Origin of the sequence: Candidatus Chryseopegocella kryptomonas, assembly GCF_001536065.1 — a bacterium.
GTDB classification, from domain to species: domain Bacteria; phylum Bacteroidota; class Ignavibacteria; order Kryptoniales; family Kryptoniaceae; genus Kryptonium; species Kryptonium kryptomonas.
In genome coordinates, this window is sequence record NZ_CZVW01000007.1 from 1 (window position 1) to 114,092 (window position 114,092).

A 114,092-nucleotide genomic window follows, 5' to 3' on the forward strand; every position below is an offset into this window, starting at 1 on the left:
GGGCTTAAAACGAGAAAGTTCCAAACAATTGCAAAAAGCAAGACAAAAAGATAAACGACTTTTTCTCTCCTGTTAAATCTCATCAAGAAATTCAATCGCTTTTTCAATTTCGTCTCTTTTCCCGAGCATCACGATCATATCGCCTTCATTTAAAACAAAATCAGAAGATGGGTTAGCGAAAATTTCTTCACCACGCTGAACCGCAACGATCCATGCTCCTGTTTGACTTTTAAGATTTAATTCAGCATTTAAACCGATCTGTCATCAGATTGATTCAAGAAGTTTTTACATTTACGGCGTAAAACTTGCAGTTTGTTCAAGATGCAGTTTGATATATCTTGGTGCTCTACTTGGTTCGGTGATTTCGTGGTTTGTTTATGAGGAAAATCTTTTGAAAAAGAGCAATTTCTTTCTCGTTCTCGCTTTGATTCCATCGCTTGTTGAATTTTTGCTTGAAAAATTTTTAAATGTTGAAATTTTAACTTTTAAACTTTTTGCTTCGCTCTGGCTTGGTGGAATTGCTGGTTTTGTTTTATCTTCGCAGATTGTGAATATGTTTGGGAGGAAATAAAACTTCTTGTTAAAGTTTTGGATTTATTTTATATTGATAGTTGAAGACGCTTTTTGAGCGTTTGACATTTGGGTTTAAGTTTTTTATCTTTAAATTGAGAAAAAATTTGGTTGCTTATGGATGCAAGGGTAATTAAACGGCTTGAAGAGATCGTCGGGCGAGAAAATGTTTTAACTTCAATAGAGAATAAAATTACCTATTCTTACGATGCCACGCCAAGTTTGGCAAGCTTACCTGAGGCGATTGTAATTCCACGAACAACGGAGGATATTTCGCAGATTTTGAAACTTGCCAATGAGGAAAATTTTGGTGTTGTTCCCCGTGGTTCGGGGACAGGTTTAAGCGGTGGCGCAGTCCCACTACCTAATACGATAATTCTTTTGATGAACAGATGGAGAAAAATTATTGAGATAGACACAGAGAATTTAACAGCGCTTGTTGAGCCAGGGGTTATTACAGCGCAACTTCATCAAGAAGTTGAAAGGAAAGGTTTATTTTATCCGCCTGATCCTGGAAGTATGACAATTTCAACAATAGGTGGGAATGTGGCTGAAAATGCAGGCGGTTTAAGGGGTTTGAAATATGGAGTTACAAAAAACTATGTTCTCGGTCTTGAAGTCGTCCTCCCAACAGGTGAAATACTTAACATCGGAGGGAAGAATGTCAAAGATGTAGCTGGATATAACCTCAAAGATGTTTTGATAGGTTCGGAAGGAACACTTGCGGTGTTTACGAAAATTTTGCTCAAACTTATCCCGAAGCCACAATCTTCAAGAACTATGCTTGCTTTCTTTGATTCAATCAAAACTGCGGGCAAAACTGTTTCAGACATAATTGCAAATCATATCACGCCGGCGACGCTTGAATTTCTTGACAATGTGACTATAAAATGCGTTGAAGATTATGCACATCTTGGATTGCCGACAAATGTAGGAGCTTTGCTGTTGATTGAGGTTGATGGACATCCGGCGCAGGTTGATGAAGAAGCCCGAAAGATAGAAGAGATTTGCAGAAAAAATAACGCAACGGATTTAAAAGTTGCAAATTCAGAAACTGAAGCAATGAATTTAAAAACAGCAAGACGCTCTGCGTTTGCGGCGCTTGCTCGTGTTAAGCCGACAACTATACTTGAAGATGCAACCGTCCCAAGAAGCTTTGTCCCAGAGATGGTTGAAAAAATTCAAGAGATTGCAAATAAATATCAAATCATAATCGGAAATTTCGGTCACGCTGGAGATGGAAATCTACATCCGACCGCTTTGACGGATGAAAGAGACAAAGAGGAAATGAAAAGAGTTGAACAAGCGTTTGAGGAAATTTTTGATTTCGCTTTGAAACTTGGCGGGACGATAACAGGTGAGCACGGGGTTGGACTTGCGAAAAGAAGATTTCTTGAAAAGCAATATAACGAAGCTGGAATTGAATTTATGAGAAAGATAAAAAGAGCACTTGATCCAAATGGAGTTTTAAATCCTGGAAAAATTTTTGACCTAATAAATCCACGCTGTGAAGGTCGTCTTCCTCTTTCAAGGGAGGAAATTGAAAAATACAAAGATTTATGGGTTTGAAATAAAAAGAAGCGGGCTATGTTTGACTTGAAAATTCCACCAGAACTTATAATCCAATGTATGCATTGTGGTATGTGTCTTCCCGTTTGTCCAACTTATAATTTAACATTTCTTGAAAAGTCATCCCCAAGAGGAAGGATACGGCTTGTGAAGGAAGTTGAAGATGGAAATTTGCCACTCACCGAAGATTTTATAAACGAGATGTATTTTTGTCTTGACTGTCAAGCATGTCAAACGGTTTGCCCTGCTGGCGTGAAATATGGAAAGATTGTTGAATCCGCACGAATTAAAATTTTTAAGCTCGGTAAAGATAAGCAGGCGTTTATGAAGAAGTTAATTTTTAAATTTGTTTTCGCATCAAATTCTCTGTTTAAATTTTTCGCACGAATTGTGAGATTTTATCAGAAAAAATTGAAACCACTTGCGTTTAATTTTGGGCTTTACGAAATCATTCCGAAAAAATTGCTCCAAATTGAAGAACTTGCCCCTGAAATTTCGGATAAGTTTTCAGATGAGATTCTTCCAGAGGTTTTGAAGCCAAATGGAGAAGCGAAGTATAAAGTCGGCTTTCTTACAGGTTGTTTTATGAATGTGATGTATTCAAAAATTAACATTGACACGGTTGAAGTTTTGCTTGAAAATAATTGTGAAGTTTATATCCCCAAAGAGCAGGTCTGCTGTGGTTCGGTTATGGCTCATTACGGAGATATTGAAACTGCAAAAAAACTTGCAAAGAAAAATATAGTTGCCTTCTCAAAGTATAAACTTGATGCTATCGTTGTTAATTCCGCTGGATGTGGCGCATTTATGAAAGAGTATGGTGAATTGTTTGAAGATGATAAAGAATTTCGTGAAAAAGCCGAAAATATAAGTAGATTGACAAAAGATGTTAATGAGTTCTTGTGCGAAATTGATTTCAAAAGGCCAGATGTTGAATTAAATTTAAAAGTCACATATCACGATGCCTGTCATCTTGCGCACACGCAGAGAATAACGGCGCAACCGAGAAAAATTATCAAATCTTTGAATGGAATTGATTTTGTTGAGCTTAATGAATCAACCTGGTGCTGTGGAAGTGCGGGGATTTACAACATTTTAAGGTATGAGGACTCAATGAAAATACTTGAGCGAAAGATAAAAAATATACTTGAAACGAATGCTGAAATTGTTTTGACCGCAAATCCTGGATGTCACGCACAAATTGAATACGGACTTAAAAAAGCAAACGCAAATATCAAAGTAATGCATCCCGTCACAATTTTAAATCTTGCATATAAATTGTCAAAAAAATCTATGGAGGAGAAAGTTGATACCGCTTAAAGATACAATTCCATCAAGAACTTATCCTATTGTGACGGTTACTTTGATTGTTTTAAATGTTTTGATTTTCCTTTTTGAGCTTTCGCTTGGTGAAAGTTTATCGGAGTTTTTTGATGTGTTTGGAGTTGTCCCGGCGACATATTTTGAGTTAAAGGAATCCGTCGCTCCATTTTTGTTAATTTATTATCCATTTCTGACATCAATGTTTTTACACGGTGGGTGGATGCATTTAATTGGAAATATGCTTTATCTGTGGGTTTTCGGGGATAATGTTGAAGATAGATTAGGGCATTTCAAATTTTTACTTTTCTATCTCGTTTGTGGCTTTGCAGCAGCTTATGCCCATGTTTATACAAATCCGCATTCTGAAATTCCAACGGTTGGTGCAAGCGGTGCGATCTCGGGTGTTCTCGGCGCTTATTTTATTCTCTTCCCTCATTCAAGAGTTATAACCCTTATTCCGATTTTCTTTTTCTTTGATTTGATTGAGGTTTCTGCGTTTTTCTTTCTCGCTTTCTGGTTCATTCTTCAATTTTTCAACGGCATTGCTTCGCTTGGAGCAGCAAGTTATGCGACAACTGGCGGAGTTGCTTGGTGGGCTCACATCGGAGGATTTATAACAGGCGCTTTGATTGCGTTTTTCCTCGTCAGGCGAAGGCGTTTTTAGAAACAAAAACTCAAAAGGGAGGTTTCTATGCTGATCAATTCTGAAAAACAGTTAAAAGAATTGAAAAACTTCCAACCAAAATCTTGTCTCGTTTCCTCGCTCTATCTTAACACAGATGGAAGCAAATTTTCAAAAAAGGAAATTGAAGTCATCTTTAAAGACCTCATTAAAGAGAAAAAATCAGAGTTTGAAGGGAAAAGGGAGTTTAACGATGTGCTTGAAGATATAAAAAAGATGGAACTTTACATTTCTCAAAATCTTGACATAACCAAAAACAAGGGAATAGTGATTTTCTCCTGTTCAAAGGAAAACTTTTGGCAGGTCTATGAGTTAAATGTTTCGCCCTCAAATTTGTTCGTCGTTGATAAAAACCCATATATTCGCCCGCTTCTTATAATAATGTCAAAACTTCACAAAATCTGCACCGTCATTTTTGATCATCGCAAAGCAAAAATTTTTCAAATTTTCGGAAATGAGATAGTTTTGAAGGAAGAAATTTACGACGAAACGCCAAAGCGAATTAAAATCGCTGGTTATCGTGGATTTGATGAGTCAAGAGTGACAGAGTATCAAGAGAACAAAATCATTGAACATTACAAAAAAATTTCAGATAAACTTCTGGAAATTTATCAGGGCGAAAAATTTGATCTTCTTTTCGTTGGAGCAAAGCAAGAAGATATAAACCAATTTGTTGAGCAACTTCATCCTTACCTTAAAAAAGTTTATTCTGGCTCGTTTCATCTTCCAATTGATGCGAAAGAAAGCGATGTTTTGAGAAAGTCGCTTGAACTTGAAAAAAAGATTGAAATGGAAAACGAGAAAAAATTGATTGAGCAAATAAGAACGCATGCAAGTTCAAAAACATCTGAAATGGCAGTTATCGGAATTAAAGACACGATAAGAGCGTTGAACGAAGCAAATGTTAGCAAACTTGTTTTCAATCTTGATTTCTCATATTCAGGTAAGTATTGCCCGTCTTGTAATTTCCTTGCTTTGAAAGAAGATAAATGTCCAAATTGTGGAACTAACCTTATCCGTGTGCCGAACATAGTTTTTAAAGTTATTGATGTCGCAACTGAAAAAAATGCCGAAATTTATCCCGTGTTTTATTCAGGTGAATTAAATCAGGAAGGCATCGGTGCTTTGTTAAGGCATCGTGGTGTAATGAAGATGACAGTTTGAAAAATAAATTTTTGATGGGAATTGAAAATAAAATGCGTAATTTTTGATCTTGACGGAACAATTGCACAGACGAACGAACTAATTTTTGAAACATTCAACTACATTGCGAAAAAATACACTGGCAAGATATTCACACCAGAAGAGATCACAACTCAATTTTTCGGACCGCCTGAAGAAGGTGGGATAAGAAAACTTCTTGAACTTTCGGAAGATGAAAATGTTAAGAAAAATTTTGATGAGTTTGTAAAAGTTGCGGTTGAGGAATTTTACGAATATTACAGAAGCAATCACCATAAAGCACGGGTTTATGAAGGCATAAAAGATTTGCTTTCGTTTTTGAAATCAAAAGGTTTAAAACTTGCAATTTTCACTGGAAAAGGAAAGATCACGACTTCTATAACGCTTGAAAAACTTGGTCTTACGGATTTTTTTGACATTATCATAACTGGTGATGATGTGAAATTTCACAAACCATCTGGCGAAGGGATTAAGAAAATACTTGATGAACTTGCTCTAACTCCCGATGAAGCAATTCTTGTCGGAGATGCAGTAAGCGATGTGAAAGCGGGAAAAGAAGCAGGTGTTAAAGTCATCTCTGCACTTTGGGATTCATACGGAAAGGAAAAAGTTATAAGTTTAAAACCTGATTTTGTTGTTTATTCTGTAAGCGAGTTGAGGAAACTTCTTGAAAAATTTATTTCTGGTGTTGAAAAATCTGGCGTAATCTTGAAAATTTTGGTTTTGTTTTTTGCATTTGTTAATTTTTTATCCGCACAAGATAAGGTTGAAATTAAAGGTTTGAGAGTTTATAGTTACGAGGATGAGATTTATCCGCCGATAATTGTAAGATTTGACACTCTCTGGAATGGTGAGCCAAATACTGCAAATGATTACATTGTGATAGAATTTGATGTCAAATATAAAACTGTTCCCGATCTTGGGATTCGTTTTTACCATTGTGATAGAAATTGGCGAAGGACGGAAAACATCTTCGTTCAAAGTTTTTTCCATAGCAAAACGCTTTATCTAAATTATACCGTCGCTGAAAAAGGAATCAAAGGTTATAACTTCCACTTTAAAAACATTTTCCCCGATCCCGACGGAATAGTTCAATTCCCGTATTCGGGAAATTATATTTTTGAGATTTATGACAGAAACGCAGATACCATCGTTTATGCGAGCGGAAGATTTATTGTAGTTGATAAATTAACAGATGTAAATGCGAGATTAAGTAAGGTGTTGCTCGGAGAAAAAGCAGATTTTAAAAATTATGTCAATCAAATTGATATTGAGGTCTCAATTCCCGATTCCCTAAATTGGTATTACATAACAACGGTTGATATTTACGAAAACTGGAAAATTTATTATCCGTATCGTGTTGATTTTAATGAGCGAAAGAAATTCACATATGTCAGCGGTTTCCCATCTGAAACAAGAATTTTCAAAATCTGGAACATTTATCCATTGAATGAATACAGACAAATTGATATTAGAAGCGAAAAAATTTATCCAAATGGTTATCCAGTCATCCCCGTTGGCGGAGTTGATAAAGTCAGAAAATTTTGGCAAGGCGAACAAGATATGAACGGCGGATGTAAAATTGTTGATGAAGGTATGTATTCAGATTATCTTGAAGTAAATTTCCGTCTTGAAGTTGATAAAGAAACAGAGCAAAAAATTAAAGGAGATATCTTCATCGTTGGTTGTTTCAACAATTGGAAACCAAGCGTTGAAGATGTTTTGAAATATGACCCTTTGAGAAATTATTACTTCGTGAAAAAATGGTTAAAGCGTGGAATTTATGATTATCAATATGTTGTTGGCTATTATGACGCAAGCAAGGATGATGTTATTGTGATTGATTGGTTTGAACTTGAAGGGAACGACTGGCAAACGAAAAATGCTTATTACATCGTTGTTTATTATAGAGATGTTCAATTTGGTGGATTTGATAGAATTGTTGGATTTGCAAAAATAGAAGGTTAGGTCTATGGAAAAAATTGATATAGGGATTATTGGCGTTGGTTATCTTGGAAGTATTCACGCAAGAATTTTATCTGGAATTCAAAGTGCTAATTTCGTCGGTGTTTATGATATAAACGAGGAAAGGGCAAAGAAAATTGCTGGTGAAATTGGTGTTAAAAGTTTTCAAACGCTTGATCAACTTCTTGACAATGTCAAAGCGGTTGTAATAGCAACGCCAACAACAACGCACAGGGATATCGCTCTTTATTGTCTTAACAGAGGAATTCACACTTTCATTGAAAAGCCGATAACCGACACAATTGAAGGAGCGGATGAAATAATTAAACTTTCTCGTGAAAAAAATTTGAAAGTTCAAGTCGGACATGTTGAAAGATTTAACCCTGCTTTGCTTTCTCTTTCTGGCTATAATATAAATCCTGTTTTTATAGAAACGCATCGTCTCGCACAGTTTAAACCCCGTGGAACGGATGTTGCAGTTATTCTTGATTTGATGATTCACGATATTGACATAATTTTAAATCTTGTGAAAAGCCAAATTTATGAAATAAGAGCAAGCGGTGTTGCGGTTATCTCTGATTCAATAGATATTGCGAATGCGAGAATTCAATTTGAAAATGGATGCATTGCAAATGTCACTGCAAGTAGAATTTCAAGAAAGAATGAAAGAAAAATGCGAATTTTCCAAAAGAATGCGTATATATCAATTGATTTTCTTCAAGGAATTGCGGAGATATTTCGGCTTGTTGATGAAGATGATGAAAGCGTTGAGCCAACCTATCTTCTCGGTTCTATAAATGAAGGAGCAAAGCGAAAGAAAATTGTTTATGAACAACCAGAGGTCAAAAATGTTAATCCAATTGAAATGGAACTTACATCATTCATTGACTCAATTTTACACGATAAACCAGTGATTGTGGATGCGGAAGATGGCAAACGCTCGCTTGAAGTTGCATTTAAAATTATCTCTGAAATTGAAAAACAGCAGAAAATCGTCAGAGAAAAAATGTCTTTTGATGTTTGAGCGAAATTGAAAACAAATTTAATTTTAAGTTATGACATTTCCTGTTGCGAAAAACTTTACAGAAGATAGAATTGAGATAAAAGATGAACTTGTTAAAACCGTTGGGAAAATTGCGGATGAAAATAAATTTGAAGCGTATGTCGTCGGTGGATATGTGAGAGACCTTTTGCTTGGGAAAGAAGTTAAAGATGTTGATTTTCTCGTCATAGGTGAGGGATTAAAATTTGCGAAGATAGTTGCGAAATACTTCGGTAAAAAAGTCACGGTTTATGCACAGTTTAGAACTGCAATGATAATGCTTGATGATAGAAAAATTGAATTTGTCGGAGCAAGAAAAGAAAGTTATCGCAAGGATTCACGAAAACCAATAGTTGAAGATGGAACTCTTGACGATGACCTTGCACGAAGGGATTTTACGATAAATGCGATTGCCGTTTCAATAAATGAAGAAACATTCGGAAAGATAATTGACCCATTTAACGGTAGAGAAGATTTAAAAAATAAAATAATCAGAACCCCGCTTGACCCAGAGCGAACATTTGACGATGACCCATTGCGAATGATGAGAGCGATAAGATTTGCATCTCAACTTGAATTTCAAATTGAGGAAAGGACATTTGAAGCGATAAAAAAGATGAAAGACAGAATAAGCATTGTTTCACAAGAAAGGATAACGGATGAATTTTTGAAAATAATGATGTCAGATAAGCCATCAATTGGTTTAAAATTGATGCAGGAGACAAGTTTGATGCGAATTATTCTTCCAGAAGTTGCGGAACTTGAAGGGACGGAGCAAAGGACGAGTTCCGAAGATGAAAACACCGCACGGTATCATCATAAAGATGTATTTCAGCATACTTGTCAGGTTGTTGACAATCTCGCACGAGTCACGGATAATGTATGGCTTCGTCTTGCAGGTTTATTTCACGATATAGCAAAGCCGAGGACGAAAGCATTTAAAGAAGGCGTCGGTTGGACTTTTTACGGTCACGATATTCTTGGCGCAAAAATGGTTCGCTCAATTTTCAGAAGGATGAAACTTCCACTTGACAAATCAAAATATGTTGAAAAACTTGTTCGCTTGCACCTCAGACCAATGGCTTTGGTTGATGAAAGCGTCACAGATTCAGCGATAAGAAGATTGATAGTTCAAGCTGGCGAAGACCTTGATGATCTGATAAAACTTTGCAGAGCAGATATAACCACACGAAACCCGAAACTTGTTCAAGAATACTCAAGAAATTATGATATCGTCGTTCAAAGAATTAAGGAAGTGGAAGAAAAGGATAGATTAAGAGCTTTTAAATCGCCTGTTAATGGGAATGAGATAATGCAGGCGCTTGGCTTGAACCCTGGACCTCTTGTTGGTCGTCTAAAAAAAGCGATAGAAGAAGCAATTCTTGAAGGAATAATTCCAAATGACCACGACAAAGCATTTGAATATCTTATGAAAATAAAGGACAAAATAATTGCTGAATATGAACAGGGAAAGAAAGAAGAAAAGCACATCGGTTAGAGCAAAATTTCTTTTATTTATTTCGTTGTTAATTCTTTATGCGAAACTTTTTTCGCACAATTTTCAGAACAAAGTCGCAACCGCATTTAAAACAGATGAAAGCATAAAAGTTGACGGTATCTTATCTGAAAAAGCATGGGAGAATGCAATTTCAATAACTGATTTCGTTCAACTTGAACCTTACGAGGGACAAAATCCAAGCGAAAGAACAGAAGTTAAAATTTTATATGACGATAACGCTATTTATTTTGGTTTTATTCTTTACGATTCTGAGCCGGATAAAATTGTCTCACGATTGACAAGGAGAGACAGAGATATTGAAAGTGATAAAATTAACATCATTCTTGATACATTTCACGACCATAAAAATGCTTATTTTTTCTCCGTAAATTCCGCAGGCGTTAAAGTTGATGGAATTATCACAGGTGATGGTTCAAGATTTGATAATGAATGGGATGGGATTTGGGACTCTGCTGTTAAGATCACGGAAATTGGCTGGATTTGTGAAGTTAAAATTCCATTTGCGATTTTGAGATTTTCAACCGATAAGGAATGGGGAATTAACTTTGAAAGATATATAAGCAGGAAAAAAGAATTAATTCAGTGGGCATTTATCTCAAAAAAGGAAACGGGGCGTGTTTCAAAAATTGGACACTTGATCGGGATCAAAACGATTAATTCGGCGAAGGGACTTGAGATTTACCCTTACACTGCGCCAAAGGTTATATTCCGACCTGAATCAGAACTTAATTCAAGAACAAGGGATATAAAGTTTGATATCGGAGTTGATTTCAGATATAAAATCAGCAATGATTTTGTTTTAAATGCAACCGTGAATCCAGATTTCAGTCAAGTTGAAGCAGACCAGGTTGTTCTTAACTTAACAACTTATGAAACATTTTATCCAGAGAAAAGGCAATTTTTCACTGATGGTTCTCAATTTTTCACATTTGGTGCCCCGGGTGGAAGGGGTGGGGGCAGAAGATTTCAAGGTATGCAAATTTTCTACTCACGAAGGATAGGAAAAAAACCGTCTGGGTTTCCAGATATCCCGGAAGGTGGGAAAATTGTCTATTTCCCAGAGCGAACAAAAATTCTTAATGCCATTAAATTAACAGGTAAAACTCAAAATGGGCTTGCACTTGGCTTCATAAATGCTTTGACAAGCCCTGAAAAAGCAATTGTATCGGATTCACTTGGAAACGAATTTAGTTCAGTTGTTGAGCCACTTGCAAATTATTCTGTTTTAAGATTGCAAAAAGATGTTATGAATAACTCGGCAATTGGATTGATTTTAACAAATGTCGCAAAAGATGGGAGATTGCCAGCAACGACGGGTGGCGTTGACTGGGGATTGAGATTTTTGAATAATACTTATAGTTTTGATGGATTTTTTGTCTTCTCAAAAACATCTCATAACGACGGGAAACCTGCAACTGCGGGAAGAATTTCAATAGCAAAAATAGCGGGTGAAAATTTTCTCTATTCAACAAATTATGATTACACCGCAAAAGGTTTTTATATAAACGATGTTGGCTATTTCTCAAGGGACAACGATCACGGCGGATCAACAGAGTTCAGATTTAAACAGGATGTAAGACCATTCTGGATAATAAGAAGATTTTACGCTGGCGTAAGATATAATTACAGATGGAACTTTGATAGGGCAACAATTATGCGTGGAATCGGCTTTGATCAGATGACTGAATTTTTAAATTATTGGAGTTTTTCAATTTTCGGATTTTACAGCCCTTGGCGTGTTTATGATGATAGAGAAACAAGGGGAAATGGATTGTATCTTGGAAAAAGTAGATATAATGTCAATTTTAGTTTGAGGACAGATTCAAGGAAAAATGTTATCTTTGACTTTGAATATGGATTTGGGGAATGGGGGTTTATTGAAAAAGATGATGTTAGAAGATGGCAAAATAGGTTTGAGTTTGGAATAACTTTTAGACCTGCGGATTGGGTTGAATTTGAAATAAACAATCAATTTAGATTTGTCCGAAATGAAGAGGCATGGGTTGATAATTTAACAGTTGGAGATAGTTTATATAGCATTTTCGCTGATAGAACAACAGATGAATTTGATTTGACATTGCGTGGCACGATAACATTTACACGTGATTTAACTTTGCAAATTTACGCTCAAACTTTCATAGCGAAGGGACATTATCAAAATTTCAAACTTTTAAAGACACCGGAAATTTTAACACCTTACGATTACGCTGGAAATCCAGATTTTAATTTGCAATCTTTTAATTTGAATTTTATCTTGAGATGGGAGTATAAAACTGGAAGTGTTTTGTATTTCGTTATAACTCAATCAAGAAATGGAAGAGAAGGAAATTACTTTACAAGTTTGCGAAGGGATATTGCACAGACATTTAAAGTCCCGGCTGTAAATGGAATTTATCTCAAATTAACACACGGAATAATAATCTAAAAAAGGAGGCATTGTTATGAGAAAAAAAATCATTCTGTTTTTATTAATACTTTTCACATCTTTCGGGGTCTCTGTTTGGTCTCAAGTTCAAAAGATGAAATTCACAATTAAAGACATGCTTTCAATTAATGTCCCATCTCAAATTGACATCTCTCCAGATGGGAAATTTGTCGTTTTTGTTTTATCAAAAGCTGATTTTGAAGAAAGCAAATACAGGACTGATCTTTACATTGTTTCAACCGAAACAGGGGAAGTCAAGCAGTTAACATTTTCAAAAGAGGACGAACGAATGCCTAAATTTTCACCTGATGGGAAAATTATTGCTTTTTTATCCGATAGAAAAGCCGCCGGAGATGAAAAGGAAGTAAAAACTCAAATATGGCTATTACCCATTGACGGTGGAGAAGCTTATAAATTAACAAATGCTCCGGAGGGAGTAATTTCATTTAACTGGATGCCCGATGGCAAAAGCATACTTTATCTTACACAGGAGACATTGCCAAAGCCAGAAAAAGAGAAAAAAGAGCGAGATAAAAAGTTAAAATTTGATCCGACAGTTGTAGATAAAGAAAAGTATCGCAAAGAGTTTTATCTTGTTGATGTTAAATCAAAGAAAGAGAGAAAAGTTTTTGTTGGGGATTACGGGGTTAGTGAATTTGATATCTCGCTAGATGGAAAATTCGTTGTTTATAACACAAATTATACAGGTGATATTGACGATGGGAAAAAGTTTGATTTGTGGATTTTTGAAGTTGAGTCGGGTAAGGCAAGGCAACTTACAACAAGACCGGGGGGTGAAAGACAGCCGAAATGGTCTCCCGACGGAAGATTTATCGCCTGCGTTGCGGATCTTGATCCGAAATTTACATATTCTCAAGAAGAACTTTTCATCGTGAATCCTCAAACAGGTGAGATGAAAAATTTAACTGAAAAATTTGACCTTGGAATTGTTGGATATGAATTTTCAAAATCGCAACCTGAAAAAATTTACGCAAGAACTGCAAGCGGTGTTTATACGCATGTTTATTTGATTTCTGCTGTAAATGGCGAGGTAAAAGAGTTTCTCGGCGGTGAAAAAGTTTATGGGGACATGGCAATTTCAAATAACGATGGTGCGATTGCTCTACTTTTGGAAGATAAAGCGAGCGCGCCAGATGTGTTTATATTCAAAAACGGAGAATTAAAAAAATTAACAAACCTGAATCCTCAACTTGAAAACTTCACATTTGGAGAACAAACTGTTATAAAATGGAAAAGTTTTGATGGATGGGTGATTGAGGGAATTCTTGTCAAGCCGGTTAATTTTGAACCAGGCAAAAAATATCCAATGCTTGTTGCTGTTCACGGTGGACCTTATGGAAGGATTCAAAATATACTTCGCCAGTATTACAATTTACAGGTTTGGGCTAACGAAGGTTATCTTGTTTTTGCGCCAAATTTCCGCGGGAGCTCCGGTTATTCAAATAAATTTGGAATTTCTAATTTTAAAGATCTCGGCGGTGGCGATTTCAAAGATATAATGGCTGGAATTGATTACATCATCAAAGAGCTTAAAATTGCAGATGAAAACAAAATTGGGATATTTGGTGGAAGTTACGGTGGATATATGACGAATTGGGCTATAACTCAAACCGATAGATTCAAAGCAGCGGTTTCAATGTTTGGTATATTTAATTTGATAACTGATTACAGCAATTCCTATCTTCCAAGCTGGGAACCAGATTATCTTGGCGATTACTATTGGAACAATCTCAAAATTTATCTTGAACGTTCACCATTTTACTATGTTAAGAACATAAAAACTCCTGTTTTGATAATGCACGGGGATGAAGATCCGAATACATTTATAAGCAATTCAAAAGAGATGTATCAAGCGTTGAAACATCTTGGTAAGACAGTTGAATTTGTTCGTTATCCTCGCGAAGGTCACGGCTTTAGAGAACCAAATCATAGAATTGATGAATTTTATCGCTGTCTTGATTGGTTTAACAAATATCTTCTTGGAATTGAACCTGAGAAAAAAGCAATTGTTCGCATTGATGAATGGGTTAATTCTGATGGTTGGAGTGTTAAGGTTGTCAGGGCAAATAAAAATGTTAATTACGCTGGATTTGACACATCAGAAAAATTTATTGAAGTTGAAATTTTATTCAAGGCAAATGAAGAAGCAAAACCTTTTGATATTTCAGTGAATGACTTTACCGTATTTGACCCCGAAGGTAATAAAATTTATCCGTCTGGTTTTCCCGTTGAGGTAAGCGGTGTTAAGGCGATTTTGAGCGGAGATTTTAAGATAAATGTCAGCACAAAAGGCGAGAACAAATACTATCCATTGAAACTTTCTTTCAAGGTTTCAAATCTCAAAGATAAACTAAAACTTAAAATTGCGAAGTTTCCACAGTTTGATTTCTTTCTTGATTAATTCTTAAAAGGGGAGGGTTTTTCAAGCCCTTCCCTTTTTTATTTTTAACCTGCCCTTTTATTCTCCCAAGATCACTTTAGAGAATCGGGCTGTAAACTTGACTTTTTAAATTTTCATTTTTATATTTTCGACCGAAAAAACAAACTGGTCAAAAATTCAAATGATCGATGTTGAGAAAACAAAGAGTGAAATAGTTGAGATAGCGAGAGAAATTTTTGCAAAATTCGGGTTCAAAAAAACAACTATGGATGAAATAGCAAAAGCGATAAAAAAAGCGAAAAGCTCGCTTTATTATTACTTCCAGAGCAAAGAGGAAGTTTTTCAAGCGGTAATTGAGCAGGAGGCAGACCTTCTGCGTGAAAAAATTGAAAAAGCAATGTCCCAAGAAGATACTCCACAAGGTAAACTTCGGGCTTATGTGATAACCAGAATGAAAGCTTTGAGACAGCTTGCAAACTTTTACAGCGCACTCAAAGATGAATACCTTGAAAATTTTAAATTCATTGAAAAGTTCAGAAGGAAATACGATGAGGAGGAAATACAAACTATAAGCAAAATTTTGTCCGATGGAGTTAAAAGAGGTGTCTTTAATGTGAAAGATGTTGAGATGACTGCACTTGCGATTTTGATAGCATTGAAAGGATTTGAGTCGTGGATTTTTCAGGGAAACATAAGATGGAGCGAGAAAGACATTGATAATTTGCTTGATGTCTTGTTTTATGGCATAGTTAAAAAATAAACTCTGGAGTCAAAATGGGAAAATTTGCAAATTTTGTCATAAAATACAGATGGATGTTAATTTCACTAATCCTAATTTTGACTCTCCTCTTTGCCTATTCAATCAAAAATTTAAAAATAAATTCCGATTTTGTTTCCTATCTTCCTGAATCAGATGAAGCGGTAAAACTCTCAAAATACATCGGAAATAAATACGGTGGGAATTTAACGGCGATTGTCGCAATTGAATCCGATGATGTTTTCAAATATGAAACATTGAAAGCGATTTATAATTTAACCGAAAAATTGAGATATGTTGATGGGGTTTCATATGTTATGAGTTTAACAAATGCAATTGATATAAAGGGAACTGATGAAGGCATTGAAATTGGAAAGTTAATTTCGGAAGTCCCGACGGACAAGCAAAGTTTAAGAGAACTCAAAAAATATGTTCTTTCAAAAGATTTGTATAAAAATCTTGTCTCAAAGGATGGAAAAGTTACCTTGATTATGTGTAGATTAAGCGATGGCGTTGATAAGGTAAAAGTTGCTCGTGAGATTAAAAAAGTGGTTGATGCGGAAAATTTGAAGGAAAAAGTTTATTTTGGGGGTTTGCCTTTTCAGATGATTGATATGAATGAAATGATAATTGATGATTTGAAGATTTTAACTCCACTTGTTGGACTTGTTATCGTGATTATTTTGTTTTTGAGTTTTAAAAATATAAGAGGCGTTGTAATTCCTTTTCTTGCGGTTGCGTTAAGCGTTGTGTGGACTTTTGGGACGATGGCGATTTTGAAAATACCTTTGACGATAATTTCAAATACTATCCCAGTAATTTTGACTGCGATCGGAAGTGCATATGGAATCCACATTGTGAACAAATTTAGAGAAGACATTGGCATTCTTGATGTTAAAGAGCGTTCAAAAGTTGCTCTATCCGAAGTTGGATTGGCTGTGTTTCTGGCTGGAATTACAACGATGGCTGGATTTATGTCGTTTGTATTTGGCTCGTATTTGATAATGATAAAGGAGTTTGGGATTTTTACAAGTGTTGGAGTTTTATATGCTCTTGTAATTTCGTTAACACTTCTCCCTTCTATTCTTTCTTTTTTGAAATGGGAGGGGAAGACGGATAGAGTTTCAAAGAAGAAAACTAATAACGAGTTTCAATTTAAAATTGTCAAAGCAGTTTCAAAAGCAAGATATGTGATTTTGATTTTAACTTTCGTATTCGTGCTTGCAAGTGTAATTGGGATTTTCAAAATAAATAGAGAGGTAAGCATACTTGAGTATTTCAAACCGCAGACGAATGTGAGAGCCACTGAAGAAATGTTGAAGAAAAATTTCGGTGGTTCGTTGCCTCTTTATATACTTGTTAAAGGTGATATTCAGAGTCCAGAGGTTCTGAAAGAGATGAAAAAGGTTGAAGAATTTTTAAAGGCAATGCCAAATGTTCATAATCCACAATCAATAGTGGATATAATTGAAGAGATGAACTATGTAATGGGCGAGGGCAAAAAGATTCCCGATACAAGGGAAAAAGTTTCTAATTTAATGTTTCTGGTTGAAGGCGAAGAAATTTTTTCGCAACTTGTTTCACCAGATAAAGATGAAGCGTTGATTCAGGCGATGGTGACTTATGAGAGTTCCACAAAAATTTCAAAAATCGTTGAGCAAATTGAGAAGTATTTTAACAGTGCAAACAATAAAGGTTTTGTTGAGTTTAAGCAAACAGGTATGCCGTTAATTTATAAGCATCTTGATGATGCGATAATAAGAAGCCAAATTCAAAGTTTGATTTTCTCTCTGATTTTTGTCTTTGCTATAATGGTTGTTTTATTGAAGTCATTTTGGGGTGGGTTGATCGGGATTGTTCCAGTTTCTTTGACGATTGTGGTCATCTATGGATTTATGGGATATTACGGGATTCCGCTTGATATAGCGACTGTTTTAATTGCTGGTGTTTCGCTTGGGATGGGGATTGATTATTCAATTCACTTTATGAACAGGTTGAAAGTTGAACTTAAAGAAAGTGATTCGTTTGAAATGGCGATAAGCAAAGTTCTTGGCACAACGGGAATTGCTATTTTGATAAATGTTCTATCTGTTGCACTTGGATTTTTTGTGCTTGTTTTCGCAAGCGTGATTCCACTTCAAAGGTTCGGGATTATGATTTTGCTAACGATGTTTCTTTCAGGCGGTGCGACATTGATTTTAATGCCAACGATAATTTTGATTTTTAAGCCAAAGTTTCTTGAAAAATTAAAGGCGGAAAAAATAGAAAGAGAAGTTTTTGCTGAAATAAATCAAAAATAAAATCTGCGGTGGAAAAATGTGGCTTATTGTTCTGTTAATTTTTTCACTTTTGTGGAATACTTCATTTGCTCAACTTACTGCGGATGAAATTTTGAAAAAGGTTGACGAGGTAACCTACGCCCCGAAAGATCAGTTTTATAAAGCAAAAGTCATTTTGATTGATAAAAACGGCAGAGAAAGTTATCGTGAAGCGTTGATGTATCAAAAGGGCACGCATAAGAGATTGGTAAAATTCACAGAGCCAGCAGATATTCGTGGCATCGGATTTTTATCTCTTCCAGATGATGTGAACTATGTTTATCTGCCAGCATTTAAAAAGAGCAGACGCATTGCTTCACACATCAAAAATCAAAATTTCGCTGGCACTGATTTTACTTATGAAGATATGGAAGCATTGACATATTCTGAAAAATGGAAGCCAGAATTTTTGAGGAAAGATGAGTCGCATTATGTTTTAAACCTTACTCCAAGAGAAGGAAGGACAAGCGATTATTCAAAACTTGTGATGTATGTTAGAACCGACAATTTCTATCCAGAGAAAATTGAGTATTATGATAAGGCAGGAAATTTGTATAAAATTTTGACGAGGAGAAAAATCCAGAAAGTTGGGAATTACTGGGTTGCATTTGAGACAGAAATGAAAGATGTTAAGAAAAATCACACAACGAGAATGGTTCTTGACGATATTAAATTTGACACAAATTTGAGCGATGATATTTTCACAGTAAGAAATCTGGAAAGGTGAATGAAGAAAATTTTAATTCTGACATTTCTTCTTTGTGGTTTTGCTTTTGCTGACGATTTCAAATTTAGTTCGGAATATCTTGAATATGATGTTTATTGGAAATTTTTGAATCTTGGCAAGATAAGGGTTATTACAAAGGTTGAGGGCGATAGCATTTATTCGTGGATTCAGGTTAAGTCAAATCCATACATCTTTTTTGTAAATGTTGATTATGCTTTTGAAAGCAAATTTCATAAAGATTCTTTGTATGATGCAATTCTTTTTGTGTATGAGATGAAAGATGGAATTCCTTTGAAGACGGCTTTTGAAAGAAACAGGGAATATCTGGTTGCACGACAGGTTGATGTAAGAAATGGGAATCTCAAGGGCGAAAGGTCAATAATTTATCCTGACAGATATTATCAGGGAATAACTGCTTTCTTCGTTGCGAGGAAGTTGTGCGGGACAGGTGTTGTGGTTTATCTTCCACTTTTATTTGCGACGGAGGAAAAAGTTGAATTTCCGCCTTTCGTTGTAAGGGTTGAAAAAGTTAAATTTGACTTTTCGGAAAGAAGAGAAGATGTCAAGGTTAATTCGTTTGATTCGGAGATTAGGACAATTAAATTCAGCGGTTATGCTCCATTTGTGAGCAAAGAACTTGCGGGAATAACGGGAGAGTTCAGCGGTTGGCTTTCGGACGATTGGGCAAGAGTTCCGATCAAAGCAACTTTTAACACATTTCTTGGGGTTGTTCGGCTTGAACTTTCAAAATGGGAAAAGTCAGGATGGAATCCGCCATTTAAAACAAAGTAGCAAATTTAAAAATGAGGTTGAAAAAGTTCATAATTTTAGTTTTAATTTTTTTCAACATCACAAATTCACAGAACCTAAAAATTGGTGGCTATATTCAGGCGGATGACAGATTAAGATGGAAGGATAAGAAAATTTCGTGGGAGGAATATCGGCTTGATTTAACAGGGGAAGTTGTGCTTGATAATGTTAAGTTCTATTCAGAGTTATGGTTTAGAAATTTTGGCTCAAGTGATGCAAATAAATTATTTGATTTAATTGACAAGGATAAAGTTGAACCTTTGAACATTGACCTTCGTGAGGCGTATGTTGATGTTAAGGGATTTATCTTTGAAAATGTTGATCTAAAGATTGGAAGACAAAGAATAGCGTGGGGAACTGCTGATAAACTCAATCCAACTGATAATTTGAATCCAGACGATCTTGAAGATATATGGGACTACGGAAGACATCTTGGCTCAAATTCGGTGAAACTTTCCGTATATGCTGGTAATTTTACCTTTACAGGTGTTTTTATCCCGACATTTACTCCAGCAGTTTTGCCAAGAGGTGATTGGCTTGATATATTTGCTGATGAATTTTCCTTCGGGACAGATGAAAAACAATTAAATTTGATAAGAGAAAAAATTTTTATAAAAAATCCAGAACCGACTCTAAAAGACGCTTCAAAATTTGGATTGAAAATTTCAACCAATATCTCTGGTTTTGATTTTTCGTTAAGTTATGTGCAAGGTAGAGATGATATTCCGATATTGAAAAAGGTTTTCGTAAGTGATTTAACTTTGAGTTCGTTGGATTCAGTTATTTTGATATTTCCGAAGATGAAAATAGTTGGTTTTGATTTTGCTGGTGATCTTGGTGGAGTTGGTGTGTGGGGTGAAGCAGGTGTCTTTTTCCCAGAGAAAGTTGTTTTTGAATATGTTTTGTATCGCTTGGGAAGTGAAAGCATAATTTATTCAAGCGACATTCTTGAAGAAAAAAATTACACTCGTTTTGTTTTGGGGATGGATTATAGTTTTAAAAATGGCGTTTATTTGAACATGCAATATCTTCACGGATTTTTGCACGAGCGTGGGCGTGGGAATTTGAGAAACTATTTAGTTTTCAATGTTGAGAAAAAATTTTTTGACGACAAACTTAAATTTAACTTTTTAAGCGGTGGGATTGAGTTCAAGCGTTTGAGCGATGTTAGAAACAATTATGCTTTCATTTACAATCCGCAGATAAGTTATAGTCCGATTGATAATTTTGAGTTTTCTTTGGGTGGAAGATTGATTGATGGTAAAGGCAGAACGATGTTTGGGAGGATCAAGGATAGAGACGAGGTATATTTGAGGGTGAAATATAGTTTTTGAAATAAAAAAGGCGGTCGTAAAGACCGCCTTTGTTTTTAGAGCGTTACCTTTGGTGCGTTGTTAAATCTGTTAACAACTACGCTCCAGTCAATCGCCTTGAAAAATGCTTCAATATAATCTGCTTTCTTCAAACCGTAGTCAATCATATAAGCGTGTTCAAAGACATCCATAATTAAAAGCGGGATTGAACCAGCAAGATGCCCAAGGTCGTGTTCATTTATCCAAGTGTTAAACAATCTGTTTGCAACTGGATCAAGGTAAAGGACAACCCAGCCAATACCTCTCATTCCTCCAGTTGATTTAAAATCTTTTTCCCAGTTTTCATACGAACCGAAATCTTCGGTTAATTTTTTGTAAAATGCCGAACCTTTGTCAAGTTCTTTGCCACCTTTGATCATGTTTCCAAAGTAATACTCGTGAAGTCGCATTCCGTTGAATTCCCATCCAAATCTTCTCTTCAATTCAGCATATTCTGGTGTTCCAACTTTTCCTTCTTTAATCATCTGTGCAAGTATATCTGCAAGTTTGTTCGTATTTGTCACATAACCTTGATAAAGTGTAAAGTGATTTTTCAAAAGTTGATCGCTGAAACCAGGCGTTCCGAGGAGATGATCAAAGTTTTTGGCTTCGTAAGGCATTTTTACCTCCTTTTTTTGTTTTGTTTGTGAAAAAAGATTTGAAAATTTCAAAAATGGCAAAGTCAAAACTGTCAAACCAACTTTTTTCAAAAATGTTCGCCTTGAGATCATAGCTTCACCATTCTTAATTTTAAACGGAGAATGAATGACCGCAACCGCAACTTCTTGTTGAATTTGGATTATGAAACACAAAGCCACGACCCATTAAACTATCCACAAAATCAAGCTCCGTCCCTTCAAGATAAAATAAACTTTTCGGGTCAACTGTAACTTTAATTCCGTTTGAAAAGAAGACGATGTCATTTTCTTTTACTTCATCAAAAATCAAAACATAAGTGAAACCAGAGCAACCACCAGCTTTTACTCCAACTCTCAAAGCATAATCGCTGGGTATTTCGTTTTCCTGAATTATCTGTTTGATCTCTTTAGCTGCTCTATCTGTGATTTTTATTTTTTCAATTTGCTCCTGATTTATCTGACTCATTTTAATCCTCCGATGTTAAGTTTTTGTTTCTCCTTCTTTTTGAACGCTTTGTTTCTTAAACGCAGGGTAATTTAATGTCCATACCCTGTTATACTCATTTTTCACGGTTTTAAAAATTCCTTTTTCAACCATGAATTCTGAAAACTTTTGCGCCAGATATTCCGCCTCTGAAAAACTTATTTTTCTTCCTTTGTTAAGAAAATAATCAATTATCGCATATTCAATGTCACGGACGAAAACATTTGACAAGTGATAAAGTGGATAACGCTGCTTCATAAAGTTTAAAAATTCTTCCCAATTATCCTGAAGGATTTTCACTTCCTTCATCTCTTTCATCGGTTCAATTTCAGGTTTTGTTTTAGAGTTTTGTTATCTCTTTTTTCAATTTATACTTCGGCGAAATACTTCGCAAATGATTTACAACTTCAACGATGCGATTTATGACATAATCAATTTCTTCTTCCGTGTTAAACCTTCCGATGCCAAATCTTATTGCGCTTGAGATAAGGTCATCGTTTAATCCGATTGCTTTTAAAACATGTGATTTTTCAACGCTTGCGGAAGAGCAAGCCGAGCCAGTTGATAGTGCAACCTCTTTCATTCCCATAAGAATTGCTTCGCTTTCAACTCCGTAAAAACTTAAATTTAAATTATTTGGCAATCTTTGTGTTGGGTGACCGTTTAGATAGACATCTTCAAGTTTATTCATTATTCCATTTTGAAGTTTATCACGCAGATATTTTGTTCTTTCTGCTTCATTTTTCATTTCAAGTTTTGCTATTTCACAAGCTTTCCCAAAGCCAACTATCCCAGGGACATTTAACGTTCCTGATCTTAATCCATTTTCATGTCCACCGCCATCAATGATTGGGACAATTTTTATTTTTGGTGTTTTCCTTTTTATGAAAAGTGCCCCGATTCCTTTTGGACCATAAAGTTTATGGGCGGAGACAGACATAAGGTCAATGTTAAGTTTTTGAACATCAATCGGGACTTTGCCCAGCGCCTGTGCTGCGTCGGTGTGGAATAAAACATTCATTTCAGAACAAATTTTCCCAATCTCTTCAATTGGTTCAATCGTTCCAATTTCATTGTTCGCAAACATCACACTTACAAGTATTGTCTCGGAAGTAATTCGCTTTTTTATCTCGTCTGGATCAACCACGCCGTATTTGTCAACGGGGAGGTAATCAATTTTGAATCCAATTTTTTCAAGTCGCTTGCATGTGTCAAGCGTTGCTTTGTGCTCAATTTGAGTTGTGATTATATGCTTTCCTTTTTCAGCGTAAGCAAGCGCAATACCTTTGAGAGCAAGATTTATTGATTCGGTTGCCCCGCTTGTGAAAATTATTTCCCTTGGATTTGCGTTGATGAGCTCTGCGATTTGTTTTCTTGCAAGTTCAACAGCGGATTCAGCTTCCCATCCGAATTGATGCTGACGGCTTGCGGGATTGCCAAATTTTTCAGTAAAATACGGAAGCATTGCTTCAAGAACGCGCGGGTCAACGGGCGTAGTTGCATGATTGTCAAGATAAATTGGAAAGCGCAGAGCCATTTTTGGAATTTTATTTTTTGAAAATTTTTACCGCTTTTTTCAATGCCTCAATAAATCTGTCAATTTCTTCAAAAGTGTTGTAAATATAAAAACTTGCTCTCACAGTGTTATCAACCCCAAGTCGCGCCAGAAGTGGCTGTGTGCAATGATTTCCAGAACGAACCGCTATTCCGTGTTGATCAAGAACCCCGGCGACATCGTGAGGATGAATGCCACGGATGTTAAATGAAATCACGCCAAGGCGATTTTCCCTTGGTCCGTAAATTTCAATATCAGGAATTTCGCACATCTTTTCAAACGCATAATTCAAAAGTTCTTTCTCGTGTTCAAAAACTTTATCCATCCCTATGTTTTGAAGATAATCAACCGCTGCACCAAGTCCAATTCCACCAGCCACATTTGGCGTTCCAGCTTCAAATTTCCACGGAAGTTCGTTCCATGTTGCACCTTCTGTTGTAACAGTGCTTATCATATCCCCACCGTAGAGAAATGGATTCATTTCTTCTAGAATTTCACGGCGTGCATATAGAAATCCAATTCCAGTTGGACCAAGCATCTTGTGTCCAGAGGCGACGAAAAAGTCGCATCCGATATCCTGAACATCAATTTTAATATGCGGGGTTGATTGAGCACCGTCAATTAAAACATAGCAACCTTTTGATTTTGCGATTTGAGTTATTTCCTTAACAGGATTTATCGTTCCGAGGACATTTGAAGCATGGACAACACCAACAAGTTTTGTCTTTGAAGTTATCAATTTTTCAAATTCTTCAATCTTCAAATTTCCATCATCAGTTATATCAACAAATTTTAAAACGATGCCTTTAAACTTCTTTAACCATTGCCACGGAACGATGTTTGAATGATGTTCCATAATTGTGACGAGTACCTCATCTCCCTCTTTCAAATTTGAAAGTCCCCAAGCATAAGCAACTAAATTTACCGCCTCAGTTGCATTTCTTGTGAAAACTATCTCTCTCCACGATTTTGCGTTGATAAACTTTGCAACTTTTTTATGTGCTTCTTCATAAGCAACCGTTGCCTCATAACTTAAAGCATGAACGGCGCGGCGAATGTTTGCATTCATTTTCTCATAGAAATTTTTAACTGTGTCAATAACTTGTTTCGGTCTTTGGGTTGTAGCTGCATTGTCAAAATAGATGATGGGATAACCGTTTACAATTCGGTTTAAAATTGGAAAATCATTTCTTATTTTTTCAATGTCAATTTTTGCTGTGATTGTTTCGTTTTGCTCTCTCATTGTGGTTTCACTTTTAAATTTTTATGTAGATTTTATCACCATCAACTTTAACATCGTATTTTTCAAGTGGCTCTGATGCGGGAAGTCTCACAACATCACCTGTTCTTATGTTAAATTGAGCGCCATGCCACGGGCATGTTAAAATCTCTCCATCAATTTCCGCATCATTTAATTCAAGTTCCATATGAGAGCATTGATTTTTAAAAGCAAAAAATTCACCGTTTAAATTTATCAAAATTATTGATTCACCATTAACCTCAAAAACCTTCAACTCGCCATTTTTAACATCACTTGTCTTGGCAATTTCAATATATTCACTCGTGAGCGTCATAGGTTAAAAAATTTTGTTTTTAGTCCTCTTCGCCAGGCCATGTGTTAATTCCATAAATTCCCGCTTTTAAAACTTTTAAAGCAAGGAGAGCACACTTTAATCTTATCGGGCTTATCGGAATTCCAAGTGCGTTTAGCATATCATCTTTGCTGAAATTTTTCACCTCTTCAAGCGTCTTTCCCTTTACTATCTCTGTCAAAATAGATGCAGATGCTTGACTTATTGTGCAACCTTTTCCCGTAAATTTGATGTCAGATATTTTGTTGTCTTCAAGTTTAATTTCAATTCTAATTTGATCGCCACAGGATGGATTTCCTTCTTCGTGGACTATGTCAGGGTTTTCAAGATGTCCGAAGTTTCTTGGATTCTGATAATGGTCAAGCAAAATTTCCATTTGAAGTTCGTCCATTGACATCTCAAAAATTTATTTGTAAAGTGTTTTTCATGTGTTCCATTTTTGATGTATCATTTCCTGAATCCTTTCACGCACAAAATCAATTCTAATCTCGTCAAATGCTGGCAAAAGAAAACCTTCAACGATTGTTTTTCTCGCTTCGCTTTCGGTCAAACCACGTGACACAAGGTAAAAAATTTGTTCTTCATCAATTTGCCCGACTGTTGCGCCGTGTCCAGCTCTGACATTGGCATTTTTAATCTGAAGTGATGGAATGGCGTTTGCCCGTGCGCCCGGATTTAAAAGCATAGCGTGTTCACTCAAAAACGAATCTGAATCGTGAGCGTCTTTCTCAATGTCAACAAGTCCATAGAAAACCGCTCGTGCTTTATCTTTGAGAACACCTCGCATTACGACATCACTTTTCGTATATGGACTTATGTGCTGAGTGTGACTTGTTAAATCAAAATGTTGGTTATCGTTGCCGAAAGTAATTTGAACATCCCTTAATTCAGCTCCGGGTTTTTCAAGGAATGCCTCGTGTCTTGAAATTGTTAATTTTCCACCAAGCCAATTTCCGATGAAATTTATCTTCGCATCTTTTTCAGGGACGAAAATTCTTTCAACATAATTATAAATTCCACTTGCTAAATTATTTATGTGAATAAAATTAACATTGCTCCCTTCTCCACCAAAGATCTCGCTTATATTTGTTACAACCGCATATTCATTGCCGAGACAACAGTGATTTTCTTCAACTATCGTTGCATGCGAATTACGACCAACCAGTATCAAATTATGCGAGAAAATCCCAGCGTTTTCAGCTTGAACTTCGTTTACAATATAAATTGGTCTGTCAAGTTCAACATTGTCGGGAATGTAAATGAAGACGCCAGCGTTTAAAAGCGCAAGATGAAGTGCAGAAAATTTATTTCGGTCGTATTTAAATTTTGTAAAGATTTTTTCTCTTATTAATTCTTCATACCTTCTCAATGCGTCGGAAAGCGGTAAGACAATAACTTTGTCCGCATACTTTGGAGAAATGTGATATTTTGTAGATAAATTTGCTTGAACTATGAAAATGTCAAGTTTATTTATATCAAAAAGAACCTTGTTCGGGTTTCCAGAGACATGCGGGTTTAAAATCTCGGGGTTAAATCCTTTTATCTTTGTATACTTTGATTCAGGAAGGGGTAAAGGATCAAAAATTTCAAGCGCTTGAATTCGTTTTTCGGTAAGCCATGAAGGTTCATTTCTCTGTGTTGAAATTTTATTTATCGTTTCTATTGACAAACAATTCGGCAATGTTATTTCAGACATAATCTATGCTCCACCGTATTAGTTTTCGTGATAAAATTAAGAAAAATTGACAAAATTAGCAACCGCCTCTTTCAACGACGGATTCACATAAAGAAGCGGTAAAAATCTCTACTTCTCCAAATTGATAAAACGGTTTCATAAAGTTTTCAACATTTTCGCGACTTTCTGATTCAATAAACAAAAACAATCTATGTGAACCGTTCGCGACACCTTCGGATTTAATGTTAACTTTGTAATCGTTTGCGGAAGCGAGATGTTTTAAAAGCATTTGCCCAAGTTCTGGATTTTTCGCTGGGCAGTTATTTGCATCGTGTCTATGCTGAACGATGAAAAGTGGCATCTTTCTCACCTTTTTAAATTTTATTTTTAACTTTTGAACTCTTAAACCCTTGAAGCACTAAACTTATCCTATCGCTCCTTCCATTTCAAGTTTAATAAGCTTGTTAAGTTCAATTGCATAATCAAGAGGGAGCTCTTTTGCGAATGGCTCAATGAATCCAAGAACAACAAGTGTAAGAGCTTCACTTTCCGTCAAACCACGGCTCATAAGATAGAAAAGTTGATCCTCACTTATTTTTCCAACTGTTGCCTCATGACCGATGCTGACGAGCTCTTCTTCAATTTCCATATATGGATATGTGTCAGACCTTGAAAATTCATCAAGCATCAAAGCATCGCATCTTACAGTTGATTTAACACCAATTGCGCCTTTTTGAACTTTTACAAGCCCTCTATAACTTGTTCTTCCACCATCTTTGCTTATTGATTTAGATACAATGTTGCTTGTTGTATAAGGTGCAGCGTGGATTATCTTCGCTCCTGTATCTTGATGTTGACCTGCTCCCGCGTATGCTATTGAGAGAATTTCTGCCTTTGCACCCTTGCCCATAAGATAAACCGCAGGATATTTCATCGTTACTTTGCTACCAAGATTTCCATCAACCCATTCAACAAATGCACCTTCATAAGCGACAGCTCTTTTTGTTACAAGATTATAAACATTTTTTGACCAGTTTTGAACAGTTGTATATCTAACATGAGAACCTGGCATTGCTATTATCTCCACGACTGCGCTGTGTAAAGAATCTTCACTATAAACAGGAGCAGTGCAACCCTCAATATAATGAACCTCAGCACCTTCTTCTGCTATTATGAGCGTTCTCTCAAATTGCCCGACGCTTTCAGCATTTATTCTGAAATATGCTTGAAGCGGAAAATCAACCTTTACACCCTTCGGAACATAAACAAAACTTCCACCACTCCACACAGCACTGTTTAACGCTGCAAATTTATTATCTTCGGGCGGGACAACGGTTCCAAAATATCTCTTTACAATATCTGGGTACTCTCTTACTGCCGTATCCATATCCGTAAATATAACTCCCTTCTTCATAAGGTCCTCTCTTAAACTGTGATAAACGACTTCAGATTCATATTGAGCTCCAACGCCGGCAAGAAATTTACGCTCAGCTTCTGGAATTCCAAGTCGTTCAAATGTTTTTCTTATTTTCTCCGGGACCTCATCCCACGAACGACCCTTTCTATCCGTTGGTTTGATGTAATAAATATATTCGTCAAAATTTATCTCTGATAAATCAGCGCCCCATGTTGGCATTGGTTTCTTCAGGAAAATTTCAAGTGAGCGTAATCTAAACTGACGCATCCATTCTGGCTCATTTTTCCAATAAGAAATTTCCTCAACAATTTCTCTACTTAACCCGCGCTTTGCTTGATAAACATATTTCACCTCATCTTTAAAGTCGTACTTTGAATAATCAAGATCTATTCTATTTTTGATTGCCTCTGCCATGGCTAAATCTCCTGAATTTAATTTTTAAAATTAATCTGCTGCTTCAGCTGTTGTTTCCCTTATCCAAGCATAACCTTCTTGCTCAAGTTTCTCAACTATCTCTGGACCACCAGACTTAACTATTTTTCCATCAAGCATAATGTGGACAAAATCTGGCTTAATGTAGTTTAAAATCCTTTGATAGTGTGTTATCATAACTATTCCAAGTTCCGGGTTGCGAACAGAGTTAACAACATCGGCAACGATTTTAAGCGAATCAATGTCAAGTCCCGAATCCGGTTCATCAAGAAAAGCTATTGTTGGCTTTAACATAGCCATTTGCAAAATTTCCATTCGTTTCTTCTCTCCACCTGAAAAACCAACTCCTATTGGTCTATATACAAAAATTTCGCTCATGTTAAGTTTTTTTATCTTCTCAAGCAATTCTTTTTTATAATCAACTACGGATTTAGGAAGTTGCTTTATCCTTGGGGATGTTGAATCAAGATTATTTGCCTGGATCGCTTTCCAGAGAAAGTTGAACAATGTCACGCCTGGGACCTCAACCGGATACTGGAATGCGAGAAAAAGTCCAAGTTTTGCTCTCTCATCAGGTTTTAAATCAAGAATGCTTTTCCCTTCAAAAAGTATATCTCCTTTTTCAACTTTATATTTTGGGTGCCCCATGATTGTATAAGCAAGTGTGCTTTTACCTGAACCATTGGGTCCCATCAACGCATGGATTTCTCCTTTATTGACTGTAAAGTCAAGTCCTTTTAAAATTTCCTTACCGTCAACGCTAACATAAAGGTCTTTGACTTCAAGTGTTGGCATTTTTTCTCTCCTGTTTGTTAATTAACGTGTTTTGTTTGTTTATTGTTAAAACTTTTTCGGGATAGATGCAATCTCGTTCAATTACATCTTGAAGTGTTATATTTTCAAGAATTTTTATCAACTTTGCCTCAACTTCATGCCAGATATCTGCTTGTCCACAGCAGGAGGTGAAAACGCACGAAGATCCCGGCGTATCAAAACATTCAATCATTTTCAATTCACCTTCAACCGCTTCATAAACTTGTTTTAAGGTTATTTCAGATGGCATTTTTTTCAATGAATAGCCACCATTTGGTCCAAATTCTGAAAATATAATACCTGCTTTAACGAGTTGCCTCATCACCTTGGCAAGATAACTAAGCGGTATCTTTTGATTTTCTGCAATTTCTTTCATTAAAATTGATCTTCTGCTGGGTTGTTTCCCAAGGTAAATCAGCGTTCTCACTGCGTAATCAAGTGTTTTTGAAATTATCATTTTAGGTTAAAATTTAATTTTGGACTTTATATATCCACGATGTAAATATAATAAATTTAAAATCAAAAGTCAAATTTTGGCTGTTGATTTTGAGTGTGGTTAAATTTTTGCAAATCTTGACTTTTTGGGTTTTTGATATTATATTTATAATGCCTTCCGCGGTAGCTCAATTGGCAGAGCAGCTGGCTGTTAACCAGCGGGTTGCAGGTTCGAGTCCTGCCCGCGGAGCTTTTTTATTTTTGACCTTCTGAATTTTGTGAGCGTGATTGTTTTTAAGGGGAGGGAGTTTTTAGGTGTTAAGTTTTTGACCGCAAAATTTCAAGAAGTTTTTTCATATCATCGGGAAGTTCTGAATCAAATTTCATAAATTCATTTCTTGCTGGATGTATAAAACCAAGCGTCTTTGCGTGGAGTGCTTGTCTGGGCATTATCTTTAAGAGTTCATCAACGAATAATTTCTTCTTTCTATCAATTCCACCCCATGCAATTCTTCTTCCACCATAAGTTGGGTCTCCGAAGACGGGATGCCCTATGTGCGAAAGATGAACTCTTATCTGGTGGGTTCGTCCTGTTTTCAATTTCAATTTAACAAGCGAAAGGAAATCAAATTTTTCAAGCACTTCATATTCGGTTATCGCTGGTTTACCACCTTTGACGACGGTGAATTTTGTTCTATCACTTTTGCTTCTTCCAAGTTCTGCCTCAATTACACCACGATTTGAATTAAAATGTCCCCATACAATTGCCCAGTATTCACGCTCAACAGTTTTGTGGAAAAATTGTTTAGCAAGATGACGGTGTGTTTCATCATCTTTTGCAACAACGAGAAGACCACTTGTATCTTTGTCAAGGCGATGAACTATGCCCGGACGAACTTCATCTCCAGAAATGTTGACTTTTGAAAGTTTTGAACAATGATATAAAAGAGCATTCACAAGCGTTCCTGTATAATTTCCATGTCCTGGGTGCGTTACCATACCTGCGGGTTTATTTACAACGAGAAGATATTCATCTTCATAAACTATGTCAAGTGGAATTGGTTCAGGTGTGAGTTCAGGTCTTGGCTCTTTGGGGATTTTTACAATTATTTTTTCTCCGGGTGAAATTTTATGGCTTGGTTTTACGGTGTGACCATTTACAAGGACAAGCCCAGATTCAATGAGTTTTTCTATTTTGCTTCTGCTTGCGTTTTCAATTTGATTGGTGAGAAATTTGTCAATTCTTTCTCTTTTTTCAACATTTGGAACGATAATTTCAATCTCTTTCAAAATTTTTATTTTCCCCGATATTTCAACAATCTCATCATTTTGTTTCCCCTTCATCGGTTCCAAGCGTTTCGGCGTTTATTTCTTCAATCTGAATTTGTTGCGGTTCTTTATGGTGAGCGAAAAGCAAAATTAAAACTCCAATCGTCACGGAAGCATCGGCTATGTTAAAAATTGGCCAGCGATCAATGTGATATCCGAAAATTTTTATATCAAAAAAGTCAATATCAATGAAATCAACAACCCTACCGTGGAAAATTTTGCCATAATTGAAAATAACTCCGTAGAAAATTCTGTCAATCAAGTTTCCAATTGCTCCGCCAAGTATCATCCCAAGTGAAAGTCGCGTTGCAAAGTTTCCATTTCTAACTTTGTAAAGGTAAGCGAAGACAATTATAACTGCAATGAGAGCAAGGAGCGTAAGATAAAATTTATTCCCCAAATTTATACCGAATGCGATCCCGGGATTTTCAGTGTATGTTATCCTTACAAGGTCTCCGATGACTTGCTTTGTTTCACCGATTCTCATCCCTTCAACTTTTATCCCGAGCGAAGGGATTTCAAAACCTCGGACGAGAAGTTTTGTTGTCTGATCCAGCAAAATTATAAGCAGTGAGACATAGAGTATTTTCACGGAGTTTTAGAATTTTTTCTTTTGAGCAAGTTTGCATTCAATACAAAGTTGCGTGTGCGGAACGGCTTCAAGGCGACGTTTATCAATTAACTTTCCACAGCTTATACAAACTCCATAAGTTCCTCGTTCAATTCGCATAAGTGCAGCATCAATGTAGTTTAACATCTTTTCTTCGCGTGCGATAAAGAACATGGTTTTTTCTCTTTCTTCTGTTTCAGTCCCGTATTCCATATGGATTGAATACGGAGTTCCAACCGGCTTATCGTTTTGCGTTGTTGATTCAATGAGAGATTGTCTATGGGCTTCAAGCATCTCAAGTATCTCTTGCCGTTTCTTCAAGAGGATTTCCTTGAAATGTTGAAGTTCTTCTTTTGTATACGAGGTCTTTTGCGTTTGTTCTCCGGTGCTTGGTGTATTTTGTTTGAGCTGTTCTGTTTGAGATTCAGTCGGGGTTGTGGCTGTTTGAATTGTTTCTGCTTTCTTTTGAACCTTCTTTCTTTGCTTCTTTACTTCTTTTTTTCTCGTTTTCTTTCCCGTGGAGCGTTTACGGGATTGGGTTTTTTTGCTCTTTGCTTTCTTCTTTTTTGCTGGCATATCTTACCTCATAAAATTTTTTTAATTCAATTTGACTCTTTCAATGGAAATTTCACATGGCTCGTCATTTACATCCCAAGATTTAACATATTCAGCAGGTTTAAAGTCGTCGCTTAATTCAACCGCAAGCGTTTCGTTTTTAATGTAATCGCTTAATGCAAACACTGCCTTTTTCAACCTTTCTGATTCAGTTTTGAAGAAGATACGAATTCTATCTGTCACTTCAAAGTTTGCCTCCTTTCTCATGTTTTGAACTCTATTCACAAATTCACGGGCGAATCCTTCATTTATCAATTCTTCTGTCAATTCCGTATCAAGTGCGACTGTTATAACTCCATCTGATTCAACAACCCAACCTTTGATGTTTTCGCTATAAATATCAACATCATCTTTTAGAATTTCAACTTTTTCTCCATCAATGTTAAGTTCAATCCTTCCGTTGTTTTCAAGTTCTTTTATCTGTGATTTGTTAAGTTCTTTAATCGCTTGTGCAATTTTTTGGGCTTTTTTGCCGAATTTAGGTCCTATTGATTTGAAATTTGGTTTCGCTTTTTTCTCAACTATTTCTGAATCGTCATCAACATATTCAATCGCTTTGACATTTATCTCATCAAGAATTACATCTTTCATCGTTTCAATTTGTGATTTTTCAAATTCATCTGAGACGGGGATTATAATTTTTTTCAGTGGTTGTCGGACTTTAAGATTAGTTTTCGCTCTCAATGATCTTACGATGTAGACAATTCTTTGTGCAAGTTCCATTCGTTTTTCAAGTTCAATGTCAATTTCTTCTTCATTTGGTTCGGGTATATAAGCAAGATGGACGGATTCATAAGGTTCTTTTTTGGTTACCGAATTGAGATTGCGATATATTTCATCGGCGAGAAATGGTGCAAATGGAGCCATAAGTTTTGCGATTGTTATCAAGCACTCGTAGAGAGTTTGAAATGCGGATATTTTATCTTTTTCAACGCCACTTTTCCAAAATCTTCTTCTGCTTCTTCGGACATACCAGTTTGAAAGTTGATCAATTGTGAAATCGGAAATTAAACGTGCTGCTTTTGTAAGGTCATATTCATCCATTGCTTCAATGTAATTTTTGACAAGTGAATTAAGCATTGAGATTATCCATCTGTCAATTTCGGGTCTTTCTTTTACAGGTATTCTTTCCTCTGAATAGGTGAAATTGTCAATGTTTGCGTAAAGTGTGAAGAAAGAATAGGTGTTAAGAAGTGTGCTGAAGAACTTTCTTTGAATTTCAACAATATCTTCTTCGTTGAAAAGTTTTGGTTTCCATGGCGGGCTCACGGACATAAGATACCATCTTACGGAATCAGCTCCGTATTTCTCAACGACTTCAAATGGATCAACGACATTTCCTCTTGATTTTGACATCTTTTGACCTTCTTTATCAAGTATGAGTTCATTCACGACAACGTGTTTATAAGCGGGTGAATCAAAAAGAAAACTTGAAATTGCATGCAGAGAATAAAACCATCCTCGTGTTTGGTCAATTCCCTCAGCTATGAAATCGGCGGGGGAATTCTCCTTGAAGAGTTCAACATTTTCAAATGGATAATGGAATTGAGCAAAAGGCATAGCCCCCGAATCAAACCACACATCTATAACTTCTGGGGTTCTTCTCATTTCTCCACCGCACTTTTTACAATCAAATGTGATCTGATCAACGAAAGGTTTATGCAGGTCAAGCGGTTCTGGGACATTCTTTCCTTCTTTTTTCAATTCCTCAATGCTACCGATAGCTCTTGCGTCCCCGCATTTTTCGCAAATCCATATGTTAAGTGGGGTTCCCCAGAATCTATCTCTTGAAAGAGCCCAATCTTTATTTTCTTCAAGCCAGTTTCCAAATCTACCTGATCCAACCTCCGGTGGATGCCAGTTGATTTGTTTGTTAAGTTCAATCATTCTATCAACATAGCGAGTTGTGCTTATATACCAAGATTCACGGGCATAGTAAAGCAACGGAGTTTTGCATCTCCAACAATGGGGATAGCTGTGGACGATGGTTTCTTTCTTGTAAAGCAGTCCTCGTGATTTTAAATTTTGAATTATCTCAGGATCTGCATCTTTTACAAATTTTCTTTTGAAATCAACAACTTCATCTGTAAATTCACCGCTTTTATCAACAGGTTGAAGCGTGGGAAGATCATATTCTTTCCCAACCTGATAATCTTCCTCACCAAAGGCGGGCGCAATGTGAACGATTCCAGTTCCATCTTCCGTGCTGACGAAATCAGCTGTTACGACATAAAATGCTTTTTTATCAACAGGAATATAACTGAACAATCTCTCGTATTCTCTTCCTTTCAAATCTTTGCCTTTAAATTCTCCAATAATTTCATAATCTCCGTCTATTACGACCAATCTATCTTTTGCGAGGATCAGGTTTTCACCCTTATGAGAAATTTTAACATAAGTAACTTCGGGATGAACCGCTAATGCGACATTTGAGATTAAAGTCCAAGGCGTTGTCGTCCAGACGAGGAAATAAGTGTTTTCTTCATCTTTTGCCTTCATTTTGACATAAATTGATGGATCTTTCACATCTTCATAACCTTGTGCGACTTCGTGAGAAGAAAGTGGAGTTTCACATCTTGGACAATATGGCTGGATTTTATAACCTTTGTAAATGTATCCACGATCAAAAAATTGTTTCAGCGCCCACCAAATTGATTCAATGTATTCATTTGTGAAAGTTATATATGCATTCTCAAGGTCAATCCAATATCCAATTCTTTCTGTCATTTCCTCCCAATCGTCAAGATACTCAAAGACGGACTTTTTGCATTCTTGATTGAATTTTTCTATTCCGTATTCAATTATCTCGTCTTTATGTTTTATTCCAAGTTTTTTCTCAATTTCAATTTCAACGGGAAGACCGTGCGTGTCCCATCCTGCTTTGCGATAAACTTTAAACCCGCGCATTGTTTTATATCTGCAGACGAGGTCTTTTATCGTTCGGCTCATAACATGGTGAATCCCGGGGCGACCATTTGCGGTGGGTGGTCCTTCGTAAAATGTAAAGTTTGGTCTTCCTTCTCTCGTTGCAATGCTCTTTTCAAAAATTTTATTCTCCTTCCAAAATTTTAAAATCCCTCGTTCAAGTTCTGAATATCTGATCTTATCGTTAAGTTCTTTATACATTTTCCGTCGTCTTTGGATTTATTTTTAAAAACAAAGTTTTATTCAGTGGCGCCGAAATATAAAAGAAAGAATCCACAAGATCAAAGTCAAAATTATGCTAACGAGAATGCTTGTCGTGAGCGGGAAATAAAATGTAAAGTTTCGTTTTTGAATCAGTATATCACCGGGCAATCTACCGATGAATGGGACTTTGCCACCAATTTTATCTGCGATTAAAAATATAACGCCAAAGATAAAGAGCAACGCTCCAAAAAGCATCAAAATTTTTCCGACCGATTGAAACATGGCTTTTTAAACATTAATTTTTTCAACGAGCCGTTTCATTAATAAAGTTAATTTCGGTTCCGTCTCAGATGCAACTCTTATAACTTCTTCAACGCTTAAAGGTTGAAGTGCGTCCGGGAAGCATTCATCTGTGATAACGGAGATTCCAAAAACTTTCATTCCCATATGATTTGCAACGATATTTTCTGGAACTGTTGACATTCCAACTGCATCCGCACCAATAAGACGCAGGAATCTGTATTCAGCTCTTGTTTCAAGGCTTGGACCTGTCATCGCAACATAAACGCCTTTTTGAACTCTGATTCTCTCTTCAAGCGCAACTTGTTCTGCAAGTTCTATAAGTTCTTTGCTATACGGCTCGGACATATCTGGAAATCTCGGACCAAGTTCGTCATCATTTGGACCGATCAAGGGATTATCCCCGAGCAAGTTTATATGATCCGTTATTATCATAAGATCGCCTTTTCTGAAAAGCGGATTTAATCCACCAGCTGCGTTTGAAATTAAAAGATACTTAACACCTAAAAATTTCATAACACGAACTGGGAAAGTTATCTGCTTCATTGAATAACCCTCGTAATAGTGAAATCTTCCCTGCATTGCGACAACATCTTTGCCGGATAATTTGCCGAAAATTAATTTTCCATGATGTGATTCAACTGTTGAAATTGGAAAATGCGGTATTTCCGCATAATCAATGATTGTTTCAGCTTGGATTTCCTTTGCAAGTCCCCCAAGCCCTGTTCCAAGTATAATTCCAATTTTTGGTTCAAGTTTTGTCTTAGTCCTTATGAAGTTTAATGCCTCCATTATTTGCTGTTTGAGTTCGCTCATATTTTCTCTCACTTTTTTATTGGTCAAGATTTTTAATTATATCGTCAAGTTTTATCTTTTCCTCAATTTTTTCTTTTGTTTCTTGCTTTGTGGCAGGTTCAACAAGATTTAATTTTTCAAGTTCGGAGGAGAGAAAATTTTTCAATTCTTTTAAAATTCTCTCTTTTTCAAGTTTTAAAAACTGGACTTCGTTTTCAATTTTTGCAAGTTCAAGTTTTGCTCTATCAATGGTTTCCTTTGCTTTAAGTTCCGCTTCTTGAATTATAAGTTCCGCCTGCTTCTTAGCATTTTCAAGTGTTTTGGTTGCTGTCTCCTGTGCCTGTGTGACCGCAAGATGAAGGTTTCTTTCAATCTGCTTGTAAGTTGACACTTCAGTTTCAAGCATTGCGATTTTTTCTTTCAATTCTTTGTTCTCTTGCAAGAGATTTTCATATTCAGAAGCGAGCATTTCAAGATAAACTCTAACTTCCTCAACATTATAACCTCTGAAAGATTTTCTAAATTGCTGTTTTTTGATCGCAAGGGGTGTGAATTTCATTTTATCACCATTTTAATTTCTTGGTCCAAATATCGCCGTCCCAATTCTGACAAGTGTTGCTCCTTCTTCAACTGCGACTTCAAAATCGTTGCTCATTCCCATTGATAAATGTTTCATCTCAACATTTTTCAAATTAAGTTTTGCGATTTCATCTTTTAATTCACGCAATAACCTAAACATTGGGCGAACTTCTTCTGGATTCGGAAGGAATGCTGCAACCGTCATCAATCCTTTAACTCTTAAAAATTTACAATTTTCAGAAATTTGTTTGACAAGGTCAATTGTTTCCTCGGGCTTAACTCCATATTTCGTTTCTTCGCCCGATGTGTTAACTTCAATCAAGATGTCTATGACTCTATTTATTTTTTTCGCTCTTTTATCAATTTCAAGCGCAAGTTTCAAGCTATCAACCGAATGAATTAGATAGATGAAATCAACGATGTATTTAACTTTGTTTGTTTGTAGATGACCTACAAAATGCCATCTGACATTTTCTATTGAATTTTTCTTTTCAAGGAGCTCCTGAACCCTATTTTCTCCGATATCAGTTATCCCTAAGTTAATTGCTTCTTTAATTTTTTCAATTGGTACTGTTTTCGTGACCGCTACAATACTAACCTCGTCGGGATTTCGCCCGACCTTCAAGCAGGATTTTTGAATTCTCTGTTTTACTTTCAAAATGTTTTCCGCTATTGACATCAGATTAAAGAGCTGATATGCTTTTGAATTTTAAATATAAACTATAACCTGCAAAAAATCAAATTGATGTGTGAGATCAGGTTGGTGTAAGGATTAGAATTTTTTGAGCCACTTGACATTTAGGTGGAGGCTTTTTAAATTTTAAGTGCGAAATAAAAACTAAATCGGGAGAAAAACCATGGCAGGGAAGAAAATTTTGATGCTTGTTGGGGACTTCGTAGAAGATTACGAAGTCATGGTGCCTTTTCAGGCACTTCAAATGGTTGGGCATACTGTCCATGCGGTTTGCCCGGGGAAGAAAGCAGGTGAAAAGGTGAGAACTGCGGTTCACGATTTTGAGGGGGATCAAACTTACAGCGAAAAGCCCGGGCATAATTTCACACTTAATGCAACGTTTGATAATATCAAACCAGAGGAATATGATGCGCTTGTAATTCCGGGAGGTAGGGCTCCGGAATATATCAGGATGAATGAGAGAGTTCTTGAAATCGTCAGACATTTTGCGGAAAATAACAAGCCGATAGCAGCAATTTGCCATGGTGCACAGGTTTTAACAGCAGCTGGAGTTGTAAAGGGAAGGAAGATTAACGCATATCCAGCCGTAGGTCCGGAAGTTAAGGTTGCGGGTGGTGAATATGTTGAATTGCCTTGGGATAAAGCGATTGTAGATGGAAACATTGTTACTGCACCAGCTTGGCCAGCGCACCCTGAATGGCTTGCTAAGTTTCTTGAATTGCTCGGGACGAAGATAATTCACGAGGAGAAAGTCGCTGTGTAAATTTAAATTCAGGGGCGGGAGCAAAATCCCGCCCTTTTTATTTGCAACTTTTTGAGATTTTGTTTAATTTTATCCCGTGAAAACGGGGCGTAGCGCAGATGGTTAGCGCGCTTGGTTCGGGACCAAGAGGTCCCCGGTTCGAGTCCGGGCGCCCCGACTCCTTTTCTTACCCACCTGCATTTTGATTTTTAAACTTTTTTCACCAAAATTGTAAATTGAAAAATAAATTTTGCAACAAAAATGCGATTGATGGCTTTGCTTCTTTTTGCTTTTTTATTCACAAGTTGTAAAATTTTGAATTCACAAGAAGATGATTACATATACGAGCGGATTTATCTGTCAAAGATTGAATTAAAAGATACGGTAAAAGTTGGGGAGAAATTTGAAGTTAAAATTTACGGCAATTTCCCCACGCCTGGCTGGGAATTTTATAAAATTGAAGTGCAGGAATTACAAAACGAGTTTAAAATTACTCCAATTGCGAGAATAAGAAAAAATATAATTGTCCCACAAGTTCTTGTCCCATGTTCAACATCTGTTGAACTTGTATGTAAAAATTTTACGGACTTTCTCAAAATTTCTGTTATCGGTAGAGTTGACACATTGAGCAAAACAATAAAAGTTGTCTCTGAATAAATGCCAGCAGATATTGAAGTTGAGAAAAAAGATGAATTTTATCTTGCTCGTTGTCTTCAACTTGCTCTCAAAGGCAAGGGTTATGTAAGCCCGAATCCAATGGTTGGATGCGTAATTGTCAAGGACAATAAGATCATTGGTGAAGGTTACCATGCCAAATACGGGGAAGAACACGCCGAAGCAAATGCAATCAAAAACGCATCTGAAAGTGTTGAAGGTGCGACTTTATATGTGAATCTTGAGCCGTGCGTTCATTACGGGAAAACTCCGCCTTGCGTTGATTTGATAATTAAGTCAAAAATTAAAAGAGTTGTAATTGGAACGATTGATCCAAATCCACTTGTAAATGGCAAAGGAATTGAGAAACTCAAACAGGCTGGGATTGAAGTAAAAGTTGGAGTTCTTGAAAGGGAGTCAAAAAAGTTGAATGAGGCATTTTTCAAATTTATAACTCAAAAAATTCCTTTCGTTGCTTTGAAAATTGCTCAAACAATTGATGCAAAAATTGCTGATGCGGAAGGAAATTCAAAATGGATAACATCTGAACAATCACTTCATTATGTCCACCAGTTGAGAAGTGAATATGATGCAGTTTTAATCGGAAGTCGCACTGCAAAACTTGACAATCCAAACTTAACGGTTCGTCTCGTTGAAGGAAGAAATCCATTCAGAGTTATACTTGATTCAGCGTTGAGCTTGCCACTTGAATTAAATGTCTTTTCAGATAAATTTACAGATAAAACCATTGTCTTAACATCTGCGGGTTCGTTTAAGAGTAAAAAAGAAAAAGTTGAAAAGTTGAATTCGCTTGGTGTAAAGGTAATCCCAGTTAAATCAAGAAGGAGAAAACTTGATTTGAGAGAGGTTCTTGAAAAACTCGCTGAAAATGGCATAGCGTCTGTTCTTGTTGAAGGGGGTGGAAAAGTTTTCACAGAGTTTATAAAACATAAGCTTGCTGATAAAGTTTATATTTTCATTGCCCCGAAAATTCTCGGCAAAGGGATCCCGAGCATAAGCGACATAGGTATAAAATCAATTGGCGATATATTAACATTGAAAGAAATTTCAATTCAAAACTTTGGCGAAGATGTTTTGATAACTGGATATTTGTAAGCAGATTCTGTCATCGTTGAATTTTTATGATTTTGGGTTTAAATTAACTTCAAAAAATTTGATTTGCTATGACTCGTTCAAAAGTTGCAGTTTTGAAGACGAAGCCAGAGACAGTTTTGCAGGATATAGAAAAATTGATGAAGCTTGCGGATTTTGAAAGTTCGCTTGATAAAAATTCAGTTACAATTTTGAAAGATAACATTTCTTGGCATTTCCCTTATTTGAGTTCAAACACGACGCCGTGGCAACTTGAGGGTGTGATAATTGCTTTGAAAAACGCTGGTTTTGATAAACTTGTTGCAGTTCATAACAACACTGTTGTGACAAATCCTTTCAAAGGTGGAAAACTTAACAAGCTTGAGCCGATTTACAAGAAGTATGGGGTTGAAGAGAGATACAATTTTATTCCGAGTGATATAAAATGGATTCGTTATGAGCCGAAACACAGGATGCTTGCTTTAAACAAAGTTTATCCGGATGGGATTCACATTCCTGAATTTTTCATTGGTAAGAACATTGTTCATTTGCCGACAATGAAGACACATATTTACACGACCACGACGGGGGCGATGAAAAACGCATTTGGTGGGCTTTTGAACACAAGAAGACATTACACTCACACTTGGATACACGAAACACTTGTTGATTTGCTTGCCATTCAGAGGGAAATTCACACAGGGATATTTGCAGTTATGGATGGGACGATAGCAGGAAATGGACCTGGACCAAGGACAATGATTCCAGTTGAGACGGATTATATTCTTGCAAGTTCTGATCAGGTTGCGATAGATGCTGTTTCTGCAAAGATTATGGGATTTGATCCGATGAGCATAAAATACATTCGCCTTGCTCACGAGGCGGGTCTTGGGACGGGGGATCCAAGAGAGATTGAAATCGTTGGGGAGGATGTATCAAATGTAAATTTGAAATTTTTCGTTGGTGATAATGCAGCAAGTAGAGTTGGGGATATTCTTTGGTTTGGACCTTTGAAGGGGATACAGTATTTATTTTTCAGGACACCGCTTGTTTATGTTTTTGTTTTCGGTTCTTATTTTTATCACGATTTCATATGGTGGCCTTTGAAAGGGAAAAAGATCCAGGAGAAGTTAAGAAAGGAATCAAAGTGGGGGAAATTGTTTGAGAGTTATCCATTAGATTAAAACAAAAATGGGTTAAGAGATGAAAATCAAACGGAGAAAATTTTTGCAAGTGGCGGTAAGCTTACCTGCGCTGGGTTATCTGAACAATTTTAAATTCCAACAAAAAAGCGGGAAAGAAGAAGGGGAGATTGAAAAATTGATTGATCTTGTTAAGTTCAAGTATGAACGTGAATTCACGGAGGAGCAATTGAAAATGCTTCGCGAGGAAATTCAATCAAATTTAAGAAGAAGGGAAAGATTGTTAAGTTTTCAACTTTCAAATTGGGAAGAACCGGATTTCAAATTTCAAGTTTAAAAAATTAAGGGGTTGGATATGAACGAAAAAGATATTGCATTTGCTTCAATTCGCCAGCTTGCAAACTTGATAAAGCAGAAGAAAATTTCTCCTGTTGAATTGACAAAAATTTATCTTGAAAGATTGAAAAAATATGGCGAAAAACTTGGAGCTGTTGTGACGATAACGGAGGAGCTTGCATTAAAACAGGCACAGCAGGCGGAAAAGGAGATAATGTCGGGCAAATATCGCGGTTTATTGCACGGAATACCTTTCGGAGTTAAAGATTTGCTTGCAACGCGTGGGATACCGACAACCTGGGGAGCTGAACCATATCGGAATCAAGTTTTTGATTATGATGCAACTGTTGTTAAAAAACTTTATGACGCAGGCGCAATTCTCGTTGCGAAACTCGCAATGGTTGAACTTGCTGGAGGAATGGGATATGATGATGCTGATGCTTCATTTACAGGACCGGGAAGAACACCGTGGAATTTGAATTATTGGAGCGGGGGTTCATCAAGTGGTTCAGGTGCCGCTGTTTCCGCAGGACTTGTTGCATTTGCAATTGGCTCCGAAACTTCGGGCTCAATTTTAACACCAGCAGCTTTTTGCGGAATAACCGGGCTAAGACCAACTTATGGACTTGTAAGCAGGTTTGGAGCAATGGCTCTGTCCTGGACGCTTGATAAGCTCGGTCCTATGTGTAGAAGTGCTGACGATTGTGGAATTGTTTTATCTGCCATAGCTGGATACGATCCAAAAGATGAAACAACTGTGAAAAAAGATTTTAATTATGTTAAGAAATCACTCCCGCAGAGGAAACTCAAAATTGCAGTTATAAAAGGAACAACAGAAAAAGCACAGCCGGAGGTTAAGAAAAACTTTGAGGAATCTTTAAAAGTGATATCTGAATTTGCCGAACTTGAATACGATGTTGAATTTCCGGATTATCCTTGGGGTGCAGTTGTTGGGACGATTATTGATGCGGAAGGAGCAAGTGCGTTTTATGATTTGATTATCTCGGGTAGAGTTGCACAATTGCGAAATAAAAGAGATAAAATCGGTGGTTATGCTATGATACAGGTTTCGGCTGTTGAATATCTAAATGCAATGAGATTACGCAAAAAGATGAGAAAAGCTCTTGAAGAATTTTTATTAAAATATGATGCGATTGTTGCTCCAACGAGAGCAACGGTTGCTTATCCGATTGGAGTTGATTTTGACAAAGCTTATCCGGGAGTAAGTGGTGGTCCGGCGTTAATTCCAGCGGGAAATCTTGCAGGAGTCCCGGCAATATGCATGCCAAATGGATTTGGCGAAAATAATCTCCCAACATCAATTCAATTTATGGCGAAATCGTTCAGCGAAAAAGTTTTAATTCAAATAGCAAACGCTTATCAAGAAAGAACGGACTGGCATCTTAGAAGACCACCGCTTGAAGATTAATCAAGAACTTGAAAAATTCCGAATTTGAGATATTTCGTCTCTGGCATCGTTGGCAGGACTGGATGATCTGGGGAAGCACCCCGCCATTCAATGAGACGAAGTTTTTTTCTGGAAAAATTTGAACTTTCTATGATCACCTCCATAAATGTGTCATCATCAATGTGATGTGAGCAAGAAGCTGTTGCAAGGATTCCACCGGGATTTAAAATTTTCATCGCTGTTGAATTTATTTCACGATAACCAGCAAGAGCTGATTTAACTGTTCTCTTTGACTTTGTAAAAGATGGTGGATCAAGTATGACAATGTCAAATTTTTCACCATTTTTAAGATATTCACGGAGTTTATCAAAAACATCCGCAACTTCAAACTTTACATTTTCAAAGTTGTTCATCTTTGCGTTTTCCAAAGCTTTTTTAATTGCGGTTTCAGAAACATCAATTCCAATTACGCTTTCAGCACCTGCAAATGCACAATGGAGTGCAAAACCACCTTCATTTGTGAAGCAGTCAAGAATCTTTTTCCCCAAGGAAAATTTTCTTAACACTTTTCTGTTTTCTCTTTGATCCAGATAAAATCCCGTTTTCTGTCCTGAAAGAAGGTCAATTTTAAATTTTACCCCATCGTCATTAAAAATTATCTCTTTAACTTCACCACGTAGAATTCCTTTTCTGTTCTCAAGTCCTTCAAGTTCACGCAGTGGCGATTCGTTTCTTTCAACAATTCCCTTCGGCTTGAAAATATCTTCAAGGACATCGCAAATCAAATTTAATCTCAAATCCATCCCATAAGAAAAAGTTTGAACCGATAGAAACTCCTCATACTTATCAATCACAAGCCCGGGGAGGAAATCGCTTTCGCCGTGAACAAGCCGAAATGTTTCTGAATTCGGGAAAATGATTTTTCTGAAATTATACGCATTTAAAATTCTCTCTTTGAAAAAGTTAAAATCAATTTCAGTTTGCTCCCTGCTTAACAATCTAACAGATATAAGTGAGTGCGGATTAAAAAAGCCAATGCCAAGAAATTCACCGTTAAATTTATAAATCTCAACAACATCCCCAATTTTTGGATTACCTTTTATTTCTTTAATCTCGTTGCTAAAGATCCATAGATGTCCTTTTGAAACTCTCTTGTCCCCGTCCTTTTTCAGAATAACTTTTCCCATCTTTCACTTCGCAAATTGTCTTGTCCAGTATTTCCACCAAAACGGATAATCTTTTTCTTCATACTTTACTGCGACAAGTTCAACATCGTCAAACCAGACCCTGCCTTTCCCGTTTAAAACACATTTAACATTTATTTTTCCAGCATCTTTTCCTACAATTATCGCACAAGTGTAAACGAGCCAGTCATTAGTTCCAGTTAAAAGTTTCGTTGAGTTGAAAGATTTTAAATTTCCAAGCGTGTCATAAACTTCAATTCGCATAAATGCGGTGTCAGCGTTATAGGTTTTCACAGCGCCGTAAAGAATAAATTTTTTCTCCTTCGGAAAATTTGTTACCTCCTGAACAAGATAAGATTTTGAAGCAGGGTTGTCAGATGTTATATTTGCGCTAAATTTACCGTCAAACTTTTCAATGACATCTCTTTCAAAAAACGCTTCATTTCCTTCTCGTTCAAATTTCCAGCCCTTTGCTTCGTTTCCCTGCCCGATTTCAAAACTTGAATTAAAAATCAAGTTCTTAACATACTCAACCGAATAAGGTGCGTTTGCTTTTTCAATCTCAATTATCTCCTGTTTCTTCTTCGCAAGGAAAAAAAGCGATAGCCCAAGTAAAATTGGTATGGAAAATATGATTATTCTGAATTTTTTCATCGTTTATTCTTCAAGACCGAGTTGTTTTCTTCGCTCAAGTATTTCCCTTGCTTTTTCAAGCTGTTCAATTGTGTTGATGCCGTGAATTTCGTCCCAGTTTTCCGCCTTCAATGCTGAAATTTTCATATTGTGATGCGAAAAGTAGTAAAAAACATCGGTGAGATAGTATTCGCCCTGTGCGTTGTTGGGAGTTATGTGTTTAAGCGCTTCAAAAAGTGGTTCTTTTTTGAAAACATAAATTCCGGAGTTTATTTCTTTTATCTTTCGCTCTTCTTCTGTTGCATCTTTATGCTCAACAATTCTATCAACCGAACCATCTGGATTTCTGATAATTCTTCCATACCCAGTCGGATCGTCAACATCTGCGGTTAAAACGGTTGCGACGGCGTCTGTTTCATAGTGATATTTTAAAAGTTTTGTCATCGTCTTAACAGTCAAAAGCGGGACATCACCTGATAAAACGAGGACATCTCCATTGAAATTTTTTAAAAGTCCCTCTGTTTGCATAACCGCATGCCCAGTTCCAAGTTGTTCTTCTTGAATTGCAAACTCAACCAATGGAGCAATGCTTTTAACATATTCCATCACCACATCTCTATAATGTCCGACGACAACTATCACCCTATCGGAGTTAATTTTCAAAGCGAGATTTACGACATTTTTTATCATTGGTTCACCATTTAACTGAAACATAACTTTTGCGATGTCCGGTCTTTTCATCCTTGTGCCTTTCCCAGCTGCGAGTATAACTGTTGCAAGATTCCTTGGATGTCTGTAAGTGTAAAAAAATTCTCCCATACAACCTCCGTTTTAATTACGAACTTTTTCAAATTTTTCACTTAACAAATTCGGTTATGCTCCCGTATATAATTTGCTTAATTTTATTGTTTTCGTCAAGAATTATAACTTTTGGCTTGTGATTTAGAGCAATCTCTTCCGGATATTGCGCATATGAGATAATTATTATCTTATCTCCAACAGCCCCGAGCCGAGCTGCAGGTCCGTTTAGGCAAATTATTCCCGAGCCCCTTTCTCCTGGAATGGTATATGTTTCAAATCTCGCTCCGTTGTTAACATTTACAACTTGAACTTTTTCATAAGGCAGGATTTCAGCTGCTTCAAGCAATTCCTCATCAATTGTTATGCTCCCTTCGTAATAAAGTTCCGCTTGCGTTACGGTTGCGCCGTGAATTTTTGATTTACACATCTCACGAAAGATCCCCATCTTGTGTCAAATTTTGTTTTTAAATTTTTACCAGCGTGTTATCAATTAACCTTGTGCTTCCAATTCTTACAGCAAGAGCGATTAAATACTCTTTCCCCTCGCTCAAATTTTCAACTTTTTCAAGCGTATTCGGATCAACAATAGCAATGTAATCAATTTTTGCAGTTGGTTTTGATTTTATCAATTCTTCCATTTTGGAAATAATAACGCCTGAATTTCTTTCGCTTTCTTCAATTAATTTTTCGGCAAGTTTCAAACTTTGATAAAGCACCGTTGCATCTTTTCTTTCCGATTCCGAAAGATAAACATTCCTTGAACTCATCGCAAGACCGTCGGATTCACGGACGATTGGAGCAACAATTATTTCAATATCAAAATTTAAATCCCGAACCATTTGCTTTATTATCAGTGCCTGCTGTGCGTCTTTTTGACCGAAAACAGCGATGTGCGGTTTTGTTATGTTGAAAAGTTTTGCTACAACTGTTGTAACACCTCTAAAATGAGTTGGTCTGAATTCACCTTCAAGAACTTTCGTTAATTTTTCAACTTCAACATAAGTTAGGAAATTTTCTGGATACATTTCCTCAACGCTTGGATGAAAAATTATATCGCACCCAGCGGATTGAGCAAGTTTTACATCCCTTTCCAAGTCCCGTGGATATTTATCATAGTCCTCATTGGGAGCGAATTGCAACGGATTGACGAAAATTGTTGTAATTACAACATCGCTTTTTTCCTTCGCAATTCTAATTAAACTCAAATGTCCCTCGTGCAGATATCCCATCGTCGGGACAACGCCTATAATTTTCCCTTCTTTTCTCAATTCATCTGCGACCTTTTGCATTTCTTTAACTTTTGTTATTACCCTCATTTTTAAATCAATCTGTGTTTGAAAAAGCAAAAAATTCCACCGAAAATTTTTAGTGATTTCCCCAAAATTTACAAATAAAAAAGCGATAATTCAAACTTCAAAATCAATCAATCTCTTTCAATTTCCCCCGTGCGACTTTGTATCTTATAATTTTCGGAGTTGAGGGACAACACATTGGGTCATCTTCTCCGTGAACAACCATATCAATAAGTATGCTTCTATCTGACAAAATCTTGACAAAATTTACTTTGACTCTATCTCCAAGAACTTCGCCCGTTAGATATTCTGGTTTTCCATTTTGATTTAAGATGACCCCAACTTCATAAAAATATCCACTTCCTCCGCCTGTGCTTGCAAGTATGATCACAGCATCTTCATCTCCATCGCCGTCAACATCTCCAAACGCAATTTTATCCTCAACTAAACTAACTTCAAGATAATTTCTAAAACCTTCCTCCGTGGTCTCATCAAGCAAAAACTTTCCATTTTTAAGTTTTATGGTTGTGTCATAAGCGACGCAATGGACGGTTGCGTTTTTAATTTGTTGAATTTTTAATTTTCCATCTTTTTGAGCGAAAGCCCCAAGCGTAAAGAAAGCCAGCATTAAAATTGCAATTTTCATAATTCCCCCCATTTTTAATTTTAAATTTACTTTTTCAATCTGTGTGTTTTCAAAAAGTTCTGGACTTCGGAAACATTCATCGCATTTAAAACATCTTGTTTTGTGAGCATACCTTTTCTTGCAGTTCCAAGTGAAAGTATTGTGTAATAAATTTCTCCGATTGCGTGTGCATCTGGATTTATGCTTATCTTAACACCTTTGCTTCGTGCGTAATTTATGAATCTCCAATCAATGTCAAGTCGGTGCGGGTTTGCGTTAAACTCAATTGCGACGCCAAGTTTTGACGCCTCATCAATTATTTTTTTCATATCCACAGGATAACCATCTCTTCCAAGCAAAAGTCGTCCCGTCGGATGTCCGAGAATCGTCACATAAGGATTTTGCATCGCTTTTATGATTCTGTTTGTCGCCTCTTCTTCTGTCATTCTAAATTTGCTGTGAATTGACGCTATTACAAAGTCAAATTTTGAAAGAATTTCGTCTGAATAATCAAGTGAGCCGTCTGGCAAAATGTCAACTTCTGCACCCTTCAAAATTTTTATCTTGAACTTTTTCTGCAACTCATCTATTTCTTTCCATTGCTGAATTAATCTATCCTCGGTTAAACCACCTGCATAATATGCGGATTTGCTGTGGTCGGAAATTCCAACAAATTTGAAACCAAGTTTCTCACATTCTGCAATCATATCTTCAAGCGTGTCCGAGCCATCGCTGTAAGTTGAATGAATGTGAAAAACTCCGAGCAAATCTTTTTCCTGTATCAGTTCTGGAATTTCGCCATTTAACGCAAGTTCAATTTCATCAAATCCCTCCCTTATCTCTGGTGGGATGAATTTCATTTTAAACTTTTCAAAAATTTCAACTTCATTTGAAAAATCAATTTTATCTGCGTTCTTGTAAATTCCATCGTCTTTAAGTTCAAAGCCAAGTTTCCCGATGTGTTTTCCGAATTTTTCAAGAAATTCCTTACTTCCTGTAGTGTAAAAAACTTTAAACGCATAATCTTCATCAGAGAGTATAAAATCAACCGAAACGCCGAACTCGGAATGTAAACTGATGAAATTATCGTCAGATTTTAAAATTTTCGTGTGAGGGAAATTTTTTTGAATTGCTTCAATTGTCCTGTTAAAATTTTTCTGTTTAAGGTTTAAAACAACATCAATATCTCTTATTATCTCCTTTCGCCTTCGCCAGCTCCCAGTTATTGTAAAATCAATTACATCAAGATTTGAATTTACAAAATCTTCAATTGCCTTGACGATTGGGAAGATAAATGAGATGAGATGATATTCGGAACTTCGCTTCAATCTTTCAATTTCTTTTAAAACTTTATCTTGAATTGTCTTTCCAAATCCTTCAAGTTTCAAAAGGCGATTTTCTCTGCAAGCGTATTCAAGTTCAGCAAGCGTTGTGATACCAAGTTTTTCATAGATTGCTTTTATCCTCTTTGGACCAAGACCACGAATTTGAAGCAGTTCAAACAAACCCTCTGGAATTGATTTCTTCAATTCTTCATAGTATTTCAACTGCCCTGTATTGACAAGTTCTTTTATTTTTTCAAAAAGATTTGGACCTATTCCTTTTATTTTTGCAAGATCACCCGAATCAACAAGTTCTTTTAAATCGCCTTTTACATCACGGATAATCCTTGCTGCGTTTCTGTATGCTCTTACTTTAAATTCAACTTCTCCCTTCAATTCAAGTATATCTGCAATCTCTTCAAGTATTTCCGCAACTTGTTTTTTATCCATTTGACTATTGAAGTATTTTTGAGAAAAGAAAAATTTGAGATGATGTCATAAATATGCCAAGAACTGTTCCAGCGACAACTTGCCAGAATGTATGTGCTTTCAAATACAACCTTGACCATCCGACCAAAGGTATCAAAAGAAAAAGAGGCAAGGTTTTAAAGCCAAATATCCACGCAAGAACCGTAAGAGGACCGCTTAAACCAGCGGAGTGTGCGCTTATTTTCCATCTTGAATTTATCAGCATAATAAGAAATGTGTTTGAAACATAGCACCATTGCGATGCAAGTATGAGCCAATTTGCTTTGAAATAAAGTAAAATTAAAAATCCAACAAAAGAACTTAACACTGCAAAAAGATAAGGAATTGTTCTCTTTTCACGCTCGGGGATAAATGGATGCTCTATTTCGCCTTTGTGAATGAGATAATAAACGAACGCCGTTGGGAAAATTGATGTAAATGAAATTGTTGTGAAAGCAGAGATAAGTTTCATTTTTATGTTTGGTTCAAGATAAAATGAGATAATTAGAAAAGAAATTGAACTGACAAATTGAGGAGCGAAAATTGCTGAAATAAATTCTGCTGTCTTTTGTCTGTCTATGCTGTTTAAAAAATCGGAAAATCTTTCAGCGTATCTCATAAATGTGCTTTTTTACTTTTAAAAACTTACGCCAAATGTCAATGTCAGATTTATTCCGCCGAAATTTTTTATCGGTTTCCCACGCAACGATTCAATTCCCTTTGGATACGGAATGTAATAATATCTTATGCTTATTCCGCTTATTGTTCTCGGGTCAAGCCCGATGTATGCGCCAGCCCCAGCAAATAAATTTACTGTGTAATGAGACCTGCCGTATTTTAAACTGTTGAAAAATTCTTTATCATATGGAGTTGTAAAAATCAGAGTTGGACCGATGCCAGCCATCAAAAAAGGACGGAGATTGTCAGAGAGTTCATCTTTGAACAAACGATATTGAAATGAAAATGAAAGTGGCAAAACCATTATTCTGTTAACTTTATTCGGGACAAAAGTTTGCCCAGTCCACGGATCTATGTATTCAACTTCGTTTTCATCTTTTGCTGTCATAAAGTTTAAAGTTGCCTGAATAAAATAGACATCTTTGATTTTATACCTGTAAAATGTTCCAAATGCAAAGCCATTGCTTGCAACCGAAAGGTCAAGCCCCCACGATTTTTTTAATCCAAGCGTATCAATTAGTTTAAAATCAGACGGCGTTTCATAAACTATGATGCTATCTTTCATTGATGGCGGTTTTTCCGTCTTTTTATCCTGCGAGTAGGCAAGAGAATAAAAAAGCAAGACAATTAAAATTAAACGCTTCATTTTAAACACCTCGTTTTTGAGTTTTTACATTCAAAAACTTTAACTAATCCCTTTTAAGTCAAGTTCCTTTGGAAAAGAGCATTTCTCTGTTTAAAATTACAAATTCTTGTGAAAAATAAAAAAAGGCAGGGTTTATTTGTCCCTGCCCAATTTGAAGATAAAACGAGGTTTTGGTTCTTACTCAACGAGCCACTTCTTTCGTTCAATAATTTTTCTTGGCTCGCTTGTCGGTTTGGGCTCGTATTTTATCTCTTCAATTTCTTCTTCTTTCACATCTGGATACACATAAATTTCGTATCTAAAGTTTCGGAGAATGATTTCGTTTTCGTTGTGTGCAATTACATATTGAGGCAGAATTGGAATTTTTCCACCGCCACCGGGCGCATCAATCACATAATATGGAACCGCAAGACCTGATATATGCCCGCGCAATTTGTCCATTATTTCAATCCCAACTCTAAGTGGCGTTCTAAAAAGATTTGCTCAACGAGTTATATCCGCTTGATAAATGTAATACGGTCTAACTCTTATTGCCAAAAGTTTTTTCATAGTTCCTGCATAACATACGGATCGTCGTTTACGCCACGAAGAAGCACTGTTTGATTTCCAACAGGTATTCCAGCATCTGCGAGCATTTCACAAGCGCGTTTACTTTCAGGAGTTATCTCCCACGGGTGATTGAAGTGTGTGTTAACATAAATTGGATGATATTTTTTCAGCATATTGCACAGGTTTTCTGTGATTCTCTGCGGTAAAACACACGGCATCTTCGTCCCAATTCTTATTATCTCAACATGTGGGATTTCTCTCAACGCTTTTATAATTTTCTCAAGCATATAATCCGTGAGCATCAATGGATCGCCCCCGGACAAAATGACATCCCTTACCTCTGGATGATTTCTTATGTATTCAATTCCATCCTGAATAAATTTCATACTGATTTTGCTTGAATCACCAACTTTTCTCTTGCGTGTGCAAAATCTACAATACATTGAACATTGGCTCGTCACGAGGAAGAGAACTCTATCTGGATATCTATGTGTAATACTTGGCACAGGGCTCATTGCGTCTTCATCAAGCGGGTCTTCGGGCATATCTTCATCTGCAAGCTCTTCTATGTCAGGAAAACATTGAAGCCATATCGGATCGCCTTTGTATCTAATCAAGCTCAGATAATAAGGATTAATTCTCGCTGGATATCGTTCAATTATTTTTCTCATCAAATCTTTGTCCACGCCAAAAACTTCGGCGAAATCTTCTGCTGTTTCTACACTTTTTCTTAATAGTTCTTGCCAGAGCTCCATTTTTTACCTCCCTAAATATATTTTGCAAAAATTATTAAATCGTCATTTTGTTTGTAAAAATCTCTGATGCGGGCTGTTTCAATATACCCGCACGACTTGTAAAAAGCTCTCGTTTTTTGATATTTCTCCTGTGAAGATGTCTCTACAAGAATTAAGCTCCCTCCCATTTGTTTTATTTTTTCTTCAGCAAATTTCATTAAACTTTTTCCTATTCCATTTCCCTGTAAATCTGGATCAACAGCGATCCAGTAAATATCAAAAGTTGCAAGCGTTAAAGGTCTTTTGCCAAAGCATATATAACCAATCGCATTATCATAATCGTCAACTGCTGAATAAATTTCATATCCACTTTTTTCACCTTGGTTTAAAAACTCATCAATTATTTCAATCGCAACGTTTATTTCTTCTTCTGTGAACATTTCTGTTGAAATCAAAATTTTTTCAATTTTTTCTCTATCTTTACTTGTTAATTTTCTTATCAGCATAGGTTCTTTCAAGCGCTAATTCTGCAATTTTAATGATTGTTTCTGCTGGTGTTAATCCATAAACAGAAGCTGAACGCATAAACCCAGCGTTTCTTGACAGGTCAGGGTTTGGATTTACTTCAAGCACATAAGGATTTCCATCTTTATCAATTCGCATATCAACTCTTGCGTAATCTCTGCAACCCATAATTTTGTAACATGAAAGTGCGATCTCTTTCACTTTCGCTTCAAGTTCCGGTTCAAGTGGAGCTGGACACACAGGAATTGTCTTTTTGTAATACTCTGTATCTGGAATCCACTTTGCTTCATAGCTTACGATTTTTGGAAGGTTCGGTGGTAATTGCGAAAAATCTATCTCGGAAATTGGTAAAACGACAGGAGGATTGTTTCCAAGGATTGCAACATTTATTTCTCTTCCATCAATGAATTCCTCAACAAGAGCTGGCTGTTTAAATTGTTTCAGGATATGTTCAACTCGTTCGCTCAATTCTTTTATATCATAGACAACGGATTTTTCATTTATGCCTGCACTTGCATCTTCACGCACAGGTTTGACTATCAATGGAAAATTTAATTCAAGTTTTTTATAACCGTTGAAAGATTCTGTGAATAGTTCAAATTTTGCAGTTGGTATTTTATGGTGTGAGAGAATAATCTTTGTTTTTGATTTGTCAAGGCATAATCCAAGCGTCATTGGTGGTGCACCCGTGTAGGGAATTTTTAAAAGTTCATACAATCCAGCTGCAAAAACTTCTTCCTGTGAATCTAGCTCAACCATTTCGCAAAAGTTATAAATAAGGTCGGTTTTTAAATTTAGAAGGTCGTTAATAAATTTGCGTGCATTAAAAACAGGTAAAACTTTCACATTGAATCCACCGCTTTCAAGTGAGTTCACGATGAATTCAATTTCACCTTTGACTTCGGTAATTGAAGCATCGTTGATATTAATTGCAGGTTCAATCATCGTAGGGTCGTTATATATAACCGTTATTTCCAAACCTTTATACATAAAAAGCCCGTATTTTTGTTTTAACAGATTGATAATCAATCATTTTCTAAATCATGCCGTATCTTTTTAAAGCTGCATTTAAGACCTCGTTTATCATCTGATTGTAGGTTAACCCCGCTGCACGTGCTGCTTTTGGAAAGCAGGAATTATCTTCGGGATTTGGAAGGATTCCGGGCAACGGATTTACTTCAAGTATATTTGGAATTCCATTTTTATCAAGTCGCATATCAATTCTGCACCAGTCACGGCACCTAAGAACTTTAAATGTTGAAAGTGCGATTTTTTCTATCGTTTCTTTTAACTTATTATCTATTTCGGCGGGACATTGAAATATATCAAGTGGTTTTTCTCTTGTATCCCAAATCCATTTCGCTTCAAACGAGTAAATTGGTTTTGCTTCTGGTGGAAGTGAATCAAATTTAATTTCAATTATTGGTAAAACTTTTGCTGATTTTCCATTTCCGAGGATTGCAACTGTAAATTCTCTCCCGGGCAAAAATTCTTCAACAAGCGCTGGTTCATTGTAAGTTTTTATCACTCTCTCAATTTCAAGATAGAGTTCATTTTTATTTGAAACGACGGAAGAATTAAATATACCTTTGCTTGAACCTTCGTGTAGAGGTTTAACTATGAGTGGGAATTTAAGTTCAATTTCACCATCAAACTCGTCAAGGTTTTCAACTACGAAAAACTTTGCGGTTGGGATTTTGTAGTAAGATAAAATTTCTTTTGTTCTTGCTTTATCAAGGCAGATTGCAAGCGTAAGTGGGTCGCTTCCTGTGTAAGGAATGTTTAACATTTCAAGGATTGCGGGAATTTGCGCTTCTCTACTTGCCCCGTAGAAACCCTCTGCGATGTTGAAAACGATATCAGGTCTATTTTTTCTTAATTTTTCAAATGCATCTTCATTTGCTTCAATCAAGATGACATTGTGATTTTCTTCAAGCGCATTTTTTACTGCGTTTATCGTTTCCCAAGTGTCCCATTCAGCATAAGTGTCATCAACAGTTTGGAGTTTGTGTTCAGCATTTGACTTATTTAAGAACTTAACACTACTAAACGAATCATCACTGCCTGAATCATCTTGTCTTTCCTTCTTCAAATTAAACACAAGACCAACATTCATAAAGAAAGCGACTTTGTTTTAAATCCGTTTTCAACTATAAATATATAAATTTTTTTGAAAATGTCAAGAGATGTTTGAGATTTGATTGAGGACTTTAGAAATTTTAAACTGTTAAGTCGTTTAGTTTGATGATGCAATTTAACCCGACAATTTTTTGAGTGTTAAGAAAGTTTCAGGAAGGTTTAACAAAATTAAAAACCCTCTCTGCTGATGGAGAGGGTGCTGGATTAAATAAGAGTTATGATTTTGATCTTATTCTAAAATTTCCGGATCAACCTTGCGAAGCAAAAATTTGTGAATTTCTGCTTTAACTTGATAGTCCATTGACATAAGCAGGACAACTGCTTTATGACTGTTTGCTCTTTCTACTACCCCAACGAAACCTTTTAAAGGTCCATCAACCACGACGACATAATCCCCCGCACAAATTTCAAACTCATGTTCGCATTTTTCAGGCACATAAATGTGATTGTTTCCGTTAATTCGCTCTTTTATCGTTTCTATGATTGATTCTTTTATCGGTTTGGGTCTCCCATTGATGCCAAGAATTTTTCTCACCCCTCTTGTATAGATTACCATGTCAAACAGCGTTGGTTTCAACTTTGCGAAGACATAGCACGGGAAAAGCGGAACGGTAATAGCTCGTTTTTTTGCTCTTATTAATCTTATTTCTTTAATTTTTGGATTGAAAACTTCAATGTTTGCAAGTGTTAAATATGATTCAACGAGATTTTCTTGTTTTGGCTTTGTTTGAAGGACATACCAGTTTAAATCCAACTTTGATCACCTCGCTTAAATTTATTTTTGAAACAGTGAAAATACTCCACCAGAAAAAAATTTGAAATTCCTCCCGCCGTAGAGAACAATCTTAAAATTTGATTATTGCAAAAATTTTCAGCTTACCCTCTTCACTTTACCCCAAACTCTTCACTTTTTGCCCTCACCTTTATCTCTATCTGCGCCGTAATAATCGTAATACCTGTAATAGCGATAATATCTGTAATAAGTTCCATAAGTTGAGCTTGCATCAAAGTTGTTCAGAAGGACACCAATTACAGTTCCACCCACTCTTTGGATCATTTCCCTTGCTTTGTCAAGGACATCAATTTCGGTTTTTCCAGCAGATGCGACAAGTAGGACTCCATCAACTTGGCTTGCTATGATCAAAGCGTCTGTTACAGCAACAAGCGGTGGCGTATCAAATATAACCATCTCATAATTTAATTTGAGATATTCAATGAATTCTTTCATTTTTTCAGAGCCAAGCAATTCCGCTGGATTTGGTGGAACAACACCGCACGGAACAAGGTATAGATTTTCAACCTCGGTTTGCTTGAAAATTTCTTCAATTTCAGCTCTACCGAACAAATAATCTGTAAGCCCAGGTTCTCTTTTAACGCCAAAAACTCTGTGTAGGACAGGTCTTCTAAGGTCGGTATCAAGCAAAACTGTTTTTAAACCAGCACTTGCCATTGTAATTGCAAGGTTTGAAGCGGTTGTTGACTTACCTTCTTTTGGTGCACTGCTTGCGACGACGATAGATTTAATTTTTTTATCAAGTTTTGCAAATTGTATTCCGGTTCTTAAAACTCTGTATGCTTCTGCGATGTGCGATTTCGGGCTAAGGTGTGTTATTAAATGAGCTGCGATGTTTCGTCCTTCGTCCTTTTTGAGCTGTTTCCCATCAAGTTTTGTTTCAACTTCAATTATCGGAATTGCAGAAAGAACTGTAAATCCACGTTTTTCAATTTGTTCTGGCGTCTTTATCGTTCTATCAAAGTATTCCTTGACGAAAACAATCCCAACCCCAAGACCGAGCCCAACGATTATGCTGAGAATTAAATTGAGATGTATCTTTGGACTTACAGGTTTTAATCCCGGGGTTGCATAGTCAATTATTTGGACATATCCAAATTGAGATTGCTCTGCTATCATTGCTTCTTGATATTTTTCCTCAATTAAAAGGTAAAGTTTTTCACTGCTCATTCTCGCGCGTTCAAGCCGTGCGTAGTCAATTAATTTCGCCGGTATCGTTTCAAATTTTCTGTTTAATTGCTCAATTAATCTTTCAAGTTCTCTCTTTTTCGCTTCGTATGCTGTTAGTTCAATTTCGGTTAACAAAATTTTCTGTTTCAGCTCTTTTACAAATCCAGTCGGGTCATAGGTTTGAGTCCCGGGGCTTCCAGAACTGGCAAATCCAGTCTTTAAAAATTCTGCTATTTTTTCCTGTAATTTCTTTCTTAATGATGCAAGCTGCTCATCTATTTCTCTCAAGCTCTTATTCAAAACTTCTTGGCTTCCAACTTTTGGATTTTGAGCAATAATTTGATCCCTCGTGACTTCAAGTTTTGCTATCTCTTCTTGCAGATATTTTATGTATGGGTCAAGTGCCTCGGTTGCGACTTTGACAAATTCTGGTTCAATCTGTTTAATCTGTTCAAGGTATGCATTCAATTTTTTCTCCGCTGATGAAATTTCAACAATTGCTTCACCGCGTTTTGATTCAAGGTTAGCAAGTTGTTCAATAAGTTTTTTTGATTCCTCGTCAAGTGCGACGACACCAGCTGATTTCATATAACTTTCAAGCTGGTTCTCCGCCTGATCAAGCAGTTTCTTTTTATCTGCAAGCTGTTCCTCAAGAAACTTTCTTACGCTTCTTGATTCATTTCGGCTCATCATAAGGTTTCTCTCATAGTAGGCGTCTGCAAAAGTATTGGCTATTAAAGCTGCTTCTTTTGGATTTTTGCTTCGGACGGTAATTTTTATTATGTCTGCATCGCGCGGGGATTCAATTTTAACATCTTTTTCAAACCTTTCAATTATCGTCTCAATTTTTGCAAATGGCTTAATTCCCTCTTTCAGTTCTTTCCTTGATGGTTTGATTATGAGGATTGTATCTTTTTTATCGTTGAGGTCAACATAAACTCTGTCAATTAACTTCTTTGCAACTGCCTCTGCAAGGGAGCGACTTTTCAAAATTTCAATTTCATTTTTAATGTTCCTTTGCTCAGAAAGTCCAGTTATGTCAAATGCCTCTGTTAAGCCAAGCCCCTTCTTCCCCCTTTCAATCAAGACAACCGCCGTTGACTCATAAATCGGATCCTGCATAAATGTAAAGATCGCAGTTGCGAGAACTACAAGTATGAATATCAAAATTACTAACCACTTGCCCCTGTAAAGAACCTGTATAACTTCATATAAGTTGATAGTTTCTTCCTCAGTTTGAAAAAAAGGTTGCCCGTTAACATTTGTTTTTTCCATAGTTGTTAAGAACGCTCATTTTGTTTTCCCGTAAAAATTTTGTTCACTTCACAATATAAAAAGTCAAAAAATAAAAGTCAAGTATTTGCTATGTGTTTTAAATCACAATTAGGGGTCTGGATAATAGTCCACACCATTTGCTCAATATTAGCCAGGAGTTTTTTGTTTTGATGCTATGGGATTTAAGAAAGTTTAAATTTTTTGGCTTTCAAAATTATGGCACAGGCTTTGAAATATCTTTTATTTGAAAAGTTAAACAAAGTCAGGATTGAGTTTAAATGAAGGTTAAAAAATTTGTTGCACCAACTTTAAAGGAAGCAACGGAGATGATGAAGAGAGAACTTGGGGAGGACGCTATCGTCCTTGGGACAAGGAGAATTAGACAGCCGGGAATTTTCGGCTTTTTCAAGCCAGATTTGATAGAGGTCATCGGGGCAATTGAAGAAGAAAAGGTTAAGAGTAAGAATGAATCCGGGGCGGATAACGCTGTTGAACTTTTAAGGAAAATGACAAATGAGATTGAAGCAAAAAGAAAAAATTTATTCAGCGACGATGGGCAAAAGGTTGAGTTTGAAAAGTATAATTACACCGAGATAAAAAGTGAGCTTGAAGAGGTCAAGCAGGCGTTAAATGAGTTAACAGAGCATTTGAAGTATAAGGGTTCGGCACAATACCCATCTGTTTTGAAGAAAGCATTTTTGAATCTGGTTGAAAAAGAAGTTGAAGAGGAGTTGGCAAATAAGATAATTCGCACGGTTTTAATGAAATTAAGTGGGGAAGAGTTAAGAGATGAAAAGCTTGTTGAAAGCGAGGTGATAAATGTTATTTCTGAGATTTTGAGATTTTCAAAACCTGTTAAGCCAGTAAGAAGAAAAACATTTGTCCTTGCGTTTATCGGTCCAACAGGGGTTGGGAAGACGACCACTGTTGCGAAGTTAGCAGCAATTTACAAACTCTTTGAAAATGCACGCGTTGCTCTTATCTCAGCGGACACTTACAGAATTGCAGCAATTGAGCAACTTCAAACATTTGCAAATATAGCAAACATTCCAATGGATGTTGCATATACGCCCGAGGATATGAGCCGGCTTGTGAGAAAACATCAAGACAAAGATATAATTTTAATTGACACAGTCGGGAGGAATCAAAGACAATCGGAGCATATATCAGAACTTGGGAAATTTATAAAAAGTGCTGATCCAGACGAAGTTCATCTTGTTTTGAGCGCAACATCAAGTTATAAAAACATGCTTGATGTTTATAATCGTTTTAAATCGCTTCTTCCAAATAGATTGATTTTCTCAAAAGTTGATGAAGCTGTTTCGCTCGGATATATTCTCAATGTCGCTTATAAAACGAAGTTACCCCTTTCTTACATAACCACAGGTCAAAATGTCCCAGATGATATTGCGGTTGCGGAGCCCAAAGTAATTGCAAACTTAATTTATAAGGAAGTTTTGATATGATTTTTGATCAAGCGGAAAAATTACGAAATCTGGTTCGTGAAAAAATTCAAAGTGAGAATTACAACGCACATGTCATAGCAATTGGAAATGGCAAAGGCGGGTGCGGGAAAACGAACATAATTTTAAATCTCGCTTTGATTTTAAGCAAAAATGGAAAGAAAGTTTTGATTTATGATGCGGATTTAAATCTTGCAAATGTTGATATTCTACTTGGTGTATCGCCGAGGTATAGATTTCTTGATTTCATTCGTGGTGATGTCGGGCTTGATGATGTTTTAATTGATGTGAGAGAGAACTTAACACTTTTGCCTGCAAATTCGGGATCTTTGAACTTTCCCAAAATTTCGGGCGATAGATTGATACAAATCATAAAAGAGATCCTCCAGATGGAGAAAAATTTTGATTTTATTCTAATTGACACGCCAGCTGGGATTTCGGATGAAGTTATAAAGATACTTGGTTATTCTGATGATTACATTCTCGTTGCGACGCCAGAGCCAACTTCAATTATGGATGCTTATGCAGTTGTAAAACTTGTTTATTATCAAACTGGTAAATCAAATGTTAAGTTAATTGTCAACAATATCAATGGCTCTGTTGATCCTGTTGATGTCGCAAATAGATTATCTTTTGCGTGCGAAAAATTTCTCGGTGTAAAGATAAATTACATCGGCTCAATTCCTTATGACCCAGCTGTTTCAAGATCTGTTATGCTTCAAAAGCCATTTGTGGAATTGTTCCCGAGGTCAGGTGCTTCAATTGCTTTGAATAAAATTGCGTCAAATCTTCTCTCGCTTGACAGGGTTAAAAAACAAAAATCATTTTTCGGGAGGCTGGTTGAAGTATGCGGTCTATAATTTTTCAAATTGGGCTTCTTTTGTTTTTTGTCTCAATTGTAACACTTTGGTTGCAGGGGACTGATATAATCGTCGCAGTTGTCAAGTCGTTTGTTCTTTTTGTTGCATCAACAATGCTTATGTTCATTCTCGCTTATCTGTTTATCTATCTGAAACAAGGTGAGAACGGGATGAAAACGGATTTTAACGAAGCAAAGAATGGCTCATCTGAAGCCCAAGAGTTCAAAGGTTTAAATGTTCAAAGTTAAAATTTAACGGGAGGTTGAGATTATGTCGTCTGTGGGTTTAATGCATAAGGAAGGAAATGATACGCCAGAAAAACTTTTCAAACTTTACAGAAGAACTCGTGATCCAGAGATAAAAAAGAAGTTGATGATTCTTTATGCGGATTTTGTGCGAAACATTGTCAGGAAAATGAATTTGACATTTGCTGGCTCGCTTCTTGGTGAGGATGACCTCGTTGATATGGGAATGCTTGGGTTAAGCGATGCGATTGACAAGTTTGACCCCAAAGTTGGTGTTAAGTTTGAAACTTACGCCTACACAAGGATAAGGGGTAGCATAATTGACGAGATGAGAAAGCTTGATAATCTTTCAAGGTCTGTTAGAAATAAAATTGACAAAGTTGATAAAGCTCGCATCAAAGTTGAAAACGAAGTTGGAGATAGAGCAGGGCGTTATCTTATCGCAGATGAAGCCGGTTTAAGCATTGAAGAATATGACCACATTGCAACAATTGAACAAACTTCAAAAAGAGTGTCTTTCAACCTTGACATCGGAGATAACATTGAACTTGGTGATTTGATAAAAAGCGATGGCAAAAATCCAGAAGAAGATTTGCTTGAAAATGAGATAAAGCAAGCGATTGCGGATGAATTGAAAAAATTGCCGGAAAATGAGCGTCTCATCATCGTGCTTTATTACTATGAGGAGTTGACATTCAAAGATATTGCGGAGATTTTAAAGTTGAGCGAGTCAAGGGTTTCACAACTTCACGCTGGGGCTTTGAGGAAAATTCGTGAATCATTGAAAAGCAAATTTTCATTTTAAAAATGAGCGGGATAAAACAAAAAATTCAAAACATAATTCAACTTGTCCCATTTCCAGCGGTTGCGATGGAAGTTGTTCGCCTTGTTGATAATCCAAAAACAAGTGCAGCAAAACTTGGCGAAGTCATCTCACAAGATCAGGCACTTGCAGCAAAAGTTTTGAAGGTTGCAAACTCCCCATTCTACGGATTTCCAAAGCAAATTTCAACAATTAACTTCGCTATCGTTGTTTTAGGATTTGAAACGCTGAAAGAAATTGTGTTAAGTGTTTCTCTTGCGAGTTCTCTTGTTAATAAACTTGACAAAGATTTTGATCTTGAAAAATTTTGGAAGCATTCACTTCTTGTCGGGTTGATGACAAAACATCTTGCAAAGGATTTAAATTACAGGGTTTCTGGTGAGGCATTTATTGCGGGATTGTTGCACGATGTGGGGATTCTCGTCGTGGCACAGTATTTCAAAAAAGAGTTTCAGCAGATAATTCAAATCGGGAAGAGGAGAGAATTTACATTTGAGCAAATTGAGCGTCGTTTTCTTGACAATTCAACTCATTATGAAATTGGTTCATTGCTTGCTGAAAAATGGAATTTTCCAGATCAACTTGTTGAAGCGATCGCTTTTCATCATCAGCCACATTTAGCCCCGAAAAATCCGCAACTTCCTTCTCTTGTTTATCTTGCTGAATATGTATGTTTCAAACTTGGTCTTGAAAACATTGAATATGCAGATCACGACGAATCTTTTTCCGCAGATTTGCCCGCTGTTCTTGAAGTTTTAAAACTTGACGAAAGTTTTTTAAACGATGGATTCATTGAAAAATACAGAGCAAAAATTCAATCTGATGTGATGAAAAACCAAATTTTTTCGGGTGAAATGTGATGAAGAGATTAACGGGAAATAATCCAGAACTAATTGAAGAACTTTTGCCACAAATTGAAAAATTCATTGAATCACGGGAAGTTTATGTGAAAGCACTTGAAAAGACGATTGAAGTTTTAAAGCGTGAGATTGAATTTAAAACAAGAACAAATTCCGACTTCAAAGATTCAATTGACGAAATTCTTTTAATCCAGCGTCTTTCCACAAAGATAAGCACTGCTTTAAATTACGAGGACATAATAACAGAGTTAATTGAATTAACACGGCAGATAATACCAGTTATAGATTGCAATGTTTATGTATGCGATGGTGAGACGAAAAAACTTGAAAAACTTTCAAACCGAAGCGGAGAATATCTTGATAAGGTGATTGAGACATACATTGAAGATGGGATAATTGATTATGTGTTGAAGGAAAAAAGAAGCATTGTCCTTCCAGACATTAATAATTCACTTGACGAGTTCAGCGAGAAAAATTTCGTCCTTGTTCCACTTGTGTTAAGAAATGAAGGCATAGGAGTTTATCTTATACACACGGATAAAAAACAAAGGGATTTTACAAATCAAATTTTGCTTTTGCTTTCAATTCTTGCAAATCAAACCGCAGTTGCGGTTGAAAATTCAAGGAATTACAACGCTCTTTTAAAAGCAAACGAAGAGTTGAAGATAACGCAGGCACAGATGATTCAAGCAGCGAAACTTGCAGCAGTGGGAGAACTTGCTGGTGGAATTGCTCACGAGATAAACAATCCTTTGCAAATTCTTTTGGGGCATATTCAACTTATGCAACTGGGGCGTGATCTTCCGAAAAGGATTGAAATCGTAAAAGAACAAGTTGAGAAAATTGCACAGATAACAAGACGACTTTTGAATTTTTCACGAAAAGTTCCAGATGATTTCAAATTTGAGCCAGTTAATGTGAATTTCGCAATTCAGGAAATTATGACGCTTGTAAGTTATCAATTTAAATACCACGACATTGAACTCGTCTTGAAACTTGATCCAGCACTTCCGACGATTTACGGAAATAAAATTTATCTTCAGCAAGTTTTTCTGAATATGATGATAAATGCAAAAGATGCGATGCCAAATGGCGGAAAACTTGTGATTGAAACTGGCTCGGAAAATGGGAATGTAATTGTTAAGTTCATTGACACAGGCGTTGGGATTCCAGAAGATATAAAAGAGAAAATTTTTGAAGCGTTTTTCACAACGAAAGGAAACAAGGGGACAGGGCTTGGGCTTTCAATAAGCAGATGGATAGTGAGAAAACATGGCGGTGAAATTAAAGTTGAAAGCGAAGTCGGTAAGGGCTCAACTTTTATAATCATTCTTCCGATAAATCCAGAACAAAATTCAAAATAAAAACAAGGCAAAAAGATGGCTGGTTTAAGCGATGGATTTTACATTTTGATTTTTTTGACAGTTTTAATTTCCGCAATTGCTCTGCTTGGACTTTGGTTTATTTTTAAAGTCATCAAAAAAAGCGATGGAAAAAAAGAAATTAAAGAAATTGAAATTTTTGCCGATAAAAGTTTTGAAGAGTATTTGAACGAAGAGAATTTGCAGAGTCAAAAGATGGAAGAGACAAAGTTTCAAAAAGATGATGCGGGCTTTGGATTTCAGGATGAGGTGAATGATTTTAGCGAGAGCGAAATTTTGAAACTTGCTAAAAAATACAGCGTTGGTCAGGGCGAAGTTGAATTGCTTTTGAATTTGAGATCAAAGAAAACAATGAAAAACGGAGATTACGAGCGGATAATTAGCGAAATTGAGAAAGGGCTTGATATGAGAAAGGTTGCAAAAAAATACAGAGTCGGATGTGGTGAAGTTCAACTTCTTCTGAATTTGAAAAACGCAAATCAAAGCATTTTCTGGAAAAAATGGAAATAAAATCGGATGTAAAATGATAAAAGGACTTTACACATCTGCGGTTGGAATGATGCCGAACAAACTCAAAATTGATGTCATAGCAAACAATCTTGCAAACATTGACACGACAGGATTTAAAAAAGACAATATCTTCGTCAGAATTCTTAAAAATGCTGTTCTTGATTTGAATAAAAACGGTGGGAATGAGTTGAGCGGACTTTATGTAACTGAATACACAAGTTTTGAGCAGGGAAACTTAAAACAAACGGGGAATCCATTTGACATTGCGATAAATGGCGACGGATTTTTCGTTGTTCAAACTCCAAATGGTTTAAGATATACGAGAAATGGTAACTTTACACTTTCGGAAGATGGGCGACTTGTCAATTCAAATGGTTATTCTCTCGTTGGTTCGGGAGGAGAGATAAAAATTCCAGATGTGAGGAGTTTGAAAAGTGTTGATGTTAGAATTACGCAAAATGGCGAAGTTTATGTCAATGATAAATTTATTGACAGGATAAAAATTGTGTGGTTTAATGATTTGACGAAGTTGAAAAAAGACACTGCGACAAGTTTCATTGCGGATGAAGGTGCGGGGGAGATTGAGTTAACAAGTGGATATGAGATTTATCAGGGCTTTCTTGAAGATTCAAATGTGAATGCGATTGAGGAGATGGTTAGGATGATTGAGGCAAGCAGAATTTATGAGTCGGGTTATAAATCAGTTCAGAGTCAAGACGATACTTTAACGAAGGCAAATGAAATTGGGAAGTTGTGATGATTTATTTGACGAGTTATAAAGATGGAGAAAAATTTTTTTGCAGGATTGAGTTTTCTGGCGATGGTTTAAGGGTTGAAGGTTTTGGAAAAACTTTTTGGAGAACATTTATTCCGTGTTTTTTAAAGGGTTTAGTTTTTGAAGTGAAATTGAAAACAAAAAAACTTTTCAAAAAATGGAAAGGGCATTGAGAACAGCAGCAACAGGGATGTATGCACAGCAGATAAACATTGATGTGATAGCGCATAATCTTGCAAATGTTAACACAACTTCGTTTAAAAGAAGCAGAGCGGAGTTTCAGGACTTGATGTATCAAATTTTAAAATCTCCAAATTCGTCAAGTCAAAATGGAAATGTTGAAGCGAGTTCAGAAATTCAAATTGGCACAGGTGTTCAAACAGTTGCGACATTGAGAGATTTCAAGCAGGGCGATCTTCAACCGACAAATAATCCGCTTGATGTTGCGATAAATGGGGATGGCTTCTTTCAATTGCGAAAACCAGATGGAACAATTGCTTACACGAGAGATGGTTCATTTAAAATCTCAAGAGATGGACGACTTGTTAATTCTTCTGGTTATGTGCTTGAACCAGAGATTGTGATACCAGAGACGGCGATTGCAATCAGCATAAGTAAAGATGGTGTAGTTGAAGTTTTAAATTCGGGTGAAGTTGAGCCAGTTGAAATTGGAAGGATTGAACTTGTTAAGTTCGTAAATCCAGCGGGGTTGAGAAGCATAGGGAATAATCTTTATGTTGAGACGCAAGCATCGGGACAACCGATTTTTGGAACTCCAGGAAGCGAAGGGTTTGGTGAGTTGATGCAAGGTTGTCTTGAATCTTCAAATGTTGACATAGTTGAAGAAATGGTCAATATGATAGTTGCACAACGAGCATATGAGATAAACTCAAAAACGATAAAGACAGTTGAAGAAATGCTTCAAATGGCAAACAACTTAAAGAGATAAAATGAAATTGCTGGCGATGAAAATATGTGTTGCTCTAATTCTTTTTCAAATGTTGAACGCTGGCAGTGATGTTGAGGAAAGGTCTAAATCTGAAATTGTTAAGTTTTTAAGCGGGAAATTTCCAGAGCGAAAAATTGATTTTGTCATCAATTTGAAGAAGAAGTTTGATGCGAATTTATTCAACGAAAGTTGCGAGATTAAAATCGTCAAGCAGATGAGTTCTGGTTTTAAAGGTTATCAAAGTTTTGAATTTAAAGTTTGTTCGGGAGATAGTGTCAAAGAAATTATCGTTCAGGCGTTTGTGAGGGCATTTGAAAATGTTTTAATTGCAAAGAAAGATTTGAAGCGTGGCGAAGTTTTTGATAGCGAGGGGAAATTGTTTGAATTTATTGGGTTTGAAAAGATTGAAACAACATTTTTAAGAGATGATTATGCTGTTGGTGTTAATTCTGTTCTGGGGAAGAGATTGAAAATGCCAGTTAGAAAAGGAGATGTTGTTTTTATGAGTTATTTTGAAGATTTGCCAATGGTTAAAGCGGGTGAGAAAGTTAAGTTAATTGCAACTGTTGGCACTGTTAAGATTGAAACAACGGGAATTGCGAAAAAGGATGGGAAATTGAACGATGTTGTAAGGGTTTTAAATCCAGAATCAGGGAAATTGCTTTATGGAAAGGTCATCGGCAAGGGAATCGTGGCTGTTGAAATTGAAAATTAAATTATGGTGCTGGAAATGTTAAAGAAAATTTTCGTTGCATTTGTGATTTTTGGCTTTATGCGGATGTATTCGCAAGAGGTGATTCAGCGTTCGCTTTTTTCGGATCATAAAGCATTTAAGAAAGGCGATCTCATAACTATCATTGTGATTGAAGTTTCTTCTGCGGAAAGCAATTCGGAAAAGAATGCTTCAAGAAGCGGAAATATAAACGGCTCTGTATCTGGAAGCGGTGCGTTGAGTTTTATCCCTGAATCAGGATTTTCAATCGGAACTGGAAATGAATTCAAGGGACAAGGTTCAACTTCAACTCGTGGAACTGTCAAGGCAAAAATAAGTGCGAAGGTTATTGGGATTGATTCATCTGGAAATTTGATAATTGAGGGCAAAAGGAAAGTCAGCGTTAATGGTGAAGATCAAATAATAAGGATAAAAGGTCTGGTTCGTCCAAGTGATGTTAACTGGGATAACACTGTTTATTCATACAACATTGCTGATGCTGAAATTGAATTCACTGGCAAAGGTATGGTTTACAGAAGCCAAAGTCCAAGCTGGATAACGAGATTATTACACTGGCTTTTTTAAAACAAATTTTTTCGGGCAAGATGCGTAGGTTGATTTTTTTAATTTTGCTTTTTCAAAGTTTAAGCTTCGGGACGAGGATAAAAGATATTGCCTATGTCAAGGGTGTTTCGGGTTATCAAGTCATCGGTTATGGGCTTGTTGTTGGCTTGAATGGCACGGGAGATACAAGAAGAGCAAGTTTTACGGTTCAATCTGTTGTGAGCATGTTGAAAAAATTCGGCATAACGGTGACAGATGAAAATTTGAGAATGCGAAATGTTGCAGCTGTTATGGTTACTGCTTTTATTCCACCTTTTGCGAAGGAAGGAGCAAGCGTTGATGTAATTGTATCATCAATTGGAGATGCGACGAGTTTACACGGTGGAAATTTGCTTATGACCCCGCTTGTTGGCTCTGATGGTGTTGTTTATGCGGTTGCACAAGGTCCAATTTCAGTCGGTGGATTTGATGTGAGAACTGCGTTTGGAACGGAGTACAGGCGAAATGTCACAACGACGGGAAGAGTCCCAAATGGAGCGATAATTGAAAAATCAATCCCGGTTAACATTGCTTCAAATTCAAATGAGAAAATTGAACTCGTCCTTCGTCAGCCGGATTTTACAACTGCAAAAAGAATTGCAGATGCTGTTAATTTGAAATTTAATTCAAAAATTGCTTTTGCAATTGATGCGTCTTCAATATTTGTGAAAGTTCCGGAAGAGTTTAGAAGCGATGAAAAAATCGTTGATTTTATCTCACAGATTGAGTTAATTGATGTTCAGCCGGATGCGATTGCAAAAGTTGTAATAAATGAGAGAACGGGAACAATTGTAGTTGGAGAGAATGTGACAATTTCACCCGTTGCGATCTCCCACGGTGCTATACACATAGAAATTCAATCAGTTCCTGTCATCTCACAGCCAGCCCCATTTTCAAGAGGTCAAACAGTTGTGACTCAACTTACGACGATAAATGTTTATCAAGATACTACTGTTGTCACTGCGATTGAAGGTGCTGCGACTGTTCAAGATATTGCAAAAGCGTTGAATGCTTTAAAAGTTCTACCAAGAGATATAATTGCCATATTTCAGGCGTTGAAAGAATCAGGAGCATTGAAAGCGGAATTGATAATAATGTGATGATTTGCTATGAAGGTTGAGAATAAAACAACACAGCAAGTTTCAAAAGTTAACACAAATCAAAGTGAAGCGAGAAAAGTTCGTCTTAAAGAAGCATCTGAAAATTTTGAGGCGATATTTTTGAATTTTATGTTGAAGTCAATGATGAAAATTTCGGACGATAAAAATTCAATTTTTGGTGGTGATAATTTCGGAGGCGATGTTCTTGACGGGATTTTCTTCCTTGAAATTTCAAAACATCTTGCTAAAAACGGCAAGTTTGGGATTGCAGAGATGATTTACAAGGAACTTGAAGCAAGGGATTCAAAAGTTGAAAACCTAAATAAACAGAGCGAAGGTGTGAAGAAAGATTTCAAAACTTTACAGAAAAATGAAGCGAACGCAAGGAAAGAGAACATAAAAAAATTTTTAATCCAGAGATACGGCGTGTCGCTTGTTGATAGAATTAAAAAGTTTGATGAGATAATTAAAAAAGCATCGGCAGAGTTTAATGTTCCAGAGGAGTTGATAAAAGCGGTAATTGCTGTTGAATCATCGGGAAATGTTTTCGCTGTATCGCCAAAAGGAGCAAAGGGATTGATGCAACTTGTTGATTCAACCGCTGAATTTGTTGGAGTGAAGAATGTTTGGCATCCTGCCGAAAATATATATGGCGGAGTTAAATATCTGCGATATCTTCTTGACAGATTTAATGGCGATTTGAAACTTGCTCTCGCTGGTTATAACGCAGGACCTGAAAATGTTGAAAAATTCGGTGGAATTCCGCCATTTCCTGAAACAATTGAATATGTTGGGAAAGTGATGCGTTATCTTAAACTTTTTGAAGAAAACAAAACCGTGTTTGAAGATGGTAAATGAGACCGTGAAAAATACGCTTATTGAGTTCAAAAACAAGTTGAAAACTTTGAAAAAGATCGCAGAGGAAAAGCAAAAGGCAATTGTTGAATTTGATTACGATAGGATTGAAGATGCTGTGAAGCAAGAGGAAGGGATTGTCGCAGAAATTGAAAAATTTTTTGGAGCAGATTTTGAGAAGAAAAAACTTTTTGACTTGCTTAAAAATGAGCCAGAATTATGCAGATTGAGGGATGAGATTGAAAGCGAGGCGAGTGAAGTTAAGAAGTTAAATTCGGAAAACAGATATTTGCTTTCACATTCAATTTCATTTGTAAAAGGATTGATTGAGGTTTTTCAGGAAGCGGGAAAAATAAACAAAAGAGTTTGAAATATGTCAGGATTGTTCGGGATAATAGAAAGCGCTAAAAAAGCGATTCATTCTTCAAGGGTTGGTATGGAAGTAACAAGCCACAATGTTTCAAATGTTAACACTCCTGGATATACGAGGCAAAGGGTTGAATTAAGTAGCACAGATGTTTTGACATCAAAGCGTGGGATGGCAAACGCAGGCGTGAAAGTTATCGGCATTAAGCAAATTCGTGATGAATTTGTTGAAAGCGAAATAAGGCGTGTTTCAAATTTGATGGGAACATATTCGGTTGAGAGAGAAATTCTCGGACGAATTGAATCTTTGATTAACGAGCCAAGCGATGTTGGATTGGGTCAATTGATCCAAAACTTTTTTAATGCTTTTGATGACCTTGCGAAAAATCCAGAAGATAGAGCATTAAGAGTTACGGTTGTTCAAACAGGCAAGGCGCTTTCACAGAGATTTAACGATATTTTCCAAAGTTTGCTCGGAATTAAAAAAGATGTTCTCTCTGAACTTGAAGCAAAGATAAAGAGTGTGAATGAAATCGTAAGCGAAATTGCAAAGTTAAATGTAAGTGAGATAAGACTTCTTTACGCTGGTGCAGAAACAAATCCGTGTTTGAAGATGGTAAATGAGACCGTTAAAAATACGCTTATTGAGTTCAAAAACAATTTGAAAACTTTGAAAAAGATCGCAGAGGAAAAGCAAAAGGCAATTGTTGAATTTGATTACGATAGGATTGAAGATGCTGTGAAGCAAGAGGAAGGGATTGTCGCAGAAATTGAAAAATTTTTTGGAGCAGATTTTGAGAAGAAAAAACTTTTTGACTTGCTTAAAAATGAGCCAGAATTATGCAGATTGAGGGATGAGATTGAAAGCGAGGCGAGTGAAGTTAAGAAGTTAAATTCGGAAAACAGATATTTGCTTTCACATTCAATTTCATTTGTAAAAGGATTGATTGAGGTTTTTCAGGAAGCGGGAAAAATAAACAAAAGAGTTTGAAATATGTCAGGATTGTTCGGGATAATAGAAAGCGCTAAAAAAGCGATTCATTCTTCAAGGGTTGGTATGGAAGTAACAAGCCACAATGTTTCAAATGTTAACACTCCTGGATATACGAGGCAAAGGGTTGAATTAAGTAGCACAGATGTTTTGACATCAAAGCGTGGGATGGCAAACGCAGGCGTGAAAGTTATCGGCATTAAGCAAATTCGTGATGAATTTGTTGAAAGCGAAATAAGGCGTGTTTCAAATTTGATGGGAACATATTCGGTTGAGAGAGAAATTCTCGGACGAATTGAATCTTTGATTAACGAGCCAAGCGATGTTGGATTGGGTCAATTGATCCAAAACTTTTTTAATGCTTTTGATGACCTTGCGAAAAATCCAGAAGATAGAGCATTAAGAGTTACGGTTGTTCAAACCGGCAAGGCGCTTACACAGAGATATAAAGAAATTTTCCAAAGGTTGCTCGGAATTAAAAAAGATGTTCTATCTGAACTTGAAGCAAAGATAAAGAGTGTGAATGAAAGCGTAAGCGAAATTGCAAAGTTAAATCAAAGTGCGATAAATCATCATAACACTGGTGCAGAAACAAATGATGTCAGGGACAAGATAAATCAAAAGTTGAAAGAACTTTCAAAACTTGTTGATGTCGTTGTTAAGTTTGACGAAAGCGGTGCGGTGAAGATAAGTGCTGGTGGTGTGACGCTTGTTGATAAAAATTTTGCGACGAATCTTGAATTGAAATTTTCAGATGGACAGGTGAAAATTTTATCAAATACCGAAAATCTTGAATTGAAGTTAAACTCTGGCGAAATTTTTTCGCTTCAAAATTCCTTCAATGGTTTAATTCCGCAAATGATTCAAAAATTTGACCAACTCGCTTCAAACCTTATAAGCAGAGTGAATGAGTTTCATCGCAATGGCTATGGACTTGATGGATCAATTGGAAACGATTTCTTCGCTGGGACAGGCGCTGGAAGTATTCAAGTAAGCAAAGCGATAATTAATGACTTGAACAAAATTTCTGCTTCAATGAACGGAAATGCTGGCGATAATAAAATTGCTCTTGCGATCGCATCTTTGAAAAATGATGAAAAAATTTCAGGATTTTATAATTCGGTTGTGAGCGATATTGGTTTGAGGTCAAGGATAAGTTCGGACAATGAAAATTTACAGCAGATGATTTTAAATCAACTTGAATCACAAAGAGATGCTATTTCTGGCGTTTCAATTGATGAAGAAATGCTGAACATGATAAAGTTTCAAAAAATGTTTGAAGCATCTGCACGGGTGATTCAAAGCGTGAATGAGATGATAGATGCGGTTCTTTCAATGGTGAGATAAAAATAAATTTCTTAAAAGTTATGCGGATAACCGAGTTAACAGTCATAAAAAACTTGATTGCGAACATAAATGGCGCAAGGGAACGAGTTAATCAAACGCAGTTGAAAATCGCAAGTGGAAAAGAAATAAACACGGTTTCAGACAATCCGTATATCGCAAACTCAATAATCAATCTTAAAAATTTGATCTCAAAAAATGAGCAATTTCAGAAAAACATTGACGATGCGATTGATATTTTGAGCGCAACTTCCGAGGCGGTTGATAATTTTGTCAACACGCTTGTTGATATAAAATCACTTCTTGTTGAAGTTTCAAATCCAGCAAGACAGCCAGATTACGAAACATATGCAAACAGATTGAATGAACTTTTCAAGCAAATGCTTGATGCGGTTAACACAAAATTTAAAGGCAAATACATTTTTAACGGGACGAAGACAAATGTAAAGCCATTTGAATACAATGAGAGAACGGGGACATTGCTTGTTGACTTATCAAACGATGCGATAAATTTTGAGGTAAATGATGGGGTTTATGAAAAAGTAAATTTCACGGTTGATGAATTGTTCGGCGGAAGAGAAATTTTTGATGTTGTTCTCGGGATAAAAAATTCGCTTAAATCTGGTGTTAAGCCAGATGGTTCTTTAATTCAAAGATTTAATGAACTTTTTGACTTCATCACAAGTCAAGCATCTGATGTTGGCGCTTTGATGAACAGGTTTTCGCTTTTGCAGAAGCAAATTGAGAAGCAAAATGTCATCTTGAAAGAACTTCTTTCCATAAGACAGGACACAGATATGGCACAGCAGGCAATAAACTTGCAAAGAGATCAACTAATTCTTGAATCCGCATATACAATTGCTGGAAAAATCATTCAAAAGTCAATAATTGAGTATCTGCGATGAAAAATAATTCAACATTTGAATTTGGAACGATTGCTGGACTTATACTTGGTGTGCTTTCAATTTTTGGCTCATTTTTGCTTGAAGGTGGAACTATCGGTGCTTTGATTTTAATTCCAGCGATGTTAATTGTTTTTGGTGGGACTATTGCGACAGCAATGATAGGTTCGCCTGCGAAGGTATTTTTTAAAATTCCAAGTTTCATAAAACTTGCTCTTATCCCGCCGAAATTTAATGTTGTTGAAACAATTGAGACGCTTGTAAATTATGCGATAATTGCGAGAAAAGACGGAATCCTTGCGCTTGAGAAAGAAGTTAACAATGTTTCACATCCATTTTTGAAAAAGATGTTGCGACTTGCAATTGATGGCACAGATCCAGAGACAATTCGTGAGATAGCGGAGATTGAAATTAATTACATAACTGAAAGACATATGGCAAATGCGACGGTTTTTCAGAAAATGGGTGGATATGCGCCGACGATGGGAATAATTGGAACGGTTATGGGTTTGATTTCAACACTTGCAAATGCTGGTGGCGATCCAAATGAACTTATACATCATATAGCAAGTGCTTTTATAGCAACATTATGGGGTGTTTTCACAGCAAATATAATTTGGCTTCCGATAGCAGATAGATTGAAATCAATTCACGCAGAAGAGAAAATTTTACTTGAAATAATCGTTGAAGGTGTCCTTGCAATTCAAGCAGGTGAAGTCCCAACGATAATAAAGACAAAACTTTACTCAATGTTCCCAATAAGTGAACAAGCGATAGAGAGTTAGAAAATGTCAAGAAAGAAAAAAGGACATCACGAAGAACACGAAAATCTTGAAAGATGGCTTATAACTTACGCTGACCTTATCACGCTTTTGCTTGGTCTTTTCGTTGTTCTTTATTCAATGTCTCAAATTGATTTGAACAAATATCAGCAATGGATTTCTGCGTTCAGCCAACTTTTCGGTGGAGGTGGAGTTCTTTCTGGGGGTAAAGGAATTCTCGTCACACCATCACCGCCGAAGTCAGGTTCAGATGCGGTTGCTGGAACTTCACAATCTCAATCAAATCAAACACAGCAAAAACTTGAACTCCAACTCAATGCGATTTTAAGTTCGGGTATTCAATCAAAAAAAGTAATCCTCACAACTTCTCCCGAAGGTTTGACAATTCATTTACTTGAAAGATTGCTTTTTGAATCTGGAAGCGCAGATTTAAAACCCGAAGCGAAAGCAGTTCTTGACACGCTTGCAGAAGTTCTTAAATTTTTGCCGAATAAAATCAGAATTGAAGGACACACAGACGATAGACCGATAAAAAGTGCAAGATTTCCATCAAATTGGCATCTTTCAGTTGCAAGAGCGTTAAATACTGCGTATTATTTAATGAGCAAAGGCGTAAATCCAGAGAAAATTTCAATCGCTGGATATTCAGAATATAGACCGATTGCGCCAAATGACACAGAGGAAAACAGAGCGAAAAACAGAAGAGTTGACATAGTCATAATTTCAACGCAGAGTGGAGTTTTCGGAAAAATTTCAAATTAAATTTTTATGGCGAAATGAAAATAAAGAATTCACAATTTGGTGAAATTGAATTTGACGATGAGATAATCATCAATTTTCCAGATGGATTAATCGGGTTTGAAGATTTGAAACGATTTATTATAATTGAAGATGAAGAATGTAAGCCGTTTCGCTGGCTTATTTCGGTTGATGAGCCAGAAATTGGCTTTGCCATAATTGAACCTACGCTTGTCGTTGAAGATTATTATCGTAGAAGTGGCTTTGATCCAGAGGTTTATGTGCTTTTTGTGATAGTGACCTTGAACAGGGATATTTCAAAAATAAGCGTTAATTTAAAAGCGCCAGTTGTCATTGATAAAGTTAAAAAGTTAGGAAAGCAAGTTATACTTGAAAATGAAGAGTTTGAGGTTTCGCATCAACTTTTAGCATAAAAATTTATGGAGTTTGTATATGCTTGTTCTGTCAAGGAAAGTTGGGGAGTCGGTGATAATTCAAAACAATATAAAGGTCACAATCCTTGAAATTTCTGGGAATCAGGTTAAAATTGGGTTTGAAGCGCCGGAAGATGTGTTAATTTATCGGCAGGAAATTTATGAGAAAGTTATCAAAGAAAATAAAAATGCCTCATCCATAGAGAGAGATTCGTTAAAAGAATTTGCGAAAAGGTTGAAAAATATGAAGTAGTTTATTTTGAAGCACAAAGATAAATCACGGGTTCGTCTCCTTCAACCTTTGCCCAGTGGATTGTGCCAGCAGGAAGATCAAGCCGATCTCCTAGACCAAGGACAAATTCCTCATTTCCAACTCCATATCTCATTTTTCCGCTCACAACCCAGCGAATTTCGTCGTAAACATGTGAATGATTTCCGTAATAAGTTCCTGGTTCATCAATCCAAACGAATGGATTTGTGCCTTCTTCTTTAAGGAGTTTTTTAAGTTCTTCAATGTCGGGTTTTTCAGGTTTAGTCCAGCGAGTTATCTTCATTTTTGAAATTTTTATTTAGTTGTTGAGAATTTTTGCATAAAATTGCTCATATTTTGGCACGATTAAATTTTTGTCAAAAAGTTTCACTGCTCTTTCTCTTGCTTGCTCGGAAAATTTTTCATACTTGTTTTTATCTTCAAAAAGCTCAATGACATAAGAAGCCATTCTTTCAACATTTCCAACTTCGGTTAAATATCCAGTTTCTCCGTGCAGAATAACTTCAGGAAGACCGCCAACATTTGTTGCTATAACAGGGAGACCACAACTCATCGCTTCAAGCGCAGAGAGCCCAAAACTTTCCATCTGGCTCGGGAGAATGAATACATCAGCAGAACATAAAATTTCATATAGGGCTTCCTGTTTTCCGAGAAATATGACATCGTCATAAAGTTTTAAAGTTCTACATAGGTTTTCAACATCTCCTCTCTCTGGACCATCGCCTATAAAAACAAGTTTACTTGGAATTTTCTTACGCACAATTTCAAAAACACGCACAACATCTTGAACTCTTTTAACTTTTCTGAAATTTGAAACATGGATGAGAATTTTTTCATCGTTTGGTGCAAATTTTTTGCGAAGTTGAAGATTTTTCACAGGTTTAAAAATTTCTGTATCAACGAAATTCGGAATAACTTCAATTTCACGCTTTATGTTGTATGTTGAAATAGTAGTTTCACGAAGATACTTTGAGACCGCTGTAACTCCGTCGCTTGCTTCAATTCCGAAGCGAACAACGGGAGTAAAACTTGGTTCAAGCCCGACAAGCGTTATATCTGTTCCGTGAAGCGTTGTTATGACTTTAATTTTGTTATTAAGTATTGTCTTTGCAAGTATTGCGCTCGTTGCGTGTGGAATTGCATAATGGACATGAATTATGTCAAGATTATGAAATCTTGCCACATCTATAATTCGGCTTGCGAGCGCATCCGTGTAAATTGGAAATTCAAAAAGAGGATACTGATAAAGTTCAACCTCGTGAAAGTAGATATTGTCAAGGAATCTGTTAAGTTTTATCGGAATTGCATAGCAGATGAAATGAATCTCGTGACCTCTATTTGCAAGTTCCTTCCCAAGTTCTGTTGCGACAACTCCACTACCTCCATAAGTCGGATAACAAACAATGCCGATACGCATAAAATTTTGTTTCTTTGAGTTTGATTTTCAATTAATTTAAAAACAAGCTTTGTCAGTTGCAATTTTTTGAATTAATGCATATCTTAAACTTGAAGACAAAAAATTGAACTTTTTGAGCGGTTTTTTGTTAAATAATTTTGAGATAAACGAAATTGAAATTAAGCCATGCTTGTGCTTCAAGATAAATATCAAGCAAAGTTGAAGAAGCTCCTTGAGGTATGTGAGCAAAACCTCAAAAGTTGCAATAAAGAGCTCATAACAAGGGCGTATTGGTTCAGCTATAATGCTCATAAAGATAATTACCGTGCGTCGGGTGAGCCGTATTTTAACCATCCTTATGAAGTTGCGATGATCGTTGCAAATGAAATCCCGCTTGACGATATATCTGTTGCAAGCGCTTTGCTTCACGATATTGTTGAAGATACATCTTTCACGCTTGATGATATAAAAGAAGAATTCGGCGATAAAATAGCCACAATCGTTGATGGACTTACCAAAATTCAGGGAATTTTTGAAAGTGATAATTATAACATTGTTGAGGCGGAAAATTATAGAAAACTTTTAATTGCTCTTTCAACCGATGTCAGAGTTATACTTGTTAAGTTTGCGGATCGTCTTCACAACATGCGAACGCTTGAATATCTTCCTGAACAGAAAAGAAAAAGAATTGCAAAAGAGACGCTTGAAATTTACGCACCGCTTGCACATAGGTTAGGGCTTGCTCAAATAAAGTGGGAACTTGAAGACCTTGCTTTTAAATATCTAAATCCCGAAGCATATGAAGACATAGCAAGGCGAGTCGCTCAAACGAGAAAACAAAGAGAAGAATACATAAAAGAATTTGCAAAGCCGATTGAAAAAGAACTCAAAGAACACGGTTTCAAATTTGAAATAAGTGGTCGTCCGAAACATCTTTACAGCATTTACAATAAAATGGTCAAAAGAGGAAAAGCATTTGAAGAGATTTACGATCTTTTCGCTGTTAGAATTATACTTGACACTGAAAATACAACTGATTGCTGGACGACTTATGGAATAGTAACAAGCATTTACAGACCTGTCCCCGAAAGATTCAAAGATTACATCACAAATCCGAAATCAAACGGTTATCGCTCAATTCACACAACTGTAATCGGTCCTGGTGGAAGAATGGTTGAGGTTCAGATAAGAACTCGGGCGATGCACGAGATCGCAGAGAAAGGTCTTGCTGCACATTGGAAATATAAAGAAAATATAACGGAAACAGACAAACAGTTTGAGCAATGGATAAAGTGGGTTCGTGATATACTTGAAAATCCAACGGATGTGGCGGAGTTTATTGAAGAGTTGAAGTTTAATCTTTATCAAGATGAAATTTATGTTTTCACTCCAAAGGGTGATTTAAAAGTTTTGCCGAAAGGTTCAACGCCTGTTGATTTCGCTTTTGAAATTCATACAGAGATAGGACTTCGTTGCATAGGTGCAAAGGTGAATGGGCGAGTTGTTCCCCTTGATTATCAACTCAAAACAGGTGATCAAGTTGAGATAATAACTGGAAAACATCGGATGCCAAGCCGTGATTGGTTGAAGTTTGTTGTCACTTCAAAAGCAAAAGCACAAATTAAAAAATGGATAAATGAAGAAAAGCGACGCCTTATTGAAGTTGGCAAAGAATTCTGGGAGAAAAAAGTTAAAAAGAGCAAAATTCACATAAACGACGATGAACTTTTGAAAATCGTGAGGGACTTATACAAATTTGACAATTTGCAGAAGTTTTATCTTGCAATTGCAGAGGGGACGATTGATCCGAGTGATTTGATATTGAAGATAGAAGACAAACATAAACGGAAAGAACAGGCGAAGCAAGAAGATATAGAGCAAGCGAAGGAAATTGTCAGCGAGATTTTAAAACCTAAAAAAGCAATCACAATTGACGGAACTGCATCTGATTTGCTTTACACATTTGCAAAGTGCTGTCGTCCTGTCCCAGGCGATGAAATAATTGGATTTGTTACACGAGGCGAGGGCATAAAAATTCACCGCAAAGATTGTGTAAACATTGAAAAATTAAAAGAGCAGGATGAAGATAGATTGATTGATGTCGTCTGGTCGGCGATGCTTGATGGTATGGCTTTCCCTGCTGGAATTGTAATTGAAGGGGAAGATAAACCAGGGATGCTTAAAGAAATAACAACGATCATATCTGGTTATCAAAACACAAATATAAAAAGTGTCAACATTAACACTGAAAATTCAATTTTCCACGGCATCATAACTGTTGAAGTTAAAAATGTTGAGCATTTGAATGCTTTGATTGACAAATTAAGAAGAATTCCAGGGGTTTACGGCGTTGCAAGATATCAAGAAGGATAAATTTTCAGGTGGTAGAATAATGGGGATTGATTTCGGAAGCAGAAGAATCGGAATTTCAATAAGTGATCCAACGCTTACAATTGCCCAAGGATTATTAGTTCTTGAAAACGATTCAAAAATTTTTGACGAAATAAATAAAATTTGCTCTCAATACAATGTTGGTTTAGTTGTCGTCGGTTTGCCTGTTAAATTGAGCGGAAAACATTCAAATAAAACGAACGAAGTTATTAAATTTATCAACGAACTTAAATCAAAATTGAAAATTGAAGTCATTGGCTGGGACGAGCGATTTACAACTAAACTTGCTCACAAGTCAAAGATAGAAATGAACCTGAAAAAGAAGAAAAGACAAGACAAAAATTTAAATGACCTTATTGCTTCGTCTTTGATTTTGCAAAGTTATCTTGATTATCTGAAAAACAAAGAGATGATGATAGCACGTGAGGAAAATTAAAATTGCAATTGCTTTAGTTATTTTATTTTTTGCTGGCTATTTGATTTATGAATTTGTCAAAATTGATCGTGAGATTGAGAAATTGAAATATGAAAATCCGAAAATCACCGCACTTATGAAACAACGGATGAACGAGGCGAAAAGAAAAGGCAAACCATATAGAATAAATCAGATTTGGATTCCGCTGTCAAGAGTTTCACCGTATTTGATTGATGCGGTGATTGTCTCTGAAGATGCAAGTTTTTTCTCACATCAAGGGATTGATTGGTATGAGGTTAAAGAGTCAATAAAGAAAAATTTTGAAAGAGGTAAAATCGTTCGTGGTGCAAGCACAATAACTATGCAGGTTGCGAAAAATCTTTTTCTTTCAACATCAAGAAATCCTTTGAGAAAATTTGTTGAAGTTTTGATCGCACTGCGAATGGAGCAAAAATTATCAAAGCGAAGAATTCTTGAAATTTATCTTAACATTGTTGAACTTGGTGATGGAATTTTTGGGGTTGAATCCGCATCAAGAAGATATTTTGGAAAGTCAGCATCGGAATTAACACTTGAAGAATCCGCACGGCTTGTATCAATTATCCCAAGCCCTTTGAGATACACGCCAAATTCAAACAAAAAGTTTGTAAATTGGAGAACGAAGTTAATTTTGAATAGATTGCTTGCAAGGGAAAAAATAAAAGCGGGGTTTTCAAATGAATCTGGATCAATTGAATAATATTCTTTTTGAAGGGGAAGGGTTAACAGTTGAATTTAAAAGAAAAGTTTCATCGCCAGAAAAAATAGCAAGAGCGATGATCGCCTTTGCAAATACCCACGGTGGAGTTTTAATCTTTGGAATTGATGACGATGGAAGCGTCGTCGGGGTTGACAGCGAAAAAGAAGAAATTGATCTTATCTTTCAAGCAGCGACACAACATTGTTATCCACCAATTGAGCCCAAAATTGAAATTTTTGAACTCAATGGCAAAGATGTTATAGTTGTGACCATTGAACAAAGCGAAAATAGACCCCATCATCTCGTCAGTTCAAATGGTGATGCGGGAAAAGTTTTTATCCGAATCGGCTCTCAAAATGTTATAGCAAGTGATGAGATGATAAAACTTATAAAATCCGAAATGGAAGAACAACCATTGAGAATAACGATAGGTGAGAAAGAAAGGCGACTTCTAAATTATCTTGATAACTTTGGAAGAATAACTGTGAAAGAGTTCAGCAAACTTGTAAATATCACCGAATCAGAAGCATCGGATATACTTGTGAATCTGGTGAGGGCTGGTATTTTGAAAATTCATGCCACAGGAGGAGATGATTATTTCACCCTTGCTTGACTTGTTATATAAATTTTCACAAGTTCAAAAACCGCAATCCCATAAGCAACTGCAACATTTAACGAATGTTTTATGCCAAACTGTGGTATCTCAACCGAAAAATCACACATTGATAAAACTTCATCAGATATTCCCGTTATCTCATTCCCAATGATCAAACAGATTGGAAAGTCATCGGGTTTGATTTCATAGTAAGGTATGCTTTCGTCAGTAATTTCAAGTGCGACAATTTTTACATTTTTTTCTCGCAATGATTTAATCACATCAATTGGGTTTTTGTGATATTCCCACGGAACGCTTTCAATAGCACCAAGTGCGGTCTTTTCAATGTCTTTTCTCGGTGGATGTGGTGTGTAGCCCGTTAAATAAAGTTTCTTTATAAGTGCAGCATCGCTTGTTCTAAAAATTGAACCAACATTATAAACGCTTCTGACATTATCAAGCAAGACATAAATTGGATGGCGTTCAATGTTTTTTAGTTCTTCAAGTGTGTGCCTTTTTTTCTCAATTTCAAGTGGCGTAAGTTTTCGCATTTTCGGGAATTTTTAATTTTTCCCTTGCTGTTAAAGTAATTAAAAAATAAATCCGAAAAACAAAATTAGAAAACAAAATTTGCTTTTGAAATGGTTTTCGTAGCAGAAACTGAAGATAATCGGCTGGTCATTTTCGGAAATAAAGAAGAAGGTTATTTCTACATAGAATTTACTGGAAATGTTGAAACGCCCAGAATTGAAAAATACAAACTCACACGAGAAGTTCTTCTTGGACTTCTTGAAAGAAAACTTGACCGTTACAGCAAAAAAGGATTAAATGTCGTATTTGAGAGAATGGCAGAATCGGACTAATTTTTCGGCAATCCACCAGTTTTTTCAAGATAGTCGTCAAAACTCATCTTCAAGTAGTAATCATCTCCGATAAATGTCAAAATTTTCATAAACACTTCTGCTGGAAAATAACCTGGAACTGCGGTTATGGGTTGCATATCTTCACGGATGAAGATGGTTGTAGGGAAACCCTCAACTCCAAAGATATAAGCAAGTTCCATTTCGCTATATTCCCGACCTTCAAATGTATGCTTCGTTTCAGATTCAGCGTTAAGTTTTACAAGGATAAATTTTGAGTTGAGATAATTTTTGACTTTTGAATCAGTGTAAACTTCTTCATCCATCTTCTTGCACCATTCACACCAGTCGGTATAAACATCTATCAAAACTTTTTTCTTTTCAGATTGTGCAATTTTCAAGCCGTCGGAAAAAGAATACCATTTCAATTCTTTTGGTGTATCTTGAATTTTAAGCGTTAATCCTGTGAATAGGATTGCTATGATGAAAACGAGAATTGTTCGCATTTTTTAATCTCCTTTTTGAGTTTTTGAAACTTTCAAAATATATCAAATTGATACATAAAAGGCAAAGAATCCGCAAAAACAGGGTCAAGAAATTTTATCATCTTGAAATCACCTCGTATCTTTCCAGTTTGATAAAGTGATGTTGGCTTGACGAATCCAGAAAAAATTTGTGAAAATGTGGCGATGTCGGTTTCAATATCAGGAATTTTTGAATCAATTTTTTTGATGTTTATGTTTCTGTCTTCAACGATAATTTTAAATGTAAAGTTATTTTCGGGGATGAGATCGTCTTTTATTGATATTGAGGTTTCAAAATTTGGGGCGTTGGCGATTTTTAAAAGTTTAAGGGCTTCTTCAAGGTTTATAATTCTCATCATAAAACCAGAGCAAATTGAGGCAAATGATTTATACTCAAAAAATGGTCGTTTAAATTCTCGCTCTCTTGGTTCAATCAGAACATCAAAAAGTGGCTCATCTGGCGGAGCAAGATATTTTATCTTCACAACTTGTTCTGTCAGAGATGCTAAAAAACCCCAAAGTCCACGATATGCTTCGGGCGTCAGCGCAACAAGTTCTTTTATTTCCATCTCAACAAGACCCCTTCCATTTTTCTTCATCTCAAACGAAACATATCCAAGGAGATCGCCATCTTCATAGACATATGGATTTGGAAAGTTCGGGAAAATAACACGAGTCCAGAAAGCATCATTTCGGTAAAGTGCGAAATTAACATTGAGAATTTTTTCAGCATAAACTTTTTTTATTTTCTCACGATCAGAAATTTTCATTTTTCTGACATTAAATCTTTCCTCAAACATCGGTATATTTGATGGCTCAATTTCATAAAGCATAACCGAGCCAATGAATTCCCAGCCATATTTTCTGTAAAACCTATGTTGGAATGGATAAAGCAGGGAAAATGGATATTTTGCGTTAAACATTCTTTTGAGCGCATCTTTGAGCATCATATCTGCGATTCCTCTTCTTCTGTATTCAGGCAAAACCGCAACTGCGGAAATTCCACCAGCATCAACGATTTTATTCTTGAAAGAAACTTTCAATGGAATTATCTTAACACATGCGACTATATCAACCCCATCCTCAACCACGATTATGTCCCTGAAACTATATCTTGGATTGTCTATCAAATTTTCTCGCAAGCCGTGATAATCTGGAATTAAAAATGCGGTTGAAATTATGTGTGTTATATCGTCAATGTCTGCTGATTTCGCCTGACGAATTTTCATCTTCGTTTAAGGACGAAACTTTAATTTTTGTTTCGGATAAAATTTTGCGAATTGCTTTCAATACATCTTCAACTTCAATTCCGCCTTCAAATGTGCATATATGTGGATCGCCTGGGCATTTCGCTTGACAGTAATTTTCTGGCGGTAGAATTATTTCGTGCCTGTTTCCAAGCGGACCCCAAAGTTTTGGAGAGCACGCTGGAAGGGGACAAAACATTGAAACAGTTGGAACTTTCAACGCTGAAGCTATGTGCATTGCCCCAGTGCTTGATGATATGAGAAGATCAAATCTTGAAACATAAAGAATTAACTCACGCAGTTTAGAATTTTGTATAAGTTTAATTTTTGATGAGTTGAGCTTTTCAAATTCAAGTCGCGCATCGGTATTGTTGAAAAGATTGACATAAATTTTTGCGTTTGGGATTTCTTCAAGAATTTTTTTCGTAAGTTCAATATATTTTTCAATTTTCCAGTTTGGTGAAGATTTACCGCTGAGTGGGTTTATGCCGATTACGATTTCGTTTTCTTCTTTTGGGACAAGTTTTTCTGCTTGTTTTATCTCTTCATTTGTTAAGAAAATTTCTGGTTCAATGTTTTCGCTTTTGACACCGATTTTTCGCCCGAGGTCAAGTGAATAATCCGCTTCGTGTCTTAATGGGTTATATTTTTTTCTGCTCACATATTTCATAAAAGTTAAAACTCCGTATAACCTTATCCCAACATTAATTCTTGTCCTTATCCCTGCTAAAAATGTCATCCATGCGTGCCTTTGCGTTGGCAAAAGATGAAGAGCAATGTTAAATTTGTATTTTCTCAACTTAAAAACCTGTTTCAAGAATCCTTTAAAACCTTTATCTTCACCCTCGTAATCATCAACAATTATATCATCAATGTGTGGATTGTTCAAGAAAACATCTTTTGTTTGAGGTCTGAGCATAACTGCGATAAAGGAATCGGGGAAAGTTTTTCTTAATTCTCTCACAAGCGGGGTTGCAAGCACTACGTCCCCAACTCTATCTGGACGAATTACGAGAATTCTTTTTTGCTTCATTTTATGCCTTCCTCTTCAAGAATCTTTTGTAACATTTGTGCGTTTTTTGGAGCACTTCCACGATGACAGTTGTTAAAGAAAATGTAAAGTGTTTCAACTTTCTCATTTAACTCCTTTATTCTCGGTATCCACTCTCTCAATTCACTTTCTGAATAAAGGTAATCATATCTTTCCCCAACTCCACCTTCCCACCAGTTTTGGGCGTTTCTTCCGTGAAATCTTATGTAGCCAATTTTTTTACTTGTTGCGATGCTCTGCGGTGGAATTAAGCCCTTTAATCTCGGTTCATCAACGCAAACATAGGGAATATCATTTTCTGCTAAAAATTTATATGCAGAATCATTTACCCAACTTATATTTCTAAATTCAACTATGAGCGGGACACCATTTGCAAATTTTTTCGTTTCAAGAATGTAATCTCTGTTTTCAGGTGTATCTTTGAAAGAATACGGGAATTGTGCGAGAAAACCTTTTAACTTTGAAGACCTCATCAACGGTTCGGTTGATTTCAAAAGTGCTTCCATCGCTTCACGATTTCCCTCTCTTTGATGAGTCGTTTGCTTGTGAACTTTTACGATAAAGTGAAAATCGGGTGGTGTTTTTTTGTCAAGATGATAAAAGACAGTTGGACTTGGAATTCGGTAATAGGTTGAGTTTATCTCAACGGCATTGAAAAATTTTTTATAATAATCAAGCATCTTTCCATCTTCAATGTTTTCGGGATAAAAAGTTCCACGCCAGTCCTGAAAACTATATCCAGATGTTCCGATCAAAATCATCTATGTTTAAAAAATTTATTTTACGCTCACAAATTCCTCAACAAGTTTAACTCCTGCGTCAATTGCTTTTAAATTTATCTCTGCAATTGCTTTTTTCTGTGTTAAAGTTACCGCTTTTTTCAAAGCGTCAACGGGAAACAAGTTTGTCCTCGCAAGAAAAGTTGCAAGTGAAAGTATTGTTATAGAAAATCTGTCTATCGCATTTGCAGATTTTTTAAATGGATAAGTTTCAATTTTTGCTTTCGTTTCGGGCAAAAGTGAAACAAGCGATTCATCAACGAAGATATTTGCGCTCTCATCCATTTTTTGAATTATTTTCTTAACCTTTGCTAAACCTTCTGGTGCAATCACAAGCATGTAATCGGGCTTATCAATGCCTGTATAATTTATCTCTTTTTTGTCAAGAATAATTTCTGATATAGAATGACCTGTCATAATTGTGATCGGATAATCATCTTTTTGAGTTGCATATAAGCCAGATAAAATTGCGGATGAGCCGAAAACAGTCGCACTTGATTTAACTTTTTGACCTGCTGCACCTGCAATGATTATCCCCGTTTTCTTCGTAAGATTGTTTCCGAATTCAGTTTCAAGCGAAACTCGCTTTTCAGATTTTAAAGGTTGATTCACATAAGTTTCAATGTATGATTCAATGTATTCTTTTCTTTCAACCTTGTGAATGATTCCTGTTTTAAAGCCGTATGTTTCAAGAAGTTTTAACATTTTTTCTTTGTTAAGTTCGTTTCTCGGGACATAGTAAGCGGTGCAATATTCCCAGATATCAACGACAGCGAAACCTTTGAAAGAGATCGCTTCTGCAATTACATCGGAAAGATTTTTATCAAACACGGTCATTCTTGCTGCAAATCCACCATTTACCGCTTGAACCAGTGAGCAAGCGTCAAGCGGGTATTCAATGTTTCCGAGATATGTTGTTGCGGTTTTACCGCCGAAAGGAGTTGTCACAGAGTGTTCACCGCCCGTCATGCCGAAGTTAAAGTTATTAAACACGATAACGGTAATATCAATGTTTCTTCTTGCTGCATTTATAAAATGAGTTCCACCTATGCCAAGCCCTCCATCACCCATTAAAACTATGACAGTAAGTTCGGGATTAGCCATTTTAAGTCCACAAGCGTATGTAATTGAACGACCGTGCAAACCATGGAAAGCATTTACATTAAAATACTGATCTGACAATCCAACGCATCCTATATCTGTTACAAGAACCGTTTTTTTAGGGTCAAGATTGAGTTTAGCCATTGCTTTATCAAGTTGAGGTAAAATCTGGGAGTGTCCGCACCCAGGACAAAACGGAAGTTCAACTTCCTTCATATATACGGCATTTTTTACGATAGCCATTTTTTCAAGGTTTTTGTTTTTATTTCAGAGCAAAGTTTAAAATTGCCCACATTGCTGTTATGAGCAAAGTTGAAAACGCAACAAATAATCCAACCATCCACTTTATTAGATTAACACGAACCGACTCAATCCTGTCTATCATCTCCGTCCGAACCGACTCAATTCTATTTATCATGTCCGTTCTTACCGACTCAATTCTTTCAATCATTTCCGTTTTATCTCTTTCGGTTTTTTCGTATAAACTTATCAATCTTTTGTCAATCTCATCAAATTTTTTATCAATGTTATCAAACTTTCTGTCAATATCGTTAAACTTTTCTCTTATGACTTCGTAGATGAACATTTCAATTTTTGCGACTCTTTGTTCAAGTTCTTCTATCGTTGCCATCTTCCAACTCCTGAATTATTTTTATTTCATAGCAAAGTTTAAAATTGCCCACATTGCTGTTATGAGCAGAGTTGAAAACGCAACGAACAATCCAACCATCCACTTTATTAGATTAACACGAACCGACTCAATTCTTTCAATCATTTCCGTTTTATCTCTTTCGGTTTTTTCGTATAAACTTATCAATCTTTTGTCAATCTCATCAAATTTTTTATCAATGTTATCAAACTTTCTGTCAATATCGTTAAACTTTTCTCTTATGACTTCGTAGATGAACATTTCAATTTTTGCGACTCTTTGTTCAAGTTCTTCTATCGTTGCCATCTTCCAACTCCTGAATTATTTTAAAATTTCACTTAGAATTTTTTTCGGATTGATAAGCGTTGTATCCATTTGGTTTATTCGCACAATTTCAATTTTTGATTTATCAACAATTCTCTCAATTTCAAGCACATACTGACCGTTGTTCATTTCAGGGAAAATTATTCTGCGTATGTTTTGAGTTGCTTTTTTAATTTCATTTTCAGGGACAGGCCATAAAAGATTGATAATCAAGTTTGAAACCTTAACACCTTGACTTCGTGCAAGTTCAACTGCTTCAATTGTGCTTCTTGCGGTTATCCCGTATGAAATTACAAGAGTTTCTGCTCCATCCTGTGGATCAAATTTAACAGCGTGCGGGAAAAATTTTTTTACTTTTTCTTCACTTATTTTTTTATCAAGGTGTTCCATCATTATCTGAATTTTTTCTGGTGTTGTGAGTAAATTACCATATTCATCATGCGTTGATGTTGTGTATCTTACGATATGTTCGCCACCAAATGGTGAAAATAAAGGTATATCGTCAATTTTTTCAAAGTAATAAGGTTTATATTCGCTTGCGTTTTCGGGTAGATATTTTCTGTTAATTATCTCAGGTTTTTCAACCTTTGACCAGTCAATTCGCTGGCGTGTCATTGAAAGTTCCTTACTTGAAACTAAGAAGACAGGAACTCTGAAAATTTCGGCAAGATTAAAAGCATAAATTGTAAATGTGTAGCACTCTTCAACTGTGGTTGGTGAAATTGCAATTATGGGATAACCGCCAGATGTTCCCCATCTTATAAATTGAATATCGCCTTGTCCATCTTTTGTCGCTGAACCAGTTGCAGGACCTTGACGTTGAACATCAACTATGACAAGCGGTGTTTCTCCCATAATTGCAAGTCCGATATTTTCGCTGTAAAGCGAGATTCCTGGACCACTTGTTGCGGTCATTGCTTTTTTCCCAGCCATTGAAGCGCCAATGCAAAATCCAATTGAAGCTATTTCATCCTCTGCTTGGATTGCAAATCCACCAACTTTTGGCAATTCCTGCATCATTCCAAGTAAAATTGGGGTCGCTGGCGTGATTGGATATCCTGCGAAAAATTTGCAACCGGCATCAATTGCGCCTCTTACAATTGCTTCATTTCCATCAAGAAATTCTATCATTTTCAAGTTTTCGCTTTTGTTTTCCATCAGTTAAAATTATCATTTTAAATTTGAAAATAAAAATGCGTTGTATGGATTTTGCGTCGGATTTAAATTTTTATCACTGCCAAACAAAGACAAAAATTTTGAGAAGTTGCATTTAAAAAATTTTTTCTTATATTTGTCTAAAGGAAGGTAATGCAAGGTTGCTTCTTGCTGGTGCGTTTCCTTCCTTGTGATAAAGGCATTAAAAATTTAAATTGGTTTATTGCTATGGGTTCAATTTTTTCTTCAGTTGGTTTCAAAGTTGAGACACAAAAAGACCTTGTTGAACTTGTTGAGAATACGATTGGCGATAAGGAATTCAGCGATTCTTTCGGTGTGTTTCAGAAAGTTCAGCTTGCTGGTTATACTTTGAATGCAGGTCACGGGATCGTCTTCAATGTAAATCTTGCGCATACCGGCGAAGGGTGGGAGATAGTTGATGTTTCACCCTGTTTTTATGGCTCAAAAGAACACGCTGTCGTTTTAAAAGATTGTGAACTTTATCAGGATGTTGAAGATGAATGGAAATTTTATCTTTATGGGATTGATGAGGAAACTGGTACGCCTGTTGAACTTTACATTTCAAATTTCGTTCAATGTGCTTCGTTTCTTCCGCCGATGGCTGAAAAATACGAAATCGTTCCGGTTGGACTCGCATACAATGGCGAGATACTCCCGGCTCGTAGATTGATACAAACTGAGGATATGGAGGAAGGTTCAACTATGGCGAATTTCTTTGTGCAAACTGCGCAAATTCAAGCGATGGAGAATATTCCGCCTGTTGTCTATGGTTTGCTCGGCGATATTCTTGATGTCAAGAAGATAAAAAATGAGTGGACAGGTGAAGAAGTTTACTGGCTTTATGTTGATACGAGCCCGTTTAAGCTTGAAGTTTTGGTAAATCCGGCAGACCTTGAAGGTGAACCAGAAGTTGGCAAGCGTTTATTTGCAACAGTGTGGCTTCAAGGAGAGGTTACCCCGAAATGAAAAAGGCGGGGCTTTTAAAGCCCCGCTTCTTTACTTTAAACTATCCCACCTTGGGTTTGTTCAAATTCAACAGCTTCAAGCAAAATTTCGGCTATATCTTTTACTTCAACTTTATCAACTGCGTCTTTCATTTTAACTCCATCTGTCAACATCGTCATACAGAACGGGCACGCTGATGCGATTACATCTGGATTCAAGCTCAAAGCTTCTTCTGTTCGCTCAATGTTAATTCTTTTACCAATTTTTTCTTCCATAAACATTCTCGCACCACCAGCACCACAGCAAAGTCCACGATCTCTTGACCTTTTCATTTCTTCAAGTTTTATCCCCTTGATTGAGGCAAGTATATCTCTTGGGGCGTCGTAAATATCGTTGTATCTTCCAAGATAGCAGGAGTCGTGGTAAGTGACTTTCTTATCAATTTGTTTCGTGATTTTCAATCTTCCCTCAATTAACAATTTTTCAAGAAATTCAACATGATGATAAACTTCATAATGTCCGCCGAAGTCGGGATATTCATTTTTCAATGTGTTGAAACAGTGCGGGCAAATTGTGATTATTTTTCTGACATTATATTTTGAAAATGTTTGAATGTTTTCTTGAATTAACATTTGTGCAAGATATTCATTTCCAGCTCTTCTTGCTGGATCACCTGTGCATTTTTCTTCATTTCCGAGGATTCCAAAACTTACTCCAGCAAGTTTTAAAAGTTTTGCAACTGCAATTGCAACTTTTCTATATCTTGCGTCAAATGAGCCAGCACATCCAACCCAAAGAAGATATTCAACCGAGTTATCTTCAGCAAGTGTTTTTATATCAAGTCCTTGTGCCCATTCTCCACGTGTTGAATGGCTAAATGCCCACGGTGTGAAGTTATTTTCAAGATTTCTAAATGTTGTTGAAAGTTCGCTCGGAAACTTTGACTCCGTTAAAACAAGATATCTTCTCATATCAACAATTGTTTGAACATGTTCAATCATAACAGGACATTCTTGAACGCAAGCCATACAGGTTGTGCAAGCCCAGAGTTCATCTTCGGTTATATAGTTAAAAACAAGCGTTTTACTTTCAATTTCATCCGTTTTCGGCGCAAGATTTAAAATTGATGGCGCTTTTTCCATCGTTCTCTTTCTTATGCTTATAATTATTTCACGTGGTGAAAGTGGTTTTCCAGTTAAGTTTGCTGGACAAGCAGAGGTGCATCTACCGCATTCAGTGCATGTGTATCCATCAAAAATTTGTTTCCATGTCAAATCTTCAACATCAAGAACTCCGAATCGCTCAACATTTTCAATGTTTTCAAAACTTATCGGGTTTAATCTTCCCTTTGGTTTTAAAGAACTAAAATAAACATTTGGAATTGATGTCAAAATGTGAAGATGTTTTGAAAACGGCAAATAATTCAAAAATCCAAGCACAAGCAAAATGTGAAGCCACCAAAAAACCGAATGAAGAATCTCTTGTGCGTCCCAGCCAAATGTGTCAAGAATTTTTGCAAATTTTAAAGTTGCAAACCTTAAATCGTAAAATTTTGCCTGATCAAGGTTAATTTGAGTTGCGTAAGTTCCAAACATCGTTATCATGATAAAGAAAATCATCAAAAGAATGAAAGTCGCATCAAGTTGTGATGATTTTTCAACTTGAAGTCGCTTCGGTCTTTGAATATATCTTCTGTAAAGTGCGACAAGAACCGATAAAATCACAAGAACCCCCATCAAATCCTGAAAGAAAGAAATATACCTGTAAAAACTTCCGATTATTGAAAGATTCGTGTTGAAAAGTCCCTCAAGGATTGCATCCGTGATCGCTGTTAATAGAATAACAAATCCCCAAAAGATGAAAAAATGCATCCATCCAGCGACAAATTCCCTCAAAAGTTTTTTCTGTCCGAAAGCGATCGTTAAAACCCTTTTAAATCTTTCAAAAGGTTGATCAAATCTGTTTTCTGGTTTCCCAATTTTAAGATATGTGTATAACCTTCTTGCGTTAAACAAAAAAACGGCGATTGAAAGTGCGAAGATGATGAGAAAAATCAAATTTTGAATTAGCATTTTTAGCCCAGATGTTTGTTTTGCGTTCTTTTTACTTTTTCTCAGGTTTAACTGTTAAGACAGGGCATTTTGCTTTGCGGACGACCTTTTCGGCAATACTTCCAAGGAGTGTGTATTCAATTCCAGTTCTTCCGTGTGTCCCCATAACTATCAAATCAATTTTTTTCTCATCGGCAAATTTCACGATCTCATCATCAACGAGTCCCTTTCTTATGAAAATTTGAATTTTTGCTTTGGTTTTCAAGTTTTCTTTCACAATTCTTTCAAGTTGATTCCTTGCGTTTTCTTCCATATTTTTTTCAACCCGATCAACGGTCAAATCCAATGCGTGAATTGCAAGCACGGGCGGGAGATTTTCAAGTATGTGAAGGACATAAATTGAAGCGCCGTATTTTTCAGCAAGCGATTTCGCATATTTAAAAGCAGAGATTGACGCTTCGGATAAATCGGTGGGAAGGAGAATTCTCTTTATTCTCATTGTTAAAGCCCCGTTTTTATTTGAGGAGTTTTTGAATATCGTTTATGAAAAATTCTTTTGTCCTTGCACCGACATACTTATTTGCGATCTTACCATTTTTGTCAATCAAATATGTCGTTGGAATCCCGACGCTACCGCCGAATGCGTCAAGAAGTTTTGCTTCGGGATCGTGTAGTAAAACATAATTTATTCCGACATTTTTAGCAAACTCAACAACAGGAGAAATTGACCTATCAATGGAGACGCCAATTATTTCAAAATTTTTTCCGTTCAATTCTTCTTTAATTTTTATCAAATCTGGAATCTCCTTTACACATGGACCACACCATGTAGCCCAGAAATTTACAAGGACCACTTTATCTTTTATCATTTCATAAAAATTTACTTCGCCGTTTGATGTTTGCCACGAGAAGTTGGGAGCAAGTTCTGACTTGTTTGATTTTTCAATTTTAACAAGTGTGAAGACCTGAGCGGGGTTTTGATTGGGTTGTTGGACTGCGGGTTGCTGTTTTTCTTTGTTTGAGCACGAAAGAATGAAAAAACTCAAAAGAAGCAATAAAACTTTTTTCATAAACTCACCAGCTTTGTTTTAAAACTCTTTCAAGTTCGTCTCTTGATAAATTTGAAACTACACAGCAAATGAGTTCTTTTGTCCCCCATATTGCAAATGATTCATCTTCAATTGTATCGTATATCCATTCGCCTTTTAAAATTCTTTTCTTTACATCTTCATGCATTGAAGCACGATGCAATGGAGCTTGATGAAATAAAATTATTTTGTCATCCTTTTGATAAAGCAAATTAACACATTGTGCATCTCCCGGGGAATGTCCTGTGTTAATTGAGGCGCCAACAAGTTTAAATTCAGGTATATGTGGGACGATTGGTTGGAAGGAAGATTTAAGGATAAGTTGATTTTGAAGATAGTTAAAATCACCAGATAAAATCTCTGGCTTTGCCATTCCTTTTGCAACGGAATCAAAGTAATTGATAAGTCCAGATACTTCCCTTGCAACGAGCTCTTTTTGTGCCATTTTGTTCTCATAAATTGAAGTTAATAAAATCGCAAGTGTTAAAACTACAACAACTATTCCAAATGTAAATGCAAACTCAAACCATGGTTTTGTGCTCGTTCCTTCAATTGCTCTTAAATGTGGGTTATAACCATTTTGAAGAAGTTTTATTTGTGTGAGTATCGTTGTGACAAGTTCATTCGGGACTGGCAGGAGTTTAATGTTTGATTTGATTATCTGTTTTGTCTTCTTTTCAAGCTCAAATTCGTTTCTGCAAGTTGCGCATCTCCAGATGTGCTCTTCAACTTTCCTTTTTGTTTCGTCATCAATTTGATTATCAACAAGGGCACTCATAAATTCCCTTGTCTCTCTACAATCCATGGCAAGCACCACATTTTAATTTTTAATCTTTATCTGGCTCATCTATCTCGTAATCTTCTGGGCTACCTTTGATGTAGCCCTTTCTTTTTGCAAACTCATAAAGTTGTTTTCTTAACATTTTCCTTCCTCTGTGCAATCTTGACCTTACAGTTCCAATTGGAATATCAAGAAAGTCCGCAATTTCTTCATAACTTAATCCTTCAATGTCTGCAAGTATAACTACGGTTCTAAATTCATCAGGCAATTTACCAAGCGCTTCTATTATTTCATCTTCAAATATATTTTCAAAAATATGTTCCTGTAAATCTGATGACTCAAAAGATTCATCACGCACCGTCTCATAAAAATTTTGAACTTCATCGTAATCAACTTTTCCTGGTTCTTTTGTCGCTTTACGATACTTATTGATGTATGAATTTTTCATTATCTTAAACAACCACGCCCGTATGTTTGTTCCTGGCTCGTATTGATCCCAAAATCTAAACGCTTTAAGATATGTCTCTTGAACGAGGTCTTTTGCATCTTCTTCATTTCCAGTCATACGATACGCATAGTTGTAGAGAAGGAGCATATGTGGGAGTGCCTCTTTCTCAAACTCCCTCTGTCGCTTTTGCAATTCTTCATCTGTTAACTTTTTATCCCGCTTTTCCTTTTTGATCAACTTCTCTATTTTGTCTTTTAGCTTCATAAATTGAAACTTGGTTGTTTTTGCTTGTTTAATTATAATAAATTTTGGCTTCATTATCAATAGCAAAGGGGATTTGCCTTCGTTTGAAAGTTAGACGCAAATTTTTTGAGATAAAGTTATTATATTTATCGCTGAATTAAGTTTGGCAACAAAAATTTAAAGCCAATGACGGAGAAACTCTGGGTTGAGGTTGAGGTGAAAATATCCGAGGAGAAACGTGAGCTTGTGATTGCGTTTGCGTCGGAATTGGGAGCAAGTGGGTTTTGGGAAACAGAAGAAGCGTTGAAATGCTATTTTAAAAAAGATGAATGGGATTCGGGCAAAGGCGAAAATTTTCTGGATTTTGTCAAAAATCTGGAAGTTGGGGATCAAAAAGTTGAAGTTTCAATAAAGGAATTTCACGAAGAAAACTGGAATAAAATCTGGGAAGAATCTATTGAGCCGATTGAAGTTGGCGAAAAATTTGTCATAAAACCAAGCTGGAAGGAATACAAAGGAGCAAGAAAAATAGTTATTGAAATTGATCCAAAGATGGCTTTTGGAACAGGTCATCACGAGACGACGAGATTAATGTTAAGGGCAATTGAAAAATATCTTTATCCAAAGTGTAAAGTTCTTGATGTCGGAACTGGTTCGGGAGTTCTTGCAATTGCGTCAATTAAACTTGGTGCGGAATTTGCAATTGGTGTTGACAATGACGAATGGGCTTATGAAAATGCGCTTGAAAATGCGAAGATAAACGGCGTTGAAGATAAGTTTAAAATTATCCTTGGCTCAATTGAAAGTGTAAAGGAGAAAGATTTTGATTTTATTTTTGCGAACATAAATAAGAACGCAATAATTGGGATGATGAAAGAGTTTCAAAACAGGCTGAAAAAGGGTGGTTTTTTGATCACATCTGGATTCCTTGATGTTGAGCAGGGAACAATTGAAGAATATCTTGTGGCGTATGATTTTGAAATAATTGATGTGTTGAAAGAAAATGAATGGGTTGCGATAGTTTCAAAATTGTAAAGTAAAATTTTTTGTCTATGAAAGTTGCTTCAATTGACATTGGCACGAACACATTGCTTCTTTTGATCGCCGATGTTAAAGATGGAAAAATAATTCCACTTCACAATTCGCAGATTATAGCACGGCTTGGAAAAAATGTTGAAGCAAGTGGTTTAATTCAAAAAGAAGCGTTTGATAAAGTTTTGAATGCTTTGATTGAGTTTAAAAAAATTTCCGAAAAATTTGGAGTTGAAAAGATTTTTGCGATCGGGACAAGTGCCTTAAGAGATGCTAAAAACAGAGATGACTTTTTAAATTTCATCAAAGAGAAAACGGGGATTGAAATTAAAGTTATCTCGGGTGAAGAAGAGGCAAAACTTACATATCTTGGGGCTGTAAGCGGTCTTGATGAAAAATTTTTGAACCAAAAGATAAGCGTAATTGACATCGGTGGTGGAAGCACGGAGGTGATACTTGGCTTGGGATTTGAGATAAAAAAATTTATTTCGCTTAACATTGGGACTGTGCGAATTACCGAAAAATTTCTGAAACATTCTCCACCGCTTGATGAGGAAATTAATAATGCAAAATTTTACATTCAGAATGAATTTGAAAAAGTTAAAAATTTTGAGTTTGAGGGTTCAACTCTTGTCGGGGTTGCTGCAACGGTTACAACAATTGCGTCATACTCTTTGAAACTTGAAACTTACAACGGGGAAAGAGTGAATGGCTATGTTATGGGGATTGAAACGATTGAGGAAATTTATAAGACATTTAGAAATTTAAGCGTTGCTGAAATAAGAAAAATACCGCAAATTTCAAAAGGGAGAGAAGATGTAATTTTTGCTGGAGTTTTAATTTTGCTTGAATTTATGAGAAAGTTTAATTTCAACAGCATAATTGCAAGTGATAGAGGCGTAAGATACGGAGTTATATTTAACCTTCTGCAAACAAACTTTTTATAGTTTTTTCCAATTCTTCAACCTGATACGGCTTCTGGACATAGCGAACATTTTTCTCTTCTGACATTAAATCTTGAACCTTTTTATCTGGTGAAAATCCAGATGTGAAGATAACTTTGACATCTTTGTTAAGATATTTAAGCTCTTTAAATGTTTCAAAGCCATCCATAAGTGGCATTATCACATCAAGAATGACGAGGTCAATCTCATCTTTTTTCTCTTTGTAAATTTTTATTCCTTCAACTCCATCGCCTGCTTGGATTACATCGTGTCCGAGTTCGTGTAATAAATCGGCAAGGAGCATGCGGAGAAATTCTTCATCGTCAATTATCAAAATTTTAAGTTTTGTTTTTGCGGGTTCAGCTGGTTCAATAATTTCTTCTTTTTTCCGTTCAACTGGAAGAAATAATTCAAAAGTTGAACCTTTGCCAAATGAGCTTGAAACTTTGATAAATCCGTTGTGATTTTTGATAACGCCGTAAGCCATTGAAAGCCCAAGTCCGCTTTTGCCAAGGGATCTTTTAGTTGTGAAAAATGGCTCAAAAATTCTTTTCATTGTTTCTTCGCTCATTCCAGTTCCAGTATCGGAAATTGAAACTTTAACATATTCGCCGGGTTTAAATTCTGGATCATCAACAATGTTTTGGCTATACCAACCGAATTCTGTTTTTATAGTTAGCGTTCCGCCTTTTTCCATCGCTTCAATTCCGTTTAAGATAATGTCATACAAAACTTGTAAAATTTGTTCACGATCACCGGCAATGTCTGGAATCCCTGGGTTAAATTCTGTTTTGATTGAAATTCCCTCAGCCGTTTGAATTTTTTTGAGAGCATCTATTATCAATTCGTTTAGATTCAGGTTTGATATTCTAAATTTTCCACCCCTTGCGTATCCGATGAGTTTCTTGACGAGTTCAGCACCTCTTATCGTTGCTCTTTCAATTATATCAGCCCAGTAGTGAATTCTTTCATCCTTTGGGACTTTTGATTTTATAAGTTGTGCTGAGCCAAGTATTCCGGCGAATACATTGTTGAATTCATGAGCCATACCCCCGGCGATTTGTGCAAGCCCACGAAGTTTATCCGCTTCGTGAACTTTGTCAAGTATTTTCAAATACTCTGTCAGATCAACTATGATACCATCGTAGTATGATTTTACGCTTGATTTTTTAAGCGAGATTTGAACATTTAGAACATTTCCAGATTTATTTTTCAATTGTGCGTCAAATCCTTTGACCTGTCCTTTTGACTGAATCTCTTTTTTGAATTTTTCGGCAACATCGGGCGAAACAAACAAATCGTAAAAATTAACATTGTCGTTGAGATTAAAGTTAAAAATTTTTTCAAATGCTGGATTTATATCCGCAAATTTTCCGCTCTCATCAATTCTGAAAATTGCTTCGCTTGAATTTTCAAATATGGCTCTATACTTGCTTTCTGATTCAAAAATCTGATGATACATTCGGGCATTTTGAATTGCTATTGAAAGAGTGTCCCCGATCGTTTGAAGGACAAGCAAATCAACATTGTCAAAAGCGTTGATAGTTTCGGATTCACAATTTATTGCGCCAATGATTTCATTTTTCACGATTAGCGGAATTACGACTTCCGATGCAGTTGTTTTGTAGTATCTTTTTGATTCTGGTTCAAGGATAAGATCGGGGATGTAGATAAGTTTTCTTTCACGAATTGCTTTGCCAATTAATCCGTCGTTTATTGATTGTGCGTATTCGTAAGGTAGAGATTCTTTTAATGTGCCATAAATTCCTCTCATTACGAGCAAATCACCAACTCTTTCGTAAATTTCAACGACGAGGTCTTTCTTTCCGAGAACAGAATAAATTAACTTAACAGCGTTTTCAAAAATTTTATCAACATCTCTTTCAAGGACAAGGTCTCGTGTTAGTTTGTAAACTGTTTCAAGTTTGAAGAGAAGTTTTATGTTTTCCATCGTTGAATCAAACTTTTCAAGGATGACAGCTATTGTTTCGGCTATCGTTTTGAAAATTCTGACATCTTCGGATGTAAACGCATTTGTTTTTTCAGAGCTTATATCAAGGACTCCGACTATTTTCCCTTTCTTTCTGATTGGAATTGCTATTTCCGAGGCGATTGGCGCATCATAAAGTGGGATAAATTGAGGACTTTTTGATACATCGTTTATCACAACTACATCACCAAGCAAAATAGCTGAACCCGCAATCCCATAGCCAGCTTCAAGTGTGTAAGTTTCATCAAGATAATCTTCAAGATAACCTGAAACTGCTGTCAATCTCAATTTTTTGGATTGATCAACGGAGAAATAAAGCACATTTAAAAATTTGAATTCGTTTCTTATCAATGAGACAACATTTTTAAAGAATTCGTCAATTGATTTTATCTCAAGACCAAGCCGAGAGATTTCGTATATGGTTTTAAATTGTGATTTCTGTCTTTCAAGTCGTCTTTCTTTTTCGTCAAGGAGTTTCACCATTTGGTTGAAGTTTTCCGCAAACTCGTAAATTTCGGATGACCTTGGGACTTCAAGTTGAACATTGTAAATTCCACGCCCAATATCCTGCATCAATCCAGAAACATTTGAGATTGGCTTTAAAACTCTGCGATTGAATGCGGTTAGCATTACGACGAAACCCAGAGCTACCAAAATTGCAATTGCTGTGAAGATGAATAAATTCGTAGTCCCAATTTTTTCAAGGTATGGGACTGCTTCAATTTTCAGGAAAACTGTGCCAATTTTTCCATTTTGAGAATAAACGGGCTTAACTTTTTCATAGATTCTTTTCTCGGGTATGTATCTTAACATTTCGGATTTGTATGTGGCTATTTCCCCATTTGGGATCTCATTTGAGTCACCTATTAAACAAAGCAGTTTTCCAGCGCTGTCAAATATGGCTATTAACTTTACATCGGGGAATTTTCCATAGCTTCGTGTAAATTCAATAACTTTTTCAATTTCACCCTGCGTCAGGTGAGCGTTTATCTCGTGGGATAAACTTGATGTGATGACTTCAATTTTATCCTTGACATAGGCATCAAAGTTTCGGATGACAGCGTGCTCATTTAGGTAAATTAAACCAGCGGTAATGAAAATCATTGAAAGTGTTATCAAACTTGCGATCGTTTTTCCGCTCATATTTTCCGATAATTCTTTTTATAACCTTTGCCCTTTCCCACAGCTATTCGGGAATGAACGAGTTAAAATATGATTACCAAACAAAATATAACGCTTATAATTGACAATGTCAAATCACATCAGGTTGTTTGCTTTTATCGGGTGTTTTGTTTATATTTTCAAAGCAAATCTGAAACAAAATCAAGAACCCTGATGCCGACAACAGCTGACATTAGAAATGGATTGAACATAAGATACAATGGTAAAGTTTATACCATCATTGATTTTCAGCATGTAAAAAGAGGTCGTGGCGGAGCTTTTGTGAGAGTTAAACTTAAAGATGTTAAAACGGGAAGAATACTTGAAGAGACATTTGATTCGGGCGAAGAAATTGAAATTGTCCGACTTGATTTTAGGAAGTTTCAATTTTTATACAAAGATGGGGATGATTTTGTTTTTATGGACCTTGAGACATTTGACCAGATTCATGTGCCGTCTGATCTTGTTGGTGATAATGCTTTGTTTATGAAGGAAAATGAGACGGTTGATATTTTGTTTGATGGAGATCAAATTCTTGGGATACAGCTTCCAACATTTGTTGAACTTGAAGTTGTTGAGACCGAGCCCGGGATAAAGGGTGATACAGTTACAAATGTTATGAAGCCAGCAAAACTTGAAACGGGTGCTATAATCAATGTTCCGTTGTTTATTGAGCAAGGAGAAAAGATAAAGGTTGACACGAGAACAGGTGAATATGTTGAAAGAGTAAAATAAAAAAGAGGGAGGAAAATGGATTTAAATTACATCAAAGAGTTAATTAAGGCGGTTGATGAAAGCGGTGTTGAAGAGGTTGAGATAGAAATTGAAGGTTCAAGATTGAGGATAAGCAAGAATCGCAAAGTTGAGGTTGCAACTAATTCAGGGATGAATTCATTACCGAATTATATTCCGATACCATTTCCAATTTACCCGCCATCTGGACTTGCTCAGCCATCTGTTCCTGTTTTCCAGATGCCTCAGACTATTCAGCAAACTGCTCCAGTTGAAGTCAAAGAGGAAAAACCCAAAGAGACAGTTGAAACTCCTGCTGTTGAAACAGGCAAAAAATATCACGAGATAAAATCTCCAATCGTTGGGACATTTTACCGTGCGCCAGCTCCGGATGCAGAGCCGTATGTTAAAGTTGGTGATGAAGTTTTCCCAGGCACAGTTCTTTGCATAGTTGAAGCGATGAAACTTATGAATGAGATTGAATCTGATGTTCACGGAAGAGTTGCGAAAATTCTTGTTGAAAACGCTCAACCTGTTGAATATGGACAGCCACTTTTCTTGATTGAACTTCTGGATTAATAAAAAATTCGGGTTGGAATTGTTTAAAAAAATTCTCATTGCTAATAGAGGTGAGATCGCATTAAGAATCATAAGAACTTGTAAGGAGCTTGGCATAAAAACGGTTGCGGTTTATTCCGAAGCAGATAGATATTCTCTTCATGTAAGATTTGCTGATGAAGCTGTTTGCATAGGTCCTGGTCCAAGCAAGGAAAGTTATCTTAACATTCCGAGAATAATTGCAGCAGCGGAGATAACAAATGCGGAAGCAATCCATCCGGGTTATGGATTTCTTTCCGAAAATGCGATGTTTGCCGAAATTTGCGAATCGTCGGGGATAAAGTTTATAGGTCCAACGCCAGATGCCATTGAAGCTATGGGAGATAAAGCATTGGCAAAGGAAACAATGAGAAAAGCAGGTGTTCCGGTCATCCCGGGAAGCGATGGAGTTGTTGAGACGCTTGAAGAAGCGAGAGAAATTGCAAATGAAATTGGTTTTCCCGTGATGTTGAAGGCAGCAGCTGGCGGTGGTGGAAAAGGAATGAGAATGGTGATGAGCGATGCTGAACTTGAAAACGCTTGGCAAACAGCACGTGCGGAAGCAGAAGCAGCTTTTGGAAATCCAGCTCTTTACATTGAAAAATTTATTGAAAAACCAAGACATGTTGAGATTCAAATTCTCGCCGATGAACACGGAAATGTGATTCATCTTGGCGAAAGAGATTGCTCAATTCAAAGAAGACATCAGAAACTCATAGAAGAATCGCCATCCCCGATTGTCACTCCGGAACTTCGTGAAGCAATGGGGCAAGCTGCTGTTAAAGGGGCAAAAAGTGTAAAGTATAGAAGCGCTGGGACAATTGAGTTTTTAGTTGATAAGAATGGGAATTTTTACTTTATGGAAATGAACACAAGAATACAAGTTGAACATCCTGTGACGGAAATGGTTTATGGAATTGACATAGTCAGGGAACAGATTAGAATTGCAGCGGGTGAAAAGCTTGGGATTAAACAAAAACAATTGAAGCCAAACGGTCATGCGATTGAGTGCAGAATTAACGCAGAAGATCCATTCAAAGGTTTCAGACCATCGCCCGGGAAGATAACTGCTTTGCATTTCCCCGGTGGTTATGGCGTTAGAGTTGATTCGCACATTTATCAAGATTATGTTGTCCCGCCGTATTATGATTCGTTAATTGCAAAGCTTATAGTTCACGCAAGAACGAGAGACGAAGCAATAGCTCGGATGTTAAGAGCGCTTGAAGAATTTGTAATTGAAGGCATTCATACGACTATACCATTTCACATTAAACTTTTGAACTCTCCAGAATTCAGAAGTGGCGTTGATTACGACACAAAGTTTGTTGATAATAGATTCAATATGAATGATTAAAACCTAAAAAGGAGAAAAAATATGCAATTCCCGGAAAATTTAAAGTACACAAAAGAACATGAATGGATAAGAGTTGAAGACAACTCTATCGGAGTTGTCGGGATAACGGACTATGCTCAAAGCGAGCTTGGGGACATCGTTTATGTTGAACTTCCACAGGTTGGAAAAGTTGTAAAGCAACTTGAATCGTTCGGGACAATTGAAGCGGTGAAAGCAGTTTCCGATCTTTTTTCTCCTGTTTCTGGTGAAGTTATTGAGGTAAATGAAAAGTTGAAGGATTCACCTGACTTGATAAACAAAGACCCATATGGCGAGGGCTGGATCATCAAAATTAAAATTAAAGATTTGAACGAACTTAACAATCTTCTTTCTGCGGAGGATTACAGGAAGTTAATCGGAAAGTGAAACTTTAAAATTTAAGGAGCACATCAAAAATGGGTTTCGTTCCAAACACTGATGAAGACAGACGGGAGATGCTCAAAGCAATTGGCGTCTCCTCATTTGAAGAATTAATCTCTGATATCCCGCCAGAGATAAGATTAAAAGAGGATTTGAAACTTCCAGAACCACTTTCGGAGTATGAAGTTTTAAAAGAACTTCAATCAATTTCGGAAAAAAATCTTGATTTAAACCACGCTATTTCGTTTCTTGGTGGTGGTGCTTATGATCATTTTGTCCCTTCGGCTGTTTTCACGATAATAAGCAGGTCAGAATTTTACACCGCTTACACTCCTTATCAAGCGGAAGTAAGTCAGGGGACTTTGCAGTCAATTTATGAGTATCAAACGATGATTTGCAGATTAACTGGGATGGATGTTGCAAATGCATCAATGTATGATGGTGGGAGTGCTCTTGCAGAAGCAGTTTTGCTTGCGATTGGACACACTGGAAGAAATGAAGTTGTGATTGCAGGTCCTGTTAATCCGAATTATTTGACCGTTGTTCGCACATACACTCATCCGAGGAAAGCGGAAGTTAAATTAACAAAGTTTGATTCAGGGGTTTGTGATATTGAGGATTTGAAATCAAAAGTTAATGAAAAAACAGCGTGCGTTATCGTTCAACAGGCGAACTTTTTCGGAAACATTGAAGATGTGTTTGAGATTGAAAAAGTTGCTCATAAAGTTGGGGCTTTGTTCATAGTTGCAATTGATCCGATTTCACTTGGGCTTTTGATCCCGCCGGGTGAATATGGGGCTGATGTGGTCGTCGGTGAAGGACAACCGTTGGGAATTCCGTTAAGTTTCGGAGGTCCGTATCTTGGAATTTTTGCAGTGAAGGAATTTTTGATAAGAAAAATCCCGGGGCGACTTTCTGGAGTGACAATTGACAGAGACGGCGAGCGTGGTTTTACACTTACGCTTCAAACAAGAGAACAACACATAAGAAGAGAAAAAGCGACATCAAACATTTGCACAAATCAAGGTCTGATGATGCTTGCAGCGACCGTTTATATGGCTTTGATGGGGAAGCAAGGTTTAAGAGAGGTTGCAAATCTTTGCCTTCAAAAAAGTCATTATCTTGCAGAGGAAATTTCAAAAATTGAAGGTTTCAAATTAAAGTATAATCAACCATTCTTCAAGGAATTTGTCGTTCAAACCCCAATGCCTGTCTCAAAGATAAAGGAGAAATTGCAAGCGAAAAAAATTTTGCCTGGGATTGACCTTTCAAAGTTTGATGGTTATGGTGATGGTTTGCTTATTGCTGTGACGGAGAAAAGGACGAAGAAAGAGATGGATTTGTTTGTTGATGAATTGAGAAATCTTGTCAAGGGTTGATTTTGAGGTTCTAAATTTTAAGAGGGGCGTGTTTTACGCCCCTAATTTTTTTATAAAGGGGGAAATTTTAACAAATAAATAAGCACCCGAAATGCGTAGGTTCACGGTGATAATTCCGACTTTGAATGAAGAAGCAACACTTTGCTGGGCTGAAAAAATCTTTACAGATGAATTTAAAAGAAAATATGATATTGAAGTTATCATAAGTGATGGGGGAAGCACTGATTTGACAATTGAGATTGCGAAAAAATTCGCTGACAAAATTATTTTGAATGAGAACTTTGAAAAGCAAACGATCGCAAAAGGAAGAAACATCGGGGCTTTAAATTCCAACGGTGAAATTCTTGTTTTCTTAAACGCAGACGCAAGGATAAACGATGTTGATACTTTTTTTAAACTTGTTGATAACCTTATGAAGATGCCAATGGTTGTTGCACTTGCTTTTGATGTTTTCGTCTATCCAGAAGAAGAATTGTTCAAAGATAAAGTTTTTCACATCTTTTTAAATAAATTTTTTGCGATGCTAAATGTTATCGGTCTTGGAATGGGAAGAGGTGAGTGTCATGTAGTTAAAAGGGAAATTTTTTTCAAAGCAGGCGGATACAATGAAAATCTCCCCGCTGGCGAGGACTTTGAATTTTATATGCGAATTCGTCGGTTGGGGAAAATAATAAATGTTCACGGCTTGAAGATTTACGAATCCCCAAGAAGATACCGAAAGTATGGCTACATTAAGACACTTACATTGTGGTTTTTAAATTCTGTTTCAATTATCTTTCGCAAAAAGTCAATTTCAAAAGTTTGGAACGCTGTAAGATGAGAAAATTTTTCATTCTCTTTTTAATCATCACGATGCAAGTTTTTTCGCAGGTTGAAAATGTTCCTGTGTCGCACAGGGTTTATGATTTTTTGAAGCGAATGGAAGTAAGAGGGATAATCAAAAATTTTGACGATGGGTCTTTGCCTTTGTCAAGAAATGAAGTTGCAAATTTTCTCATTGAAATTTATTCTCAAAAAGAAAAATTGACAGAGAGAGAACTTGGATACCTTGAACTTTTGATGATTGAGTTTGAAAACGAACTTGGGCGTGAAAAATTTTTTGAGACATCAATTTTGAAAGATGGATTAAAATTTAAAGATGGCATTTTTTCCGACAGAGCGAAATATCTTTACACTTACAGAGACACGAACATTTCTTTTTTCGTTGATGCACTTTTTAACATTGAATCAAGATTTTCACGGACTTCAAATGTTCATCTTGTTGAAATAGGCGGACGATTGCGTGGGACTTATGATGGGAAACTCGGCTTTTATCTTCAATCAACGGATGGGCAATCATTCGGAAGCAAAGAACTTGCACTTGAAGATTTGAGATTGAAGCAAAATTATAAATTCAATGAACAAGGTTCTGTTAATTTTGATTTCACAGATGCTTACATAAAATATCAAACGAAGCATTTAAGTTTTCAAATTGGCAGAGAAACCATAACACAGGGATATGGATTTTCTGGAAAATTATTTGTCTCAATGACATCGCCAGTTTTTGACTTTTTGAAAATTAGGTTCAAATATAAAGGCGTGTCTTATGACTTCGTTCATTCGTGGCTTCTTGGGACGAAGTTTTTTTTGCAAGATACGGTTTCTGGAAATGTTCCATTTGTGAATTCAAAATATCTTGCAACGCACAGGTTGAGTTTTAATTTCTGGAATAAGTTTTATTTTGGTGTGTGGGAAGGAGTTATTTACACAAAGCGTTTCCCCGAACTTGCGTATTTAAATCCGATTAACTTTTACAAGTCCGCTGAACATTCGCTTCAAGACAGAGATAATGCTTTGCTTGGCTTTGATTTCAAAGCAAATCTTTTTAGAAACTTTCAAATTTATGGGACGATTTTAATTGACGATATAAATTTTCCGTTAATTGGCACAGGTTGGTATGGGAATGAACTTGGATATCAAGTTGGGCTTTATTTTGCTAATTTTGTGAGGGATGCAGATTTTATCTTTGAATACACAAGGATTGAGCCGTATGTTTATTCTCACAGGTTCAATGAGAACAGTTACACTCACAACGGATTTTTAATCGGACACGAGATTGGACCGAATTCAGATGATTTTTTCGCAAAAATTATTTATCTTTTATCAAAAAGAGCAACTTTGAGTATCTTTGCTGAAAGGATAAGGCACGGGAAAAATCCCGTGGTTGGAGGCGATACAATAAATGTAGGTGGAGATTTTAACCTTGGTCATCGCACATGGGACGCTGAAAAAGTTAAGTTCCTTGATGGAGTAGTTGAGAAAAAGTTCAGGTATGGAGTTGATTTACTTTTGGAGATAAGAAAAGATTTTATGCTTGGCTTCGGTGTTGGAATTTATGAGAAAAAATTTTTAACTTATCTCAAACTAAAAATAGATTACTAAGGAGGCAGAGAATATGTTGAGGCAAAAGTTTTCATATCTGACGATGATAATTGTCCTGGTGATCGGGATCGTCATCGGGGCAAATTTAAGCAGTTTGTTTTCAAGCGATGACATTTATATCCAAATTATGAAATTGAACGATGTTTTGAATCTGACACGAAAAAATTATGTTGATAAAATTGACACTCAAACACTTGTAGAAGCAGCGATTCAGGGAATGCTTGAGATTCTTGATCCACATTCAGTTTATATTCCAGCCAAAGCGATGGAAAGAGTTAATGAAGATATAAGAGGAAGTTTTGAGGGGATTGGAATTGAATTCACGATAATAAACGACACGATAAATGTTGTGTCACCGATTGCTGGAGGTCCAAGTGAACAGCTTGGGATAATGGCGGGAGATAAGATAATTAAGATAGACGATGAACCTGCAATTGGATTGAAGAATGAAGATGTGATAAAGAAATTGCGAGGTCCAAAGGGAACGAAGGTTAAGGTGACAATTTTAAGACCGGGAGTTAAAGAGTTGATTGATTATGTCATCACGCGCGATAAAATATCAATTTACAGCGTTGATGTTGCGGTTATGGTCGCAAAAGATGTCGGCTATATAAGCATAAATAGATTTTCAGAGACGACAGATCGTGAGTTCAAAGAAGCGGTTGAGAAGCTTAAAGCCCGTGGTATGAAGAAACTTATACTTGACCTTCGCAATAATCCGGGTGGTTTGCTTTCGGAAGCGGTTAAAGTTGCTGATGAGTTTCTCCCGGAGGGAAAACTCATAGTTTATACGAAGGGACGCTTGAGCGAGTATAATGAAGAATTTTATGCGACAAAAGAAGGCACACTTGAAAAAATCCCGGTTGTTGTGCTTGTAAATCAAGGGACAGCGTCTGGAAGCGAAATTGTTGCAGGTGCTATTCAAGATTGGGATAGAGGATTGGTTGTTGGTGATACAACATTTGGTAAAGGTTTGGTTCAGAGACAATTTCCATTAAACGATGGCTCTGCCATAAGATTGACAACAGCAAGATATTACACGCCAAGCGGTAGATTGATACAGAAACCATACGAAGGTAAGAAATATATTTCAAGTTCGGAACAAACTAAAAAAGACACATCAAAAGCAGTATATTTCACTAAAATTTTAAATCGTCCAGTTTACGGCGGTGGCGGAATTGCTCCAGATTTCGTGGTTAAAACTCAGAACTTGACAGATCTTTCCATTGATATAAGAAGGCATAATTTGTTTTACATTTTCATTTCCAATTTTATGGACGAAAATGGAAATTGGATAAGGAAGAAATACGGGAACGATTTTGAATTTTTCAAGCGTGATTTTCAAATAACTGATGAAATGCTTGATAACTTTAAGAATTTTGTCATCTCAAAAGGTGTGAAGTGGAATGAAAGCGATTATCAAAAAGATTTGCCTTACATAAAAGCGATTTTGAAAGCTCATGTTGCAAGATTTATTTGGCGCAACGAGGGTTGGTATCCGATAATGCTTGAAGTTGATGAGCAATTCCAGAAGGCGTTGGAATTGATGCCACAAGCGGAAAAATTATTTGCAAGTGGTAGATAATTTAGAAAAAGCTCCCGCATCCTGCGGGAGCAATTCATTTAAAAATAAATTGGGATGGCAAAATGAAATTGAGATTGCTATTTTTTTTAATTTTTGCTCTTTCACTTGGTTTGATTGCACAAGTTCAACAACAGCAAACGCAGACAAGATATTCAGTTGATGATGTTATGAAAAAACTTGAAACGATGGATAACTCACTCAAAGAAAAAGTTGATGCTCTGCGAAATGAATTTGACCAAAAATTAAATCAAAGCGTGAATCAGGTAAGGGATGAACTTTCTTCAAAAATTGAAAAAGTTGATTCAAAAGTTTCATCAATTTCATCACAGACAGAGCAAGTTTCTAAAAGAATTAGCCAGATTTCGGCGCAGAATCGTGAACTTAGAGATCGCATTTCCAGAGTTGAAGAAAAAGTTTCGGGGGTTGAAAGTGAAATTGGAGATGTAAAAAAGTCAGTCGCCGATGTTGACGCAGGTGTTAAGGAGATGTCAGCTAAAATTGATGAGAACTCGTCAAAGTTTGATCAAATCCTTTCAAAGCTTGGTTCAAACAGAGCGGTTTTTATCGTTGGTATTGTAATTCTGATAATTCTTTCAGCTGGAATTGCAGTCGGAGTTATGAATCTTTCAAAATTGACAAAGTCAGTTGAAAGAAACATACTTGATGGTTTTGAAAGCAGTGCTGGTAAAATTGAAGTTACGACAAATGATTTGAAGACAATAGTTGATGTTTTAAAACAGCAGACAAGCGAGATAGTTGCGTATCAGAGAATTCTTGAAGAGCGAATAATTTCTGCTCAACAGCAGATAGAGGCAAAACTTGAAGAAAAGCTCGCAACAAGACGAGGCAGGACAAGAAAAACATCATCATCTTCGGAAGAGTAGGTTATGAAATTTATTTTTCTGTTTGTTTTGGCATTTAAAATTTTGTTTTCGCGTTTTGAATCAGCGGTAGAGTTTCAGCAGGAATTTGAAAAATTTGATAAAAAGTTCAATACATCGTTCATTCAAGTTGGAGAAGAACTTGTTTACGAAGTTAAGTATCTTTTTTTCAAGCTCGGTCAGATTAAATTCACGGTCGTGGATAAGTTCATTGATAATGGGAAAGAATTTTACAGGGTAAGGGTGAAGATAGATTCGTATTCCGTTCCGTTCGTTGATATACATGCTAATTTTGACGCTGTTTTTGATTCAAGATTTGTCGCTCAAAGATATTACAGCGAGATGAACGAGAAGAAGTATTATCAAAGCGTAAGATATAACTTCGTTGAAAAATCTTCTTTCTATGTTGTTGAAAAAAATTATCAAAATTTTGAGTATAACACAAAGGGGAAAAGAGTTGATACAGTGAAGGTGATGACGAATTATTGCGATGGTCCGTCGCTTTTTTATTATGCACGGTCAAATGCTTCGGTTCAGAAGACGATGGTTCTTCCAACTTTTATAGAAGGAGTTAAAGGAATTACGATTATAAACTTTGGAAAGAAGAAGACGAAAATAAAAATTGATGCTTTGAATCGTCCAATTGAAGCATATGAGATTGATGGGAAAGCAAGTTATGTTGGATTTTTTGGATTGACAGGTGATTTTACTGGCTGGATAAGTGCGGATGAAAAAGCAATACCTTTGAAAGGTAAGTTAAAAGTCATTGTTGGAAGCGTGATCGTTGAACTTAAAAGTTGGAATTTTGATTGGAAACCAGCTTAAACAAAAACAAAATTTGTTTGGGTTATGAAGATTTTACCTTACAGAGGCAAATTTCCCGAAATTGATGAATCAGTTTTCATAGCTGATGGTGCAGTTGTAATTGGTGATGTTGTCATTGGCAAGGATTCAAATATATGGTTTAACGCTGTCATTCGTGGAGATGTAAATTATATAAGGATTGGTGAGAGGACAAACATTCAGGATGGATGCATTCTTCATGTGACCACGGATAAATATCCTTTAATTGTTGGAAATGATGTGACGGTCGGGCATGGTGCAATTTTGCATGGTGCGGTGATTCGTGATAAATGTCTAATTGGTATGGGGGCAATTGTTCTTGATGGCGCAGAAGTGAAGTCGTATTCTCTTGTTGCTGCTGGTTCGCTTGTGAAGCAGGGATTTATCGTCCCTGAGGGAACTCTTGTTGCAGGCGTACCTGCTAAGGTTGTGAGAGAATTAACAGACGAAGAGAAAAAGGCAATTGAAGAGTCAGCACTTCATTATGTTGAACTTTCAAAAGAATATAAGAACTTAAAGGGGGTAAGTTATGAAGTTAAAAATATGGGGTTGTAGGGGCTCAATCCCTACTCCGGGAAAGGACACGGTCAGATACGGGGGGAATACTCCCTGCGTTGAACTTAAACTTGACGACAATAATTTGATCATCCTTGACTCTGGAACCGGGATAAAAAATCTTGGAAATTATCTCATTCATAAAGGCGAGTCAATTCGTGCTTATATAATGATAACTCATCCGCACTGGGATCACATTCAAGGTTTTCCGTTCTTTAAACCGCTTTTTATCTCTGGAAATGAATTTACAATCGTTGGTTCTGGGGCAAGGACGAAAACACTTGAACAAATAGTCGCAGATCAAATGGATAGGGTTTATTTTCCAGTGAGGTTAAGTGAGTTAAAAGCGAGCATAAAATTTTTACAGGTTGGGGAAGAAGAATTTAAAATTTATGATGCTGTTGTTCAAACGATTTATGTCAATCATCCAGGTTTTACGCTTGGGTATAGAATAACCTTTAACAACAAGACAGTAGTTTACATAAGTGACAATGAACCGTTTGACAGGGAGATAACCCCGTATCTATTCAACTGGGAAAAGGAAGTTATTGAGAAATTTGACACAGTTCCGGGTGATCCGAACAAAAGAATTTTTGACTTTGTCCGTGGTGCTGATCTCTTGATTCACGATACAACTTACACGCCGGAGGAATATGTTGAAAAGGTTGGATGGGGACACTCGCATTATTTGTTTACTTTGAGAGTTGCACACGAAGGTGAAGTCAAGCGACTTCTTCTTTTCCATCACGACCATACTCATACGGATAATATGATAGATGAGATTTTTGAACATTGCAAAAACGAGGTTAAAAAAAGAAAATATAAATTCAATCTTTTAGTTGCTTCGGAAGGGATGGAGATAGAAATTTAAATTTGTTTTATTTGGAGTGGTTTTATAAATTGTTTTCGCAAAGGATTTGAAACAATTTTTAAGCGGTGATGAAAAAAATTGCAATCCTTGGTTCCACTGGATCAATCGGTAGAAACGCCATTGAAGTGATTTTGAATTTTCCAGATAGATTTAAGGTCACTTATCTTGCGGTGAATAAAAATATAGAGCTTTTGCTTGAACAGGTAAGAATTTTGAAACCGAGAGGAGTTGCCATTTTTGATAGAAAGAAAGCGGAGGAATTTTCAAAACTTGTAAATGGCACAGTTGAAGTTCTTGCTGGTGAAGAAGGTCTGGTTGAAATTGTGTCAAGAGACGATGTTGATATTGTGTTAAACTCTTTGGTTGGTTTTTCTGGGCTTAAACCCACGGTGAAGGCGATTGAGAATAAAAAAAGAATTGCGCTTGCAAACAAAGAAACTCTTGTTGTAGCAGGCGAGATAATCACGAAACTTCTGAAAGAAAACGATGTTGAACTTATCCCGGTTGATAGCGAACACAATGCTATATTTCAATGTCTTGTCGGCGAGAATGTTTCAAGCATAAACAAGATAATTCTAACAGCGTCTGGTGGTCCATTTCTTAACAAAGATAAATCTGAGCTTGAAAATGTGACAATTGAAGAAGCACTTAAACATCCAAATTGGAAGATGGGCAAAAAGATAACGATTGATTCAGCGACATTGATGAATAAAGGGCTTGAAGTAATTGAGGCGCATTGGTTGTTTGGTCTGCCAGTTGAAAAAATTAAGGTCGTGATCCATCCGCAATCAATCATTCATTCAATGGTTGAATTTGTTGATGGCTCAATAAAAGCACAACTTGGCGTTCCAGATATGAAAATACCAATTCAATATGCCCTGACTTATCCCGAGAGAACACCAGCAAATTATGGACAAGTTGATTTTGTAAAACTTGGAAAAATAACTTTTCTTGAGCCCGATTTTGAAAAATTTGAATGTTTAAAAATTGCTTATGAAGTTGCCAAACTTGGCGGAACTTATCCAACTGTGTTGAATGCTGCAAATGAGGTTGCGGTTGAACTCTTTCTCAATCGCAAAATTAAATTCACACAAATACCAGAGATAATTAAAAGAGCAATTGATTCACATAGACCTAAATTTAATCCAGACCTTGATGATATTTTCAAAGTTGATTTTGAAACAAGGGAATTAGTAAAAAATTTGGAGGCAGTGAATTAAACTATGGAAGTCATAAAAACTATATTCTACTTTGCTATAACAATTGGCGTGCTTGTTTTAGTCCACGAATTCGGACATTTCATTGCTGCTAAACTTTCAAAGATGAGGGTTGAAGTATTTTCAATTGGCTTTGGAACAAGATTAATTGGGAAAAAAATTGGTGAGACGGATTATAGAATATCAGCATTTCCGCTTGGAGGTTATGTTAAGATCGCTGGTATGGTTGATGAGAGCCTTGACACTGGTTTTCTTGGAGCAAAGCCCGAGCCGTATGAGTTTAGAAGCAAACCATTTTATCAGAAATTTTTCGTGATAACGGCAGGCGTGATTATGAATATGCTTCTTGCGGTGGTTTTATTCACTGCGATTTTTATGATTCAAGGAAAGACATTTAGAGATGTAAGAGAAGTTGGGTTTGTGATTCCGAATTCGCCTGCTTATGAATCTGGCTTTAAAGAAGGCGATAAAATTTTAACAGTCAACGGGAAAAAGGTCAATTATTGGGATGATATAATTAGAATTGCTTTTGTTGATGATTTGACGAAAGATTTGAGTTTTGGAATTCAGCGTGGTGGTGAAAATCTCGTGCTTCAAATTCAGAGGGAGAAAATTCCGGAAGTTCCATCCGAAGATGCGCTTGGGATTTTGCCCAAATACACCGAGACAATGGTTATGGCAGTTGAGCCGGGGCGTCCAGCGGAAAAAGTTGGAATCAAGCCGAGAGATTTTATTTTATCTGCAAATGGTGAAAAAATTTACAGCCCAAGTCAACTTACTTCAATTATACGGGCAAATGCAGGCAAGGAAGTAATTTTAAAGATAAAGAGAGATAATGAATCTTTTGACTTGAAAGTCGTTCCTGATCCTGATGGCAGAATTGGAATTCAAATTACCGCTTTTTACAATGGACCTGTTAAAAAAGAAAGTTATAATCCAGTTGAAGCACTTTGGGTCGGGCTTGGTGAAACTTATAGGATTTCGGCTTTAACTGTTAATGGAATAAAACAATTGATAACAGGCAAAGTCCCAGTTCAAAAAAGCATCGCTGGTCCGATTAGAATTGCAAAGTTTGCAACTCAAAGCGCCGACATTGGATTGACTGCGTTTCTTGGGTTTATGGCGATTTTAAGCATAAGTTTGGCTTTTCTGAACATTCTCCCATTTCCTGGGCTTGATGGTGGTCATCTTGCAATTTTGATTGTTGAGGGGATTATAAGAAGAGAAATTCCCTACAAAGTCAAAATTGCAATTCAGCAGGCGGGGATAATAATCCTGATTATTTTGATGATTTTTGTTCTGTATAACGACATCGTTCATTTTTAATTGTGATTTCGTTCACTGATCAAATTATGGTGCGGTTGTAATTTTAAAGTGAAACTAAAATAAATTTTTGAGGTTTGCCATGAAAAAGTTTTTGGCGTTTTTCATAGTTTTCACATCAATTGTTTTTGCGCAAGTTAATCTGCAGGTTTCAGCCCCTGCAACGCTTGATCAGGTAAATATCGCCGATCTTGATGTGAGCAAATTAAAAGATTTACCACTTTTGTTCACGATCTTTATAACGAGTCAAAATCCGGTGACTATGAAACTACATTTTCAAGTTTTTGCAAAGATTGGAAATGAGCCGGAGAGTATATTAGCAGATGCGTGGACGTTGCCGTTTGATGTTGAAAGAGTGTTAAGTTTTACAAATCAAGACCTTGCAGCCGGGAGAACAAATATAAAAAACGATGGGAACAAGACGAAAGTTTATGAAGATAAGATAAAAAGAGTTAAGGAGCTTGCACAGTCAACAGGTAGATTGCCCGCTGGAAGTTACAGGTTTGTTATACAGTTGCTTGATCAAGCTGAGTTGTCGGTTTTAGCATCGTGGGAGAAAATTTATGAGGTTATGAATCCGTCAAGGATTGATCTTGTTGCGCCAGGTTATCAATCTGAGGTGCGAACGCAATTTCCGATATTTAGATGGGTTGCGCCGTATTTGAAAGAATTTGAGATTTATGTCTATGAAAAATTGCCTAATCAAACAACGCCGGAAGAGGTTGTCTCAGGTGATAAAAATTTGAGATGGAGATTCAAAACGAACGATACACAAATTCAATATCCGCAGAATGCTTTGCCGCTTGAAAATGGGAAAGAGTATTTCTGGTTTGTTAAGTCAAGCATAACAGGAAGTCGTGGCATAGAAGAAATAAGAAGTGAGATATGGAGTTTTAAGGTTAATCTTGGTGAGCAAACCGTTCAGATTACTCCAAATTTAACTCCCGAGCAGAGAAGGACAATTGACAATTTGATAAAGTCACTTAACCAAGGTGGAAATTCTGAAATCGCAAATTTGCTGGGTAAAATTGTTTCTGATTTTCAAGTTTTGATTGATGGGAGACCTATCAGCGCATCTGAACTTTCGGAGCTTTTGAA

At 36.4% G+C, this 114,092-nt stretch carries 119 protein-coding genes and 2 tRNA genes; 67 read left to right on the forward strand and 54 right to left on the reverse strand.

Annotated features, from left to right (window positions below; genetic code table 11):
• Window positions 1-72: 72 nt before the first annotated feature.
• Window positions 73-258 carry a cation:proton antiporter regulatory subunit gene (locus tag AWW83_RS10220; RefSeq protein WP_092349119.1) on the reverse strand — a complete coding sequence of 62 codons (186 nt, stop codon included), beginning with the start codon at window positions 256-258 and terminating at the stop codon, window positions 73-75.
• Window positions 259-268: 10 nt separating this feature from the next.
• Here AWW83_RS10220 and AWW83_RS03895 point away from each other — a divergent pair, with 10 nt between their 5' ends.
• From AWW83_RS03895 to AWW83_RS03965, 15 genes are all read left to right on the forward strand, one after another.
• Window positions 269-571, forward strand: a complete 303-nt coding sequence (locus AWW83_RS03895; RefSeq protein ID WP_268761455.1) for a DUF2085 domain-containing protein — start codon at window positions 269-271, stop codon at window positions 569-571.
• A 116-nt stretch (window positions 572-687) separates the two neighbouring features.
• Window positions 688-2,139, forward strand: a complete 1,452-nt coding sequence (gene glcD / locus AWW83_RS03900) for a glycolate oxidase subunit GlcD (RefSeq protein WP_092348804.1) — start codon at window positions 688-690, stop codon at window positions 2,137-2,139.
• An 18-nt stretch (window positions 2,140-2,157) separates the two neighbouring features.
• Window positions 2,158-3,459, forward strand: a complete 1,302-nt coding sequence (locus AWW83_RS03905) for a (Fe-S)-binding protein (RefSeq protein WP_092348807.1) — start codon at window positions 2,158-2,160, stop codon at window positions 3,457-3,459.
• Entirely contained in the window at window positions 3,446-4,126 is a 681-nt protein-coding gene (locus tag AWW83_RS03910) for a rhomboid family intramembrane serine protease (RefSeq protein ID WP_092348810.1), read from the forward strand. The genes AWW83_RS03905 and AWW83_RS03910 overlap by 14 nt, the downstream gene beginning before the upstream one ends.
• Window positions 4,127-4,153: 27 nt before the next feature.
• Window positions 4,154-5,308: a baeRF10 domain-containing protein gene (locus tag AWW83_RS03915; RefSeq protein WP_092348813.1), complete on the forward strand. Its 1,155-nt coding sequence runs from the start codon at window positions 4,154-4,156 to the stop codon at window positions 5,306-5,308.
• 21 nt (window positions 5,309-5,329) lie between these two features.
• A complete protein-coding gene (locus AWW83_RS03920) occupies window positions 5,330-7,294 on the forward strand; it encodes a type IX secretion system plug protein (RefSeq protein WP_092348816.1) in 1,965 nt (654 codons plus the stop codon).
• Between the two features lie 4 nt (window positions 7,295-7,298).
• Window positions 7,299-8,315, forward strand: coding sequence for a Gfo/Idh/MocA family protein (locus tag AWW83_RS03925; protein ID WP_092348819.1), 1,017 nt, complete (start codon window positions 7,299-7,301; stop codon window positions 8,313-8,315).
• A 31-nt stretch (window positions 8,316-8,346) separates the two neighbouring features.
• Window positions 8,347-9,831 carry a CCA tRNA nucleotidyltransferase gene (locus AWW83_RS03930; protein ID WP_092348822.1) on the forward strand — a complete coding sequence of 495 codons (1,485 nt, stop codon included), beginning with the start codon at window positions 8,347-8,349 and terminating at the stop codon, window positions 9,829-9,831.
• Window positions 9,794-12,277 carry a DUF5916 domain-containing protein gene (locus tag AWW83_RS03935; protein ID WP_092348825.1) on the forward strand — a complete coding sequence of 828 codons (2,484 nt, stop codon included), beginning with the start codon at window positions 9,794-9,796 and terminating at the stop codon, window positions 12,275-12,277. The genes AWW83_RS03930 and AWW83_RS03935 overlap by 38 nt, the downstream gene beginning before the upstream one ends.
• Window positions 12,278-12,293: 16 nt before the next feature.
• On the forward strand, window positions 12,294-14,699 hold the full coding sequence (locus tag AWW83_RS03940) for an alpha/beta hydrolase family protein (RefSeq protein ID WP_092348829.1): 2,406 nt from the start codon (window positions 12,294-12,296) through the stop codon (window positions 14,697-14,699).
• A gap of 160 nt (window positions 14,700-14,859) precedes the next feature.
• Window positions 14,860-15,438, forward strand: coding sequence for a TetR/AcrR family transcriptional regulator (locus tag AWW83_RS03945; protein ID WP_234697240.1), 579 nt, complete (start codon window positions 14,860-14,862; stop codon window positions 15,436-15,438).
• Between the two features lie 14 nt (window positions 15,439-15,452).
• Entirely contained in the window at window positions 15,453-17,735 is a 2,283-nt protein-coding gene (locus AWW83_RS03950) for an efflux RND transporter permease subunit (protein ID WP_092348831.1), read from the forward strand.
• Window positions 17,736-17,751: 16 nt separating this feature from the next.
• Window positions 17,752-18,480 carry an outer membrane lipoprotein-sorting protein gene (locus tag AWW83_RS03955; protein ID WP_092348834.1) on the forward strand — a complete coding sequence of 243 codons (729 nt, stop codon included), beginning with the start codon at window positions 17,752-17,754 and terminating at the stop codon, window positions 18,478-18,480.
• Window positions 18,481-19,272 carry a DUF3108 domain-containing protein gene (locus AWW83_RS03960; protein ID WP_092348837.1) on the forward strand — a complete coding sequence of 264 codons (792 nt, stop codon included), beginning with the start codon at window positions 18,481-18,483 and terminating at the stop codon, window positions 19,270-19,272.
• Window positions 19,273-19,283: 11 nt separating this feature from the next.
• Window positions 19,284-20,624, forward strand: a complete 1,341-nt coding sequence (locus AWW83_RS03965) for a DUF1302 family protein (protein WP_092348840.1) — start codon at window positions 19,284-19,286, stop codon at window positions 20,622-20,624.
• Between the two features lie 35 nt (window positions 20,625-20,659).
• On the opposite strand, the gene AWW83_RS03970 is transcribed toward AWW83_RS03965, so the two are convergent.
• From AWW83_RS03970 to AWW83_RS04025, 12 genes are all read right to left on the reverse strand, one after another.
• Window positions 20,660-21,262 (reverse strand): superoxide dismutase, encoded by a 603-nt coding sequence (locus AWW83_RS03970; protein WP_092349125.1) that lies wholly within the window; start codon window positions 21,260-21,262, stop codon window positions 20,660-20,662.
• A gap of 130 nt (window positions 21,263-21,392) precedes the next feature.
• Window positions 21,393-21,746, reverse strand: coding sequence for a HesB/IscA family protein (locus AWW83_RS03975; RefSeq protein WP_092348843.1), 354 nt, complete (start codon window positions 21,744-21,746; stop codon window positions 21,393-21,395).
• A 15-nt stretch (window positions 21,747-21,761) separates the two neighbouring features.
• Window positions 21,762-22,073, reverse strand: a complete 312-nt coding sequence (locus AWW83_RS03980; RefSeq protein WP_159421100.1) for a hypothetical protein — start codon at window positions 22,071-22,073, stop codon at window positions 21,762-21,764.
• A gap of 31 nt (window positions 22,074-22,104) precedes the next feature.
• Window positions 22,105-23,301, reverse strand: a complete 1,197-nt coding sequence (locus AWW83_RS03985; RefSeq protein ID WP_092348849.1) for an IscS subfamily cysteine desulfurase — start codon at window positions 23,299-23,301, stop codon at window positions 22,105-22,107.
• 10 nt (window positions 23,302-23,311) lie between these two features.
• Window positions 23,312-24,562 carry a cysteine desulfurase gene (locus AWW83_RS03990; RefSeq protein WP_092348852.1) on the reverse strand — a complete coding sequence of 417 codons (1,251 nt, stop codon included), beginning with the start codon at window positions 24,560-24,562 and terminating at the stop codon, window positions 23,312-23,314.
• A gap of 13 nt (window positions 24,563-24,575) precedes the next feature.
• Window positions 24,576-24,893 (reverse strand): Rieske (2Fe-2S) protein, encoded by a 318-nt coding sequence (locus AWW83_RS03995; RefSeq protein WP_092348855.1) that lies wholly within the window; start codon window positions 24,891-24,893, stop codon window positions 24,576-24,578.
• A gap of 19 nt (window positions 24,894-24,912) precedes the next feature.
• A complete protein-coding gene (sufU, locus tag AWW83_RS04000; RefSeq protein WP_092349128.1) occupies window positions 24,913-25,302 on the reverse strand; it encodes a Fe-S cluster assembly sulfur transfer protein SufU in 390 nt (129 codons plus the stop codon).
• Between the two features lie 33 nt (window positions 25,303-25,335).
• The gene (gene sufD / locus AWW83_RS04005) at window positions 25,336-26,607 is read right to left on the reverse strand and encodes a Fe-S cluster assembly protein SufD (protein WP_092348858.1); all 1,272 of its coding nucleotides are present in this window, start codon (window positions 26,605-26,607) and stop codon (window positions 25,336-25,338) included.
• Between the two features lie 55 nt (window positions 26,608-26,662).
• Window positions 26,663-26,947 carry a DUF3303 family protein gene (locus tag AWW83_RS04010; RefSeq protein ID WP_092348861.1) on the reverse strand — a complete coding sequence of 95 codons (285 nt, stop codon included), beginning with the start codon at window positions 26,945-26,947 and terminating at the stop codon, window positions 26,663-26,665.
• Between the two features lie 63 nt (window positions 26,948-27,010).
• Window positions 27,011-28,417 carry a Fe-S cluster assembly protein SufB gene (gene sufB, locus AWW83_RS04015; RefSeq protein WP_092348864.1) on the reverse strand — a complete coding sequence of 469 codons (1,407 nt, stop codon included), beginning with the start codon at window positions 28,415-28,417 and terminating at the stop codon, window positions 27,011-27,013.
• Between the two features lie 30 nt (window positions 28,418-28,447).
• On the reverse strand, window positions 28,448-29,230 hold the full coding sequence (gene sufC, locus AWW83_RS04020; protein ID WP_092348867.1) for a Fe-S cluster assembly ATPase SufC: 783 nt from the start codon (window positions 29,228-29,230) through the stop codon (window positions 28,448-28,450).
• Entirely contained in the window at window positions 29,217-29,705 is a 489-nt protein-coding gene (locus AWW83_RS04025) for an RrF2 family transcriptional regulator (protein WP_092348870.1), read from the reverse strand. The genes sufC and AWW83_RS04025 overlap by 14 nt, the downstream gene beginning before the upstream one ends.
• 155 nt (window positions 29,706-29,860) lie before the next feature.
• Between AWW83_RS04025 and AWW83_RS04030 the strand changes: the two genes are divergently transcribed.
• A tRNA-Asn gene (locus AWW83_RS04030) sits at window positions 29,861-29,933 on the forward strand.
• Window positions 29,934-30,001: 68 nt separating this feature from the next.
• Here AWW83_RS04030 and AWW83_RS04035 read toward each other — a convergent pair.
• From AWW83_RS04035 to AWW83_RS04070, 8 genes are read right to left on the reverse strand one after another with little or no spacing between them, the layout of a single operon-like run.
• Window positions 30,002-31,027, reverse strand: coding sequence for an RluA family pseudouridine synthase (locus AWW83_RS04035; protein ID WP_092348873.1), 1,026 nt, complete (start codon window positions 31,025-31,027; stop codon window positions 30,002-30,004).
• Complete coding sequence (lspA, locus tag AWW83_RS04040) at window positions 31,008-31,604, reverse strand: signal peptidase II (protein ID WP_092348876.1); 597 nt, start codon at window positions 31,602-31,604, stop codon at window positions 31,008-31,010. Before lspA ends, AWW83_RS04035 begins: the two co-directional genes overlap by 20 nt.
• A 6-nt stretch (window positions 31,605-31,610) precedes the next feature.
• Window positions 31,611-32,198: a TraR/DksA family transcriptional regulator gene (locus tag AWW83_RS04045; protein WP_092348879.1), complete on the reverse strand. Its 588-nt coding sequence runs from the start codon at window positions 32,196-32,198 to the stop codon at window positions 31,611-31,613.
• Window positions 32,199-32,219: 21 nt separating this feature from the next.
• Window positions 32,220-35,363, reverse strand: coding sequence for an isoleucine--tRNA ligase (gene ileS, locus AWW83_RS04050; RefSeq protein WP_092348882.1), 3,144 nt, complete (start codon window positions 35,361-35,363; stop codon window positions 32,220-32,222).
• A gap of 42 nt (window positions 35,364-35,405) precedes the next feature.
• Window positions 35,406-35,648 carry a DUF2905 domain-containing protein gene (locus AWW83_RS04055; RefSeq protein WP_092348885.1) on the reverse strand — a complete coding sequence of 81 codons (243 nt, stop codon included), beginning with the start codon at window positions 35,646-35,648 and terminating at the stop codon, window positions 35,406-35,408.
• A 6-nt stretch (window positions 35,649-35,654) separates the two neighbouring features.
• Entirely contained in the window at window positions 35,655-36,482 is an 828-nt protein-coding gene (locus tag AWW83_RS04060; RefSeq protein WP_092349131.1) for a purine-nucleoside phosphorylase, read from the reverse strand.
• A gap of 16 nt (window positions 36,483-36,498) precedes the next feature.
• Complete coding sequence (locus tag AWW83_RS04065) at window positions 36,499-37,020, reverse strand: DivIVA domain-containing protein (RefSeq protein WP_092348888.1); 522 nt, start codon at window positions 37,018-37,020, stop codon at window positions 36,499-36,501.
• A gap of 12 nt (window positions 37,021-37,032) precedes the next feature.
• Entirely contained in the window at window positions 37,033-37,719 is a 687-nt protein-coding gene (locus tag AWW83_RS04070; protein ID WP_092348891.1) for a YggS family pyridoxal phosphate-dependent enzyme, read from the reverse strand.
• Window positions 37,720-37,897: 178 nt separating this feature from the next.
• Here AWW83_RS04070 and AWW83_RS04075 point away from each other — a divergent pair, with 178 nt between their 5' ends.
• The 7 genes from AWW83_RS04075 to AWW83_RS04105 all read left to right on the forward strand — a co-directional run bounded on the left by AWW83_RS04075 (window position 37,898) and on the right by AWW83_RS04105 (window position 43,129).
• Window positions 37,898-38,497, forward strand: a complete 600-nt coding sequence (locus AWW83_RS04075) for a DJ-1/PfpI family protein (protein ID WP_092348894.1) — start codon at window positions 37,898-37,900, stop codon at window positions 38,495-38,497.
• An 83-nt stretch (window positions 38,498-38,580) separates the two neighbouring features.
• Window positions 38,581-38,654: transfer RNA gene (locus AWW83_RS04080), tRNA-Pro, on the forward strand.
• An 83-nt stretch (window positions 38,655-38,737) separates the two neighbouring features.
• A complete protein-coding gene (locus AWW83_RS04085) occupies window positions 38,738-39,133 on the forward strand; it encodes a hypothetical protein (RefSeq protein ID WP_143713882.1) in 396 nt (131 codons plus the stop codon).
• The gene (gene ribD / locus AWW83_RS04090; RefSeq protein WP_092348899.1) at window positions 39,134-40,246 is read left to right on the forward strand and encodes a bifunctional diaminohydroxyphosphoribosylaminopyrimidine deaminase/5-amino-6-(5-phosphoribosylamino)uracil reductase RibD; all 1,113 of its coding nucleotides are present in this window, start codon (window positions 39,134-39,136) and stop codon (window positions 40,244-40,246) included. It abuts the gene before it with no gap.
• A 68-nt stretch (window positions 40,247-40,314) separates the two neighbouring features.
• The gene (locus AWW83_RS04095; RefSeq protein ID WP_092348902.1) at window positions 40,315-41,406 is read left to right on the forward strand and encodes a DUF362 domain-containing protein; all 1,092 of its coding nucleotides are present in this window, start codon (window positions 40,315-40,317) and stop codon (window positions 41,404-41,406) included.
• 19 nt (window positions 41,407-41,425) lie between these two features.
• Window positions 41,426-41,701, forward strand: coding sequence for a hypothetical protein (locus tag AWW83_RS04100; protein ID WP_092348905.1), 276 nt, complete (start codon window positions 41,426-41,428; stop codon window positions 41,699-41,701).
• Window positions 41,702-41,719: 18 nt separating this feature from the next.
• A complete protein-coding gene (locus tag AWW83_RS04105; RefSeq protein ID WP_092348907.1) occupies window positions 41,720-43,129 on the forward strand; it encodes an amidase in 1,410 nt (469 codons plus the stop codon).
• Here the strand turns inward: AWW83_RS04105 and AWW83_RS04110 are convergent.
• The 16 genes from AWW83_RS04110 to AWW83_RS04180 form a co-directional block, all read right to left on the reverse strand.
• Window positions 43,126-44,295: a class I SAM-dependent rRNA methyltransferase gene (locus AWW83_RS04110; protein WP_092348910.1), complete on the reverse strand. Its 1,170-nt coding sequence runs from the start codon at window positions 44,293-44,295 to the stop codon at window positions 43,126-43,128. The genes AWW83_RS04105 and AWW83_RS04110 overlap by 4 nt on opposite strands.
• A gap of 3 nt (window positions 44,296-44,298) precedes the next feature.
• Entirely contained in the window at window positions 44,299-44,946 is a 648-nt protein-coding gene (locus AWW83_RS04115; RefSeq protein ID WP_092348913.1) for a hypothetical protein, read from the reverse strand.
• Window positions 44,947-44,949: 3 nt separating this feature from the next.
• On the reverse strand, window positions 44,950-45,744 hold the full coding sequence (locus AWW83_RS04120) for a sugar phosphate nucleotidyltransferase (RefSeq protein WP_092348916.1): 795 nt from the start codon (window positions 45,742-45,744) through the stop codon (window positions 44,950-44,952).
• Window positions 45,745-45,781: 37 nt separating this feature from the next.
• Window positions 45,782-46,171 (reverse strand): aspartate 1-decarboxylase, encoded by a 390-nt coding sequence (gene panD, locus AWW83_RS04125; RefSeq protein WP_420021879.1) that lies wholly within the window; start codon window positions 46,169-46,171, stop codon window positions 45,782-45,784.
• A gap of 19 nt (window positions 46,172-46,190) precedes the next feature.
• On the reverse strand, window positions 46,191-47,042 hold the full coding sequence (panC, locus tag AWW83_RS04130; protein WP_092349137.1) for a pantoate--beta-alanine ligase: 852 nt from the start codon (window positions 47,040-47,042) through the stop codon (window positions 46,191-46,193).
• Window positions 47,043-47,145: 103 nt separating this feature from the next.
• On the reverse strand, window positions 47,146-47,664 hold the full coding sequence (locus tag AWW83_RS04135; protein WP_143713883.1) for a hypothetical protein: 519 nt from the start codon (window positions 47,662-47,664) through the stop codon (window positions 47,146-47,148).
• Between the two features lie 26 nt (window positions 47,665-47,690).
• Window positions 47,691-49,415: a DNA polymerase/3'-5' exonuclease PolX gene (gene polX / locus AWW83_RS04140; protein WP_092348922.1), complete on the reverse strand. Its 1,725-nt coding sequence runs from the start codon at window positions 49,413-49,415 to the stop codon at window positions 47,691-47,693.
• Window positions 49,416-49,419: 4 nt separating this feature from the next.
• Window positions 49,420-50,052 carry a phosphatase PAP2 family protein gene (locus AWW83_RS04145; RefSeq protein WP_092348925.1) on the reverse strand — a complete coding sequence of 211 codons (633 nt, stop codon included), beginning with the start codon at window positions 50,050-50,052 and terminating at the stop codon, window positions 49,420-49,422.
• A gap of 18 nt (window positions 50,053-50,070) precedes the next feature.
• Entirely contained in the window at window positions 50,071-50,757 is a 687-nt protein-coding gene (locus tag AWW83_RS04150; protein WP_092348928.1) for a porin family protein, read from the reverse strand.
• A gap of 177 nt (window positions 50,758-50,934) precedes the next feature.
• Entirely contained in the window at window positions 50,935-51,198 is a 264-nt protein-coding gene (locus tag AWW83_RS10185; RefSeq protein ID WP_320409422.1) for a hypothetical protein, read from the reverse strand.
• 104 nt (window positions 51,199-51,302) lie between these two features.
• Window positions 51,303-52,061 carry a KamA family radical SAM protein gene (locus AWW83_RS04155; protein WP_320409423.1) on the reverse strand — a complete coding sequence of 253 codons (759 nt, stop codon included), beginning with the start codon at window positions 52,059-52,061 and terminating at the stop codon, window positions 51,303-51,305.
• Between the two features lie 11 nt (window positions 52,062-52,072).
• The gene (locus AWW83_RS04160; protein WP_092348930.1) at window positions 52,073-52,546 is read right to left on the reverse strand and encodes a GNAT family N-acetyltransferase; all 474 of its coding nucleotides are present in this window, start codon (window positions 52,544-52,546) and stop codon (window positions 52,073-52,075) included.
• Entirely contained in the window at window positions 52,521-53,555 is a 1,035-nt protein-coding gene (locus AWW83_RS04165) for a D-alanine--D-alanine ligase family protein (protein ID WP_092348933.1), read from the reverse strand. Before AWW83_RS04165 ends, AWW83_RS04160 begins: the two co-directional genes overlap by 26 nt.
• Before the next feature lie 46 nt (window positions 53,556-53,601).
• Complete coding sequence (locus AWW83_RS04170) at window positions 53,602-54,681, reverse strand: D-alanine--D-alanine ligase family protein (RefSeq protein ID WP_092348936.1); 1,080 nt, start codon at window positions 54,679-54,681, stop codon at window positions 53,602-53,604.
• A gap of 252 nt (window positions 54,682-54,933) precedes the next feature.
• Complete coding sequence (gene nusG / locus AWW83_RS04175; protein WP_092348939.1) at window positions 54,934-55,458, reverse strand: transcription termination/antitermination protein NusG; 525 nt, start codon at window positions 55,456-55,458, stop codon at window positions 54,934-54,936.
• Between the two features lie 150 nt (window positions 55,459-55,608).
• Window positions 55,609-57,942, reverse strand: a complete 2,334-nt coding sequence (locus AWW83_RS04180; protein WP_092348942.1) for a GumC family protein — start codon at window positions 57,940-57,942, stop codon at window positions 55,609-55,611.
• Between the two features lie 278 nt (window positions 57,943-58,220).
• Here AWW83_RS04180 and flhF point away from each other — a divergent pair, with 278 nt between their 5' ends.
• The 21 genes from flhF to csrA all read left to right on the forward strand — a co-directional run bounded on the left by flhF (window position 58,221) and on the right by csrA (window position 74,889).
• Window positions 58,221-59,408: a flagellar biosynthesis GTPase FlhF gene (gene flhF / locus AWW83_RS04185; protein WP_092348945.1), complete on the forward strand. Its 1,188-nt coding sequence runs from the start codon at window positions 58,221-58,223 to the stop codon at window positions 59,406-59,408.
• Entirely contained in the window at window positions 59,405-60,265 is an 861-nt protein-coding gene (locus AWW83_RS04190) for a MinD/ParA family protein (protein WP_092348948.1), read from the forward strand. The genes flhF and AWW83_RS04190 overlap by 4 nt, the downstream gene beginning before the upstream one ends.
• A complete protein-coding gene (locus AWW83_RS04195) occupies window positions 60,253-60,513 on the forward strand; it encodes a hypothetical protein (protein ID WP_092348951.1) in 261 nt (86 codons plus the stop codon). Before AWW83_RS04190 ends, AWW83_RS04195 begins: the two co-directional genes overlap by 13 nt.
• Before the next feature lie 22 nt (window positions 60,514-60,535).
• Window positions 60,536-61,315 (forward strand): sigma-70 family RNA polymerase sigma factor, encoded by a 780-nt coding sequence (locus tag AWW83_RS04200; RefSeq protein WP_092348954.1) that lies wholly within the window; start codon window positions 60,536-60,538, stop codon window positions 61,313-61,315.
• Window positions 61,316-61,317: 2 nt separating this feature from the next.
• Window positions 61,318-62,193, forward strand: coding sequence for an HDOD domain-containing protein (locus AWW83_RS04205; RefSeq protein ID WP_092348957.1), 876 nt, complete (start codon window positions 61,318-61,320; stop codon window positions 62,191-62,193).
• A complete protein-coding gene (locus AWW83_RS04210; RefSeq protein WP_092348959.1) occupies window positions 62,193-63,557 on the forward strand; it encodes a sensor histidine kinase in 1,365 nt (454 codons plus the stop codon). The genes AWW83_RS04205 and AWW83_RS04210 overlap by 1 nt, the downstream gene beginning before the upstream one ends.
• A 15-nt stretch (window positions 63,558-63,572) precedes the next feature.
• Window positions 63,573-64,085: a hypothetical protein gene (locus AWW83_RS04215; RefSeq protein WP_092348962.1), complete on the forward strand. Its 513-nt coding sequence runs from the start codon at window positions 63,573-63,575 to the stop codon at window positions 64,083-64,085.
• A gap of 13 nt (window positions 64,086-64,098) precedes the next feature.
• A complete protein-coding gene (gene flgF / locus AWW83_RS04220; RefSeq protein ID WP_092348965.1) occupies window positions 64,099-64,842 on the forward strand; it encodes a flagellar basal-body rod protein FlgF in 744 nt (247 codons plus the stop codon).
• Window positions 64,843-65,017: 175 nt separating this feature from the next.
• Entirely contained in the window at window positions 65,018-65,809 is a 792-nt protein-coding gene (gene flgG / locus AWW83_RS04230; RefSeq protein WP_092348971.1) for a flagellar basal-body rod protein FlgG, read from the forward strand.
• A 1-nt stretch (window position 65,810) separates the two neighbouring features.
• Window positions 65,811-66,524 (forward strand): flagellar basal body P-ring formation chaperone FlgA, encoded by a 714-nt coding sequence (gene flgA / locus AWW83_RS04235; RefSeq protein WP_092348974.1) that lies wholly within the window; start codon window positions 65,811-65,813, stop codon window positions 66,522-66,524.
• A gap of 15 nt (window positions 66,525-66,539) precedes the next feature.
• On the forward strand, window positions 66,540-67,106 hold the full coding sequence (locus AWW83_RS04240) for a flagellar basal body L-ring protein FlgH (RefSeq protein WP_159421101.1): 567 nt from the start codon (window positions 66,540-66,542) through the stop codon (window positions 67,104-67,106).
• A 20-nt stretch (window positions 67,107-67,126) separates the two neighbouring features.
• Complete coding sequence (locus AWW83_RS04245; RefSeq protein WP_092348980.1) at window positions 67,127-68,224, forward strand: flagellar basal body P-ring protein FlgI; 1,098 nt, start codon at window positions 67,127-67,129, stop codon at window positions 68,222-68,224.
• Between the two features lie 9 nt (window positions 68,225-68,233).
• Window positions 68,234-69,082, forward strand: a complete 849-nt coding sequence (locus AWW83_RS04250) for a transglycosylase SLT domain-containing protein (RefSeq protein ID WP_092348983.1) — start codon at window positions 68,234-68,236, stop codon at window positions 69,080-69,082.
• Window positions 69,072-69,449, forward strand: a complete 378-nt coding sequence (gene flgN / locus AWW83_RS04255) for a flagellar export chaperone FlgN (RefSeq protein WP_092348986.1) — start codon at window positions 69,072-69,074, stop codon at window positions 69,447-69,449. The genes AWW83_RS04250 and flgN (AWW83_RS04255) overlap by 11 nt, the downstream gene beginning before the upstream one ends.
• 3 nt (window positions 69,450-69,452) lie before the next feature.
• Complete coding sequence (flgN, locus tag AWW83_RS04260) at window positions 69,453-70,436, forward strand: flagellar export chaperone FlgN (RefSeq protein WP_092348989.1); 984 nt, start codon at window positions 69,453-69,455, stop codon at window positions 70,434-70,436.
• A gap of 3 nt (window positions 70,437-70,439) precedes the next feature.
• On the forward strand, window positions 70,440-71,783 hold the full coding sequence (gene flgK / locus AWW83_RS04265; protein WP_092348992.1) for a flagellar hook-associated protein FlgK: 1,344 nt from the start codon (window positions 70,440-70,442) through the stop codon (window positions 71,781-71,783).
• Window positions 71,784-71,803: 20 nt separating this feature from the next.
• Window positions 71,804-72,685 (forward strand): flagellin N-terminal helical domain-containing protein, encoded by an 882-nt coding sequence (locus tag AWW83_RS04270; protein WP_092348995.1) that lies wholly within the window; start codon window positions 71,804-71,806, stop codon window positions 72,683-72,685.
• Entirely contained in the window at window positions 72,682-73,467 is a 786-nt protein-coding gene (locus AWW83_RS04275) for a motility protein A (RefSeq protein ID WP_092348998.1), read from the forward strand. Before AWW83_RS04270 ends, AWW83_RS04275 begins: the two co-directional genes overlap by 4 nt.
• 3 nt (window positions 73,468-73,470) lie before the next feature.
• A complete protein-coding gene (locus AWW83_RS04280) occupies window positions 73,471-74,226 on the forward strand; it encodes an OmpA/MotB family protein (RefSeq protein ID WP_092349001.1) in 756 nt (251 codons plus the stop codon).
• Between the two features lie 14 nt (window positions 74,227-74,240).
• On the forward strand, window positions 74,241-74,636 hold the full coding sequence (gene fliW / locus AWW83_RS04285) for a flagellar assembly protein FliW (protein WP_092349004.1): 396 nt from the start codon (window positions 74,241-74,243) through the stop codon (window positions 74,634-74,636).
• Window positions 74,637-74,655: 19 nt separating this feature from the next.
• Window positions 74,656-74,889: a carbon storage regulator CsrA gene (gene csrA, locus AWW83_RS04290; protein WP_092349007.1), complete on the forward strand. Its 234-nt coding sequence runs from the start codon at window positions 74,656-74,658 to the stop codon at window positions 74,887-74,889.
• A 1-nt stretch (window position 74,890) separates the two neighbouring features.
• On the opposite strand, the gene AWW83_RS04295 is transcribed toward csrA, so the two are convergent.
• Window positions 74,891-75,190, reverse strand: coding sequence for a cupin domain-containing protein (locus AWW83_RS04295; protein ID WP_092349010.1), 300 nt, complete (start codon window positions 75,188-75,190; stop codon window positions 74,891-74,893).
• A gap of 15 nt (window positions 75,191-75,205) precedes the next feature.
• On the reverse strand, window positions 75,206-76,324 hold the full coding sequence (bshA, locus tag AWW83_RS04300) for an N-acetyl-alpha-D-glucosaminyl L-malate synthase BshA (RefSeq protein ID WP_092349013.1): 1,119 nt from the start codon (window positions 76,322-76,324) through the stop codon (window positions 75,206-75,208).
• Window positions 76,325-76,489: 165 nt separating this feature from the next.
• Between bshA and AWW83_RS04305 the strand changes: the two genes are divergently transcribed.
• From AWW83_RS04305 to AWW83_RS04320, 4 genes are read left to right on the forward strand one after another with little or no spacing between them, the layout of a single operon-like run.
• The gene (locus tag AWW83_RS04305; RefSeq protein ID WP_092349016.1) at window positions 76,490-78,676 is read left to right on the forward strand and encodes a RelA/SpoT family protein; all 2,187 of its coding nucleotides are present in this window, start codon (window positions 76,490-76,492) and stop codon (window positions 78,674-78,676) included.
• Between the two features lie 19 nt (window positions 78,677-78,695).
• Window positions 78,696-79,130 (forward strand): Holliday junction resolvase RuvX, encoded by a 435-nt coding sequence (gene ruvX, locus AWW83_RS04310; protein WP_143713884.1) that lies wholly within the window; start codon window positions 78,696-78,698, stop codon window positions 79,128-79,130.
• Window positions 79,117-79,848, forward strand: a complete 732-nt coding sequence (mtgA, locus tag AWW83_RS04315; protein ID WP_092349022.1) for a monofunctional biosynthetic peptidoglycan transglycosylase — start codon at window positions 79,117-79,119, stop codon at window positions 79,846-79,848. Before ruvX ends, mtgA begins: the two co-directional genes overlap by 14 nt.
• The gene (locus AWW83_RS04320; protein WP_159421102.1) at window positions 79,841-80,461 is read left to right on the forward strand and encodes an RNA-binding domain-containing protein; all 621 of its coding nucleotides are present in this window, start codon (window positions 79,841-79,843) and stop codon (window positions 80,459-80,461) included. The genes mtgA and AWW83_RS04320 overlap by 8 nt, the downstream gene beginning before the upstream one ends.
• Here AWW83_RS04320 and AWW83_RS04325 read toward each other — a convergent pair.
• Window positions 80,443-80,994 carry an RNA methyltransferase gene (locus tag AWW83_RS04325; protein ID WP_092349028.1) on the reverse strand — a complete coding sequence of 184 codons (552 nt, stop codon included), beginning with the start codon at window positions 80,992-80,994 and terminating at the stop codon, window positions 80,443-80,445. The genes AWW83_RS04320 and AWW83_RS04325 overlap by 19 nt on opposite strands.
• Window positions 80,995-81,084: 90 nt before the next feature.
• Between AWW83_RS04325 and AWW83_RS04330 the strand changes: the two genes are divergently transcribed.
• Entirely contained in the window at window positions 81,085-81,306 is a 222-nt protein-coding gene (locus AWW83_RS04330; RefSeq protein ID WP_092349031.1) for a hypothetical protein, read from the forward strand.
• Here the strand turns inward: AWW83_RS04330 and AWW83_RS04335 are convergent.
• Genes AWW83_RS04335 through AWW83_RS04370 form a run of 8 tightly spaced genes read right to left on the reverse strand, consistent with a single transcriptional unit; the run spans window position 81,303 to window position 88,109 of the window.
• On the reverse strand, window positions 81,303-81,809 hold the full coding sequence (locus AWW83_RS04335) for a thioredoxin family protein (RefSeq protein ID WP_092349034.1): 507 nt from the start codon (window positions 81,807-81,809) through the stop codon (window positions 81,303-81,305). The two genes, AWW83_RS04330 and AWW83_RS04335, sit on opposite strands and share 4 nt — an antisense overlap.
• A 32-nt stretch (window positions 81,810-81,841) precedes the next feature.
• Window positions 81,842-83,056, reverse strand: coding sequence for a GNAT family N-acetyltransferase (locus AWW83_RS04340; protein ID WP_092349037.1), 1,215 nt, complete (start codon window positions 83,054-83,056; stop codon window positions 81,842-81,844).
• Window positions 83,022-84,107 carry a glycosyltransferase family 9 protein gene (locus AWW83_RS04345; protein ID WP_092349039.1) on the reverse strand — a complete coding sequence of 362 codons (1,086 nt, stop codon included), beginning with the start codon at window positions 84,105-84,107 and terminating at the stop codon, window positions 83,022-83,024. Before AWW83_RS04345 ends, AWW83_RS04340 begins: the two co-directional genes overlap by 35 nt.
• Entirely contained in the window at window positions 84,104-84,886 is a 783-nt protein-coding gene (locus AWW83_RS04350) for a DUF72 domain-containing protein (RefSeq protein ID WP_092349042.1), read from the reverse strand. Before AWW83_RS04350 ends, AWW83_RS04345 begins: the two co-directional genes overlap by 4 nt.
• A 15-nt stretch (window positions 84,887-84,901) precedes the next feature.
• Window positions 84,902-86,248 carry a thiamine pyrophosphate-dependent enzyme gene (locus AWW83_RS04355; RefSeq protein ID WP_092349045.1) on the reverse strand — a complete coding sequence of 449 codons (1,347 nt, stop codon included), beginning with the start codon at window positions 86,246-86,248 and terminating at the stop codon, window positions 84,902-84,904.
• A gap of 19 nt (window positions 86,249-86,267) precedes the next feature.
• Window positions 86,268-86,636 carry a hypothetical protein gene (locus tag AWW83_RS04360; protein WP_092349048.1) on the reverse strand — a complete coding sequence of 123 codons (369 nt, stop codon included), beginning with the start codon at window positions 86,634-86,636 and terminating at the stop codon, window positions 86,268-86,270.
• 21 nt (window positions 86,637-86,657) lie between these two features.
• A complete protein-coding gene (locus AWW83_RS04365) occupies window positions 86,658-86,960 on the reverse strand; it encodes a hypothetical protein (protein ID WP_092349050.1) in 303 nt (100 codons plus the stop codon).
• Between the two features lie 15 nt (window positions 86,961-86,975).
• Window positions 86,976-88,109 carry a 2-oxoacid:acceptor oxidoreductase subunit alpha gene (locus tag AWW83_RS04370; RefSeq protein WP_092349140.1) on the reverse strand — a complete coding sequence of 378 codons (1,134 nt, stop codon included), beginning with the start codon at window positions 88,107-88,109 and terminating at the stop codon, window positions 86,976-86,978.
• Window positions 88,110-88,361: 252 nt separating this feature from the next.
• Between AWW83_RS04370 and AWW83_RS04375 the strand changes: the two genes are divergently transcribed.
• Window positions 88,362-89,120, forward strand: a complete 759-nt coding sequence (locus tag AWW83_RS04375; protein WP_092349053.1) for a DUF3881 family protein — start codon at window positions 88,362-88,364, stop codon at window positions 89,118-89,120.
• A gap of 35 nt (window positions 89,121-89,155) precedes the next feature.
• Here the strand turns inward: AWW83_RS04375 and AWW83_RS04380 are convergent, their stop codons facing one another.
• From AWW83_RS04380 to AWW83_RS04400, 5 genes are read right to left on the reverse strand one after another with little or no spacing between them, the layout of a single operon-like run.
• On the reverse strand, window positions 89,156-91,171 hold the full coding sequence (locus AWW83_RS04380) for a heterodisulfide reductase-related iron-sulfur binding cluster (protein WP_092349056.1): 2,016 nt from the start codon (window positions 91,169-91,171) through the stop codon (window positions 89,156-89,158).
• A gap of 31 nt (window positions 91,172-91,202) precedes the next feature.
• Window positions 91,203-91,649: a universal stress protein gene (locus tag AWW83_RS04385; protein ID WP_092349060.1), complete on the reverse strand. Its 447-nt coding sequence runs from the start codon at window positions 91,647-91,649 to the stop codon at window positions 91,203-91,205.
• A 16-nt stretch (window positions 91,650-91,665) separates the two neighbouring features.
• A complete protein-coding gene (locus AWW83_RS04390) occupies window positions 91,666-92,220 on the reverse strand; it encodes a TlpA family protein disulfide reductase (protein ID WP_092349063.1) in 555 nt (184 codons plus the stop codon).
• A 4-nt stretch (window positions 92,221-92,224) separates the two neighbouring features.
• On the reverse strand, window positions 92,225-93,043 hold the full coding sequence (locus AWW83_RS04395; protein ID WP_092349066.1) for an anti-sigma factor family protein: 819 nt from the start codon (window positions 93,041-93,043) through the stop codon (window positions 92,225-92,227).
• Window positions 93,044-93,065: 22 nt separating this feature from the next.
• Window positions 93,066-93,731 carry a sigma-70 family RNA polymerase sigma factor gene (locus AWW83_RS04400; protein ID WP_092349143.1) on the reverse strand — a complete coding sequence of 222 codons (666 nt, stop codon included), beginning with the start codon at window positions 93,729-93,731 and terminating at the stop codon, window positions 93,066-93,068.
• A 165-nt stretch (window positions 93,732-93,896) separates the two neighbouring features.
• Here AWW83_RS04400 and prmA point away from each other — a divergent pair, with 165 nt between their 5' ends.
• Both prmA and AWW83_RS04410 read left to right on the forward strand, forming a co-directional pair.
• Window positions 93,897-94,745 (forward strand): 50S ribosomal protein L11 methyltransferase, encoded by an 849-nt coding sequence (gene prmA / locus AWW83_RS04405; RefSeq protein ID WP_092349069.1) that lies wholly within the window; start codon window positions 93,897-93,899, stop codon window positions 94,743-94,745.
• Window positions 94,746-94,762: 17 nt separating this feature from the next.
• Window positions 94,763-95,689: a Ppx/GppA phosphatase family protein gene (locus AWW83_RS04410; RefSeq protein WP_092349072.1), complete on the forward strand. Its 927-nt coding sequence runs from the start codon at window positions 94,763-94,765 to the stop codon at window positions 95,687-95,689.
• On the opposite strand, the gene AWW83_RS04415 is transcribed toward AWW83_RS04410, so the two are convergent.
• Complete coding sequence (locus tag AWW83_RS04415; protein ID WP_092349075.1) at window positions 95,661-98,819, reverse strand: GAF domain-containing protein; 3,159 nt, start codon at window positions 98,817-98,819, stop codon at window positions 95,661-95,663. The genes AWW83_RS04410 and AWW83_RS04415 overlap by 29 nt on opposite strands.
• 192 nt (window positions 98,820-99,011) lie before the next feature.
• On the opposite strand from AWW83_RS04415, the gene efp reads away from it, so the two are divergent.
• From efp to AWW83_RS04490, 15 genes are all read left to right on the forward strand, one after another.
• The gene (efp, locus tag AWW83_RS04420) at window positions 99,012-99,572 is read left to right on the forward strand and encodes an elongation factor P (protein ID WP_092349078.1); all 561 of its coding nucleotides are present in this window, start codon (window positions 99,012-99,014) and stop codon (window positions 99,570-99,572) included.
• Window positions 99,573-99,587: 15 nt separating this feature from the next.
• Entirely contained in the window at window positions 99,588-100,148 is a 561-nt protein-coding gene (gene accB, locus AWW83_RS04425; protein ID WP_092349081.1) for an acetyl-CoA carboxylase biotin carboxyl carrier protein, read from the forward strand.
• A 19-nt stretch (window positions 100,149-100,167) separates the two neighbouring features.
• Window positions 100,168-101,520, forward strand: a complete 1,353-nt coding sequence (gene accC / locus AWW83_RS04430) for an acetyl-CoA carboxylase biotin carboxylase subunit (RefSeq protein WP_092349084.1) — start codon at window positions 100,168-100,170, stop codon at window positions 101,518-101,520.
• 21 nt (window positions 101,521-101,541) lie between these two features.
• Window positions 101,542-101,925, forward strand: a complete 384-nt coding sequence (gene gcvH / locus AWW83_RS04435; RefSeq protein ID WP_092349087.1) for a glycine cleavage system protein GcvH — start codon at window positions 101,542-101,544, stop codon at window positions 101,923-101,925.
• A 29-nt stretch (window positions 101,926-101,954) separates the two neighbouring features.
• Window positions 101,955-103,298: an aminomethyl-transferring glycine dehydrogenase subunit GcvPA gene (gcvPA, locus tag AWW83_RS04440; protein WP_092349090.1), complete on the forward strand. Its 1,344-nt coding sequence runs from the start codon at window positions 101,955-101,957 to the stop codon at window positions 103,296-103,298.
• 91 nt (window positions 103,299-103,389) lie between these two features.
• A complete protein-coding gene (locus AWW83_RS04445; protein ID WP_092349093.1) occupies window positions 103,390-104,118 on the forward strand; it encodes a glycosyltransferase in 729 nt (242 codons plus the stop codon).
• The gene (locus tag AWW83_RS04450; RefSeq protein ID WP_092349096.1) at window positions 104,115-105,719 is read left to right on the forward strand and encodes a capsule assembly Wzi family protein; all 1,605 of its coding nucleotides are present in this window, start codon (window positions 104,115-104,117) and stop codon (window positions 105,717-105,719) included. Before AWW83_RS04445 ends, AWW83_RS04450 begins: the two co-directional genes overlap by 4 nt.
• Window positions 105,720-105,732: 13 nt before the next feature.
• Entirely contained in the window at window positions 105,733-107,304 is a 1,572-nt protein-coding gene (locus tag AWW83_RS04455; RefSeq protein ID WP_092349099.1) for a S41 family peptidase, read from the forward strand.
• A 62-nt stretch (window positions 107,305-107,366) separates the two neighbouring features.
• Window positions 107,367-108,188, forward strand: a complete 822-nt coding sequence (locus AWW83_RS04460) for a rhoptry family protein (protein ID WP_092349102.1) — start codon at window positions 107,367-107,369, stop codon at window positions 108,186-108,188.
• Window positions 108,189-108,191: 3 nt separating this feature from the next.
• On the forward strand, window positions 108,192-109,010 hold the full coding sequence (locus AWW83_RS04465) for a DUF3108 domain-containing protein (RefSeq protein ID WP_092349105.1): 819 nt from the start codon (window positions 108,192-108,194) through the stop codon (window positions 109,008-109,010).
• Between the two features lie 24 nt (window positions 109,011-109,034).
• Window positions 109,035-109,583, forward strand: a complete 549-nt coding sequence (locus tag AWW83_RS04470; protein ID WP_092349107.1) for a gamma carbonic anhydrase family protein — start codon at window positions 109,035-109,037, stop codon at window positions 109,581-109,583.
• Complete coding sequence (locus tag AWW83_RS04475) at window positions 109,558-110,454, forward strand: MBL fold metallo-hydrolase (RefSeq protein ID WP_092349110.1); 897 nt, start codon at window positions 109,558-109,560, stop codon at window positions 110,452-110,454. The genes AWW83_RS04470 and AWW83_RS04475 overlap by 26 nt, the downstream gene beginning before the upstream one ends.
• A gap of 68 nt (window positions 110,455-110,522) precedes the next feature.
• Window positions 110,523-111,674, forward strand: coding sequence for a 1-deoxy-D-xylulose-5-phosphate reductoisomerase (locus AWW83_RS04480; protein WP_092349113.1), 1,152 nt, complete (start codon window positions 110,523-110,525; stop codon window positions 111,672-111,674).
• 3 nt (window positions 111,675-111,677) lie between these two features.
• Window positions 111,678-112,997, forward strand: coding sequence for an RIP metalloprotease RseP (gene rseP / locus AWW83_RS04485; protein WP_092349116.1), 1,320 nt, complete (start codon window positions 111,678-111,680; stop codon window positions 112,995-112,997).
• 79 nt (window positions 112,998-113,076) lie between these two features.
• A partial coding sequence (locus tag AWW83_RS04490) for a hypothetical protein (protein WP_143713886.1) occupies window positions 113,077-114,092 on the forward strand: 1,016 nt, incomplete at its 3' end.

Coding starts and splice junctions, on each gene's coding strand:
- glcD (WP_092348804.1), top strand. CDS start 688: ATGGATGCAAGGGTAATTAAACGGCTTGAAGAGATCGTCGGGCGAGAA.
- AWW83_RS03905 (WP_092348807.1), top strand. CDS start 2,158: ATGTTTGACTTGAAAATTCCACCAGAACTTATAATCCAATGTATGCAT.
- AWW83_RS03915 (WP_092348813.1), top strand. CDS start 4,154: ATGCTGATCAATTCTGAAAAACAGTTAAAAGAATTGAAAAACTTCCAA.
- AWW83_RS03925 (WP_092348819.1), top strand. CDS start 7,299: ATGGAAAAAATTGATATAGGGATTATTGGCGTTGGTTATCTTGGAAGT.
- AWW83_RS03930 (WP_092348822.1), top strand. CDS start 8,347: ATGACATTTCCTGTTGCGAAAAACTTTACAGAAGATAGAATTGAGATA.
- AWW83_RS03935 (WP_092348825.1), top strand. CDS start 9,794: ATGAACAGGGAAAGAAAGAAGAAAAGCACATCGGTTAGAGCAAAATTT.
- AWW83_RS03940 (WP_092348829.1), top strand. CDS start 12,294: ATGAGAAAAAAAATCATTCTGTTTTTATTAATACTTTTCACATCTTTC.
- AWW83_RS03945 (WP_234697240.1), top strand. CDS start 14,860: ATGATCGATGTTGAGAAAACAAAGAGTGAAATAGTTGAGATAGCGAGA.
- AWW83_RS03950 (WP_092348831.1), top strand. CDS start 15,453: ATGGGAAAATTTGCAAATTTTGTCATAAAATACAGATGGATGTTAATT.
- AWW83_RS03955 (WP_092348834.1), top strand. CDS start 17,752: ATGTGGCTTATTGTTCTGTTAATTTTTTCACTTTTGTGGAATACTTCA.
- AWW83_RS03960 (WP_092348837.1), top strand. CDS start 18,481: ATGAAGAAAATTTTAATTCTGACATTTCTTCTTTGTGGTTTTGCTTTT.
- AWW83_RS03965 (WP_092348840.1), top strand. CDS start 19,284: ATGAGGTTGAAAAAGTTCATAATTTTAGTTTTAATTTTTTTCAACATC.
- AWW83_RS03970 (WP_092349125.1), bottom strand. CDS start 21,262: ATGCCTTACGAAGCCAAAAACTTTGATCATCTCCTCGGAACGCCTGGT.
- AWW83_RS03975 (WP_092348843.1), bottom strand. CDS start 21,746: ATGAGTCAGATAAATCAGGAGCAAATTGAAAAAATAAAAATCACAGAT.
- AWW83_RS03980 (WP_159421100.1), bottom strand. CDS start 22,073: ATGAAGGAAGTGAAAATCCTTCAGGATAATTGGGAAGAATTTTTAAAC.
- AWW83_RS03985 (WP_092348849.1), bottom strand. CDS start 23,301: ATGGCTCTGCGCTTTCCAATTTATCTTGACAATCATGCAACTACGCCC.
- AWW83_RS03990 (WP_092348852.1), bottom strand. CDS start 24,562: ATGAGAGAGCAAAACGAAACAATCACAGCAAAAATTGACATTGAAAAA.
- AWW83_RS03995 (WP_092348855.1), bottom strand. CDS start 24,893: ATGACGCTCACGAGTGAATATATTGAAATTGCCAAGACAAGTGATGTT.
- sufU (WP_092349128.1), bottom strand. CDS start 25,302: ATGGACGAACTTCAAATGGAAATTTTGCTTGACCATTATCAGAATCCA.
- sufD (WP_092348858.1), bottom strand. CDS start 26,607: ATGTCTGAAATAACATTGCCGAATTGTTTGTCAATAGAAACGATAAAT.
- AWW83_RS04010 (WP_092348861.1), bottom strand. CDS start 26,947: ATGCCACTTTTCATCGTTCAGCATAGACACGATGCAAATAACTGCCCA.
- sufB (WP_092348864.1), bottom strand. CDS start 28,417: ATGGCAGAGGCAATCAAAAATAGAATAGATCTTGATTATTCAAAGTAC.
- sufC (WP_092348867.1), bottom strand. CDS start 29,230: ATGCCAACACTTGAAGTCAAAGACCTTTATGTTAGCGTTGACGGTAAG.
- AWW83_RS04025 (WP_092348870.1), bottom strand. CDS start 29,705: ATGATAATTTCAAAAACACTTGATTACGCAGTGAGAACGCTGATTTAC.
- AWW83_RS04035 (WP_092348873.1), bottom strand. CDS start 31,027: ATGAAGGGGAAACAAAATGATGAGATTGTTGAAATATCGGGGAAAATA.
- AWW83_RS04045 (WP_092348879.1), bottom strand. CDS start 32,198: ATGCCAGCAAAAAAGAAGAAAGCAAAGAGCAAAAAAACCCAATCCCGT.
- ileS (WP_092348882.1), bottom strand. CDS start 35,363: ATGTATAAAGAACTTAACGATAAGATCAGATATTCAGAACTTGAACGA.
- AWW83_RS04055 (WP_092348885.1), bottom strand. CDS start 35,648: ATGTTTCAATCGGTCGGAAAAATTTTGATGCTTTTTGGAGCGTTGCTC.
- AWW83_RS04060 (WP_092349131.1), bottom strand. CDS start 36,482: ATGAGCGAACTCAAACAGCAAATAATGGAGGCATTAAACTTCATAAGG.
- AWW83_RS04065 (WP_092348888.1), bottom strand. CDS start 37,020: ATGAAATTCACACCCCTTGCGATCAAAAAACAGCAATTTAGAAAATCT.
- AWW83_RS04070 (WP_092348891.1), bottom strand. CDS start 37,719: ATGTCAATAGCGGAAAACATTTTGAAAGTAAAACAGAGAATTCAAAAA.
- AWW83_RS04075 (WP_092348894.1), top strand. CDS start 37,898: ATGGCAGGGAAGAAAATTTTGATGCTTGTTGGGGACTTCGTAGAAGAT.
- AWW83_RS04085 (WP_143713882.1), top strand. CDS start 38,738: ATGCGATTGATGGCTTTGCTTCTTTTTGCTTTTTTATTCACAAGTTGT.
- ribD (WP_092348899.1), top strand. CDS start 39,134: ATGCCAGCAGATATTGAAGTTGAGAAAAAAGATGAATTTTATCTTGCT.
- AWW83_RS04095 (WP_092348902.1), top strand. CDS start 40,315: ATGACTCGTTCAAAAGTTGCAGTTTTGAAGACGAAGCCAGAGACAGTT.
- AWW83_RS04100 (WP_092348905.1), top strand. CDS start 41,426: ATGAAAATCAAACGGAGAAAATTTTTGCAAGTGGCGGTAAGCTTACCT.
- AWW83_RS04105 (WP_092348907.1), top strand. CDS start 41,720: ATGAACGAAAAAGATATTGCATTTGCTTCAATTCGCCAGCTTGCAAAC.
- AWW83_RS04110 (WP_092348910.1), bottom strand. CDS start 44,295: ATGGGAAAAGTTATTCTGAAAAAGGACGGGGACAAGAGAGTTTCAAAA.
- AWW83_RS04115 (WP_092348913.1), bottom strand. CDS start 44,946: ATGAAAAAATTCAGAATAATCATATTTTCCATACCAATTTTACTTGGG.
- AWW83_RS04120 (WP_092348916.1), bottom strand. CDS start 45,744: ATGGGAGAATTTTTTTACACTTACAGACATCCAAGGAATCTTGCAACA.
- panD (WP_420021879.1), bottom strand. CDS start 46,171: ATGGGGATCTTTCGTGAGATGTGTAAATCAAAAATTCACGGCGCAACC.
- panC (WP_092349137.1), bottom strand. CDS start 47,042: ATGAGGGTAATAACAAAAGTTAAAGAAATGCAAAAGGTCGCAGATGAA.
- AWW83_RS04135 (WP_143713883.1), bottom strand. CDS start 47,664: ATGAAAATTGCAATTTTAATGCTGGCTTTCTTTACGCTTGGGGCTTTC.
- polX (WP_092348922.1), bottom strand. CDS start 49,415: ATGGATAAAAAACAAGTTGCGGAAATACTTGAAGAGATTGCAGATATA.
- AWW83_RS04145 (WP_092348925.1), bottom strand. CDS start 50,052: ATGAGATACGCTGAAAGATTTTCCGATTTTTTAAACAGCATAGACAGA.
- AWW83_RS04150 (WP_092348928.1), bottom strand. CDS start 50,757: ATGAAGCGTTTAATTTTAATTGTCTTGCTTTTTTATTCTCTTGCCTAC.
- AWW83_RS10185 (WP_320409422.1), bottom strand. CDS start 51,198: ATGGACAAATTGCGCGGGCATATATCAGGTCTTGCGGTTCCATATTAT.
- AWW83_RS04155 (WP_320409423.1), bottom strand. CDS start 52,061: ATGGAGCTCTGGCAAGAACTATTAAGAAAAAGTGTAGAAACAGCAGAA.
- AWW83_RS04160 (WP_092348930.1), bottom strand. CDS start 52,546: ATGCTGATAAGAAAATTAACAAGTAAAGATAGAGAAAAAATTGAAAAA.
- AWW83_RS04165 (WP_092348933.1), bottom strand. CDS start 53,555: ATGTATAAAGGTTTGGAAATAACGGTTATATATAACGACCCTACGATG.
- AWW83_RS04170 (WP_092348936.1), bottom strand. CDS start 54,681: ATGAATGTTGGTCTTGTGTTTAATTTGAAGAAGGAAAGACAAGATGAT.
- AWW83_RS04180 (WP_092348942.1), bottom strand. CDS start 57,942: ATGGAAAAAACAAATGTTAACGGGCAACCTTTTTTTCAAACTGAGGAA.
- flhF (WP_092348945.1), top strand. CDS start 58,221: ATGAAGGTTAAAAAATTTGTTGCACCAACTTTAAAGGAAGCAACGGAG.
- AWW83_RS04190 (WP_092348948.1), top strand. CDS start 59,405: ATGATTTTTGATCAAGCGGAAAAATTACGAAATCTGGTTCGTGAAAAA.
- AWW83_RS04195 (WP_092348951.1), top strand. CDS start 60,253: ATGCGGTCTATAATTTTTCAAATTGGGCTTCTTTTGTTTTTTGTCTCA.
- AWW83_RS04200 (WP_092348954.1), top strand. CDS start 60,536: ATGTCGTCTGTGGGTTTAATGCATAAGGAAGGAAATGATACGCCAGAA.
- AWW83_RS04205 (WP_092348957.1), top strand. CDS start 61,318: ATGAGCGGGATAAAACAAAAAATTCAAAACATAATTCAACTTGTCCCA.
- AWW83_RS04210 (WP_092348959.1), top strand. CDS start 62,193: ATGAAGAGATTAACGGGAAATAATCCAGAACTAATTGAAGAACTTTTG.
- AWW83_RS04215 (WP_092348962.1), top strand. CDS start 63,573: ATGGCTGGTTTAAGCGATGGATTTTACATTTTGATTTTTTTGACAGTT.
- flgF (WP_092348965.1), top strand. CDS start 64,099: ATGATAAAAGGACTTTACACATCTGCGGTTGGAATGATGCCGAACAAA.
- flgG (WP_092348971.1), top strand. CDS start 65,018: ATGGAAAGGGCATTGAGAACAGCAGCAACAGGGATGTATGCACAGCAG.
- flgA (WP_092348974.1), top strand. CDS start 65,811: ATGAAATTGCTGGCGATGAAAATATGTGTTGCTCTAATTCTTTTTCAA.
- AWW83_RS04240 (WP_159421101.1), top strand. CDS start 66,540: ATGTTAAAGAAAATTTTCGTTGCATTTGTGATTTTTGGCTTTATGCGG.
- AWW83_RS04245 (WP_092348980.1), top strand. CDS start 67,127: ATGCGTAGGTTGATTTTTTTAATTTTGCTTTTTCAAAGTTTAAGCTTC.
- AWW83_RS04250 (WP_092348983.1), top strand. CDS start 68,234: ATGAAGGTTGAGAATAAAACAACACAGCAAGTTTCAAAAGTTAACACA.
- flgN (WP_092348986.1), top strand. CDS start 69,072: ATGGTAAATGAGACCGTGAAAAATACGCTTATTGAGTTCAAAAACAAG.
- flgN (WP_092348989.1), top strand. CDS start 69,453: ATGTCAGGATTGTTCGGGATAATAGAAAGCGCTAAAAAAGCGATTCAT.
- flgK (WP_092348992.1), top strand. CDS start 70,440: ATGTCAGGATTGTTCGGGATAATAGAAAGCGCTAAAAAAGCGATTCAT.
- AWW83_RS04270 (WP_092348995.1), top strand. CDS start 71,804: ATGCGGATAACCGAGTTAACAGTCATAAAAAACTTGATTGCGAACATA.
- AWW83_RS04275 (WP_092348998.1), top strand. CDS start 72,682: ATGAAAAATAATTCAACATTTGAATTTGGAACGATTGCTGGACTTATA.
- AWW83_RS04280 (WP_092349001.1), top strand. CDS start 73,471: ATGTCAAGAAAGAAAAAAGGACATCACGAAGAACACGAAAATCTTGAA.
- fliW (WP_092349004.1), top strand. CDS start 74,241: ATGAAAATAAAGAATTCACAATTTGGTGAAATTGAATTTGACGATGAG.
- csrA (WP_092349007.1), top strand. CDS start 74,656: ATGCTTGTTCTGTCAAGGAAAGTTGGGGAGTCGGTGATAATTCAAAAC.
- AWW83_RS04295 (WP_092349010.1), bottom strand. CDS start 75,190: ATGAAGATAACTCGCTGGACTAAACCTGAAAAACCCGACATTGAAGAA.
- bshA (WP_092349013.1), bottom strand. CDS start 76,324: ATGCGTATCGGCATTGTTTGTTATCCGACTTATGGAGGTAGTGGAGTT.
- AWW83_RS04305 (WP_092349016.1), top strand. CDS start 76,490: ATGCTTGTGCTTCAAGATAAATATCAAGCAAAGTTGAAGAAGCTCCTT.
- ruvX (WP_143713884.1), top strand. CDS start 78,696: ATGGGGATTGATTTCGGAAGCAGAAGAATCGGAATTTCAATAAGTGAT.
- AWW83_RS04325 (WP_092349028.1), bottom strand. CDS start 80,994: ATGCGAAAACTTACGCCACTTGAAATTGAGAAAAAAAGGCACACACTT.
- AWW83_RS04330 (WP_092349031.1), top strand. CDS start 81,085: ATGGTTTTCGTAGCAGAAACTGAAGATAATCGGCTGGTCATTTTCGGA.
- AWW83_RS04335 (WP_092349034.1), bottom strand. CDS start 81,809: ATGCGAACAATTCTCGTTTTCATCATAGCAATCCTATTCACAGGATTA.
- AWW83_RS04340 (WP_092349037.1), bottom strand. CDS start 83,056: ATGAAAATTCGTCAGGCGAAATCAGCAGACATTGACGATATAACACAC.
- AWW83_RS04345 (WP_092349039.1), bottom strand. CDS start 84,107: ATGAAGCAAAAAAGAATTCTCGTAATTCGTCCAGATAGAGTTGGGGAC.
- AWW83_RS04350 (WP_092349042.1), bottom strand. CDS start 84,886: ATGATTTTGATCGGAACATCTGGATATAGTTTTCAGGACTGGCGTGGA.
- AWW83_RS04355 (WP_092349045.1), bottom strand. CDS start 86,248: ATGGCTATCGTAAAAAATGCCGTATATATGAAGGAAGTTGAACTTCCG.
- AWW83_RS04360 (WP_092349048.1), bottom strand. CDS start 86,636: ATGGCAACGATAGAAGAACTTGAACAAAGAGTCGCAAAAATTGAAATG.
- AWW83_RS04365 (WP_092349050.1), bottom strand. CDS start 86,960: ATGGCAACGATAGAAGAACTTGAACAAAGAGTCGCAAAAATTGAAATG.
- AWW83_RS04370 (WP_092349140.1), bottom strand. CDS start 88,109: ATGATAGAATTTCTTGATGGAAATGAAGCAATTGTAAGAGGCGCAATT.
- AWW83_RS04375 (WP_092349053.1), top strand. CDS start 88,362: ATGGGTTCAATTTTTTCTTCAGTTGGTTTCAAAGTTGAGACACAAAAA.
- AWW83_RS04380 (WP_092349056.1), bottom strand. CDS start 91,171: ATGCTAATTCAAAATTTGATTTTTCTCATCATCTTCGCACTTTCAATC.
- AWW83_RS04385 (WP_092349060.1), bottom strand. CDS start 91,649: ATGAGAATAAAGAGAATTCTCCTTCCCACCGATTTATCCGAAGCGTCA.
- AWW83_RS04390 (WP_092349063.1), bottom strand. CDS start 92,220: ATGAAAAAAGTTTTATTGCTTCTTTTGAGTTTTTTCATTCTTTCGTGC.
- AWW83_RS04395 (WP_092349066.1), bottom strand. CDS start 93,043: ATGGATTGTAGAGAGACAAGGGAATTTATGAGTGCCCTTGTTGATAAT.
- AWW83_RS04400 (WP_092349143.1), bottom strand. CDS start 93,731: ATGAAGCTAAAAGACAAAATAGAGAAGTTGATCAAAAAGGAAAAGCGG.
- prmA (WP_092349069.1), top strand. CDS start 93,897: ATGACGGAGAAACTCTGGGTTGAGGTTGAGGTGAAAATATCCGAGGAG.
- AWW83_RS04410 (WP_092349072.1), top strand. CDS start 94,763: ATGAAAGTTGCTTCAATTGACATTGGCACGAACACATTGCTTCTTTTG.
- AWW83_RS04415 (WP_092349075.1), bottom strand. CDS start 98,819: ATGAGCGGAAAAACGATCGCAAGTTTGATAACACTTTCAATGATTTTC.
- efp (WP_092349078.1), top strand. CDS start 99,012: ATGCCGACAACAGCTGACATTAGAAATGGATTGAACATAAGATACAAT.
- accB (WP_092349081.1), top strand. CDS start 99,588: ATGGATTTAAATTACATCAAAGAGTTAATTAAGGCGGTTGATGAAAGC.
- gcvH (WP_092349087.1), top strand. CDS start 101,542: ATGCAATTCCCGGAAAATTTAAAGTACACAAAAGAACATGAATGGATA.
- gcvPA (WP_092349090.1), top strand. CDS start 101,955: ATGGGTTTCGTTCCAAACACTGATGAAGACAGACGGGAGATGCTCAAA.
- AWW83_RS04445 (WP_092349093.1), top strand. CDS start 103,390: ATGCGTAGGTTCACGGTGATAATTCCGACTTTGAATGAAGAAGCAACA.
- AWW83_RS04450 (WP_092349096.1), top strand. CDS start 104,115: ATGAGAAAATTTTTCATTCTCTTTTTAATCATCACGATGCAAGTTTTT.
- AWW83_RS04455 (WP_092349099.1), top strand. CDS start 105,733: ATGTTGAGGCAAAAGTTTTCATATCTGACGATGATAATTGTCCTGGTG.
- AWW83_RS04460 (WP_092349102.1), top strand. CDS start 107,367: ATGAAATTGAGATTGCTATTTTTTTTAATTTTTGCTCTTTCACTTGGT.
- AWW83_RS04465 (WP_092349105.1), top strand. CDS start 108,192: ATGAAATTTATTTTTCTGTTTGTTTTGGCATTTAAAATTTTGTTTTCG.
- AWW83_RS04470 (WP_092349107.1), top strand. CDS start 109,035: ATGAAGATTTTACCTTACAGAGGCAAATTTCCCGAAATTGATGAATCA.
- AWW83_RS04475 (WP_092349110.1), top strand. CDS start 109,558: ATGAAGTTAAAAATATGGGGTTGTAGGGGCTCAATCCCTACTCCGGGA.
- AWW83_RS04480 (WP_092349113.1), top strand. CDS start 110,523: ATGAAAAAAATTGCAATCCTTGGTTCCACTGGATCAATCGGTAGAAAC.
- rseP (WP_092349116.1), top strand. CDS start 111,678: ATGGAAGTCATAAAAACTATATTCTACTTTGCTATAACAATTGGCGTG.